Raw genomic sequence first — 112,816 nt, forward strand, 5'->3', positions numbered from 1 at the left:
GCATCTTCGAACACGGCCGCCGCCAGGCCACGCCGCGGCTCGCCGTGCATTGGCATGCGACCGCGACGCCGGCGCGACTGGGCCTGGCCGTATCGCGCAAGGTCGATCCGCGTGCCGTCGGCCGCAACCGCATCAAGCGCGCGCTGCGCGAAATCTTCCGGCACTGGCGGACGCAACTGGCCGACGGCGATTACGTCGTGGTCGTGCGCCCGTCGGCGCGCGAGGCCACGCGCGAACAGCTCGAGCGCCACTTCCTCGACGTATTGCGCCGCCTCGGTGCCCTGGCCGCGTTGCCGGGGTCGATGGTGCCCGGCACAATGCCGCCCGCGCCGGACGCGTCCGCCACCGGTTCGTCCTCCAGCGGAGCCGGGCTTGCGTCGATCGGGCCCGACCCCACCTCCCCCTGACTGCGCCGATCCTCCGCATCGGCCGAGCCTGCCTGCCTCCCATGAACCAGACCCGCCTTTTCCTGATCTTCGCCTGGCTGATGGTGGCGACCCTGCTGTGGATGGAGTGGGGCAAGGAGAAGGCGGCGCCGGAAGCACCCACCGCGACCCAGACCGTGCCGGTCATGCCGACCACGGCTCCGGGCACCGTGCCGAATGCGCCGTCCACGGCGCTCGCCACGCCCGTCGCGCCCGCGGCCACGCCGGCCGCCGGCGCGAGCGCACCGACGGTCACCGTCACCACCGACGTGTTGCGCGTGACGCTGGACGGCGGCGAGCTGCATCAGGCCGACCTGCTGCGCTACCCGAGCCTGGCCGCGGCCGACAGCGCGCCGGTGCGCCTGCTCGCCGACGACACGTCCCATTTCTTCGTCGCGCAGAGCGGCTGGGTCAGCAACAACGGCGCCGCGCCCAGCCACGAGGCCGGTTTCCAGCCGGAATCGGGTGCGCGCGAATTCAATCTCGGCGCCGGCGCGCGCGAGCTGGTCGTGCCCTTCGTGTGGCAGGGCCCCGACGGCGTCACGATCCGCCGCCGCTATGTGTTCGAACGCGGCAGCTATGTCGTGCAGGTGCGCGATGAAGTCGTCAACGCCGGCACCGCGCCGTGGCAGGGCTTCGTGTACCGCCAGCTCACCCGCGTGCCGCGCGCGCTGACCCGCAAGGGCCCGATGAGTGCGGAGAGCTACAGCTTCCAAGGCGCCGCGTGGTTCGACGGCGAATACAACAAGCGCAAGTACGACAAGTTCGTGTCCGACGGATCGCCGGACAAGCCGGTGAAGGGCGGCTGGATCGGCATGCTCCAGCACCACTTCTTCGCCGCGTGGATTCCGCAGGCGAGCGACACCAGCACGGTCACGCTCGCCGCGCCGCAGAACGGCAGCACGACGCAGTACCTGATCCGCGAAATGGGCCCCGGCGTCAATGTGGCCCCCGGCGCGAAGGCGGAAACCTCCGCGCGCCTGTGGGTCGGCCCCAAGCTGGTGAAGCAGATCGACGCGCAACAGGTGAAGGGACTCGACCGCGCGGTCGACTTCTCCTCCTACGGCTGGGCTGCGACGCTCGCCGGCTGGCTGTTCTGGGTGCTGGACAAGCTGCACGGCCTGCTCGGCAACTGGGGTTGGTCGATCGTCGGCCTGGTGGTGCTGATCAAGGCGTTGATGTATCCGCTGTCGGCCGCGCAGTACAAGTCGATGGCGAAGATGCGCAAGTTCCAGCCGCGCATCAAGCAGCTGCAGGAGCGCTACGGCGACGACAAGCAGAAGCTGCAGATGGCGATGATGGAGCTGTACAAGAAGGAGAAGATCAATCCGGTCGGCGGCTGCCTGCCGATCCTGCTGCAGATGCCGGTGTTCCTGTGCCTGTACTGGATGCTGTCGGAATCGGTCGAACTGCGCCACGCGCCGTGGATCGGCTGGATCACCGACCTGACCGCGCGCGATCCGTTCTTCATCCTGCCGGCGATCAACCTCGGCGTGATGTTCCTGACGCAGCGCATGACGCCGCCGGCGCCTGGCATGGATCCGATGCAGCAGAAGATGATGCAGTTCATGCCGCTGGTGTTCGGCGTGCTGTTCGCCTTCATGCCGGCCGGCCTGGTGCTGTACTGGATCACCAACGGCAGCCTGGGCCTGCTGCAGCAGTGGTGGATGACCAAGCGCTACGCGGAAGAGGCGGCGCCGGCGAAGGCGTGATCCTTCCGGCTCCCTGATTTGCAGACGATCCCGGCGCGAGCCGGGATTCGTTTTCATGGATTGATGCCAAAGAACCACTCGCTTCGGTGGGACGCGCAGCCTGCCGCCAGCGGGGTGGCTGCGCCCTCCTGACGGCATCCATGCCTTCAAGTCGGGACGCGGATCATCCTGATCCGCTCTCCGCCACCCCGCTGCCGACAGGCTGCGCTCCCGGCGGGTGTGACGATTCCTGCTCCGGCAGTTGCTCCTCCTCCGGGCACCCGGAGGTCCGCAGAAGCGGGCCGTCCGCTTCATCCGGGAAGCCGGCATCGGATGACGCCGCAGACTCACTGACGCACCATTGCCCAATGACACCCACGACCGACACCATCGCCGCCATCGCCACTGCGCCGGGAGCCGGTGGCGTCGGCATCGTGCGGCTGTCCGGTGCGCGCGCACGCGCGATCGCCGAAGCGATCTGCGGTGTCGCGCTGACGCCGCGCCATGCGCACTACGCGCGCTTCGCCGCGGCGAACGGCGACACCATCGACGACGGCATCGCGCTCTGGTTCAGGGCACCGGCCAGTTACACCGGCGAGGACGTGGTCGAACTGCAGGCGCACGGCAGTCCGGTCGTGCTCGCGGAACTGGTGCAGCGCTGCATCGAACTGGGCGCGCGGCGCGCGCGACCCGGCGAGTTCAGCGAGCGTGCCTTCCTCAACGGCAAGCTCGACCTGGCGCAGGCCGAAGCCGTCGCCGACCTGATCGCCGCGGCCGACGCCCAGGCGGCGCGTGCCGCGCGCCGCGCGCTGGAAGGCGAATTCTCGCGCCGCGTCGAAGCCATCGCCGCCGACGTGCTGGCGATCCGCGTGCACGTGGAAGCGGCGATCGATTTCGCCGACGAACCGATCGACACCCTCGGCGGCGCACAACTGCGCGCACGTTTCGATGCGGCGGCACATTCCCTCGACGAACTGCTGCGCGCCGCCGAACGCGGCCGCCGCCTGCGCGATGGCCTGCACGCGGTGATCGTGGGCCCGCCCAACGCGGGCAAGAGCTCGCTGCTCAATGCGCTGGCCGGCAGCGAACGCGCGATCGTCACCGACATCGCCGGTACCACGCGCGATCTGTTGCACGAAGTCGTGCGCATCGACGGCGTCGAACTCACCCTCGTCGACACCGCCGGCCTGCGCGAAGGTGGCGATGCGATCGAACGCGAAGGCATGCGCCGCGCGCGCGACGAACTGGCCCGCGCCGATCTCGCCCTCGTCGTGCTCGACGCGCGCGATGCCGAGGCCGGCCGCCGCGCCGTCGCCGATGCGATCGCCGCCGTGCCGCAGCGGTTGTGGATCCACAACAAGAGCGACTTGCTGCCGGCATGCGCGACACCGCCGGACGCCGATCACCTGCCGGTGTCCGCGCGCACCGGCGCCGGCCTCGACGCCCTGCACGCGCGCCTGCGGACGCTGGCCCAGGGCGAAGGCGCGGGCGGCGAGGGTGCGTTCACCGCGCGGGCCCGCCACGTCGATGCGCTGCAGCGGGCGCGCGGCGAGCTCGCCCTGGCCCGCGCCCAGCTCGACGCCGACGCCCTGGAGCTCGCCGCCGAATCGCTGCGCCAGGCGCACGAGGCCCTCGGCGAGATCACCGGCCACGTCCGCGCGGATGACCTTTTAGGTCACATTTTTTCCAGTTTTTGCATCGGAAAGTGAAGCGGGGTCGCAGATCGCGCCCCGTCGCGGGATTCACCCGGATTCACGGGCGTTTCGCGCTTGACAAAGGGCAGGGCGCGGGTGTCATTTGCACGGTGCGCACTTGATCGCCGCACCTCCAGGGGACTTAACACCATGATTTCCAACCATTCCGAGGCCCGCTCCGTGCGCCGGCCCGCCACCCTCCAGTTCATCGCCGTGCTGACCCTCGGCCTGGTGCTCGCCGCGTGCGGCAAGGAGCAGCCGGCCGAGCAGGCCGCCGCGCCGGCGACGACCGCCGCACCGGCGCCGACGCCCGCCACGGCCGTGTCCTCGCAGGTCGCGGCGATGACGGCCGACCAGCTGCGCGAAGCCGCGAGCAAGGCCTACGCCGAGAACCGCCTGTACGCGCCGGCCGGCGACAACGCGGTCGAGTACTACCTCGCCCTGCGCGACAAGACCCAGGGCGATGCCACCGTCTCCAGCGCGCTGACCGACCTGCTGCCGATGACCGTCATCGCCATCGAGCAGAGCGTCAACCGCGACGACTTCAGCGAAGCCAAGCGCCTGGCCGCGCTGCTCGAAAAGGCCGACGCGCAGCACCCGGCGCTCGCCCGCCTCAAGGCCAGCATCGCCGCGCAGGAAGCCACCGCCGCGCAGCGCGCGCAGGCGCTGACCGCGGAAGAGGAAGCGCGGCGCCAGAAGCAGCTGGAAGAACAGCGCCTGGCCGACCAGAAGAAGCAGCAGGAAGAGGCCGCCAAGAAGCTCGCCGCGCAGCAGGCCGCCGTCGACAAGGCCGCGGCGGACAAGGCTGCCGCGGACAAGGCCGCCGCAGACAAGGCGGCCGCCGATCGCGCTGCCGCGGAGAAGGCCGCCGCCGACCGCCGCGCCGCCGAACAGCGCACCGCCGCTGCCGCCGCGCCGAGCGCGTCGGACCTGCGCCCGATCTCGATGCCGGCACCGAAGTTCCCGCCCGAAGCGCTGCGCGCCGGCCAGTCCGGTTCGGTGCTGGTCGAGTACACCGTCGGCACCGATGGCACCGTCACCGCCGCGCGCGTCGTGCGTTCCAACCCGGCCCGCGTGTTCGACCGCGAAGCCGTCAACGCGGTGCGCAAGTGGCGCTTCCAGCCGATCGCCGCACCGGTGACCACGCGCCGCGAAATCAGCTTCAACCCGCAGGGGTGAGGCAGGCCGCTTGCGCGGCACTGCCGCGCGGCCTGCCGAACGCCCGGCCATGGATGGCCGGGCCGGAGTTTCCGAAGCGATTGCCGTTGCGCCATGGAGGGCCGCGATGGAACTACACGAAGCCCGGCATTGCCGGGCTTTTTCTTTGCGCCGCTTTCCGGGGACCGGAAGCAGGCAGCGGCAACAGCAAAATGGATCCCAGCTTTCGCTGGGATGACGAGCAAGAGGCGAAATGCCGAAAGCCGAGACAAAAGCAAAGCGCAAAAGGCAAAAGGCAAAAGACAAAAGACAAAAGACAAAAGACAAAAGACATCGAGCGAAAAACTGCGATCAGAAAAAAGCCCCGCGAACGCGGGGCTTTTCTGCAGCGGGTACGCAACCACTCACCCCGAAATCGCCAACCGCTCCTGGTGATAGCGCCGCACCGCGGCGAACCACAGCACTGCGGCCAGGCCGATGCCGGCGGCGAGGTAGATGCCCCAGACCTGCATCGGAATCGCTTCGGCGCGGATCACCTTCAGCAGCATCTGGTTCTGCGCGAGGAACGGCACCGCGTACTGCCATGGCTGTTCCTTGAGCGGATTCACCATCAGCATGATCGACGGCACCATCGGCAGCAGCATCAGCCACATCATGTGGCTCTGCGCTTCCTTCATGCTCTTGGCGGCGGCCGACAGGTAGGTCAGCAGCGAGGTGCCGATGAACAGCATCGGCAGCAGCACCAGCAGCATCTTGCCCATCGCCAGGAAGGTCACGTCGATGACCTGGCCGGCGTTGCTGCCGAACTGCGCGCTGAGCTTGAACGCGAGCAGGGTCAGCAGCAGCGAGGCGATGCCCATCGCGCAGGCCGCGGCGATCTTGCCGCTGACGATCGAGCTGCGCGCCGAGGGCGTGGCCAGCAGCGGTTCGAGCGACTGCCGTTCGCGCTCGCCCGCGGTGGCATCCATGATCAGGTACGCGCCGCCGAGGAACGAAGTCAGGATCAGCAGGTACGGCAGCAGCGCCGCGGCGAGTGCGCCGCGCTTGGCCTCCGCCGAGGCGAGGTCGCGGTTGCCGATGCTCAGCGGCCGGGTGATGCCCGGATCGATCCCGCGCGCGAGCAGGCGCAACGTACCGACCTGGTCGCGATAGCCCTCGAGCGCGGAACGCAGGCGCGCCATCGGGATGTCCGCCGCCTTGCGCGTGCTGTCGGCGACGATCTCGATCTTCGCGGCGTTGCCCTGGCGCCAGTGCTTGCCGTAATCGGCCTCGATGCTCAGCGCGACGTCGACGTCCTGACGCGCGATCGCGGCATCCAGGTCGGTCGGTGGCGCGATCGCCTTGATGCCGCGCGTGGCGAGGAAGGCGATCAGGTTCGGCGCGCGCTCGGCGCCGACCACGGGCACTTCCAGCACCTTGTCCAGTTCGGTGCGCGCGCGGTTCTCGGCCATCTTGCCGATGCCCAGCATCAGCACCGGATAAAGCAGAGGACCGAGCAGCAGCGCGAGCATCAGCGTGCGGCGATCGCGCGAGATATCGCGCAGCTCCTTGCGCATCACCGCGAACAACGTCGGCATGAAGCCGGTCCTGGCAGCAGCGAACGTACTCATGCGTGCAGGCCCTCCTCCGAGCCGATGGCCTTGACGAAGGCGTCTTCAAGATTGGATTCGCCGGTCTGCGCGCGCAGTTCGTCGGCGGTGCCGGAGGCCACGACCTGGCCCTTGGCGATGATCACGATGCGGTCACACAGCGCGGCGACCTCCTGCATGATGTGGCTGGAGAAGATCACGCAGCGCCCCTCCGCGCGCAGCTGCTGCAGGAAGCCGCGCATCGCGCGCGTGGTCATCACGTCCAGGCCGTTGGTGGGTTCGTCGAGGATCACGTTCTTCGGGTCGTGCACCAGCGCGCGCGCGATCGCGGTCTTGGTGCGCTGGCCCTGCGAGAAGCCTTCGGTCTGGCGATCGAGGATGTCGCCCATGTCCAGCGCCTTCGAAAGCACCTCGGTGCGGCGGGCGATGTCCGCGGCCGCCAGGCCGTGCAGCTCGCCGAAGTAGGCGATGTTCTCGCGCGCGGTCAGGCGCTTGTACACGCCGCGCGCGTCGGGCAGCACGCCGAGCGCGCGGCGCACCGCTTCGGGTTCGCGCGCCGCGTCGAGGCCGTCGATGGTGATGCTGCCGCGCTCGGGCTTCATCAGCGTGTAGAGCATGCGCAGCGTGGTGGTCTTGCCGGCGCCGTTGGGGCCGAGCAGGCCGGTGATTTCGCCGTCGCGGGCGGTGAAGCTGACGCCGTCGACGGCCTTCACCACACCGGTGCGCGTCTTGAAACTCTTGTGCAGATCGGTTGCGTTGATCATGGGAGATCCGGGATTCGTTGTTGGGGATTCGGGATGGCAAGGGCGGAAGCGTTTCGAGGCGCCCTACCAACGGCAGCGCTTCAATTCGCGCTCCCGGCCGTCACGGCTCCCAACCGTTGAACGAGGTGAACGGCGGCACGTAGCTGAGGCTGTCGAGGCACTTCGCATCGAGCGCCCTGGCATCGGCGGTCTCGAAGAAGCGGCCGAGCAGCTTGGGCATGCAGCCCACGCTCATGCCGCCGTGGCCCTGGCCGCGCAGCACCAGGTGCCGGCCGTTGGGCAGCTGCTTCACCACTTCCTCGCCGTACACCGGCGGCGTCACCGGATCGAGTTCTCCGGAGATCACCAGCACCGGCAGCTTCGACGCGAAGGGCCGGGTGAAATCCGCCGCCACCGTTCCGCGCGGCCACTGCGCGCAGGCGGCGAAGAAGCCCTTCGCCATGTCCGCGCCGAGCACGGTCGTCGCGTCCGCGGGATCGGGTTGGTAGCGCGGCGCGTCCTCGGCGCAGATCACCGACCACTGCATGCCGCGGTTGAGCTGGTCGCCGACCTGATTGCTCCAGAACGTCGCGATCGCCATCAGCGGTTCGTAGCGGCCCTGCTCGGCTTCGCTCACCACCAGCGGCAGCAGCGAAGACAGCAGCGGCACGTAGGACACGCCGTGGGTGAGCCCGATCAGCATGTCGGCGGTCAGCACGTCCTGTCGCGGCGCGTGCGTGTCCGGATCGCGATAGCTCACCGTCACCGGCGCCGCGGCCAGGCGCGCCTTGAGCGCACCCAGGCGCGCGATCAGGTCGCCGCCGTTGCCGGCGAAGCGGGCCTTGCAGGCCGGCAGCTTCGCGCACTGCGCATCCTGCTTGCGTAATGCTTCCTGCAGGCGCTTTGCGAATTCGCCGCCCACCACCAGCCGGTTCGGCGCGACGCCATCGAGCACCACGGTACGCACGTGCTGCGGGTAGTGCATGGCGTACTGCTGCGCGACGCGCGTGCCGTAGGAGCCGCCCATCACGTTGATCTTCGCCACGCCCAGCGCCTCGCGCACGGCATCGAGGTCGGCGATCGCTTCTCCCGTGGTGTAGAAGCGCGGATCGGCGCGGCCCGCGAGGGACTTCAGGCACTGGCCGACGTAGGCCGCGACCACGCTTTCGTCGAGCTGCGCGCTGTCGTCGAGCTTGAGCGGCGCGCCCTGGGCATCGCGGCAGTCGAGCGGATTGGAGTGGCCGGTGCCGCGCTGGTCGACCAGCACGATGCCGCGCTGCTTGCGCGCCGAGTCCAGCGCCATGTCGATCTGCGCGGCGTACTCGGTCGCGGCCTGGCCGGGGCCGCCGGCGAGGAAGAAGATCGGATCGGGCGCGCCGCCGCTCTTGTCGTCGGCGGGGAGCCAGGCGATGTTGAGATCGATGGTGCGCGCCTGTGGATGCGCGCGGTCCTCGGGCACGCGGAAGGTCGCGCACTGCGCTTCCACGGGCGGCAGGCCCTGTTCGTTGCTGAGCACGCAGGGCCTGAAGGCGATGCGACCGTACTGGCGGATCGGCGTGGCGTCGCCGCCGGGTTGCGGCGCGGTCGCACGCGGTGCGCGACTTTCCGCGGCGGACCAGTGCCGGTAGCCGATGAAACCCAGCGCCACGGCGGCGACGAGGGCGATGCGGAGCTTGCGGGACATCGTGCGGTTTCCCCTTTTGCAGGATGCGGTCAGCGTGGAAGGAAGACGGGCCGCTCAGGCCTCGTCGGGAAGGAACACGTATTCGATCGGCTTGCCGAACAGCCGCGCGATGCGGAAGGCCAGCGGCAGGCTCGGGTCGTACTTGCCGGTCTCCAGCGCGTTGACGGTCTGGCGCGAGACGTCCAGCTGCTCGGCGAGTTCGCCCTGCGACCAGCCTCTGCGTTCGCGCAGTTCGCGCAGGCGGTTGTTCATGCGTAGCGCCGCGCGATCACGATGCGGGCGACGCCGTAGCACAGGCACAGCGCCGGGAAGACCCACAGCATGGCCGCCGTCGCGCCGACCGCGATCATCTTCGCGCTCTGCAGGAAGCCGGCGGTCATGTAGACGGTGCTCACCACGCCGGCGGCCAGGCCCACCGATTCGAGTTCGATGCGGCGCTGCAGTTCGTCGGAATCGCGCACGTAGCGGCCGATGGCGCGGATCGCCAGGAACACCAGCAGCGACGGCAGCAGCGCGACGGCCACGCGCAGCCACGGCAGCCCGATGCTGTGCAGCAGCGGTTTCCACACCAGCATGACCAATACGTAGGCGACCATCGGCGGCGCGAACTCGCGGTAGTAGCGACGGGTCAGTGCCGGCGTCGCCATGTCGTGCAGGCCGCCCGGGGAGAACCACAGCATGGCGGCGACGAGCACGCCGCCCACGGTCAGCCCCGCGCCGAAGCCGGCCAGGCGCGCGGGAATGGGCCAGTGCAGCCACGCCGTGCCCGCGGCGACGATCCACAACGCCACGCAGCCGCCCAGGATCGCGATGGCGGCGCGCTTGCACCGGCTCACGACGCGCGGCTCCGGTGGGCGCAGTCGCGCGTGCCGCGGTTCGAGACGGGCAGTGCCCGTGGGCAGCGAAGAAGGGGCATCGGTGCGTGTCAAGGTAACTTGACAGGCACGGTACGCCGGCCGCGCGGCGTGTGTCAAGCGTCCTTTACATCGCGCCGGTTAGGGCGACGGACGCCTACTTGCTGCTGACGTACTTCTCGCGACGGATCTGCGGAATCGGCAGGCCGTAGCCCTTCAGCGACTCGAAGCAGGCATCGACCATGTTCGGATTGCCGCACAGGTAGGCGATGTCGTGCGCGGCGTCCGGAGCGAATTCGGCCAGGAACTGCTGCACGTAGCCGTGGCGGACGTCGGCGTGGGCATGCGGCGAATCCGCCGCCGGCAGTTCGCGCGACAGGCAAGGGACGAAGCGGAAGTTGTCCGGATGCTTGTCGGCGAACGCGCGGAACTCGTCGCCGTACAGCAGTTCGCCCGGATTGCGCGCGCCGAACAGCAGCACGACCTGCACGCCGCGCTGGCGGATCTGCGTTTCCAGCTGCGGCAGCATCGCGCGGTACGGCGTCACGCCGGTGCCGGTGCCGATCAGCAGGTAACGCCGGTTGCTGTCGGCCGGCATCAGGCAGAAACGTCCGAACGGACCGCTGGCATCGACGCTCTCGCCTTCCTGCAGGCCTTCGAACAGCGCCGTGGCGGCGCCGCCGGTCACGTAGCTCACCGCGATTTCCACGCCTTCGCCAGGACCGAGCGCGTGGTCGTGGATGGTGGCCAGCGAGTAGGAGCGCTTGGTCGGCGTGCCGTCGGCGTAGGCGAAGTGGACCTGGATGAACTGCCCGGGGACGAAGTCCAGCGGCTGCCCGTCGCCACGCACGAAGGTGTAGTGGCCGACGGTCGGCGCCAGCATGCGGCGCGAGACGAGCTTGAGCGGGAAGTGCTGGATGGCCAAGTGGACGTTCTACCGGTCGTATGGAACACAGCGTGGCGAAGGCCTCGCCACCGGGCCGCCTATACTACCGGCAGCGGACGCCGGAGGCGTTCGCCCCTCACGCCGGAGGCCGCGCGCTCGCGGCGCCAAGGCACGAAACGGGCCTTCCCATGACCGAACTTCCTGCGGCCACGGCCGCACCCGCGCTGTCCGTCCGCGACCTGCGCAAGACCTACGACAACAAGGTCGAGGCGCTCAAGGGCGTCTCGCTCGACGTGAAGCCCGGCGACTTCTTCGCCCTGCTCGGTCCCAACGGCGCGGGCAAGTCGACCCTGATCGGCATCGTCAGCTCGCTGGTGAACCTCACCTCCGGTTCCGTCTCGATCTTCGGCACCGACCTGCTCACGCACCGCGACGAGGCCATGCGCCTGATCGGCCTGGTGCCGCAGGAGCTGAACTTCAACATGTTCGAGAAGCCGCTCGACATCCTGGTCAACTACGCCGGCTTCTTCGGCGTCCCGCGCGAGCAGGCGCTGGTGCGCGCCGAGGAAGAACTGCGCCGCGCCCACCTGTGGGAGAAGGCGCAGATGATGAGCCGCACGCTCTCGGGCGGGATGAAGCGGCGCCTGATGATCGCGCGGGCGATGATGACGCGGCCGCGCCTGCTGATCCTCGACGAGCCCACCGCCGGCGTCGACATCGAGATCCGCCGCGGCATGTGGAAGACGCTGAAGGAAATCAACGCCGCGGGAACCACGATCATCCTCACCACGCACTACCTGGAAGAAGCCGAGAGCCTCTGCCGCAACCTGGCGATCATCGACAAGGGCCGCATCGTCGAGCAGGGCCCGATGAAGGCGCTGCTCGCCAAGCTCGACGTGGAAGGCTTCCTGTTCGACATCGACGGCACGCTGCCGGCGACCCTGCCGGCGATCGCCGGCACCAGCATCCACGCCACCGACGACCACACCCTCGACGTGGAGATGCCGCGCGCGATGGACCTCAACCGCGTCTTCGCCGCGCTGAACGATTCGGGCATCCGCGTGCGCTCGATGCGCACCAAGAGCAACCGCCTGGAGGAACTGTTCGTGCGCCTGACCAGCGAAGGCACGCAGGGCAACGGCGTGCAGGTGCAACCGGAGACCTCGGCATGAACGCCGCCGCCGAAACCAGCGCGACCGCGCGCAACCTCACCGCCTACGGCACCATCGTCCGCCGCGAGCTGACCCGCATCCTGCGCATCTGGGGCCAGACCCTGGTGCCGCCGGCGATCACCATGACCCTGTACTTCCTGATCTTCGGCGGCCTGATCGGGCGCCAGATCCAGGCGATGGACGGGATCCGCTACATGGATTTCATCGTCCCCGGGCTGGTGATGATGAGCGTGATCCAGAACAGCTACGGCAACATCTCCTCGAGCTTCTTCGGCGCCAAGTTCGGCCGTCACGTCGAGGAACTGCTGGTGAGCCCGATGCCGAACTGGGTGATCCTCGGCGGCTACGTCACCGGCGCGGTGCTGCGCGGCCTGATGGTCGGCGTGATCGTGCTCGCGATCTCGATGCTGTTCACCCGCGTGTCGATGCCGCATCCGCTGATCACCTTCACCACCGTGCTGCTGGGCGCGACGATCTTCTCGCTGGCCGGCTTCGTCAACGCGGTGTACGCCAAGAAGTTCGACGACATCGCGATCGTGCCGACCTTCATCCTCACGCCGCTGACCTACCTGGGTGGCGTGTTCTATTCGGTGAAGCTGCTGCCGTCCTGGGCCGAAGCCGCCACGCACCTCAATCCCGTGTTCTACATGGTCAACGCGTTCCGTTACGGCCTGCTCGGGATCAGCGACGTTTCGATGACGACCGCCTATGTGCTGATGCTCGGCTTCATCGTCGGCCTGAGCATGCTGGCGCTGTGGCTGCTCAAGCGCGGCGTCGGCCTGCGCAGCTGACACCGTCCGGCGCGCGGCCGAATGCCGCGCGCCGCCGCGCAAGGACCGACGTCCGGTCGTGGGCGCGCTTGCGATCCCCGCCGCCGGCTTGCGAGACTGGCGGCGAGGGCGTGGGGACGCCCAACTCCAGGGATCACGATGAAGCTGAAGTGGATGCTGCTCGGCCTGCTGGCCGTGGCACTGGGCGCGCATGCGCAGGAATCGCCGTCGAAGGAAGAGCAGGAAGCGCAGATGCGCGCGATCGTCGCCGGCTTCCAGTGGCGCGATGGCACCGTGGGCGTGGACGAGGCGAAGGCGCGCTTCAACCTCAACGAGAACTACCGCTACCTCGGTGCCACCGACGCGCGCAAGGTGCTCGAGGATCTGTGGGGCAATCCGCCCGACGACAGCGTGCTCGGCATGATCGTGCCCAAGGGGCGCGGCGTGCTCGACGACACCGGCTGGGCCGTGGTGGTCACGTATTCGGACGAAGGCTACGTGTCCGACGAGGACGCGGCGAAGATCGACTACGACGACATGCTCAAGGAAATGCAGGCCGCCGACGAGGAAGACAACGAGGCGCGCAAGCAGGCCGGCTACCCGGCGCTGCATCTGGTCGGCTGGGCCGAGCCGCCGCATTACGACGCCGCCAGCAAGAAGCTGTACTGGGCGAAGGAACTCAAGAGCGAAGGTTCAGAACAGAACACCGTGAACTACGACATCCGCGTGCTCGGTCGTCGCGGCTACCTCAGCCTCAATGCGGTCGCGCGCATGAGCGAGCTGGGAGAGGTGAAGACCGGCATGCAGCAGTTGCTGCCGATGGTCGAATTCGACGCCGGTTCGCGTTACGCCGACTACGACAAGAGTACCGACAAGGTCGCCGCCTACGGGCTGGCTGCGCTGATCGGCGGCGGCATCGCCGCCAAGGCCGGCCTGTTCGCCAAGCTCGGCGCGCTGCTGCTGGGTCTGAAGAAGCTGCTGATCCCGCTGGTGCTGGTGATCGGTGCCTTCTTCAAGAAAATTTTCGGGGTCTTTGCGCGCAAGAAGGACAACGGCGGCGTGGTGAGTTGAGCCCGCACGCAGGTGTGCCGCGACGGCCCGCTTCGGCGGGCCGTTGCCGTTCCGGGCCAGACGTTACGGCCCGGGCGTACGGGCCACACGTAATCGGCCGCGCCGCTTGCCGAACCCATGGGCAAGGTGGCCGAACCCGTCGGCTCCCGTCCGGAGGCCCGCCATGAACGCGCGTTACGTCTTCCTGCTGGCGATCGCGTTGCCGGCTACCGCTGCGGCGGCACCACCGACGCCGTCCCCGATCGTCGTCGACTGCGCGCAGCGCAACTGGCCCAGCCTCGAGCGTGTCGCGCAGGAGACGGGCCTTTCCGCGTTCGATCCGGTCGAGCACGCGCGCAAACGGGCGATCGTCGCCGGCCTGCGCGCCTGCCGTCGCGGCGCCGGCGAGCTGCTGATCGTCTTCGAGTCGCCGCGCGTGCAGGTCCGTGGAATGGAAGTCGCGCAGGCGTCCGCGCCGCGCTGATCCGCCGACGGTCAACCGGATCGCGGCCGGTGCGTTATCGCCGGTGCCGGCGCGACAACGCCGTCGCACCCGCCCCGCAACCAAGGAGTGCGCCATGAAGACCGCGACCCGGTTCCTGCCCCTCGTGCTGTGCCTCGCCTCGCCGGCAACCCTCGCGGCGGGGGATCCCGACAGCATGCTCATCGACTGCGAGCACATCGCATTGCCCTCGCAGCAGGACTTCGCCCGCATCGCCGGCAGCGACAACTTCGGCCAGATCTATGCGCGTCGCGCGCGCGCCATGGCCGACGTGCAACGCGGCTGCCAGAAAGGCGCGGCCCGCGTGATGCTGGTGCTGGATCGCCACGCGCCGGACGCGCGCCGCCTCACTGTCGTCGCCGCGCGCTGACGCGCGGCGCTTGGCGGGTCATTCCGACGGCTGCGCGGCCGTCGGCGGCAGGGGCAGGCGGAAGAACGCGCGCGCCGTGGCCGTGCTGTTGGCCGCCGCCGTCTCCACGCCCTCGCCGCGATCGCGCGCGAGTTCCTCGACGATGTGCGCCAGGTAGAAGGGCTCGTTGCGCCGGTGCGACGGCGCCGGCTTGACGGTGCGCGGCAGCAGGTAGGGCGCGTCGGTTTCGATCATCAGGCGATTGGCGGGAATGTGCTTCACCAGTTCGCGCAGGTGCTGGCCGCGGCGTTCGTCGCACAGCCAGCCGGTGATGCCGATGTGCCAGTCGCGGTCGAGGTAGTCGAACAGTTCCTCGCGCGTGCCGGTGAAGCAGTGCACCACCGCGGGGCCGAGGCGGCCGTCGAAGTTGCGCATCATCGCCATGAAGTCGGCGTGCGCGTCGCGCTGGTGCAGGAACAGCGGCTTGCCGGTCTCCGCGGCGATCTGCAGCTGCAGTTCGAAGGCGCGCCGCTGCGCCGGCCGCGGCGAGAAATCACGGAAGTAGTCCAGGCCGCATTCGCCGACCGCCACGACCTCGGCGTGCGTGTGCAGCTCGCGCATTTCCGCGTCGCATTCGGCGGTGTATTCGCTGGCGTGGTGCGGGTGCACGCCGGCGGTGGCGAACAGTTCGCCCGGATGCCGTTTGGCCAGCTTCAGCGCCAGCGGCGAGTGCTCGCGCGAGGCGCCGGTGACCACCATCTGCACCACGCCGGCGTCGCGCGCGCGCTGCAGCACCGCGTCGCGGTCGGGGTCGAAGGAGTCGTGGGTGAGGTTGGCGCCGATGTCGATCAGTTGCATCGGGAGATTGTAGCGATCCGGGCAAACGCCCCGCCCGCAAAGCGCCATGCGCGAGGGGCCGGGGCATGGCGAGGGACAGCGCTGCGTAGCAGTGCAGATGCTATGCGCCGGCGCGCCCTCATCCGGCGCGCAATTCCATCGTGCTGCCTGGCCTCTCCGCCTGTCCCGCTTGCCCCTCGCCCCGCTTGCGGGGAGAGGGACCGCGTTGCGAAGCAACGCAGGGTGAGGGGACGTGGCGCGACCGCACCGGCAGAGGAAATCGCGCGCCCGCAGGCAGCAGCGAACCGCGACCCCGTATCCTTCCGCGCGTGAATCGCCCCGCCTTCCCCATCGACGAACTTCTCCCGCGCATCCGCGAGTCGCTCGCCACGCACCCGCGCCTGGTGCTGGAAGCGCCGCCCGGCGCCGGCAAGACCACGCAGGTCCCGCCGGCCCTGCTCGATGCGCCGTGGCTGGCGGGCAGGAAGATCGTGATGCTCGAACCGCGCCGCGTCGCCGCGCGCGCCGCGGCGACCTTCATGGCGAAGCAGCGCGGCGAAGAGCCCGGCGCCACCGTCGGCTACCGCATCCGCTTCGAGAACAGGGTGTCGGCGGCGACGCGGATCGAGGTCGTCACCGAAGGCATCCTCACCCGCATGATCCAGGACGATCCCACCCTCGACGGCGTGGGCGTGTTGTTGTTCGACGAATTCCACGAGCGCCACCTGTCCGCCGATCTGGGCCTCGCGCTTGCGCTCGACGTGCAGGCCTCGCTGCGCGAGGACCTGCGCATCGTGGTGATGTCGGCGACGCTGGATGGCGAGCGGCTTGCGAGCTTCCTCGACGCGCCGCGCCTGAGCAGCGCGGGGCGCAGCTTCCCGGTGACCGTGGCGCACTTCCCGGGGCGGCGCGAGGAAGCGCTCGAGCACCAGGTGAAGCGCGCCGTCGAACACGCGCTCGTACAGCATCCCGGCGACGTGCTGGTGTTCCTGCCGGGCCAGCGCGAGATCGCGCGCGCCGAGGCCGCGCTCGCCGCCAGCGATGCGGCGCGCGCCGTCGACGTCCTGCAGCTGCACGGCGAGTTGCCGGTCGAACAGCAGTCGCGCGTGCTGCAACCCGGTCCCGACGGCCATCGTCGCGTCGTGCTCGCCACCAACGTCGCCGAATCCAGCGTCACCCTGCCGGGGGTGCGCGTGGTGATCGACAGCGGCCAGGCGCGCGAGCCGCGCTACGACCCCAACAGCGGATTCGCGCGACTGGACGTCGTCAACATCGCGCAGGCCTCGGCCGACCAGCGCGCCGGCCGTGCCGGCCGCGTCGCCGAAGGCTTCGCGTATCGTCTGTGGCCGGAATCGCAGCGGCTGGAAGCGCAGCGCCGCGCCGAAATCGCGCAGGTCGAACTGGCCGGACTCGCGCTCGAACTGGCCGCGTGGGGCGATGCCAACCTGCGCTTCGTCGATGCGCCGCCACCGGGCGCGCTCGCCGCCGCGCGCGAACTGCTGCACCGGCTCGGCGCGCTGGAAAACAACGCGATCACTGCGCTCGGCCGGCGCATGCTCGCGCTGGGAACGCATCCGCGCCTGGCCGCGATGCTGCTCGCTCCGGACGATGACGACGAACGCGCGCTCGCCTGCGATCTCGCCGCGTTGATTGAAGCGCGCGATCCATTGCGCTCGCGCTCGGATGCGCTGGCCGAGCGCTGGCAGGCACTCGCCGCATTCCGCAACGGACGCCTCGTGAGCGATGCCTCGCGTTCCGCACTCATCGCGCTCGATCAGGCGGCGAAGCAATGGCGCCGGCGCCTGCGCGTCGCGGCGCCGCCGTCCGCCGACCTGCCCGCGCACGCGATCGGCGACGTGCTGCTGCACGCCTATCCCGACCGCATCGCGCGCCAGCATCCGGCGGATCCGTACCGCTACCAGCTCGCGAACGGTCGCAGCGCGAAGCTGTTCGACGACAGCGCGCTGTACGGCGAACCTTGGATCGTCGTCAGCGAACTCCGGGACGAGAACCGCGATGCCCGCGTGCTGCGCGCCGCGCCGCTCGATGAGGCACGCCTGCAACGCGACTTTCCGCAGCGTTTCGTGCGCGAGGACCGGGTGGTGTGGGACGCGGCCACGCGCGGGATCGCCGCCGTGCGCGAAACCCGCTTCGACCGCATCGTGCTGGAAAGCCGGCCGCTGGCGAAGCCGGATCCGGCGCGTTACGCCGACGCGCTGGTCGACGCGGTGCGCCAGCTCGGCCTCGACGCATTGCCCTGGACCGAAGCGCTGCGGCAATGGCGTGAGCGCGTGCGCTGCCTGCGCGCGTGGCTGCCGGAACTCATCGACGCGCTGCCGGATCTGTCCGATGCCGCGCTGCTCGCCACGCTCGACGACTGGCTCAAGCCGGCGCTCAGCGGCAAGACGCGGCTGGATGCGCTCGACGAAGCGGCGCTGGGTGAAGCGATCAAGTCGCGCACCGACTGGGCGACGCGGCAGAAGATCGACGCGCTCGCGCCGACGCGGATCATCGTGCCCTCGGGCATGGAGCGGCGCATCGAGTACGGCTTCGACGACGGCGCGAACCACGGCGGGGGCGCGCCGGAGGCGCCGGTGCTCGCGGTGAAGCTGCAGGAACTGTTCGGCCTCGCCGACACCCCGCGCATCGCCGACGGCCGCGTGCCGCTCACGCTGCACCTGCTCTCGCCGGGCGGCAAACCGCTGCAGATCACCCGCGACCTGCGCAGCTTCTGGGATCGAACCTATCCGGAAGTGAAGAAGGAGATGAAGGGGCGGTATCCGAAGCATCCGTGGCCAGACGACCCGTGGAGTGCGACGGCGACGCATAGAGCGAAACCGCGCGGAACGTGAGGTCTCCCCGCTGCGGCGGTGCGGCTGTATCGCGTTTGCAGGTCATGGCGGCGCGGCAGAACGGGTGAAACCGCGCGGCCCCTGGGCCACGCACCACGAACGGCGCCCGCTCCGCCGCTACACTCGCCGCATGCCTGCCACGCCGCTGACTTCCGCCGAGTACCTGCCGTTCAAGCTCGATCCCGTCGCGCAACGCGTCCTGTTCGTGCGGCTGGATGCGCAGCAGCGTCGCGCCGCCGCCTTCCTCGACGAACGCGCGCTGCCGGCGAATGCGCAAGGCGGCTGGCTGCCGCTCGCCGCGTTCGCTGCCAGCGACGTGCGCAGCGAACGTCCTGCCGATGCGATCTTCCACATCGGTCACTGCGGTTCGACTCTCCTGAGCCGACTGCTGGAAAGCTGGACCGAGGTGCAGGCGCTGCGCGAACCGCTGCCGCTGCGCACGCTGGCCGAGGCCTGGCCGTTGCTCTCCGAAGTGGATTCGCGACTCGCGCCCGCGCAGGCCGCGCAGCTGTTGCAGCGCTGCTGGCAGGCCTGGTCGCGGCCGCTGCCCGGGCAGCGCCGCACCGTGATCAAGGCGACCAGCAGCTGCAACGGGCTGATCGAACCGCTGCTTTCCAACTTCGACATGCGCGCGGTGCTGCTGGACATGCCGCTGCGGCCGTACCTGGCGACGCTGCTCAAGTCGCCCGATTCGCTGCGCGATGCCGCCAGCGCCGCCGGCGAACGCCTGCGCGACCTGCACGCGCGCGGCTACGGCGAGGGCCTGGCACTGCATGCCTTGTCGTTGCCGCAGCAGTGCGCGATGGGCTGGTTGGCCGAACGCGTGCGCTTCGCCGCGCTCGCGCAGCAGCATCCCGGGCGCGTGCTGCGTGTCGATTTCGAACAATTGCTGGCGCAACCCGAAGCCGAGTTGCAACGCATCGCGGCGCACCTGCAGCTCGACGCCGCACTGGTACCGGCCGCCTTGCAGTCGCCGGCGTGGGGGAAGTACTCGAAGGCGCAGGATCACGGCTACGGGCGCGAGGATCGCGCGCACGACCTGCAGCTGGCGCAGCAGCGCTACGCGGCCGACATCGCCGCCGGCGAGGACTGGTGCCATGCCCTTGTCCAACGACATCCGCAACTGGCGTCCGTGGCGGCGTGAGAAATCTGCACCGGGGCAGGCGCCTGGTGGCGAGGCATGCAGTAGCAGTCCATCCCTTCCGTCGCGCCCATGGGGCGCTCCTACCGGGTCACGCGTCCGCCGAAGGAGCGGGCCATGCCCGCGACAGGGGAAGCGAACGGCAATCCCTCAGGTATCCGCCCACATCCGGAACAGATTGGTCTTCAGCGATTCCAGCAGCACCTGCAGGCGCGGATCGCCCGGCGCGGCGCCGCGGGCGGCGATCGCGCGCGCTTCGTCGAGCTGCACCAGCAGTTCGCGCCGGTTGGCGTCGGCGATCCAGCTGTGCAACCAGGTGATCGCCGCCACGCGCACGCCGCGGGTCACCGGCGCCACCTGGTGGATGGTGGTCGACGGATACAGGATCGCGTCGCCGGCGTTGAGCTTGTAGGCCAGTTCCTGCGCGCCCAGCTGGATCACCAGTTCGCCGCCGTCGTAGTCGGCCGGATCGTTGAGGAAGATCGTGCACGACAGGTCGCTGCGCATCGGCGGCGTCGAGGGGAACAGCGCCTCGTCCACGTGCCAGCCGTAGGTCATTCCCGGTTCGTAACGCACCACCGTGGTCCGCGCGACCGTGCGCGGCATCGCGTAGCTGCGCAGGTCGGGATGGCGGGCCAGTGCGTCGCGCGCGAGTTGCGCGATGCGTGCGTTGACCGGGTCCTCCTGCGAGGCCTGCAGGTTGCGCTTCACGCCCGAGGCCTGGTTGGTCATGCGCCCGTCGGCGAAGGCCACCTGCGGCACGAGTTCGCGCACGGCCTGCAGTTCCGCGGCGCTGAGGACTTGGGGCAGGAGGCGGATCATGGCGTCGGCAGGTGTGGGCGTGGCGCCGATGATCGGCGCTGGCCGCGTCCGCGGCAACCGCTCACGCCGCGCCAACGAATCGCGGCGGAGACTGACCGCCGGTTTTGGTGATAGCACGCGAGGGCGCCATGAACAGGATCGAAGCGATTTCCGGACGCGCGCTGGAACTGGCCAGCACCGTCGGCGACAACGTCCGCCAGGCGCTGCCGAAGGCGGGGCAGCTGCTCGACGCCGGCGCGAAGCTCGGCGTGCTCAAGAGCGGTGCGCGCGTGGCCGGCAAGTTCGTGCGGCGCAATCCGGTGGTGATCGCCGCGGCCGTCGCCGGCGCGGGCCTGCTCTGGTATGCGGCGCACCGGCGCGCCAAACGCGCCGAGGAAGGCGATCGCGAGTCGCGCGGCACGATCGAGGGAACCGCGCGCCGGGTCGACGCCAAGCGCGGCAACGGCGCGCGCCGCACGCGTACCCCGCGCACCGCGGGCACGCGCGGCAAGCGCGCAACGCCGCAGGCGCCGGCGCCGCACTGATCGAACGGGAGGGCGCAGCGCGCCCGACGCTCACTCCGCCCGGACGGGCTGGGCGTCGGGCGCCGCAGTGACGGCTTCGGGCAGTTCGATCACGAACTGCGCGCCGCCGCCCTCGCGGGTTTCGTACCAGAGCTGGCCGCCGGCCTTGACCACGATCTGCTTGGCCAGCGACAGCCCCAGCCCATGCGAGATGCCGTCGTCGTGCTCCTGCAGGCGCGTGAACGGCTTGAACAGCAGGCGCTGCTGCTCGGGCGGAATGCCCGGGCCGCGATCGGCGACGATCAGTTGCCAGTAGCCGGGCGCGCCACTGCGCGCGGCCAGCGTCAGTTCGCTGTCGGGCGCGTACTTGAGCGCGTTGGAAACCAGGTTCTCCGCGACCTGGCGCAGCACGCGCTCGTCGATGCTGACCCGCACCTCGGTCGGCGGCGGCACCGCGATCACGCGGATGTTGCGCGCTTCCAGCTGCATGCCGTAACGGCGCACCAGCCAGTCCACCGTGTCGGCGAGCCCCGCATAGTGGGTTTCGCCGCGCGCCATGGCCGCGCCCATGCTGGTTTCCAGGTATTCGCGGATGTAGCCCAGCGCATCCTGCGCGCTGTCGTGGATCACCGCGAGGTAGTGCGGCACGCGTTCGGGCCGGCAGCCTTCCGCGCGCAGCAGGTCGCTGGCGAACAGCACGCTGCTGAGCGGGTTCTTCAGGTCGTGCGCGACCAGGTTCACCAGTTCCTCGCGCTCGCGGGCGACGCGCTCGAGGCGGTCGCGGGTGAGCTTGAGGCCGATGTGCGCATTGACGCGCGCGAGCAGCTCCTCGGGCAGGAACGGCTTGGTGACGTAATCGACCACGCCGGCCTCGAACGCACGCAGCAGCATGTCGCGGTCCTGTGCGGCGGTGACGAACACCACCGGCGCGGCCGGCGGCGGCAGGGTCTGCAGCGCCTTGAGCACGTCGAAGCCGTCCATGCCGGGCATGATCATGTCGAGCAGCACCAGGTCCGGCGCGCTCTCGCGGTAGCGGGCCAGCGCTTCCTCGCCATTGCCGGCGGTGATCACCTCGTACCCCTGGCGCGACAGCAGGCTGCTGACGACACGCAGGTTCACCGGCTGATCGTCGACGACGAGGATGCGGCCGTTTTGGGCGACGTAGCTCATGCGGTGGCGAAAGCGCCGACGCTCCACAACGCGGACGGGGCCTGCAAGTTAGCAGAAGCGGAACACCGGGACGGGTCCGCCCAGACAGCTACCTGAACAAGTCAGACTCTTCGGCTCAGCAAGGTGAAGACCGCGTGCAGAAAGGCGATTCGCGCCTACAGCCGCCGCCATTCGCCGGGACCGAGCCCGTCGAGCGCGTACGGGCCCATCGCCACGCGCACGAGCCGCAGGGTCGGCAGGCCGACCGCCGCGGTCATGCGCCGTACCTGGCGGTTGCGGCCTTCGCCGATGGTGAGTTCGAGCCACGCATCGGGCACGGTCTTGCGAAAGCGCACCGGCGGATCGCGCGGCCACAGCGGCGGTGCCTGGATGCGTCGCGCCTGCGCCGGGCGCGTTCTTCCGTCGTTGAGCACCACGCCGTCGCGCAGCGTCGCCAGTTGCGCCGGCTGCGGCTCGCCCTCGACCTGCACCCAATAGGTCTTGGGCTGCTTGTGTTTCGGATCGGTGAGGCGATGGGCGAGCGGCCCCTCGTCGGTGAGCAGCAGCAGCCCCTCGCTGTCGTGATCGAGCCGCCCCGCGGCATACACGTCCGGCGGCAGGCCGAATTCCGCCAGCGTGGGCCGCGGCGGCGTGCTGCGATCGGTGAACTGGCACAGCACGCCGTAGGGCTTGTTGAAGGCGATGAGCATCGCGCGATCTTAGCGAACGCTCGTGCCGCTCCCTACGTGACCGCAGCGCCGACGCGGCTACCCGACCGCGTCGCGCACGCGCACTTCGCGCCACACCGCGCCGAGCGCCAGCGCGTAGCACAGCGTCATCGCCCACGGCACCAGCAGTGGCGCCTGCAACGGCCACCGCCACTGCAACAGCGCGGACAACAGCACCGTGCCCGTGCCCAGGGCGTAGTACGCAGGCGAGCGGTACAGCCAGCCGAACGGCACGAAATGCGCGCCGAGCATCGCCGCGAGCGCGAACGCGAGCAGCGCCGGTTCGTCGCGGAACAGCATCGCCATCAGCGGAATGCCCAGCGCCTCGGTCGCCGCCAGCATCGCGATCAACCGGACAGCGGATGCCCGCGCGCGAACAGATCGCCGCCGCAGGCGCGGTTCAACAGCCAGCCCAGCGGATACACCACGGCGGTGGCGACGACGAAGAACGCGGCCAGCGCCCGCGGCGCCAGCCCGGCGAACGCGGTGACGAGCGCCAGGCCCAGCCAGTACAGGCATGCGGCGGCGGTCATGCCGATGCCGCGCCGGGTAATGCGCGCCACCTCACGGCGCAGGGCATCCAGGTGGGTCATGGCGCGCAGTGTGTTGGCGGGCCGGCGCGCGAGGCGTGATGGCTGCGCGCGTTCGCAGCCGTTACCGCCGGGGGACCGCAGGACGGACGCCGGGACACGAAAGCCGGCGCAGGGCCGGCTTTCGTGGGTGGTGAGGCGCAGTGCCGCTGCTGTCGTGGCGGCGCGCCGATGCGTGGTTCTCCCGCATCGGACCGCCGTTGCGGCCCACGCACCGCCGCGCCGCTTCAGTCGCGGGACGGCTTGCGGAACCGCAGTGTCATCCGGTCGCTCTCGCCGATCGCCTGGTACTTCGCATCGTCGGCGGCGTCGTGGCGGTTGGTCGGCGGCAGCGTCCACACGCCGTTGGGATGGTCGGTGCTGTCCTGCGGGTTGGCGTTGATCTCGCTCTTCGCCTCGAGCACGAAGCCGGCCTTCGTCGCGTATTCGATCACCAGCGCTTCGGTGAGGTAGCCCGACGCCTTCATCGTTTCCAGATCGGTGCCGGGCCTGGCGCGATGGTCGGCCACGCCGAGCGTGCCGCCCGGCTTGAGCACGTCGAAGAACGCCTTGAAGTACGTGTCGGCATTGCCGTCGGCGACCCAGTTGTGCGCGTTGCGGAAGGTCAGCACCGCGTCGGCCGACGCCGGCGGGCCGAACACCGGCGCCTTCGGATCGAACACGCGCACTTCCGGCGCGCCGAACACCGCGGCGTTGCCGGCGAGCTTCGCGCGCAGCTGGCGGTTGAGGCCGTAGCGGTAACCGGGCTGGTCGGGGATCGCGTCGTCCCACACCGCCGCGACGTAGCGGCCGTGCTCGCGCAGGTACGGCGCGAGGACCTCCACGTACCAGCCGCCGCCGGGCGTGATCTCGATGACCGTCTGGTCCGCGCGCACGCCGAAGAACGCGAGCGTCTCGCGCGGATGGCGGTACTGGTCGCGCGCGCTGTTCTTCGCATCGCGCCAGCTGCCGGCGAGCACCGCGTCCAGGCCCGCATCGCGCGCCGCGGCCGGCGCGGGCGTGGCGGAGGGGGACGTGGCCGCGCAGGCGGCGAACGCGACCGGTAGCAGGGCGACAAGCAGCAGGCGTTTCATGCGGAGCTCCATGCGGGGAAAACGCGAGCCTACCGCCGCGGGCGTGAGGGCGGCCATGGCCGCGCTTGTCCGCTGCGTCCGGCCGTCAGCGTGTGCCGCGACGGCGAGACGGCTTCGCGGGCACGACCTTGCCCGACGCGCGCGCCTGCACGCACTCGGCCGAGGCCGCGTAGTCGCGCGCTTCCTGCAGCAGCCACTCGCGGAACGCCTGCAGGCCGCGGTGGCGCGCGGAGCGTTCGGGGAACACCAGGTAGTGCGCGTACTCCGCCTGCAGCCGCTCCTCGAACAACGTCACCAGGCGCCCGGCATCGACCATCGGCCGCGTCAGCGTGAGCCGGCCCAGCGCGATGCCGAGTCCTTCCACCGCGGCGCGGTGCAAGGTCTCGGAATCGTCGAAGGTGGCGACGAAGCGCTTGGGCGGCGTGCCGCCAAAGTGCGCGAACCAGTCGCTCCAGCGCCCGCCCGGCGCGCCCAGCAGCGGGAACTCGCCCAGCGTTTCCAGCGTCGGCCGCCCCAGGCGCGCGAGCAGCTCCGGGCTCACCGTCGGCGCGACCCAGTCGTCGAGCAGATGCACGGCCTGCAGCCCCGGCCAGTCGCCCGGGCCGTAGCGCAGGCCGGCGTCGACGTCGGTCTGCCGCTCGAAGTCGATCTTGTTCACCGTCGACTGCAGGTTGATCTCGATCTGCGGATGCGCGGCGAGGAAGCGCGGCAACCGCGGCACCAGCCAGCTCGAGGCGAACGACGGCATCAGGGTGATCGTCAGCACGTCGTCGCGGCGCGCGCGGTACGGCTGCAGCGCCTGCTCGATCGCATCGAAGTGCGGCGACACCCGTTCGAACAGCGACTGCCCGTCGGCGGTGAGCTCGACCCCGCGCGCCACGCGCACGAACAAGCGCTGGCCCAGGCGTTCCTCCAGGCCGCGGATCTGGTGGCTGAGCGCGCTCACCGTCAGGTGCAGCGACTCGGCCGCGCGCGACAGGTTGCCCATCCGCGCGGCAGCGACGAAACCCTGCAGGGCGTGCAGCGGCGGCCGGATCATCTTGAATCTCCTTCAAGGATGGCTTGCAGAATCGTCGCTTTTTCGAGGCTTATCAAGGGTCTAGATTTCATTTCACTCAAAACAGGGCCGCATCGGCCGAGGAGCAGGCAATGAGCATCTGGACCGGATTGTTGTTCCTGGAAGGGGCCGTGGCCGACGTGTCGCTGGCCCGCCAGCTCGCCGACGACGAAGCCGCGGCCGCCGTGCCGCAGGCCTTCGACGCCAGCCCCGCGCGCGCCGCCACGCCGCGTCCCGCCGACCCGCATCTGTCCGAACACGCCTGCTAGGGCGTGCCCACCCGCTACACCGCATCTGCCCGGAGACCGCCATGAACCTGTTCAAAGGCCTGCTGTATCTGCTCGAAAACGACACGCCGGCGTCGCCGGTCCTGATCGACGCGCGCCACTACGGCGCCGCCACCGCCGCCAACGAGTTCGTCGATGAACTCGGCAACCGCGCCGCCTCGCAGCGCCGCTTCGGTGCGATTGCCACGCAGCTCCCGGGCGAGGACGCGACGCTCGCGGCCATCGGCGGTTGCCGCTGAGCGCGGCGACACCGCAGGCGCGCACGCGATCGTGCCGCCTCAGGCACGCGGCCTGAGCTCCGGAATATTCCGCGCTCCCGGCGGACTCGCTACGATCCGCGCGTGGCGCACCGCGCGCCCACGCGTGCATGGGGAGCGCAATGAAGCTCAGACTGATCGTGCTGCTGTCGGTGGCCCTGGGCCTGGTCAGCGGCGCCTTCCTGTATTCGCTGCTGTCGGAGAAGCGGCACCAGAAGGAACTCGTCGCCGCGCGCGCGCAGGGCCGCGCCGATGCGGAGAAGGCGATGGCCGACGAACTGGCCGCGCTCAAGCCGGTGGTGCTGAAGAAGGTCGCCAACGCCGAGAGCAAGCCCGACGGCGTCCACTTCGCCTACGAATACGTCAAGCCGAAGAACCCCGAGCTCGAACCCTTCTACCAGCTCGCCCACGACGGCGACCTGCTGCACCACCTGCCCGAGATCCAGGCCATCGACGGCCTGCTGATGCTGCCGCGGCCGATCAAGTTCGTGATGGCCGAATGCCGCGAGCCCAACGCGTTCTACACGCCCGAGCGCAGCGAAGTGGTGATGTGCTACGAGACGCTGAAGGTGCTGCGCGACCGCGGCCAGCAGCTGGCGCAGGAACAGGAGCTTGGCGACGACTACGCGCAGCGGTACCTCGCCGCCAACCTGCGTTTCATCCTGCTGCACGAGACCGGCCACGCGCTGATCGACATGCTCGACATCCCGATCACCGGGCGCGAGGAAGACGCCGTCGACCAGCTCGCGACCACGCTCATGCAGCGCTTCGCCGGCCTCAACGAATCCTCGCGGCAGACCGCCGACAACCTGCGCATGGCCTCCAACTGGTTCCTCGTGCGCAGCACCGGCGCCTACAACCTCGACGCCTACGCCGACGAGCATGCGCTGGGCGAACAGCGCTACTTCAACCTGCAATGCCTGATCTACGGCAGCAATCCGGCGCGTTACGTGGGCATCGTCACCGACGGCGACCTGCCCGAGGCGCGCGCCAAGACCTGCCCCGCCGAAGCGCGTCGCGTCAGCAAGGCCTGGCTGCGCCTGCTGATCCCGCACGTGGCGCCGAAGTACGAGATGACCGAGGAGAAGGCGAACCGCCTGTTCGAGCAGCGCGAGCGCGAGCGCAATCGCAATGCGGAAGTGCCGTATGTGCGGTGACCGTCAAAGCAAATCCATATCAGCGAATCCATGTCATCAAAAGGAGAAGCCAGACGCGTGACGTGCTCAGGAAAGCCGCGGTTGCGGCTGCATTGTCGATAGCAATCGCTACCACCGCAGCAGCTAGCGAACCCAAGGAGGCGCCCGATGCCATCGCGTTGGCGGAACTGGATGGCTTCGCGCTCGGGCTGCAGGAAGCTGCGCAGTTTTCCGGTGTCGTCCTGGTCGCGCGCGATGGGCGCGTGGTATTCGAGAAGGCCTACGGCAAGCTCGACGAAAAGGCGGATGCGCCGGTCACGACGCGGACCCGCTTCAATCTCGCTTCGGTGGGCAAGATGTTTACCAGCACTGCGATCCTGCAGCAGGCCGCGGCGGGCCGGCTGTCGCTGGAGCGCTGGAGCGCGACGCACGCGAAGAAATAGTCCGAGTCCGAAGCGGAACCAAATCCGCCCACACGAGGTCTGTCCATTCCGCTTCGACAATGGATTGCGGGATGCGGGCAGAAAGAATTCGTTACGAACGCATGGCGGCATGGACGGTGGTCGCACTGATCCATGCCGTGCTGGCCTGGCTGATCACGCGCTTGCCGGTCCCGGAACTGCGCGAGCGAGAGGAAGCCGCTTCGACGACGGACGTCTTCTGGATTGCGCGGCCACGCGTGGCGTCGCCGAAGCGGGAATCGATCCTGCCGGCTCCGATGCGACAACGGGCAAGGAACACCGCAACCCGCATCGTTTCCGACACACAGGTCATCGTGCCGAATCCGGACGAAACCAACGTCGCATTGGAGACGTCGCCACCGGTCGCAACATTTCCGGGTGAAACCATGCCGACGGGAGAGGAAGCGAGCGGGTCGTTCCGCCGCGATCCGCTGGCCAACCGCACGGTGCAATTGCCGGGACGCGAGGCGCATACGTTCCGCATGCGACCACCGCCGTCGCTGGCGTCGCGCGTCGCGAAGATCGGCAAGCTGTTCGGCGGCAAGGACTACGAGACGAATCCGTGCCGCAGCGTGCGCGACAGCATCAATGAGCTGTCGCAGGCGGGTGATTCGCGTGTGTTGCAGAATGCGCTGGATTACGAGAAGCGGTTTTGCCGGTAAGGTCGAGACTTGTCATTCCCGCGTAAGCGGGAATCCATGGGCGTTGCTTTACGGCGTCGATGCCAAGGCAACAATAAGGTCCATGGATTACTCGCTGCACTCGCCCTCCGGGCCGTCGCTGTGCGACGTTCTGCGCGCTTGTCCCGCTTTCGCGGGAATGACGAGCGAAAAAAAGCCCGGCGGTGAGGCCGGGCTTCTGCTGTTGCGAGGAAGCGCCGCGATTTACAACGCCGCCAATGCCGCATTGAACGTCGCGCTCGGCCGCATTGCCTGCGCCAGCTTCGCCATGTCCGGCTTGTAGTAGCCGCCGATGTCGACGGCCTTGCCCTGCACGGCGATCAGTTCCTCGACGATCTTCGCCTCGTTGTCGGTCAGCGCCTTCGCGATCGGGACGAACTTCGCTTTCAGCCCGGCATCGGCGTCCTGCGCGGCCAGCGCCTGCGCCCAGTACATCGCCAGGTAGAAATGGCTGCCGCGGTTGTCGATCGTGCCGAGCTTGCGGCCCGGCGACTTGTCGTTGTCGAGGAACTTCGCGTTGGCGGCGTCGAGCGCATCGGCGAGCACGCGGGCACGGGCGTTGCCGGTGGTGTCAGCGACGAATTCCAGCGAAGCCTGCAGGGCGAGGAATTCGCCGAGCGAATCCCAGCGCAGGTAGTCCTCCTGCACGAACTGCTGCACGTGCTTGGGCGCGGAACCGCCGGCGCCGGTCTCGAACAGGCCGCCGCCGGCCATCAGCGGCACGATCGACAGCATCTTGGCGCTGGTGCCCAGCTCCATGATCGGGAACAGGTCGGTGAGGTAGTCGCGCAGCACGTTGCCGGTGCACGAGATCGTGTCCTGGCCCTGGCGGATGCGCTGCAGCGACAGCTGCATCGCCTCGACCGGCGAGAGGATGCGGATGTCGAGCCCATTGGTGTCGTGGTCCTTCAGGTAACGCTCGACCTTGGCGATCAGGTTGCGGTCGTGCGCGCGCTGCGGGTCGAGCCAGAACACCGCCGGCGTGTTCGACAGGCGCGCGCGGTTCACCGCGAGCTTCACCCAGTCCTGGATCGGCGCGTCCTTGGTCTGGCACATGCGCCAGATGTCACCGGACTTCACCGCGTGTTCCATCAGCACGTGGCCGGCCTCGTCGCTCACGCGCACCACGCCGTCGGCGGCGATGTGGAAGGTCTTGTCGTGCGAGCCGTATTCCTCGGCCTTCTGCGCCATCAGGCCGACGTTGGGCACCGAACCCATCGTCGCCGGATCGAACGCACCGTGCGCCTTGCAGTCCTCGATCACCGCCTGGTAGATGCCGGCGTAGCAGCGGTCCGGGATCACCGCCTTGGTGTCCTGCAGCTGGCCCTGTGCGTTCCACATGCGGCCGCTGTCGCGGATCATCGCCGGCATCGAGGCGTCGACGATCACGTCCGACGGCACGTGCAGGTTGGTGATGCCCTTGTCGGAGTTGACCATCGCCACGCCCGGACGCTGCGCGTACAGCGCGGCGATGTCGGCTTCGATCTGCGCGCGCGTGTCGGCCGGCAGCGCGGACAGGCGCGCGTACAGGTCGCCGATGCCGTTGTTGGCGTCGAAGCCGACCTGTTCCAGCGCCGCGGCGTGCCTGCCCAGCACCGGCGCGTAGAAGCGGTTCACCGCGACGCCGAACATGATCGGGTCGGAGACCTTCATCATCGTCGCCTTCAGGTGCAGCGAGAACAGCACGCCCTGGGCGCGGGCGTCGTTGATCTGCGCATCGATGAATTCGCCCAGCGCGCGCGTGTCCATCACCGCCGCGTCGACGACTTCGCCGGCCAGCACCTTGAGGCCGGTCTTGAGCGCCTGGCTGCGGCCGTCGCTGCCGATCAGTTCGATCTTCAGCGCGGTCGGCTGCGCGATCACCGCCGACTGCTCGCTGCCGTAGAAGTCGCCGTCGGCCATGTGCGCGACGTGCGACTTCGAATCGGCGCTCCACGCGCCCATCTTGTGCGGGTGCTTGCGCGCGTAGTTCTTCACCGACAGCGGCGCGCGACGGTCGGAGTTGCCTTCGCGCAGCACCGGGTTGACCGCGCTGCCCTTGACGCGGTCGTAGCGCGCCTTGATTTCGGCGTCGCGTTCGCCGCGCGGTTCCTCGGGATAGTCGGGCAGCGCGTAGCCCTTGGCCTGCAGTTCCCTGATCGCGGCCAGCAGCTGCGGCACCGAGGCGCTGATGTTGGGCAGCTTGATGATGTTGGCCTCGGGCGTGGTGGCGAGCTGGCCCAGTTCGGCCAGATCGTCGGCGATCTTCTGGTCGTCGCGCAGGACGTCGGGGAACTGCGCGAGGATGCGGCCGGCCAGCGAGATGTCGCGGGTCTCCACCGCGATCCCGGCGGTGCCGGTGTAGGCCGCGACGATCGGCAGCAGCGACGCGGTGGCCAGGAACGGCGCCTCGTCGGTCAGGGTGTAGAGGATCTTCGGGGCGCTGCTCTCGGACATGAAGGGTCTCGCTGGCTCGTCGTTCGGTAAGGGGAGGGCGGCGGGAGAACCGCCGGCCGGCGGCGCGGGCCGCGGGCGGAAAGACCCGCCATTGTCGCGGTTCAGCTGGGGCCGGGCAAAGCCACAGCGAACCGCACGGACGCGTACGCAGCGTTGCGTCCGCTGCGACGACCCGGTCGCGTTGGCCTGAACAGGGGAGCACGCGGAAAGGTCAAAGCGCATTCATGCGCGGCTCGCGACACTCGATTGCGTGTTCATGGACACGGCCTTCACAAATGCTCAACAAACGCCTTGCCCCCGCGGTGCAACCGCGCTGTACTGGCACGGTGGATGCAGGGTGGGCATCACGCGTTCCGGTGGTACGGTCATGTTGAAGAAGTCGCTCCTGTTGCTGTTGTGCTTGCTGGGCGCCGCCTGCCAGAAGGCGGGCGAACCCGCGCCGGTGACCCTGGCCGACGACGCCAGCACCGGCCCCACGACGAAAGTGGTGTCGCAGCCGCTGCCGGAAATGGCGCCGCGCGACTACCTCAAGACCACCTACTGGCCCAACGCCGAGCTCGATGCCGGCGAGGCCTACATCAGCTGCGACTTCGACTACGTGCAATACGGCGATGGCGAGCGGCTGGAATCGCTGTCGTTCTTCGCCGTCGTCGACGCGCTGACGCCGTGCCAGCCCAAGGGCGTGGTGCGCCTGCGTTACGAGGGCAAGATCAACGCCGGCTTCGCCGCGCTGGTGCAGCGCGTGGCGGCGATTGCCGATCGCCTGGAAATTCCGGTGCGCATCCTCGACATCGAGTCCTCCGGTGGCCACGTCGAGGAAGCGATCCGCGCCGGCGACAGCATGGCCGAGTCGCGCTGGGCGATCTGGGTGCGTGAAGGCTCGTACTGCCACAGCTCGTGCGTGCTGATCCTGGCCGGTGGCGACACGCGTTCGATCGCCGGCGACGTCGGCATCCACCGCCTGTTCCGCGACCAGTCCAAGGCGACCTCGCGCGCCGAACTCAGCGCGGAGCTGCGCGACGTCAGCGGCCAGGTGCGCGATTACCTGATGCGCAACGGCGCCGACGTGCGCATCGCCGACCTGATGATGACCGTGGCCAACCGCCGCCTGCGCCTGCTCAGCACCGCCGAGCTGAAGGAATTCGGCCTGTCGGGCAGCAATGCGGTGCAGGACGACCTCGACCGCATCCGCCTGACGCGTCGTTGCGGCGAGGACTTCGCCCGCCGCCGCGATGCCTGGCTGCGCGCGTTCGAAAACGAATGCCTGGAACCGGGCAAGGCCTTCGAGGTGCTCGACCAGTGCGGTCGTTCGCTGGAGCCGCGCTTCGGCTTCCCCGACGCGAAGTGCCCTTCGGACAATCCGACTGCCGACCGCCGCGGCCTGCCGACCGGCACGGCGGCGAAGGCGCTGCTGATGCCGCCGCTGAAGCTCGACGCCGGCACGAAATCGGCCGAGGTGGTGAAGAAGTAGGCCGGGTCGCGTTACCAACCCGGCCTGCGTCGCCTCACCGCGCCAGCGGCGCGAGGGAAAGCCCGCTCACGCGCCGCAACACTTCTTGTACTTCTTGCCGCTGCCGCACGGGCAGGGCGCGTTGCGATCGGGCGTGGCGGCCTTGCGGATCGGTTCGCGCGGGGTGAGCGCGTCGATGCGGTGGTGGTGCAGGTCGGCGAGCATGCCCGGCAGCGAGGCGATGATCTCCAGGCGTTCGCGGTAGCTCACCGGCGTGCCGGGCGCCTCGGGGTCCTCGCCGAGCACTTCGCCGCTGGCGAGCTGGTCCAGGCGCGCGAAGATGTCCTCGATCCATTCGTTCTCGTCGAGCCACGTCTCCCACGCCGCCTCGCGCAGTTCGACGCCGCGGAAGAAGCCGAAGGCCCAGTCGCGGCCGACGTCGAGTTCGTCGGGATGTTCGGCCTCGGCTTCCTCGGGCAGCCACAGCAGCGGCGCGAGGTGTTCGGGCAGGTCGTCGTCGTCGTGGCGCACGCGCTGGCTGGCCATGTTCCAGTGGCCCTGCAGCAGCGCCTCGACTTCCGCGCGTTCGGCTTCGTCCGCCCAGCGCGGCGGCTTGCCCCAGACGGCCGGTTGCCACTCCTCGGCCTTCACGTCCTCGGGCGCGACCACCAGCGCGGAGAGATAGCCGTCCAGCGCTTCCAGATTGAACCCCTTGAAGGGCACGGCGCGCTGGTCGAGCAGATCGGACAGGCGCTCGATCTGCGCGTCGTCGAGGTAGGCGGGGACTTTCATGGCGGCGGGGGCGAAGAGAGGGGCGCACAGGGTAGTCGTTCGCGCGCGGCGTGGCATTCGTTGGCCGCTGCGCGCCGGGCCGGACCTCTGGCACATGGTCGGCTCCGGCGCCGGTTGCAGCGTGACGTGCCGTCCGGGAGGCTCGCCATGCGCTGCACACTGCTCCTCGTGTCGGCCCTCGTGCCTGGAGGTTCTGCCATGTCCGCGTCCGCCGCTCCCGCGCCGGCACACCGTCGCGATCGCCGACAATGGCGGCATGAACACCGCCGCTTCCGCCTGCCCCTGTCAGTCCGGCCGTTACTATGCCCAGTGCTGCGCGCCGTTGCACCAGGGCGCGGCCGCGCCCGATGCCGAAGCGCTGATGCGTTCGCGTTACGCGGCTTACGTGCGCGGCGATGCCGACTATCTGCTCGCGACCTGGCACGCCAGCACGCGACCGGAGCGACTGGACTTCGGCGACGCGGCGGCCACGCGCTGGCTTGGGCTGGACGTGAAGCGGCATGTGCGCCAGGACGCGGAGCACGCGGTGGTCGAATTCGTTGCGCGATATCGCATCGGCGGGGCGCCGGCGGTGCGCCTGCATGAGATCAGTCGCTTCGTGCGTGAGGAGGGGCGCTGGTTTTATGTCGATGGGGAATTTCCCGCGCGCTGAAATCCGCCGTTCCCGTCCGTTGAAATCCGCTGCTGCCCCGCGCATTGAATCCCGCTTCTCCCCGCGCGCGGGGAGAAGCTGCCCGGAGGGCTGATGAGGGGAGGCGAGCGCAGCGAGCTGCCTTTCCTGCGATGACGACGGACGAGCAACCGCAACGGCGAAACCGTCACGCATCGCCCAGACAAAAAAAGGGCGTGACTCGCGCCACGCCCGGGCTTGCCCAACCCCGCCGGTAGCGGGGCGGAGAGAGACGGTTCGCCTACTTCACTTCGAACTCGCGCGACTGCACGACGTTGCCGTCGAGCGAGACCTCGACCTTGTACTTGCCCTTGGGCCAGCCGTCGGGCTTGGCGATGTGGAATTCGGTGTTGCCCATGCCGGTCAGGTTGAGGTCGCGGCTTTCCTCGTTGACGGTCTGGTTGCTGTCGACGTGGGTCCACTTCACACCGAGCTTGCCGGGCACGCTGGCGGCCGGGTCGCTGGTGCTGGTGCCGATCGACACGTAGATCGTGTCCTTCGGCGCGAAGCTGGTCATCGGCGTGCCGATCTTCATGTCGGCGCCGACGGCATTGCCCAGATCGACGCTGGTGACCGTGGCGGTGGCGGGCATCGGGGCCGGTGCGGGCGTCGGTGTCGTCGCCGCGGGCGGCGTGCTCGCGACCGGCGCCGGTTCTTCCTTCTTCTTGCAGCCGACGAGGGCGACGGCGCCGAGGACGGCAAGCAGCAGGGCATGCGGAATGCGATGGCGGTTCATGCGTCTGGTTCCTTGGGGCAGGGAAGGGAATGCGGTGACGCGCGATCACTCGGCGTCGATCGAGGGGATCTTCAGCACCTGGCCGGGAAAGATCTTGTCGGGATCGCTGAGCTGGTCGCGATTCGCCTCGAAGATCAGCTGCCACTTGCTGGCCTTGCCGTAGTGCTCCTTGGCGATATGCGAAAGCGTGTCGCCCTTGGCCACGGTGTAGGTGGTTTCGCCGGCGCCGCCCGTGCCACCGCTGCCGCCGGTGATCTGTTCGGTGGACGAGGCTCCGGAGCGCACGTTGGAGAAATCGGGACGGCTCTGTTCGGTGCTGCCGGAGCCGCTCTGCACGTTGGAAAAGTCGGGCTTCTTCTCGTTGCTCATTGCGGGGTTTCCTCCCGGCGTCGTGACGACGCGGCAACGGTGGCACGCGACCTGTTAAGGAAATATCGCGGATTCAGGTCGGCGTGGCGTCATTGCCGCGCATCGCGACCGGCGTCCGGGCGCGCGGCGTCGGGCGTGCCGCGCCACGGATTGATGTCGAGCCCGCCGCGGCGCGTGTACCGCGCTTCCACCGACAGCGACTGCGGGCGGGTGCGCGCGAGCAGGTCGGTGAAGATGCGTTCGACGCACTGCTCGTGGAATTCGGCGTGGTCGCGGAACGACACCAGGTAGCGCAGCAGCGCCGCGCGGTCCAGGCGCGGGCCGCGGTAGGCGATCACGATGCGCGCCCAGTCCGGCTGGCCGGTGACCGGACAGTTGGACTTGAGCAGCGCGCTGCTGAGGGTTTCTGCGACGACCGCATCCGCATCGGCTGCGAGCAGCGCGGCGTCGGGCGGGCCGTAGGAGTCGATCGCCACCGGCAATCCGTCGATGGATTCGCCGGCGTCGCGCTCGTCGAGCGGCGGCAGGCCGAAGGCGACCGCCACGCTCGCGCCGGCGGCGCGAGCGAGGTCGTCGGCGATGCGCGCGCGCACCGCCTCGTCGCTCTCGAAGCGGGTCGCGTTGAACGAGTTGAGATAGAGCTTGAGCGACTTGGACTCGACCAGGTGCGGCGAGTGCGCGGGCACCTCGAACGTCGCCGTCGCCACGCGCGGCTTGCCCTGCGCGTCGAGCCAGCTCAGTTCGTACGCGTGCCAGCGATCGACGCCGACGAAGGGGAGGGCGTCGCCGTCGATGCCGATATGGCCGCGGCCGAGCGCGCGCGGGATCGGGAACAGCAGCGAGGCGTCGTATTCGCGCGGATAGTCGACGTGGCGGCCGAGCGGGAGGTCGTGATTCGCGGCAGGCGCAGTCATCCGGCGATTTTACCGGCGCGTGCGGCACCGCGCAGGAATCGGATATCGCCGCGTGCGCGCGCTGCGGACACTGGCGCTTCCCCTTCGCACGGAACCGCCATGCTCACGCTCTACGACTACCTGCCTTCGCAGAACGCCTGGAAGGTGCGGCAACTGCTCGCTCACCTGCAGCGGCCGCATCGCACGCAACCGGTGAGCATCTTCGAAGGCGAGGGCGGCACCGCGGCCTACCGCGCGATCAGCCCCACCGGCACGGTGCCGGCGATCGTGCTCGACGACGGGCGCGCGCTCGCCGAATCCAACGCGATCCTGATGTTTCTCGCCCAGGGCACGCCGTACCTGCCCGACGACGCCTACGGCCAGGCCCGGGTATGGCAGTGGCTGTGCTTCGAGCAGGAACGCATCGAAAGCCAGATCGGCGCGCTGCGCCACTGGACGCTGACCGGCAAGCTGGCGCGGCGGCCGGCCGCGCTGGTCGAACTCAAGCGCCAGGCCGGCGCCAATGCGCTGGCGATCCTCGAACGCGAACTGGCCACGCGCGACTTCATCGCCGGCGACCGCTACGGCATCGCCGACATCGCGCTGTTCGCCTACACGAGCCGGGCGGACGAGGCCGGCTTCGCGCTGGCGGACCACCCGCGGCTGGGGGCCTGGCTGGCGCGGGTCCGGGCGCAGCCGGGATTCGGGGCGGAAATGCACCCCTATTCGATCGATCCGCACTCCGGTCGCGAGCTCGGGGCCCCGATTCCGGCGCCCGGCGCGGCCTGAAAGCCACCCGGTCGGGGGAGGGGCGCGCGGGATAGGCCATCGGTCACGGCAACTGTTTTGGCCAAAAACGCATCTGAATCAGGGAGTTCCGCCTCACCGGACTCCCCCGCCCAAGACCAGGCCTTTGGTGGGGTGACTTCCGGCACAGGTGCATGATCGAAGTGGTGTTGTACTTTACCAACACACCAAGGCACACCCACCCCGCCCCCGAGGAAACCGCCATGAACGTCCGCAACTTCGAAGCCCGCCGCCAGGACAACGCCAAGTCCGCTCCCGCCGTCCAGCCCGCCCCGGTCCGCCACCTGCACCGCGAACGCGATTTCGGCGTCGGCTACGGCAACTCCAGCGGCTACGCCAGCAACCGCCGCTATTCCAGCAGTGGCTTCCAGCCCCTGTTCCGCTGCGCGTAACGCGCCCCCGCTCCGGGTCGCCGCGCCGCCCCCGCCCGCCCCGAGGAGAACGTCATGAACACCCGTTTTGCCGAAGTCCGCACCTCCCCCACCAACACCCCGGCCGCCGTCGCCGTGGCCGCCCCCGGCGCCGCGCAGGCCGCCGCCCCCCGCCATCTGCACCGCGAACGCGATTTCGGTGTCGGCTATGGCAACAGCAGCGGCTACGGCCTCGAGCGCCGCTACACCAGCAACGGCTTCGCGCCGCTGTTCCGTTTCGCCTGAGTCTTCTTCGCCATCGCGTCGCCCCGCGCGATGGCCTTGAGCCCCTTCCCCGTGGGTGCGGCCCCGGCCGGCGCGCAGGTTCCCTCCCCGCCGCGCGCGCTGGCCGGAGATCCGCCTTCCGTCGCGCCCTTCGGTGTTGCTCGAACACCGGCACCGGAATCGGGCGTCGCGTGTATCGTCGCGCGATGAACCAACCCGCCCCCACGCCGCGCCACGCGCGCCCGCTGTTCCGCACCGACACCACCCTCGACCAGCTCAATGCCCTGTCGAAGGACACGGCCATGATCCCGCTGGGCATCCGCTTCACCGAGATCGGCCCCGACTACCTCCGCGGCACGATGCCGGTCGATGCGCGCACGAAACAGCCCTACGGCCTGTTGCACGGCGGCGCGTCGGTGCTGCTGGCCGAGACGCTGGGCAGCACCGCCGGCGGACTGTGCGCGCCCGAAGGCAAGGGCGTGGTCGGCATCGAGATCAACGCCAACCACCTGCGCGGCGTGCGCGAGGGCATCGTCACCGGCACCGCGCGTGCGCTGCACGTGGGCGCGAGCACCCAGGTGTGGGAAATCCGCATCGAGGACGAGAGCGGGCGCCTGGTGTGCATCTCGCGGCTGACGCTGGCGGTGGTGGCGCGCGGTTGATCCGCGATGGATCGAAGCGGCAGTACGGAAATCGCTTTCCGTACGCCGCAGTGTGCAGGACGCGTCGCCGACACCGCGTCGCCGACGCGGTTTCACTTCCATCGGTCGCCGAAGCGGCAGTGATGGCGTTGCGGTTTCATTGCTCACCCGGGGTCGGTATCGTTCGCACATGACCGCGCCGTCCCCCACCATCGGCGCCACTGCGCCCGAGGCGCGGATGGCGCGCACGCTGCGTTATTGCTATCGCGTCCCGCTGCTGCTCTGGCACGTGCTGGTGCACTTGCCGCTGGCGATGCTGCTCACCACGCCCCTGACCGCGCGCCTGCGCTGGGGCGACGAATCGCTCGAACACCGCGTGATCCGCGCCTGGTCCGCCGGCCTGATGCGCGTGTTCGGTTTCCGCCTGCGCCGCGTCGGTACGCCGGTGCCGGGCGCGACGCTGTTCGTCGCCAACCATGTCAGCTGGATCGACATCGAGACGCTGCACAGCCAGCGCATGATGGGCTTCGTCGCCAAGCGCGAGATCCAGAGCTGGCCGGTCGTGGGCTGGCTGGCGCAGCGCGGCGAGACCATCTTCCACGCGCGTGGCAGCACCGAATCGCTGGGCGGCGTGCTGCACGAGATGCTGTCGCGGTTGCGCAACGGCCGCAGCGTCGGCGTGTTCCCGGAAGGCGGCACGCGCGGCGGGCGCGAGATCGGCCCGTTCCACGCGCGCATCTTCCTCGCCGCGGTCGAAGCCGGCGTGCCGGTGCAGCCGGTGGCGCTGCGCTACGGCGAAGGCGGTAGCGCGCAGCACGTGGTGGCGTTCCAGCCGCGCGAGAGTTTCTTCGCCAATTTCCTGCGCCTGCTCGGCGAGCCGCCGCGCGCCGCCGAAGTGCATTTCCTCGAAGCGATCGCGCCGGGCGAAGCCGACGGCCGTCGCCGCATCGCCGAACTCGCGCGCAGCCGCATCGTCGCGGCGATGGCGAGGCCGTAGTGGGGCGTACGACAGCGCGTCGCGGGGCCGCCGCGGCCGCGCCGACGCGGTCGAGTGCCGGCTCCAAACGGCGGGATTAAGGTCGGCGCATGCTCACCGCCGCCGACTACCGCCCGCCGCGCTGGCTGCGCAACGCGCACGTGCAGTCGCTGCTGGGCACCAGCGGGCTGCGGCGCTGGCACGGCGAGCGCGCGCTGCGCGACTGCGGGGCGGTGACCACCGGCCACCTGATCGACGGCGGCGACGGCGTGCGCCTGCACGGCCTGCACAGCACGATCCCCGGCACCACTCCGCGCGGACTCGCGCTGCTGCTGCACGGCTGGGAAGGCAGCGCCGAATCCAGCTACATGCGACTGACCGCGGCGCAGCTGCTGCGGCGCGGCTTCGAGGTGTTCCGGCTCAACTTCCGCGACCACGGCGACACGCACCACCTCAACGAAGGCATCTTCCACTCCAACCGCATCGACGAGGTCGTGCACGCCGCCTGCGATGTGGCCGATCGCTTCGCGCGCCGGCCGCTGGTCGTGGCCGGGTATTCGCTGGGCGGCAACTTCGCCCTGCGCCTGGCCCTGCGCGCGCCGGCGGCGGGCCTCGACCTCGCCCACGTCAGCGCGGTGTGCCCGGTGCTCGATCCGGCGCGCACCATGGAATCGATGGAACGCGGGTTGCCGGTGTACATGTGGTACTTCGAGCGCAAGTGGCGCGGCTCGCTGGCGCGCAAGCGCGAGCTGTTCCCGCAGGTGCACGCCTTCGACAACCAGGTGCTGGGCCTGCGCATGCGGCCGCTGACCCAGTGGCTGGTCGAGCGCCACACCGAGTTCGGCACGCTGGACAACTACTTCGACGGCTACTCGATCGCCGGCAGCCGCCTGGCCGCCCTGCAGGTGCCCGCCAGCATCCTGATGGCGGCGGACGATCCGGTGATCCCGGTGGCCGGTTTCGACCAGCTGCAACTGCCGGCCGATGCGCGGCTGGAGATCTCGCCCTGGGGCGGGCATTGCGGCTTCCTGGAAAACGCCCGGCTGGAAGGCTTCGCCGAGCGCTGGACCGCCGAACGCCTGGCCGCGGCGCTGCCGGCGGCGCGCGATTCCTAGGGAAAACCGCGGCCGGCGCGGGCCGGCCGCGCGGCTTACAATCGCCGACTTTCCTGCATTTCCGACGAAGCCCTCCCATGTACGAGCCCATTCTCGACGCGCTGCGCCGCGGCGCCGCCGCCGACGCGCTGTCCGCCGCCCGCGACGCCGTCGCCGCCAACCCGCAGGACCCCACCGCCCACCGCCTGCTGGCCGCGTCGCTGCAGCTGGACGGCGACAGCGCCGGGGCACTGGCCGCGGTCGACGCCGCGCTGGCGCTGGCGCCCGACGACGCGGGCCTGCACGTGGAGCGCGCCGGCCTGCTGCTGGGCGCGCGCCAGCTTGACGAGGCGCAGGCCGCGCTCGCCCGCGCCACGGGTCTCGATCCGAACCAGTTCCCCGCCTACATCATGCAGGGCCAGCTCGCACTGAGCCGCGGCGACATCGCCGAAGCCGAGCGCCTGGCCCGGCTCGCCGCGCGCATCGCGCCGGACCATCCGCAGGTGGCGGCGATCGAGGGCATGACCACCCTGCGCCGCGGCGATGCCGATCGCGCGCTGGCGATCCTCTCGCAGGCGGCGCAGAAGGCGCCCGACGAACCCACCCTGCGCAACGCGCTCGGCTTCGCCTACATCGCCAAGGGCCACTTCGCCTTCGCCGAGCAGTGCTTCCGCAAGCAGCTGGAAGGGCAGCCCGAATCGGTGCCGCTGCGCGCGCTCATCGCCGACCTGATGCGCCGCCAGGGCCGTTTCGCCGAGGCGGCCGACGAAGCCGCCGCGCTGCTGGAAGCCGGCCGCGGCACGCCGGGCCTGCAGCGCGTGGTCGGCGAACTGCAGTTGCAGGCCGGACGCAACGAGCAGGCGCTGGCGCCGCTGAAGGCCGCGTTCGCCGCGATGCCGCGCGATCGCCGCACCCTGGAAGCGCTGATCGAATACTGGCGCCGCAGCAACGACCTGGACGACGCGCGCGCCACCCTGGACGCGGCGCTCGCCGCGCATCCGCAGGAAGACAACCTGTGGCGCGCGCGCCTGGCGGCCGAGCCCTTCGCCGGGCCCGAAGCGCTCGCGGTGGTGGAACGCTGGATGGAAGCCGCGCCCGACTACATCCCGGCGCTGCAGGCGCGCGCGGCGATCCACGACCACTTCGGCGAAACCGACGAGGCCGACGCGATCGCCTACCAGATCGTCGCCATCCAGCCGGGCCACACCCAGGCCGAACTGCGCATCGTCGATCGCCTGCTGCAGACCGATCCGCTCGCCGCCGTCGCCCGCGTGCGCGACCTGATCGAGCGCGCCCCGGCCGTGGACGCCAAGCGCCTGCTGCGCCAGCTGCTGGGCCGTTGTCTCGACGTCGCCGGCGAAAGCGCGCAGGCCGCCGCGGAATGGGCGGCGTTGCAGGCCGAAGTCGCCGACCAGCGCCTGCCGCTGCCGCCGCTGACCGCGGCCACCGGTGAACTGGCGCCGCTGGCGCCGCTGCCGGACCCCGCGCCCGGCGTGCTGCTGCTGTGGGGTCCGCCCGGCTCGCTGGTCGACCGCATCGCGCTCAACTTCGACTACGCGCGCGGCCCGATCCGCATCGACCGGTACGGCCCGCAACCGCCGCGCGATCCGCTGCAGCGCTACGGCACGCCGCAGGAACTGCTCGACGGCCGCCTCGACGGCGCCTACCTGGTCAGCCAGTGGCGCGCCGCGCTGCCGCAGCGGGGTATCGCCGACGGCCAGGTGTTCGACTGGCTGCTGTGGTGGGACAACGCCCTGCTGCACGCGCTGCGCCCGCACCTGCCCGAAGCGGTGGTGATGTTCGCCATCCGCGATCCGCGCGACATGCTGCTGGAATGGCTGGCCTTCGATTCGCCGCAACGCTTCCAGCTGCCCTCGCCGGAGGTGGCTGCGCAATGGCTCGCCGCGTCGCTCGCGCAGATCGCCGAGCTGCACGAAGGCGACCTGTTCCCGCACCGCCTGCTCAGGCTCGACGACATCGCCTACGACCCGCCGGCACTGGCGGCCGCGGTCGGCGCGGCGCTGGAGATCGCCCTGCCGCCGCTGCCGGCGCTGGGCATCCGCCATTTCGCGCCGGGCCACTGGCGCGACTACGCCGGGCCGCTGGCGGAGGCGTTCGCGCTGCTCACGCCGGTCGCGGTACGGTTGGGCTATCCGGAAAACTGACGCGACGGCCGCGACCGTCGCCGGGCCGCCCGTGCCTGCGGGCGGCTGCTTCCAGGACCCAGGAGCCCCGACCATGCAGATCCGCAGCGACAGTTTCGAACACCGCCACCGCATCCCCGCCGAATTCGCCGCCGGCCAGCCCACGGCCGACGGTTTCGGTTTCGCCCCCAACCGCAATCCGCACCTGGCCTGGAGCGACGTGCCGGAGGGCACGCGTTCGTTCGCGCTGCTGTGCATCGATCCGGACGTGCCGACCGACCCGGGCGTGGCGGAAATTCCCAGCGCGCAGCCGCGCACCGACTTCACCCACTGGGCGATGGTCGACATTCCCGCCGACGTGCGCGAACTCGCGGCCGGCAGCTGCAGCGACGGCGTGGTGGCGCGCGGCAAGCGTGAGCCGCGCGGACCGGCGGGCAGCCGCCAGGGCCTGAACGACTACACCGGCTGGTTCGCCAACGACGCCGAGATGAGCGGCGACTGGCGCGGCTACGACGGCCCGTTCCCGCCGCCGCACGACCAGCGCCTGCATCGCTACTTCTTTCGCGTGTTCGCGCTCGACGTGGAACGCCTCGACGTGCCCGATCGCTTCACCGCCGGCGACGTGCTGCAGGCGATGCACGGCCACGTGCTCGGCGAGGCCTCGATCTACGGCACCTATTCGCTCAATCCCGCGATCACCGAGTGAACCGCGCGGCCGGCGGGGTCACTGCCCCGCCGGCACCAGCAGCAACAGGGCGATGCCGAGCGCCACGCGATACAGCGCGAACACCGTGAAGCGGTGGTGCTGGATGTAGTGCAGCAGCCATTTCACCGCGGCGAAGGCGGTGAGCGCCGAGGCGACGAAGGCCACGCCCAGCGCCGACCAGTCCTCGTGCGCCGCGCCGCCGCTGCCGACCACGGCGATCAGTTCGTAGCCGGTGGCCGCGAACATGGTGGGAATCCCGACCAGGAACGCGAACTCCGTCGCCGCCGCGCGCTGGGTGGTGCCCGCGAGCAGGGCGACGAAGATGGTCGTCGCCGAACGCGAGGTGCCCGGGAACACGCCCGCGACGACCTGCGCGAGGCCGACCAGGATCGCGACCGTCCAGGTGATCGTCGCGCGTTCGCCCAGCACCGCCGCGCGGCGCGCCGCGAGCGTTTCGGCGAGCAGCATCCACAGCGCGCCGAGCACCAGCGCGACGGCGATGGGGGTGACCGTCGCCGGCAACTGGAAGCCGGCCTTTTTCAGCAGCAGGCCGAGCACGGCGGTGACGCCGAAGGCCGCGGCCAGCTTGCCCGCGTAGGCGCGGCTCTCGTGCTCGCTGAAGAACTGGTTGGCCAGCTGCCACAGGCGCTGGCGGTAGATCAGCACCACCGCGAGGATCGCGCCGGCCTGGATCGCGACGTTGAACAGGTCGCTGCGCGCGCCGAGCCAGCGCTCGGCGATCAGCAGGTGCCCGGTGCTGGAGACCGGCAGGAATTCGGTGATGCCTTCGATGATGCCGAGCAGCAGCGCGGCGAGCAGGTCGGTCATTGGGAAGCGGGGATTGGGGATCCGGGTTGGGAGATTCGGGAAAGCGAACCCCTGGGGGAGCGGCAGGATAGCGAATCGGGTGTGTGCACCGGGATGGGGCGGAGGCGAGTCAGTCGCACCAGATTGGTGCTGGTTGGATTCGATCGGCACTGCCCAGATCAATGGCTTAGCGCGCGGATCGGTTTGGCATGACAGTTGCTACCAGTCGTGCGTCGCAAGGCGTTTGCGAATCCCGATCCCGACCCACCCATCCGGACCCCAGACCATGTCGCTCGAACACGTCGAAAAACTCATCAAGGACCACAAGGTCGAATTCGTCGACCTGCGCTTCACCGACATGCGCGGTGTGCAGCACCACGTGACCTTCCCCAAGTCGATCGTCGAGCCTTCGCTGTTCGAGGACGGCAAGATGTTCGACGGTTCGTCGATCTCCGGCTGGAAGGGCATCAACGAATCGGACATGGTGCTGCTGCCCGACGCGTCGACCGCGTTCCTGGATCCGTTCACCGCCGATCCGACCCTGGTGCTGACCTGCGACATCCTCGATCCGGCCACCATGCAGGCCTATTCGCGCGATCCGCGCGGCGTCGCCAAGCGCGCCGAGGCCTACCTGAAGTCCTCCGGCATCGCCGACCAGGCCTTCTTCGGTCCGGAGCCGGAATTCTTCATCTTTGACAGCGTCCGTTTCGCGAATGAAATGGGCCACACCTTCTTCCACATCGATTCGGAAGAAGCGCACTGGAACTCCGGCCGCGAATACGAAGGCGGCAACACCGGCTACCGGCCGATGGTGAAGGGCGGCTACTTCCCGGTCGCGCCGCTCGACTCGCTGCACGACATCCGCGCCGAGATGTGCAAGACGCTGGAACAGGTCGGCATGGAAGTGGAAGTGCACCACCACGAAGTGGCCAACGCCGGCCAGTGCGAGATCGGCACCAAGTTCAACTCGCTGGTGAAGAAGGCCGACGAACTGCTGACGATGAAGTACGTCATCAAGAACGTCGCCCACCGCAACGGCAAGACCGCGACGTTCATGCCGAAGCCAATCGTCGGTGACAACGGCAGCGGCATGCACGTGCACCAGTCGCTGGCGAAGGACGGCAAGAACCTGTTCTCCGGCGACGGCTACGGCGGCCTGTCGCAGATGGCGCTGTGGTACATCGGCGGCATCTTCAAGCACGCGCGCGCGATCAACGCGTTCGCCAACTCGACCACCAACTCGTACAAGCGCCTGGTGCCGGGCTTCGAGGCGCCGGTGATGCTGGCCTACTCGGCGCGCAACCGTTCGGCGTCGTGCCGCATTCCGTACGTGTCCAACCCGAAGGCGCGCCGCATCGAAATCCGCTTCCCCGATCCGATGAACTCCGGCTACCTGACCTTCGCCGCGCTGATGATGGCCGGTCTGGACGGCATCCGGAACCAGATCGATCCGGGCGCGCCCAGCGACAAGGACCTGTACGACCTGCCGCCGGAAGAAGAGAAGAACATCCCGACCGTGTGCCACTCGCTCGACCAGGCGCTGGAAGCGCTGGACAAGGACCGCGAGTTCCTCAAGGCCGGCGGCGTGTTCACCGACGACTTCATCGACGGCTACATCGCGCTGAAGATGCAGGAAGTCACCCGCTTCCGCGCGGCGACGCACCCGCTCGAGTACCAGATGTACTACACGATCTGAGCGGTTTGGCTCGAAGCCCTCTCCCTCCGGGAGAGGGGTTGGGGTGAGGGTGCGGCGAAGCGACGATGTCCGAACACTCCGTGCCGGCAGCGTTCACGAAAATCTGCCCAAGCATCGTCGCTGTTGAGCCCCTCTCCCTCCGGGAGAGGGGTTGGGGTGAGGGTGCGACGAAGCGGTACCGCGTGGTTTGCGGCAGCAGTGCAGTGTTCGACACAGGTGCATTGCTTGCAGCGCCATCCGGTGCGGGCGTCGCTTCGCCGAACCCTCATCCGCCCCTTCGGGGCACCTTCTCCCGGAGGGAGAAGGGAGCAGCAGCACCACGCATCGCTATGAACCGCTCTCCCACGGGAGAAGGGTTGGCGTGAGGACTCGAGCAACAGCAGCACCGCTGCAACGCGCACGCCGCTTGAGCCCCTCTCCCTCCGGGAGAGGGGTTGGGGTGAGGGTTCGGCGAAGCGGTACGGCGTGGTTTGCGGCAGCAGTGCAGTGTTCGACACAGGTGCATTGCTTGCAGCGCCATCCGGAGCGGAGTCGCTTCGCCGAACCCTCATCCGCCCCTTCGGGGCACCTTCTCCCGGAGGGAGAAGGGAGCAGCAACGGCAGCAACGGCAGCAACGGCAGCAACGGCAGCAACGGCAGCAACGGCAGCAACGGCAGCAACGGCAGCAACGGCAGCAACGGCAGCAACGGCAGCAACAGCTGCAACAGCTGCAACAGCTGCAACAGCAGCAACAGCAGCAGCAGCAGCAACAGCAGCAACAGCAGCAACAGCAGCAACAGCAGCAACAGCAGCAACAGCAGCAACAGCAGCAACAGCACAGCAACAGCCGCAACAGCGGGAACAGCAACACTGCCGCAGAGCACCAGAGCGCCGCCCCGCCCCCCCACGGGCAGCGTGCGCCGCACATGCACTATATTGGTGCAATGTCCGAACAGGCCGCGCCACCGCTGGATCAGCTGACCACGCCGCTGGGCTGGGCCGATGCGGCCGGGGTGCTGCTGGGAGGCAATGCAGCGCTGGCCCGCTGGCTCGGCGTGAGCAGCCGGCGTCTGCCGGGCGTGCCGCTGGCCGCGCTCGAGGTCGATGGCGAGATGCTCGCCCGCGTGCTGGCCGACAGCGCCGGTGAGCCGTCCGCCCCGCGCGACTCCGCCCGGCTGCGCCGGCTCGCGCTCGCCTTCCCGGGGCACGACGCGCCCCGCTTCGCCGACGTTAACCTGCTGCGCACCGACACGGGCTGGCTGTTCGAGGCGCACCCGGTCGATGAATTCCCCGGCGAGGATCCGGCCGTTGCGCTGCCCTCCGCCTTGTCGGCGGCGCTCAAGGGCCTCGCCCACGAATTGCGCAATCCGCTGGCCGGGCTGAAAGGCGCCGCGCAGCTGCTGGCGCGCCGCATCGCCAGCAGCAGCGAGGACGATCGCGATTCGCGCGAACTGGTGGCGTTGGTCGAGGCCGAAGTCGCGCGCCTGTCCGCGCTGCTCGACCGCCTGCTGTCGCCCACGCCGGCGCAGCCGCACGAACCGCTCAACATCCACGCCGTGCTCGAGCGCGTGCTGCGCCTGGCCGAAGCCGATGCCGGCTGGGCGGTGAAGCTGGTGCGCGACTACGACCCGAGCCTGCCCGAACTCACCGGCGACGCCGACCGCCTCACCCAGGCGGTGTGGAACCTGGTGCGCAACGCGATCGAGGCCGGCGCCGCCAACGTCACCCTGCGCACGCGCGCCGAACACGGCGTGCGCATCGGCGACGAAGCGCACACGCTCGCGCTGCGTCTGGAGATCAGCGACGACGGCCGCGGCGTGCCGGACGAACTGGCCGAGCGCGTGTTCCTGCCGCTGGTGACCGGCCGCGCCGAAGGCACCGGGCTGGGCCTCGCACTCGCGCAGCAGGTCGCGCGCGAACACCGCGGTTCGCTGGTATACCGCTCGCGGCCGGGGCACACCGTGTTCACGCTGCTGCTGCCGGTGAACGGGGAAGCGGAACATGGCGGGTGATGCGCTTCGCACCGCTGCCGTGGCAAGGATGAGGTTCCCGCTTGCGCGGGAATGACGAGCAATAGCAGCGCCCGATTTCCAGCCTCCCGCTTCCAGCCTCCCGCTTCCAGCCTCCGTTTCCAGCGTAAAGCCAAGCCACCAACCCATGCCCGCCACGCCCCGCATCTGGATCGTCGACGATGACCGCAGCGTCCGCTTCGTGCTGGCCACGGCGCTGCGCGACGAAGGCTACGAGGTCGACGGTTTCGAGAACGCGGCCGATGCGCTCGCTGCGCTGCGCACGCGCGCGGTGCCGGATCTGCTGTTCACCGATGTGCGCATGCCCGGCGACGACGGTCTGGTGCTGCTGGAGAAACTCAAGGCCACGCACCCCGAGCTGCCGGTGATCGTGATGAGCGCGTACACGGACGTGGCCAGCACCGCCGGGGCGTTTCGTGGCGGCGCGCACGAGTTCCTGTCCAAGCCGTTCGACCTCGACGACGCGGTGGCGTTGGCCGGTCGCGCACTGCCCTTGCGTAATGATGTTTTGCCTGCACAGGGAAGTGCGGGTATGGGAACCGGGCCCGCCAGCGAGAGCGGGGCCCGATCGCCCTCCGTCGAGCCGCAACTGGTCGGCACCGCACCGGCGATGCGCGCGCTGTTCCGCGCGATCGGCCGCCTCGCCCAGGCCCCGCTGTCGGTGCTCATCACCGGCGAGACCGGCACCGGCAAGGAACTCGTCGCCCGCGCCCTGCATCGCGAATCGCCGCGCGCGTCGCGGCCGTTCGTCGCGCTCAACACCGCCGCAATTCCGGCCGAGTTGCTGGAGAGCGAGTTGTTCGGCCACGAAGCCGGCGCGTTCACCGGCGCCACGCGCCGCCACCTCGGCCGCTTCGAACAGGCCAACGGCGGCACGCTGTTCCTCGACGAGATCGGCGACATGCCGCTGCCGCTGCAGACGCGGTTGCTGCGCGTGCTGGCGGAGGGCGAATTCTTCCGTGTCGGCGGGCGCGAGCTGATCCGCGTCGACGTGCGCGTGATCGCGGCCACGCACCAGGACCTGGAAACGCTGGTGGCCGACGGCCGTTTCCGCGCCGACCTGCTGCATCGCCTCGACGTCGTGCGCCTGCGCCTGCCGCCGCTGCGCGAACGCCGCGACGACATCCCGCTGCTGGCGGCGCGTTTCCTCGCCGCGGCCGCACAGCGCTTCGACACGCCGCCCAAGCGCCTGGGCAAGGCCGCGCTGGAGTGCCTGTTCGCGCACGACTGGCCGGGCAACGTGCGCGAACTGGAAAACCTGTGCTGGCGGCTGGCCGCACTGGCGCCGGGCGAGGCGATCGGCGTCGCCGATGTCGAAGCCGCGTTGCCGGCTGCGGCCGCGACGGCGACGTCCGCCACCGCCAGCGACGACTGGGATGCCGCACTGGCGCGCTGGGCGCGCACGCAACTCGATGCCGGGCGCGAGGACATCCATGCGCGGGCCCGCGAGCGCTTCGACCGCGCCCTGCTCGAAGCCGCGCTGGAACACACCAGCGGCCGGCGCGCCGAGGCGGCGGCGCGCCTGGGCCTGGGCCGCAACACGCTGACGCGCAAGCTGGGCGCGGGGCGCAAGCGCCGCTGAGTCGGCGGCCGCGGCGCAGCGCACACACGCCGCAAAGCGGCCTTGGGCTAGATTCGGACGTTCGTCGCCGACCAAGGAGGAATCCCATGTCCGTCATCCGTCTGCGCTGCGCGCTGGCCATCGCCATCGCTGCCGCCCTGGGCGCATGCAGTACCGCGCCGACCTCGTCGCCCGCGCCGTCCACGGTCCCGCCGCCCGTCGCCGCACCGGAAGTGCCGATGGCGCGCGGCGCCACGGTCACGCTCGCGCCGGCATCCGGCAGTTTGGTGAGCGGCAAGCTGAGCGCGACGCCGATGGCGAACGGCGTGCACCTCACCGGCGAGATCGGAGGCCTCGCCCCGAACAGCACGCACGCGATCCACATCCACGAGAAGGGCGATTGCAGCGCGGCCGACGCGACCAGCGCCGGTGGCCACTTCAACCCCGCACAGCAGCCGCACGGACGCGTCGGCGCCGGTCCGCACCACGGCGGCGACATGGACAACATCGTCGCCGATGCCAACGGCGTGGCGCATGTCGACGTGCACGCACTGGGCGTCAGCCTCGGCGGCGGCGCCGGCAACATCGGCGGCCGCGCGGTCGTGGTGCACGGCGCGCCCGACGACTACGCGACGCAGCCGGCAGGCAATGCCGGCCCGCGCGTGGCTTGCGGGGTGGTCACGCTGGTGCCGTAGGCCGCCCGCGTAGCGGTCCGTCTTTCGTCGGCGTGGCGCCGTTGCGATGATGGGCGCCGGACGAGGGGAGGATCGGATGCGTCGAATCGCGTCGTGGGTGCTGGCCGGGCTCTGCCTGACCGTGTGGGGCCAGCCGCAGGCCAGCGAATGGTCGAACCTGCCCGAGCTGGAGGCGCGCAAGTTCATCCAGGCGCGCGCCGCGGAGGACTTCCGTTCCGGGCGGATGGCCGAGATTGACGCGCGGATGGCGCAACTGGTCCGGGATTCCACCCGCACGAGCAGTGGCCTGTGGGTCAGCGGCCTGTACTACGGCGGCCTCCGATCGGCGGTCATCACCGATACGCCGCAGACGGACGAGATGCTGGGCGTGCTGGAACAGCGCACCCTGGAATGGACACGGCAGCGGCCGCACTCGGCGGTCGCGCGCGTGCTGCACGCGCAGGTGATCGTGCGCCGTGCCTGGCGGATCCGCGGCGGCGGCTATGCGTACACCGTGCCGGACGACGCATGGGCGCCCTTCCACGCCGGACTGCGCCGGGCCGAGGCCTACCTGGAGCAGGAAAAGGCCGTTGCCGCCGCCGTGCCGGACTACTACCTGGCCCTCGCCGAGATCGCCAAGGCCCTGGGCAAGCCGCGCCGCGACATCGATGCCCTGCTCGCGGAATGCGACCGCCGCTACCCGGGCTACTACCCGCTCTACTTCGAGATCCTCAACTACCTGTTGCCGAAGTGGCATGGCGACGCCGCGGAAATCGAACGCTTCGCCCGCGACGCGGTGCGGCGCACCCAGGCATTCGAAGGCGACTCGATGTACGCGCGCATCTACTGGTTCGCCGCGCAGGGCGACTTCCGGAATGACCTGTTCTGGTCCACCAATGCCCGGTGGGACCTGATGAAGCGCGGCTTCGAGGATGTCGTCGCGCGCTATCCGGACCAGTGGAATTACCAGAACTACGCGCACTTCGCCTGCGAGGCGGACGATACCCGGACGCTCACCACGCTGATGTCCCGGTTCGTGAAACCGCCGATGCTGGCGGCGGCCTGGAGCGGCGGCATCGGCCTGGCGGAATGCGAGCGACGCGCCGGCCGCCAGTCGCTCTAGCGCGGACGTTATTGCAGTTGCGCTTCCGCGTCGGCCTCGCCGGCGCAATGCACGAAGTTGACCGCCACCCCATGCGCGCCCAGCACCGCGGCGATCTGCCGCTGTCGCGCAAGGAAATGCTCGTGCTGGCGTTCCAGCTTCGCCCGGCATTCGGGCGTGTGGCAGGGCGCGTCGCCGGCGTAGCGCTGCTTCCACGCGCGCGGTTCGAACAGAGCGATGCGCGCCTCGCCGCCGGTGTAATGCACCAGCGGCTCCGGCGGCGCGTCCAGCCAGGCTTCGCCATCGGGGTCGAGCAGGGCGGTTTCCAGCAGCGGCCACAGCGGCGCGAGGCCCGCGTGTTCGTACTGCAGCGCCGTCATCGCGGCGAGATCGTGCGCGGTGAGGTAGCGCGCGTGTTCGATCTCGACGCCGAACGCGGCCTGCGCCGCCAGCGCGGTCGCCGCGCCAGCCATGCCTTTCTCGATCAGTTCGCGCTCGAAGCGGTCGCCCACGCGCGCGACGATGTCGGCCTCGCCACCGAGCACGAACGGCACCAGCCGGAACGGTCCGCCGACGTAATCGGCTGCGGGCGCCAGCGCGCCGGGCAGCTGCGCCTCGTGCGCGCCGAAGGCGATGACACGGCCCGCGGCGTCGCCGGGTGCGCGCGCGGACAGCTGGTCGAGTTCGCGGTGCAGGGCCCAGCCCGGGCGCAGCAGTTCGACCGGGTCGTAGTGCGCGCCCACCGTCACCAGCTGCAGCTGCGCCGCTTCGGGCGCGAAGGTCGCCAGATCGCGCGCCATGTGCGCGGCCAGTTCGCCCGCTTCGGCCTGCGCCAGCTGGGTCCGCGCCACCGGCGCGGCGCCGCGCAGTTCCAGCGCCAGCGCGCCGAGTACGTGCAGGGGCGGCGCGGAAACAGGGCGGCGGGAAGCGTCGTCGTCGGCGGAACTCATGCGGGAATCTGTCTCGATGTCGGCGGACGGGCCGTGAAGGCCGCGTCCGCGGTTGGTCGCGCCCGGAGGCGGCGCTACACTCGCGGCCATTATCACCGTCCGCAAGAGTATGGCGGGCGGTACCGCCCATGACGATGCCGGTCGCGCTGCCCGCGCGGCGTCGTCGCCACAACCGAAGGTGCCCGATGCGACCCATCCGTCCCGTTGCCGTGCTCGGCGGCGTCCGTATCCCGTTCTGCCGCCAGAACACCGCCTACGCGGACGTCGGCAACCTGGGCATGTCGGTACGCACGCTGGGCGCGCTGGTCGAGAAGTTCGGCCTGCACGGACAGCAGCTGGGCGAAGTCGCGATGGGCGCGGTGATCAAGCACTCCAGCGACTGGAACCTCGGCCGCGAGGCGACGCTGTCCTCGGGACTGTCGCCGCTGACGCCGGGCATCACCATGCAGCGCGCCTGCGGCACCTCGCTCGACACCATCGTCGCGATCGCCAACAAGATCGCCACCGGCCAGATCGAGGTCGGCGTCGGCGGCGGTTCGGACACCACTTCCGACGTGCCGATCGTGTACGGCAAGCAGCTGCGCCGCCGCCTGCTCAACGCGGCGATGGGCAAGACCACGCAGGACAAGCTGCGCGCGTTCAAGGGTTTCCACTTCCGCGAACTCAAGCCGGATTTTCCCGGTGTCGCCGAGCCGCGCACCGGCAAGTCGATGGGCGACCACTGCGAGGACATGGCCAAGGAATGGAACATCGCCCGCGACTCGCAGGACGAGTGGGCGCTGAGCTCGCACAAGAAGCTCGCCGCGGCCTACGAGCGCGGCTTCTTCGACGACCTGGTGGTGAGCTTCCGCGGCATTTCGCGCGACAACATCCTGCGTCCGGATTCGACCCTGGAAAAACTCGCCTCGCTGAAGCCGGCCTTCGACAAGACCTCGGGCCGCGGCACGCTGACCGCCGCCAATTCCACACCGCTCACCGACGGCGCCGCCGCCTGCCTGCTCGCCTCCGAAGACTGGGCGCGCGCGCACGGGCATGAAGTGCTGTGCCACCTGCGCGACGCGCACGTCGCCGCAGTCGATTTCGTCCACGGCGAAGGCCTGCTGATGGCGCCGACCATCGCCGTGCCGGAAATGCTCAAGCGCAACGGCCTGACCCTGCAGGACTTCGACATCTACGAAATCCACGAGGCCTTCGCCGCGCAGGTGCTGTGCACGCTGCGCGCGTGGGAGAGCGAGGAGTACTGCCGCAACCGCCTGGGCCTGGACGCGCCGCTGGGTCGGATCGATCCGGCGAAGATCAACCCGCTGGGTTCCTCGCTCGCCGCGGGCCATCCCTTCGCCGCGACCGGCGCGCGCATCATCGCCACCGCCGCCAAGCAGCTGAAGGAACGTGGCGGCGGCCGCGCGCTGGTGTCGATCTGCACCGCGGGCGGGATGGGCGTGGTGGCGATCCTGGAACGCTGATCGGGCAGCGCACGGGCTGCCTGGCGATGCGCACGCCGGCATCGTCTTGGCGCGGCCGCACTGCACGCGGATACTGCGCGCCCCGTTGGATGATCGAAGGAATCCCGTGCACCGGATGCTGATCGCGCTGTTGCTGTGCGCCGTCCACGCGCCCGCCTGGACGCGCGAAGCGCCGGCGCCCGGCTGCCTGGATGCGCGGCGGATGAGCGAGGCGCGCCAGGCCGATGCGCGGACGCTGGCGATCCTGCAGGACGATGGCGCCGCCTTCCGCCTCGACCTGGCCGACGCCTGCCCCGATGTGATCGCCACTGACGGACGCGCGAACCTGCTGGCGCGCGAAGGCTGGGTCTGCACCGGCGCACCGGCCTTCGTCGCCGACAGTGCGCGTCGTTGCGCGGTGACCGCAGTCGCGCCGATCGACGCGCGCGCGTACGCAGCGCTGGCCCGCGCCAGCCACGGCGACGATGGCGTGACCACGCTCGATGCCGTGACGGTGAAGGGCGAGCGCGCGCACGGTTTCGCCGGTTCGCCGGCGTACTGCGTGGATCCACGCTGGATGCGCGGCTGGAGCGAGGATCCGACCGGCCTGCTGATCGAAGTCTCGCCCAAGCGCGCGCACGGGCACCGCTTCTACCGCATCGAACTGGGCAGCAGCTGCCCGGAACTCGCCAACGCGGTGACCGTCGCGCTGCATTCGGGCATGGGCGTGGGCGTGGTCTGCGGCAATGCCGGCGACACCGTCGAGGTGATACCGGACGCGCCGGGGGGTGGCGCACCGGCGCTGTTCCGCGGCGGCCTGGCGTCGCGCGTGCAGTGCCAGGTGGCGGCGGTTTATCCCGTCGACGGCTGAACCTTCCGCGCGCTGTCGATGCAAGCGCGCGCTTTGCCGCCGATCACTCCCTCAACCGCGGCACGCCGTGTTCGTCGCGTTCCTCGACGGCGGCCTGGTCGAAGATCTTCTGCCGCAGGTCGCGGCCGGGCAGTTCGTCCACCGCTTCGCCGCGCGTGGCGCGCAGCGCGTTGACGTAGCTCTGGCGCGCGCGCGGTTCGTCGCCGATGGCAGCGAAGCCGTGGCCCAGTTCCTCCCACGCCTCCGCGCCCGCGCCCTGCGCGAGTGCGCGGTGCAGGTAACCTTCCGCCTGCGGCCACTGCCCCTGCGCCAGCGCGAGGCGCGCCAGCGTGACCAGCAGGGCCGGGCTCATCGGCCGCGCCTGCAGCCAGCGTTCGGCCTGCGCGCGGCGCGCATCCAGCCGCGTGCGGTCCTGCGGCACCGGCAGGCGACCGTACAGCGCGGCCAGCGATTCGTCCCACGAGGCGTCCAGCGCGGATTCTATGCTCTTCGCCGCGGCATCGTCCCAGCGCAGCGCGGCGGCGCGTTCGGCATAGGCGGCGACGGTACGCGGCTCGCTGCGCAGCGGCTTGGGCAGCGCTTCCCAGCGGTCGGCGAGCACGTTGGCATCGGCGGCTTCGCGCAGCCCGGCCTCGGCCCATTGCGCCTCCAGTTCGGTCAGCTGCGCGCCCGACGCCGCCTGCTGCTGGCGCAGCGCGCCGAGCAGGCCATAGGCCTCGCCGCCGCGTCCGAGCGCGGCCAGCGTCCGTGCGCGCAGCAACACGCCGCGCGGCGGCAGCGGTTGCGCCGCGGGCGCGTCGAGCGCGGCGAGGGCATCGGCGTAGCGGTGTTCGGCAATCGCCAGTTCGGCGACGGCGAGCGCATGCGCCGCGGGTTGCTTCGTCGCCAGCGGTGCGAGGTGCTGGTGTGCCTGCGCAGTGTCGCCGCGCTGTTGCGCCGCGCGCGCCGCCGCGAGTTGCGCGATCGTCGCGACTTCCTCGCCCTGCGCGGCCTGCGCCAGCGATTTCTCCGCGCGCGTCCAGTGCCCGTATTCGGCGGCGAGCAGACCGTCGGTGAGGCGCGCGCGCGCCTGCTTCTTGCGATGCCGGCCGAACGCCACGAACGGCAGGCTCAGCACCTTCCACGCCAGCCACAACAGCAACAACGCGACCACCGTCGCGAACAGCGCGCCGACCAGCGTCGTGCTGTAGTCGTTGCCGCCGTAACGCACCAGCACGTAGCCGGGATCCTGTACGAACACCTGCGCCACCAGCGCGCCGAGCAGGGCCAGGGCGATCCAGAACAGGAGATTGCGGAACAGGTTCATGGTCGTGCGTTCGCCAGGAGGAAGGTCCGCACCGCGCGACTAGCGCGCGCGCATCTGCCGCAGCTGCTGCAGCGTGCTGCCGAGCGTGGGAACGGCGGGTGAAAGAGGCAGTGCCGCCAGCGTCTGCAGTTGCGCGCGCTGCCGCGCGAGCACGGCCGGACCCGGCGCCAGGCGGTGCAGCCAGACGCCGGCACGGCGCAGCGCCTCGCGATAACCGGCGACGTCGCGACGCTCGGCCGCGGCGCGCGCCAGCGAGATTTCGAGTTGCAGGCCGGCGAGCGCAGCCGCGCGATCCGCCGCCTGCACGGCGACGGCGCGATCGGTGGGCTGCACCTGGATCAGGTTGCCGAAGGCGCGGCGCCACCACGGCGCCAGGGACGTCTGCGCGGCGACTTCGCGCTCCACCGGCGCGGTGACGTCCTGGGCGAAGACATCGAGTTGCGCGATCGCCTTCACCTTCGGATCCGCACCGAGCGCATCGAGCGCGGTGCGTTCCTGCAGCAGCGTCTGGCGCAGGCTGAGGTAGGCCGGATCGTCGATGCCTTCGAGCACGCCGGCCGCGAGCGCGTACGCGCGGCGCGCGCCATCGAGGTCGCCGGCGATGCGCAGGCGCTGGTCGCCCAGGGTCAGCAGCAGTTCGGTCTCGTCCAGGCGCAGCGCCTGTGCGCCGTGACGGTCGGGATCGGCGAGCTTCTCCACGCTGGCTTCGAGCAGCGCCGCGCGCTGGGTGATGCCGTCGAGTTCGTCGCGCAGCACGCGGTTGAGCGAATCGGCCTGCTGCAGGCGCCGCGCGTGCGAGCGCTGTTCGGTGCGCATCGCATTGAGACGTTCGGACAGCGCGTCGATCTGCTGGCGCATCGCCACGGCATCGTCCTGTTCGCGGGCATGCCAGCGGCGCCAGGCGGCGTAGCTGCCGATCGCCAGCAGGACCAGCACGAGCAGCCACAACCCCGCGTTGCGGCCGCGGCGCGGAGTGGGTGTGTCAGGAGCGGGTGTGTCATCGGGGGAAATGGACACGGCGCGATCCGGAATCGTGATCAGGGTCTCATGCTACCGGATGCCGTCGCGTCGCTGCGGCGAGCAGCTGGGCCGGACGCGGGCCCGCCGCCACGGCGACGTCGGCGAACCCGAGTTGCTGCGCCAGCGTGCGCAGGCGTTCGCTGGCGGCGACGACGTGGGCGCGGCGCAGCTTCGTCGCCAGTTCCGCGGGCAGCGCATCCATGGCCAGGCGCAGGGCGTCGCCGCTGCTCAGCGCCAGCACCAGCGGCGCGGTGGTTTCGCGCAACTGCTGCAGGGCACGCGCCGGCAACGGCACGGGTTCGCGCGCGTACACGTCGGCCCGGCGCACGTCCGCGCCGCGTGCCTGCAGCGCCGGCGCGATCTCGCCGCGACCGCCGGGCGCGGTGACCAGGCCGACGACCGCGCCGTCGACATCCTGCAGGGCGTGCAGGGCGAGCAGGCCCTCGCTGTCCATGCGCGCGGGCGTGTGCACCGCGGGCACGCCCGCGCGGCGCAGCGCGGCGGCGGTGCCCGCACCGACCGCGCACCAGGCCTGTCCGGGGCGCGGGACGAAGGCGTGCAGGGCGCGCGCCGCGCGCACCGCGGCCGGACTGGTGAAGACCACCGCCGACGCCGCCAGCGCAGCGTCCAGCGCGCGTCGCGTCGCCGCGTCGTCGCGCGCCGCCAGGCGCCAGGGCGACAGCGCGATAAAGCCGGCGCCGCAGCGCGCGGCCGCGCGGCGCAATGCGGCGTGTTCGCCGCGGGGGCGCAGCGAGATCACATACCATGTCGGGTCGCTGCGCCGGTGCATCCGCGCAGCTTACAGGCAGCCTTCGCCGCATCGCTGCCCGTCTCCCCTGCCGTCGCTACCGGATCCGCTGTCGCAATGCCCCACGCCGCCGAACTCGAACGCCTGCTCGCCCACTACCAGTCGATGCCGCCCGTCGCGCTGATGCAGTTGAGCATCGCCGGCTACGACGGCCGCCGCCTGCAGTTGCACGCGCCGCTGTCGGTGCACGTCAACGACAAGGGTTGCGCCTTCGGCGGCAGCCTCGCCTCGATGATGACGCTGGCTTCGTGGGGCGTGGTCAACCTGCTGGTCGAACGCGCCGGCCTGCACGCCGACATCTACGTCGCCGACAGTCAGATCCGCTACCTCGCGCCGCTGTTCGCCGACCTCGACGTCGTCGCCGAACCGGCCGCGGACGCCGATCCGGACGAATTCCTCGCCACGCTGCGCACGCGCGGCCGCGCACGCATGGGGCTGGTCGCGCAGACGCGGCTGCCCGATGGTGGGCTCGCGACGGAGCTTGCGGCGCGGTATGTGGCGATTGTGAAGTAAGAGCGGCAGGGACAGCCCGCAAGCGGAGCTCCACGCGCATCGCGCCGCGCTGGACTCTGCAGCAACCGAATTCCGTCGCGGCGCCGCGGCACGCGCGGCGCGTTAGGATGCACGCATCCGCCCACGGGACCGCCTGCATGACCCGCCTGCTCACCGCCTTCCGCACCACTGCCATCGCCCTGCTGTTCGTCCTGCTCGCGTCCTGCGCGTCCGGCGGCGCGCAAAGCAACAAGCTCGACCAGGCACAGTACGCGTGGTCCGGCGCGATCCGCTGGGGCGATTTCGAGGGCGCGGTGAACCTGATCGATCCGAAGGTGCGCGAGAAGCTCGACCTCACCGAGCTGCAGCTGGAGCGTTACAAGCAGGTGCAGATTTCCTCGTACCGCGATGTCGGTTCGAGCACCAATTTCGACGCCGGCACCGCGGTGCGCGACATCGAGATCGGCGTGATCAACCGCCACACCATGGCCGAGCGCACCGTGCGCTATCGCGAGAAGTGGCGCTGGGACGCCGACGCCAAGGCGTGGTGGGTCACCAGCGAACTGCCCGACCTGTGGGACGGGCAGTAAGGACACCGCTCAGGCGCTCGCGTAGTACGTCGCGATCGCCACGAACACCGCCAGCGTCTTGATCACCGTGATCGCGAAGATGTCCTTGTAGGACTGGCGGTGGCTCAGGCCGGTGACGGCCAGCAGGGTGATCACCGCGCCGTTGTGCGGCAGCGTGTCCATGCCGCCCGAGGCCATCGCCGCGATGCGGTGCAGCACCTCCATCGGAATGCCGGCCGCCTGCGCGTTGGCGATGAAGCTGTCGGCCATCGCCGCCAGCGCGATGCTCATCCCGCCCGAGGCCGAACCGGTGATGCCGGCCAGCGAGGTCACGGTGACGGCTTCGTTCACCAGCGGATCGGGGATCGAACCCAGCGCGTTGGCGACGACGAGGAAGCCCGGCAGCGCCGCGATCACCGCGCCGAAGCCGTATTCCGATGCGGTGTTCATCGACGCCAGCAGCGCGCCGCCGATCGCGTTCCTGCTGCCTTCGGCGAAGCGCGCCCGCACCGGCTTCCAGGCGAACAGCAGCACCGTGGCGATGCCGACCAGCAGCGCGCCTTCCACCGCCCAGATCGCGGCGACCTTCGCCACTTCCTGCACCACCGGCGTGGCCTTGCCCATCGCCGACGGCACGAACGCATGGCTGGCGCCGTACCACTGCGGGATCAGCACCGAGAACAGTTTGTTGCACACGCCGACCAGTACCAGCGGCAGGATCGCGACCAGCGGATGCGCGAGCGCCTCGCCGGCGAATGGAGCGGGTTCGTTGAGCAGCGTGGCGGCCTCGCCGTAGCCTTCGCCGTTCTTCAGCGCGGCACGGCGGCGCCACTCCAGGTAGGACAGGCCGGCGATCAGGATGAACACCGAGCCGCTCACGCCGAGCAATGGCGCGGCCCAGGAATCGGTGCCGAAGAACGCGGTCGGGATGATGTTCTGGATCTGCGGCGTGCCCGGCAGCGCGTCCATGGTGAAGGTGAAGGCGCCCAGCGCGATCGTGCCGGGAATCAGCCGCTTGGGGATGTTGCCCTGGCGGAACAGTTCCGCCGCGAACGGATACACCGCGAACACCACCACGAACAGCGACACGCCACCGTAGGTCAGCAGCGCGCACACCGCGACGATCGACAGCATCGCGCGCCCCGCGCCGAACACGCGGATCGTCGCCGACACGATCGAACGCGAGAATCCCGACAGCTCGATCAGCTTGCCGAACAGCGCGCCGAGCACGAACACCGGGAAGTACAGCTTGAGGAAGCCGACCATCTTGTCCATGAACAGGCCGGTGAACATCGGCGCGACCAGCGCCGGATCGGTCAGCAGCACCGCGCCGAGCGCCGCGACCGGCGCGAACAGGATCACGCTGTGGCCGCGGTAGGCGACGTACATCAGGAAGCACAGCGCGGCCAGGACGATCAGGAAGGACATTCACGGCTCCAGCGCGCACGATCCGGCGCGGGGTTGATCGGCGCCATGCGCCAGTCGGCCGTCATCCCGCGCAGGCGGGGATCCGGCGACTTTGCCTGCGATCTGCAGGCAAAGCGCCAGGACACTGGATTCCCGCCTGCGCGGGAATGACGACGTTGCGTATTCCCGTCCGGGAGCACGCCGGCAGTGTCGGGATGGCGAACCACCCGGCCCATTGTCCGAAGGTACGATGCCGCCCCCGCGGGGTGCCGCCCTAGCCTTGCGGAAACGGCGGAACAGGGGTCCCGCTGCAACTCATGCACACGTACCCGCGGGAGGGGACGCGATGAAGCGCAAGTATCTGAGTCTGGCGATCGGTTCGGTGCTGGTCACCGCATTGGCATCGCCGGTGGTCTGGGCGCAGGAAGCTCCTTCCGACACGGCCACGCAGGAAACGCAGGCCACCAATCTCAATGCCGTCACCGTCACCGCGCGCAAGCGCGAGGAGACGCTGCAGGAGGTGCCGGTCGCGGTCACCGCCTTCACCGCCGATGCGCTGGACAAGCTCGACATCGAGGACCTCGGCGACCTCGACGCGCAGGTGCCCAACCTCACCGTCTATGCGGCGCGCGGTTCCAGCAGCACGGTCACCGCCTACATCCGCGGCGTCGGCCAGTCCGATCCGCTGTGGGGCGTGGATCCGGGCGTGGGCATCTACCTCGACGACGTCTACATCGCCCGCCCGCAGGGCGCGCTGCTCGACGTGTTCGACGTGCAGCGCATGGAAGTGCTGCGCGGCCCGCAGGGCACGCTGTACGGCAAGAACACCATCGGCGGCGCGATCAAGTACATCTCGCGCGGCCTGCCGCGCGAATTCGACGGCAACGCCTCGGTCACCGTCGGCAACTACAACCAGCTCGACGTGAAGGCGGCGGTCGGCGGGCCGATCGGCGGCGCCGACAGCGGCCTCCGCGGACGCATCGCCGTGGCCAGCCTCAACCGCGACGGCTTCGGCGAGAACCTCGAGACCGACCAGGACGTCAGCGACAAGGAAATCCTCGCCCTGCGCGGCCAGCTGGGCGCGTATGCGGGCGACAACTTCGACGTGCAGTTCGCCTTCGACTGGATGGACGACCAGTCCGGCGTGCGCGGCGCGAAGATGCTGGCGGCCAATCCGTTCAACGCGCTGTTCCCGCAGTACGGCGCCAACGCGCCGCTCGACGACCGCTACGACATCCGCAGCGGCATGAAGAACATCAACGACACCGAAATGAAGGGTGCGTCGATGGCGGCGAACTGGCGCGCCAGCGACGACTGGACCTTCAAGTACGTGCTGGCCAAGCGCGAGTCCGACACCGAGACCAACATCGACTTCGACACCACGCCGGCGCCGATCGTCGACGTGCGCGCGTTCTATTCCGACCAGCAGGTCAGCCACGAGCTGCAGGCCAACTTCGACGCCGGCGGCCGCGCGCGCGGCGTGATGGGCATCTATGCCTTCGACGGCGACGCCGGCGGCCAGGTGCTCAACAACTTCCTCAACCTGCAGTTCGGCGACACCCAGGGCGTGGTGTCCACCGAGAGCGTCGCGTTCTACGCCGACTGGACCTTCGATCTCACCCAGAGCCTGAAGCTCGACGTCGGCGCGCGCTACACCGACGAGGACAAGCATGCGGTGGTGTTCAACCGCGCCTACGCCGATGGCACGTTCTCGCAGCCGATCGCCGTACTCGCCGACTTCGACAAGACCGTCAACTTCAAGAACACCTCGCCGAAGGTCTCGCTGGACTGGCAGGTCAGCGACGACGTGATGGTCTACGGCCTGGCCTCGCGCGGCTTCAAGTCGGGCGGCTTCAACATCCGCGCCCAGGCCAACGTGTTCCCGCAGTCGGCCGAGCCCTTCGCCGACGAGCAGGTCGACAGCTACGAGATCGGCAGCAAGATGGCCTTCCTCGACAACACGCTGTTCTTCAACCTCGCCGCGTTCCACAACAAGTACGAGGACATCCAGCTGTCGATCTTCACCGGCTTCGACAGCAACGGCGACGGCACCGACGATTCGTTCTTCGGCGACTTCACCAATGCCGGCTCGGGCACGGTCAACGGCGCCGAGTTCGAATACCAGTGGCTGCCGAATGAACACTGGGTGCTGTCGGGCAACCTGGCCTGGCTCGATGCGAAGTTCGACGAGTACATGTTCAAGGGCGTGAACATCGCCGACCAGCAGGAGTTCACCAACGCGCCCGACTTCTCCGGCGCGGTGAACCTCGAGTACCGGATGCCGCTGGCCAACGGCGGCAACCTGTCGGCGCGCGTGGGCTACAGCTACCAGAGCGAAGTCACCGCCACCACCGAAGTGGTGCACGATCCGGTCACCGGCGCGAACGTGCAGCCGATCACCCAGGACGGCTACGGCCTGGTCAATGCCGGCGTGACCTGGCGCATGAACGATGCGTGGTCGTTCTCGCTCAACGGCAGCAACCTGACCGACGAGGAATACCGCACGACCGGCTACGTGATCCCGGCGCTGGGCATCCGCACCGGCTTCTACGGCGCGCCGCGCCAGTTCTCGCTGACGGCGCGTTACGAATTCTGAGGCTTGATCTCTCTGCGGGGCGTGGGGCGCGACGGTTCGCATCGTCGCGCCCTGTTTTTTTGGCCGCACTTGCCCTCCTGGAATGATCCCTCGCCCCGCTTGCGGGGAGAGGGACCGCGTTGCGCAGCAACGCAGGGTGAGGGGACGTGCGGAGCTGCGCGAAGAGCGCCCCTCATCCGCCCTGCGGGCACCTTCTCCCCGCTTTGCGGGGAGAAGGGAAGAGACTTGCGGGGAGCACGCAAGCGCAGCCGACGGACGCCCGCACGCACGCTATGCTCGCGCCGTGACATCCGACCCGAACGCTGATTCCCTGACGCCATGCTCCACACCGGCCTGATCGTCTTCGCCGCGCTGCTGTGGCTGGGCCTGCTGTTCGCGGCGGGCGTGTACGGCGAGCGCCACCCGCAGGCGTTCGCCACACGCTGGAAGCACGTCTACGCGCTGTCGCTGGCGGTGCACTGCACCTCGTGGACGTTCTACGGCACGGTCACGCAGGCCGCGCGTTACGGCTGGCCGCTGCCGCCGACCTTCCTCGGCGCGATCCTGCTGTATCTGCTCGCCGCGGCGCTGATGGTGCGGCTGGTGAAGCTGGCGCGCGAGACCAACGCGACCTCCATCGCCGACCTGATCGCCACGCGCCTGGGCAAGGACACCTGGCTCGCGGCGACGGTGACGGCGGTCGCTGCGCTCGGGCTGGTGCCGTACATCGCGCTGCAACTCAAGGCGATGGCGATGAGCTTCGCCGTGCTCACCGGCCGTGCCGGCCACGCCGACGGCGTGCCCGCCTGGCAGGACATCGCGCTGTACGTCGCGCTGGCGATGGCGCTGTTCGCGATGCTGTTCGGCACGCGCCGCGTGAGTGCCGCCGAGCACAACCGCGGCCTGGTGCTGGCGATGGCGTTCGAATCGCTGCTGAAGCTGGGCGCGATGCTCGCGCTGGGCGCGTTCGTGTGGTGGGGACTGGGCGAGTTGCCGACGGTGACCGCGCCGGCGCCGGCGAGCGATGGCGGCTTCGTGCCGCTGGTGCTGCTGGGTGCGTTCGCGATGTTCATCCTTCCGCACCAGTTCCACATCGCCGTGGTCGAGTGCCGCGACGAACACGACGTGCGCACCGCGCGCTGGCTGTTCCCGCTGTACCTGGTGCTGATCGCGCTGCCGGTGTTGCCGCTGGCGCGCGCGGGCGAGGCCCTGCTCGGCGGCAGTGGCGTGTCGTCGGACATGTACGTGCTGGCCTTGCCGTTGTCGCAGGGCCATGCGGGGCTCGGCCTGTTCGCCTTTCTCGGCGGACTGAGCGCTGCCACCGGCATGGTCGTGGTGAGCACGCTCACGCTGAGCCTGATGATCGGCAACCACTGGCTCGCACCGGGTTTGCTGCGGCGCACGTGGACGCGCGGTGGCGGCGACCTGCGCGGCGCGGTGCTGCTGCTGCGGCGGATCGGCATCGTCGCGATCATGCTGCTGGCGTGGATGTACGGTCGCATGGTCGCCGGCAGCGCGGCGCTGGCCGACGTCGGCGCGGTGAGTTTTTCCGCCCTGGCGACGCTGGCGCCGGCGCTGGCGTTCGCGGTCTGGCGCCCGCACACGCCGCCGCGCGCGGCGATCGCGGGCATCGTCGCGGGCTTCGCGACGTGGGCGTGGTGCCTGCTGCTGCCGGTGCTCGCCAGTGCGCACGGCGCGGCACCGGCGTGGATCGGTGACGGACCGTTCGGCGTGCCGTGGCTCGCGCCCGATGCGCTGTTCGGCCTGACCGGCTGGAGCCGGCTCGGCCGCGCGGTCGGCGCGAGCCTGTTCGTCGGCACCGCGGCCACCGCGCTGTTCGCCACCTGGCGCAGCGCGCCGGCGCGACGCGAATCGCGCGGCCTCGACGCGGCGACGCTGCGCAGCGCCGGCCGCCGCTTCCTGCCGCGCGAACGCGTCGCCGAACTGCTCGCGGTTGCACCCGTCACCGGCGCGGTGCCGCACGCCGTCGAAGCGGCGATGGAGCGCGAACTCGGCGCCGTGCTCGGCGCGGCTTCCGCGCGCGTGCTGCTCGATGCCGCGCGTCGCGAGGGCGGCGCGGGCCACGATCTCGACACCGTCGCCGCGATCGTCGACACCGCCGCGCAGGACCTGCGCTTCAACCAGCGTGTGCTCGAAGCCGCGCTGCAGAACATGAGCCAGGGCATCAGCGTGGTCGACGCGCAACTGCGCCTGGTGGCGTGGAACCGCCGCTACGCCGAACTGTTCGGCTTCCCCGAATCCCTGCTCAAAGTCGGCACGCCCGTGGCCGAACTGTCCGCGTGGGCGCTGCGCACGATGCCGCACAAGGGCTCGCCGGAACAGGCGCTGGCGCGACGCCTGGCGTTCATGCGCGCCGGTTCGCCGCACCTGTCCGAACGGGTGTTCGCCCACGGCGCGGATCCCGACGGCCGCATCAGCGAAGACAGGATCATTGAAATCCGCGGCAATCCCATGCCCGGCGGCGGCTTCGTCGCCACCTTCACCGACGTCACCGCCTTCCGGCGCGCGCAGGACGAACTGCTGCGCGCCAACGAGACGCTCGAGCAGCGCGTCGGCGAGCGCACCACACTGCTCGAACAGGCCAAGCGCGAGGCCGAATCCGCCAACGACGCCAAGAGCCGCTTCCTCGCCGCGATCGGTCACGACCTGTTGCAGCCGCTGCACGCCGCGCACCTGTTCGCCGATGCGCTGGACCAGCAGCTCGATGCCCTGCACGCGCCCGCCACGGCGCGCGCGACGCTGGCGCAGATCCACGGCGCGCTCGATTCCACCACCGGGCTGCTGACCGGCCTGCTCGACATGTCGCGGCTGGAGGCCGGTGGTCTGGTGCCGGAACCGCGCGCGCTACCGCTGGCCGAAGTGCTCGACCCGCTGGTGTCGGAATTCCGCGCGCTCGCGGCCGAACGCGGCCTCGGCTTCCGCCATGTGCGCAGCGCGTGCTGGGTGCAGACCGATCCGCAGTTGCTGCGGCGCGTGCTGCAGAACTTCCTCGCCAACGCGGTGCGCTACACCGCACGCGGCAGCCTGCTGCTCGGCGTGCGGCGCGTCGGCGCGGGCGTGCGCATCGAAGTGCACGACACCGGCCCGGGCATCGCGCGCGAACAGCAGCGGCTGATCTTCGAGGAGTTCCGCCGCGGCGGCGATGCGCCCGGACAGGGACTCGGCCTGGGCCTGGCGATCGCCGACCGCATCGCCGGCCTGCTGCAGGCCCCGCTCGCCCTGCGCAGCGAGCCCGGTCGCGGCACCGTGTTCGCGGTGACCGTGCCCGCCGCGCCGGCACAGGTGCGCGAGCCGGCGCCGCCGCCCGTGGGGCAACCGCCGCTGCCGGGCCTGCACGTGCTGGTGGTCGACAACGAACCGCTCGCCGGCGATGCCCTGCGCCGGGTGCTGGAGGGCTGGGGCTGCCGCGTCAGCGTCGCCGGCCACGGCGAGGCGGCGCAGGCGGCGATCGCGGCGGATCCGGCCGACGCCTGGCTGTTCGACTACCACCTCGACGCGGACACCGGTGTCGCCCTGCACGGCCGGCTGGCGCAGGCGCACGGTGCGCGGCCGGCGGTGATCCTCACTGCCGATCCGGGCGAAGGCGTGCGCCGCGCCGTGCAGGACGCGGGCCTGCCGCTGCTGCTCAAGCCGCTCAAGCCGCTGGCGCTGAAGTCGGTGCTGGACCGCCTGCTGGCGGCGCGGCGGGTGCACTGAAACCGCGAAATTCCCTGAACGGGGCTTCATCCCACGCAACGGTTCAGGGCGGCGCGGGCCGGCCGATAAGAGGGTGACACGGGTCACGAAACCGTTTTCTGCGCGTACCTACCCTGTGCCGGCAGGTCGGCGCCCCGGCTGCGGTGGCGTGTGCCGGAAGGCCAGCTGGACGGCCGGAGGGCAACAGGACGACCTGAACTACAGGGGTGGGCAATGGCCGGGCGACGGGTCGGCACGATCAGGACAATCGACGATAGCCAGCACCGGGCGGAGCTCACCGCCAGGCTGCTGCGCGCCGCCTCGCCGGTCGAACTGGCCGCGGTCCTGTTCGACGACATGCCGTGGCTGCGCCAGCGTGGCGCCTGCCTGCAGTGGTCGACGCGCTGGCCGTTCGACATCGTCAGCTATCCCGAACACCGCGACGCCGCCGCCATCGCCGCCTCGGCGATGGACTTCCTGCACGACGCGCGCGCGGGCGGCCAGTCCGCCTCGATGCGCGTGCTGCACGACGACGGCGACAGCACGGTCGCAATCCTGCATTGCGCGCTCGACTGCCCGGTGGTCGACGAGAGCATCGGCATGCGCCTGGGCGAACTGCTGCGCCTGCAGCGCATGCGGGAGAGCCTGGCGCGGCTGGAGGAAGCCGAGAAGCTGCAGCGCTCGCTCTACGCCATCGCCGACATGGCCGGCTCCGATCTGGAAATGCCGGACATGCTGCGCGGGCTGCACCGCATCGTCGCCGACCTGATGTATGCGGAGAACTTCTACATCGCGCTGTACGACCGCGAGCGCGACAGCCTGCGCTTCCTGTACTTCGCCGACGTGGTCGACCAGTCGCTGCTGGTCGAGGAGGACGAGGTCCCGCTCGCGCAGATCGAGCGCGGCCTCACCTGGCACCTGGTGCGCGACCGCCGCCCGCTGATGGGCAGCACCGAGGAACTGCGCCGCCAGGTGTCCGGTCCGCTGCGCCTGCACGGCACCGACAGCAGCGACTGGCTCGGCGTGCCGATGATGCGCGAAGGCGTGGTGCAGGGCGTCGTCGTCGTGCAGAGCTACACCGGCCAGCGCCACTACACCACCGCGGAGATGTCGCTGCTGGCCTTCGTCGCCGAGCACATCCTCACCGCGCTGGAGCGCAAGCGCGGGCGCGCCGAACTCGAGCAACGGGTGATCGAACGCACCCAGCAGCTGGAAACCGCCAACCGCGAACTGCGCCGCGAGGTCAGCGAGCGCGAACGCGGCGAGCGCCTGCAGGCGGCGCTGTACCGCATCGCCGCGCTGGCCAGCTTCGACGAGACCAGCGAGTCGTTCTACCGTCACGTGCATTCGATCGTCGGCGAGCTGATCGACGCGCGCAATTTCTACATCGCCCTGTGCGCGCACGACGATGCCAGCGTCACCTTCCCCTACGCGGCCGACCAGTACGAACGCGACTGGGTACCGCGCCGCAGCGGCCGCGGCCTCACCGAGTACGTGCTGCGCACCGGACGGCCGCAGCTGGTCGACCGCGTGCGCATGCGCCAGCTGATCGACGCCGGCGAAGTCGATCCGGCCCTGGCCGACGGCGCGACGCAGGTGTGGCTGGGCGCGCCGCTGCTCGGCGTCGACGGCACCAACGGCGTGGTCGCCGTGCAGAGCTACGAGGCTGTCAACGCCTACGACGAACGCGACGCCGAGCTGCTCACCTTCGTCTCCTACCAGATCGCCAGCAGCCTGCAGCGCCGCCATGCCGCCGAGCTGCTGCAACAGGCCAATGCGGAACTGGAGAAGCGCGTGGAAGCGCGCACGCTGGAGCTGCGCGAGCAGATCAGCGTGCGCGAACGCATCGAGGCGCAGCTGCAACACCAGGTGATGCACGACGCGCTCACCCGCCTGCCCAACCGCGTCTACCTGCGCGACCGCATCGAGCGGGCGCTGGCGCGCGTGCGTCGCGATGCCGGCGACGGCTTCGGCCTGCTCTACATCGACATCGACCGCTTCAAGCTGGTCAACGACAGTCTGGGCCACGGCGCCGGCGACGAGATGCTGCGCGAAGTCGCGCGGCGGCTGGCGTTCTGCGTGCGCGAGCCGGACACCGTCGCGCGCCTGGCCGGCGACGAATTCGTGCTGCTGCTCGAACACGTGGTGCAGCCGGAAACCGCCAGCCGCGTCGCCCAGCGCGTGCTGGAAGCGCTGGAGGCGCCGATGCAGGTGGCCGGTCGCGAGCTGCGCGTGTCGGCGAGCATCGGCATCGCCATGGCCACCGGCACGTGCGCCTCGGCCGACCGCATCCTGCACGACGCCGATTCCGCGCTGTACCGCGCCAAGAGCATGGGCCGCAACCGCTTCGTGCTGTTCGACGACGCGATGCACGAGACCGCGATGGTCGTGCTCGACATGGAGCAGGCGCTGCGTCGCGCGCTCGCCCACGACGAGTTCATGCCGTACTTCCAGCCGCTGGTGCGCCTGGACGACGAGCGCATCGTCGGCTACGAGGCCCTGCTGCGCTGGCGCCATCCGCAGCGCGGCGTGATCGCGCCGGCGCAGTTCCTCAAGGTCGCCGAGGACAGCGGCCTGATCGAGGAGATCGACTGGCGCCAGTTCCGCCTCGCCCTGGAAGCGGGACGCGAGCTGGTGCGCGACGGCAGTTTCATCACCCTCAACGTGTCGCCGCGCCTGTTCCAGCACAACGACTTCGACCGGCGCCTGCTGGAACTGATCGACGAAGTCGGCTTCGACCGCCGCCGCCTGCGCCTGGAGGTCACCGAGGGCACGCTGCTGGGCGATCCGGTCGCGGTGGCGGCGACGCTGCAGCGCCTGCGCGATGCCGAGATCGAATCGGCGCTGGACGACTTCGGCACCGGCTACTCGTCGCTGGGCCACGTGCATCACTTCCCGTTGAAGATGATCAAGATCGACCGCAGCTTCATCACCCCGTTCGCGGCCGCCGGCGTCGCGCCGCGCAGCTCGGCGGTGATCGAGGCGATCCTGGCGCTGGGCAATGCGCTGGGCGCGGAGATCGTCGCCGAGGGCATCGAGACCGACCACCAGCGCGAAGTGCTGCAGGCCATGGGCTGCGTGTACGGGCAGGGCTTCCTGTTCGCCCATCCCGAACCGGCGGAACACTGGCTGCAGGAACGCATCCGGCGCGCGGCGCTCGCAAGGCAGGCGTAGGGCGGGTCTTGACCCGCCATCGCGGCGTGCGAAGGGAGGTGGGTCAAGGCCCGCCATCGTCATGCGCGGAGCGGCGATTGAAACGCGCCCCGCGCCCTGCCATCAGCCCTCGATCAACCGCGCCGGATCGCTCAGTTCCAGTTCGCGCAGCACCACGCCCGCCTGGGTGCGGTTGCGCACGCCCAGGCGCTCGAAGATCGCGGTGAGGTGCGCCTTGACCGTGCGCTCCTGCACGTCGAGGCGGTCGGCGATCTGCTTGTTGAGCAGGCCCTGCGCGACCAGCACCAGCACGCGGAACTGCTGCGGCGACAGGCTGGCCAGACGCGCGGCGAGCTCGGCGTCGTGCGCGCTCGAGCGCGCGCGCGCGACCGGCGCCCGCAACGCCGCGGGCAGCCACTGCTCGCACGCGAGCACGCTGCGGATCGCCTCGCGCAGTTCCTCCAGCCCCGAACTCTTGGGCAGATAGCCTGCGGCGCCGTGGTCGAGCGCGCGGCGGATCACCCGCGGATCGTCGTTGGCCGACACCACCACGACGGCGACGCCGGGGAACTGGGCGCGGATCGCCGCGAGCCCGGCGAGGCCATGGTTGCCCGGCATGTGCAGGTCGAGCAGAACCAGATCGATGTCGGGCTCGGCCTCGAGCGCGGCGAGCACGCCGTCGAGCGAATCGGCCTCGCGCACGCGCAGGTCGGCGACGGCATCGGTCGCGGCGCCGCGCAGCGCGGCGCGGAACAGCGGGTGGTCGTCGGCGACGAGCAGGGACGGCATCGGTCAGAGCGTGCGGGTGAGATAGACGCTGTGCGGATCGTCGACGTAGCCGGCGAACGGCGCGCACGGGACGAAGCCGGCGTTCGCATACAGCCGCCGCGCCGGTTCGAAGTACGCCATCGATCCGGTCTCCAGGCTCAGCCGGGCATACCCGTCGCGACGCGCCTGCGCGATCAGGTGGTCGAGGAGCGTGCGCGCCACCCCGCGGCGCAGGTGTGCGCGTGCGGTGCGCATCGCCTTGATCTCCGCATGCGCGGCGTCCAGGTGCTGCAGCGCACCGCAGCCGAGCAGGGCGCCGTCTTCGTGCAGCACCCACACGCGCACATCCGCGCGGCGCAGGCCGGTGAGGTCGAGCGCGTGCTGGCTCTCGGCCGGCGCGGTGGCCTGCATCGCGCGGCGATGTTCTTCCAGCAGCGCCGCGAACGCGGGGCTGTCCAGATCGGCGAGCGCGATCTCCACGGCCGGCACCTACTGCACGGTCCAGCCGCCGTCCACGTCGATGGTGTGGCCGGTGACGTTGCGCGCGTGCGCCGACATCAGGAACGCGGTGATGCCGGCCAGTTCCTCGAAGGTGATGAACACGCCCTTCGGCATCGGCTTGAGCATCACTTCGCTGACGACCTGCGATTCGGGGATGCCGCGCGTGCGCGCCTGATCGGCGATCTGCTTGTCGACGAGCGGCGTCTTCACGTAGGTCGGGCAGATCGTGTTGATGGTGATGTCGGTGTTCGCGGTTTCCAGCGCGATCACCTTGGAGAAGCCGAGCAGGCCGTGCTTGGCGGCGACATACGCGCTCTTGTACGGCGAGGCGACCAGCGAGTGGATCGAGCCGATGTTGACGATGCGACCGAAGCCGCGCGCGCGCATGCCCGGCAGCACCGCGCGCGTCAGCCGCGCCACGCCGACCAGCATCACGTCGACGAGGAACTCCCACTTCTGCATCGGGAATTCCTCCAGCGGCGCCACGTGCTGCAGGCCCGCGTTGTTGACCAGCACGTCGACCGGACGCGCGACCGCGCCGAGCGCGGCTTCGATGCTGTGTTCGGAGGTGACGTCGAGCGCGAGCGCTTCGGCCGAGCCGCCGGCCGCGCGCAGCGCCTGCGCCACCGCTTCGGCGGCGTCGCGGTTGACGTCGGTGACCACAAGGTGGTGGCCGGCGCGCGCGAGTTCGGTGGCGATGCCGGCGCCGATGCCGCTGCCGGCACCGGTGACGAGGATGCAGCGGGAAATCATGGCGTGTGGGACGTCGATCGCGGTGGGGCCGCCAGCCTAGCAGGCGGTCGCGCGGGCCACGTGGTACGAAAGTACGATGCCGGCGCGGGCGCGGCTTGTTAGGGTCGGCGGATGGACACACTGCCCCTCACCTCGCCCGTGCGTGCGCCGTTGCGTGCGGTGGTCGCCGGCCTGATCGCCGCGCTGGCGCTGGCCGGCTGCGCTGCCACCGATGGTTCGCGTCGTTCCGACTCTCCGCAGGGCACCGCCATGCCGATTACCGCCTTGCGCGTCACCGAACACCGCGGCAGCGACGACCTGCTCACCGCCGGCCTTGGTCTCGCCGGTTTGCGTTCGCCGGTCGCGCCGGCCTTCGCCGATCCGGCGCATCCCACCGCCGCCGAACTGCGCCGCCGCGCGATCTGGAGCAACTGGCGCGGCATCGCCGATCTCGCGCCCGGCGGCGGCTACGGCGAGTGGTACGGCAGCACGGCGAACGTGCCCGGCCGCGAATTCAGCGCGCTGGCGACGGTGCCCGGCGCGAAGCAGCCGCACCGCGTGCTGCTGCAACTGCCCGATGCGTTCGATGCGGACAAGCCGTGCGTGGTGGTTGCGGCTTCGTCGGGTTCGCGCGGCATCTACGGCGCGATCGCGGTGGCCGGCCCGTGGGCGCTGCCGAAGGGGTGCGCGGTCGCCTACACCGACAAGGGCGCGGGCACCGATTACTCCGACCTCGACGCGGGGCAGGGCATCGCGCCTGACGGTACGGTCGCGGATGCCGCGGCAACGCTGGCCTTCAAACCGCAGGCCGCGGCCGGCGCGCGCGGCATCGCGATGAAGCACGCGCACTCGCAGGACAATCCCGAGGCCGACTGGGGCCGTCACGTGCAGCAGGCGGCGCAGTTCGCACTGCATGCGCTCAACGAGGCATATCCGGGACGCGGCTTCGACTTCGCCAACACGCGCGTGATCGCGGTGGGCATCTCCAACGGCGGCGGCGCGGTGTTGCGCGCGGCCGAACTCGACGGCGCGGGCTGGCTCGACGCGGTCGTCGCCGGCGAACCGGAGGTCGAGGTCGAAGGCGCGCGACCGCTGTACGACTTCGCCACCGAAGCGGCGCTGCTGATGCCGTGCGCGCTGCTCGATCTCGACGGGCTGCCGGCCTCGCCGCTGTCGGCGCCGGCGCGCGCGTTGGCGCCGGCGCGTTGCGCCTCGCTGGCGAATGCCGGCGTGCTGCCCGCCGGCGACACCAAGACCCAGGCGCGCGCGGCGCACGCAGCGCTGCGCGCATCGGGCTGGAGCGAGGACGCGCTGCGCAGCGGCGCGCTGTCGGTCGATTTCGACCTGTGGCGCGCGATCGCGGTGACCTACGCTTCGGCCTACGGCCGCTACGCACCGGGCGAGCATCCGTGCGGTTTCGCCTTCGCCGCGCAGAACCCGGATTTCAGCCCGCGCGCCGCGAGCGACGCCGAGCGCGCGGCGTGGTGGGCCGACGGCAGCGGCATCGCGCCCGGTGCGGGCGTCGGCATCGTCGACACGAAACTCGCCGCGCCCGACTTCACCTATGCCGGCCTGGAGTGCCTGCGTCGCTTGTGGACCGGCGACGGCGCCGATGCCGCGCGCGTGCGCCGCGGCATCGCCGAACTGCGCGCCGGCGTGCCGCGCGCGGACCTGCCGGTGGCGGTGATCCACGGCACCGACGACGGCCTGGTGCCGATCGCCTTCAGCAGCCAGCCGTGGGTGGCGCAGGCGCGGGCCGCCGGCCGCGACGTGCGCTACTGGCAGGTGCGGCACGCGCAGCATTTCGACGCGTTCCTGGCGTTGCCGGACTATCGCGCGCGCTACGTGCCGTTGTTGCCGTACGTGTATGCGGCGCTGGATCGGGTGATGGCCCACCTCGACGATCCCGCGCAGCCATTGCCGGCGAGTGCGGTGATCGAAACGGCGCCGGCGGCGGCGCCGCTGAGCGCGGGGCAGTTGGCGATTCCGCGCTAGTGCGGGGAGCAGAGCAGCGCTCGCTGCCCCTCATCTGCCCGTTGGGCATCTTCTCCCCGCAAGCGGGGAGAAGAAGTCGGGTACAGCGCTCCCGCGCTCCCTCTCCCGCCGGTTATTTCCTCGCCAGCAGCCATTTGTCCCCTCTCCCCGCTTGCGAGGAGAGGGTCGCCGGGCCGCGGAGGGAAGGGCGGGTGAGGGGAGCCGAGCGCAGCGAGTTGCTCTTGCTGTTGTCGTTGCTGTTGCTGCAAAAGGCCCAGCATTCCCCGCCACGACACGCCGCACTGACCGCCGCGTCGCTCCCGCTTTTGCGCCCTCCCGCCCACTGGGCGACAATCGCCGCCCCCTCTTGCCCGGTAGTCCCAGCCTGTGAATTTCCAGGAACTGCTCGCCTTCGCCGAACGCCATCCCATGCTCTCGCTGGGCCTGGTGGCGATCACCGTCGCGCTGGTCTACACCGAGATCGCGCGCCTGTTCCGCGGCTACAAGGCGCTGCGCCCGGCCGAGCTCACGGCGCTGATCAACCGCGACAACGCCCTCGTCATCGATCTGTCGGCGAGCAACGATTTCGAGAAGGGCCACATCGCCGGCAGCAAGTCGGTGCAGCCCAGCCAGTTCGATCCGGAGAACAAGCTGCTGACCAGCGCGAAGGCGCTGCCGGTCGTGGTCGTGTGCCGCAACGGCCAGGCCTCGGGCGACGCCGCCAGGCGGCTGAAGAAGGCCGGCTTCGAGCACGTGTACTGGCTCGACGGCGGCATCGCCGCCTGGCAGCAGGCCGAGCTGCCGCTGGTGAAGGGCCGCGGCTGACCCTTGCGAAGGGCCCGCGCGCGCCCCACGTCGACGGGGTGGCCGCGAGCCGCGGTGCCTCCGGGGCCGCCCCGGGCGGCCATGCCATAATCGCCGCCTTTTCCGCATATTCCTGCTTGGAGTAACACCGATGTCCGAAGAAATCGCCAACGGCACCGCCAACGAAACCACCGGACCGGTGTTCTCGGTCGAGAAGATCTACGTCAAGGACGTGTCGTTCGAGGTCCCGGGCGCGCCGGCCGTGTTCAACGAGCAGACCCAGCCGCAGCTGCAGATGAACCTGCAGCAGGCCGTGCAGCGCCTCAACGAGAACGCCTACGAGGTCATCCTCGGCATCAACCTGACCTGCGCGGTCGGCGACAAGGCGATCTACGTGGCCGAAGTGAAGCAGGCCGGCGTGTTCGGCCTGGCCGGCTTCGACGCCGCCACGCTCGACGGCATGCTCGGCGTGCATTGCCCGACCGTGCTGTATCCCTACGCCCGCCAGCTGATCAGCGACCTGATCCAGGCCGGCGGCTTCCCGCCGTTCTTCCTGCAGCCGATCAACTTCGAAGCCCTGTACGCCGAGGGCCTGCGCCAGCGCGCCGCCCAGCAGGCGGCCGACGGCGCCAACCTCGCCGGCGCCGAGACCGCCGGCAACGCCTGATCGGCGACCGCGTCCCGGCACCGGCTTCCGCGTGAGCGTGCAGGCACCTGCCAAGGTCGCGGTCGTGGGTGCCGGTTCCTGGGGCACCGCGCTCGCCGCACTGATCGCCCGGCACGGTTGCGACACCGTGCTGTGGGGCCGCGATGCCGCGTGCATCGCGGCGATCGGCGAACGTCGCGAAAACCCGCGCTACCTGCCGGGCATAGCGTTGCCCGAGACCCTCGCGGCGACCACCGATCTGGCGGCGTGCGTGCGCGCCGCCGACCTCGTGCTGGTCGTGGTGCCCTCGCACGCGTTCGCCGAAACCCTGCACGCGCTGGCGCCACACCGGCCCGCGCACGCGGGCGTGGCCTGGGCGACCAAGGGTTTCGAACCCGGCAGCGGCCGCTTCCTGCACGAAGTCGCCGGTGAAGTGCTGGGCGGCGAAGTCCCGCTCGCGGTCGTCACCGGTCCGTCCTTCGCCAAGGAAGTCGCGCTCGGCCTGCCGACCGCGTTGACCGTGCATTCGGATACGCCCGCGTTCGCGCAGGCCGTCGCCGATGTGCTGCACGGCCCCGCGTTCCGCGCCTACACCGGCGACGACATGCTCGGCGCCGAACTCGGCGGCGCCATGAAGAACGTGCTCGCAGTGGCGACCGGCGTCGCCGACGGCATGCAGCTCGGCCTCAACGCGCGCGCCGGCCTGATCACCCGCGGCCTCAACGAAATGCTGCGCCTCAACCAGGCGATCGGCGGCAAGGCGGAAACGCTGATGGGCCTGGCCGGCCTGGGCGACCTGGTGCTGACCTGCACCGGTGACCTGTCGCGCAACCGCCGCCTCGGCCTGGCGCTGGGCCGCGGCCAGTCGATCGCCGATGCCGTGCGCGAGATCGGTCAGGTCGTCGAGTCGGTGCAGACCGCCGACGAAGTGATGCGCCAGGCGCAAAAGCACGGCATCGAACTGCCGATCTCCGGCGGCGTGCAGCGCGTGCTGCACGGCGAACTCACGCCCACCGATGCGTTGCGGCAACTGCTCGCGCGCGAGCAGAAGCCCGAGTATCCGGTCGGCCTGTTCGGCTGACCGCGCGCGTCAACGCGGAACGTGCAGTTCCGCCGGCGCCGGTGTCGCCGCCTGCGAACGTTCCGCCGTGAACACGGCGACCGCCATCAGCAGCAGCGCCAGCCAGTTGCGCGTGCGCGACGCCTTGATTCCCCTGTGTTCCATCTGCGTGCCCCCTGATCCAGCCAACGTCGCCGCTTCGCGCGGACGGACACGTGTGGCCTCTTCCAGGGCATCGGCCGCGGTGGCGGATCCTGCAGGGCGATCGCCTGCCGCTCGTCGTCGCGCAGACAAAAGGAAGCCCGGAAGGAACCGGGCTTCGAATACGCGACATTCCGGGGGAGAGAGATTTGTCGCGTGTAGCAATAAAAGGAACGGGCCGGCCGGGGAAAACCGGCCCGTTCCGCGCGCCTTTAGAACGTCAGGCGCGGACCCACGAAGTACTGGGTGTCGCCGTCGGCGAACTTCACGTCGCCGGTGAGGCCCCAGTTCTGGTTGAACTTCACCTGGGCACCGACGCGGCCGTAGAAGTCGCCGTCGAACTCGTCGCCGTCCTCGTAACCGGCCAGCGCGTAGCCCTCGAAGTTCTGCGTCAGCGCGCTGCGTACGCCCACTTCGGCGCTGTAGCCATCCACGCTGTCGGCGTGCTCGACCTTGTAGTTGTCGTAGGCGACGCGGGCGAGCAGGTCGGTGTTGGCGGCGATCGGATGGTTGTAGCCCAGGCCGACGCGCCACTGGTCGACGTCGACGCCGTCGAAGCGCACGCCGCCGATGGTTTCGTCGTCGGTCTTCTGGAAGGTATAGCCGCCGAAGACATGGAAATTGTCGGTCAGCGCGCCGGAGCCGTTGATGCCCCAGCCGTCGGCATCGGCGCCGTCGGCATTGGTGCCGACATAGCCGCCTTCGACGTAGTTGTAGGACAGGCCCTCGGCCGCGGAAGCGGCGAACGGCAGGGCGGCGAGCAGGGTCAGGGCAAGCAGGGACTTCTTCATAAGGTCTCAGCCTTCTTCGTGTTGTGTGGGGCCGGAGCTGACTGAGGGAAGTGCCGCGTGAACGGGCCAGCTCCGGTGGCGGCCAGTATCCGAAGGCGGATCGAATCGACGCTTAATTGCAAACGCTCCGGTACAGGAACTATCCAGCGACGATGTGGTCCGCCCGCGCCACGCGTCCATGCGCACAACACAGCAGGCCGCGCACGATGCGGCGCCGCGCACGCCGCGCGCCTACCATGACGCGCCCGCCCCGAAACGCCTGCCGATGGACACGCTGCTGCACCTGATCGCCACGTACGGTTTGCTGGTGGTGTTCGTGAGCGTGTTTCTCGACCAGGGCGGGATTCCGATTCCCGCGTATCCGCCGATCATCGTCACCACCGCGATCGGCGTGGATGCCGGGCACGGCTGGCTCCCGGTGCTGCTGGTGGCGACGCTCGCCGCGGTGCTCGCCGACTGGTTGTGGTTCCTCGGCGGGCGCCGGCTCGGCGCGAAGCTGGTGCGGCTGATGTGCCGGCTGTCGCTGTCGCCCGATTCGTGCGTGCGCACCACGCGCGGCGTCTACGCGCGCTGGGGCGTGCGTTCGCTGGCGGTGGCGAAGTTCGTCCCCGGCTTCGCCGCGGTGGCGACCACGCTGGCCGGCGAAACCGGCACCTCCACGCGCCGCTTCCTGCTGTTCGACACGATCGGTGCGCTGCTGTGGGCGGGCGTGGCGGTGGCGCTGGGCGTGGTCTTCCACCGCGCGGTCGATCGGGTGCTGTTGCAACTCGAACAACTCGGCCACTACGCGATCCCGGTGCTGGTCGCACTGGCGATCGCCTTCGTCGCGTGGAAATGGCTGCGCCGCCGCCACTTCCTGCAGCAGCTGCGCATGGCGCGCATCTCCGTGGACGAACTGCACGGCCTGCTGCAGGGTGACGCACCGCCGTTGCTGCTCGATGTGCGTTCGCCCCAACAGCGCGCGGCGAGCGGCTGGATTCCCGGTGCGGTGTTCGCCTTTGCGCCCGGCGACGTGGAGATCCCGGTGCGCGAGGAAGTGGTGGTGTATTGCGACTGTCCCAACGAAGTGTCCGCCGCGGTGCTGGCGCGCGAACTGCAGCAGCGCGGGTTCCGTCGCGTGCGTCCCCTCGCCGGCGGTTTCGAAGCGTGGAAGGCCTCGGGCCGGCAGGTACACCGGACCGCCGATGGCGAGCTCGCGGCCTGACGTGGCGCGGGAGAACACGCACGAAAAAGCCGCCGGACGAGCCGGCGGCTTTTCGTTGGTGACGCACATGGCGCGCGCCGCGATGGATCAGAAGTCGAAGCGCACCTGCACCTGTGCCAGGTCGGCATCGACATCCTCGACCTCGAAGCGGCTGTACTCGCCGCGCAGCGCGACGCGATCGGTGAAGCGGTACTGCGCGCCGATGCCGTAGGTCGGATCGCTGCCGCTGTCGTCGTCGTTGCCGATGACGCCGGGCAGGTCGCTGTCGATGTTCCAGCGGTGCAGGCCGGCCTTCGCATAGGCGGAGAACTTTTCGGTGATCGGCAGCGTGCCCACGGCGGTGAGGTAGGCGCTGTCGCCTTCCAGATCGGGACCGACGGTATCGGATTCGATCTTGCCGAAGTCCACATAGCCGGCTTCGAGGCCGAAGTACTTGTTGAACTGGTAACCGCCGAAGACGGAGAACGCGGTGTCCTCGTCGTCATAGGCCCCTTCGTCGACGAACGACTGGCCGACGCCGGCGCCGGCGTAAAAGCCCTTGTCCTGCGCGTTCGCACCGAACGCGGCGGCACCGAGGGTGGCGGAGAGCAACAGGGTCGAAAGCAGCTTGGTCTTGCGCATGGTTCTCAGGTTCCTTGAATCCGGCGGCGAATGCGTCACGCCGGTGCGTGGGCCCCGGCCCGATGCCTGGGCTGCCATCGCAGCGAGACCGGTGTATGGGCCGGCAACGCCGGAACAATGGCGGAAACGAGAGATTCTTCTTCCCGTCGATGGGATGATCCAACGCCGATCGAATGGCGACCGCACGCGATGAACCCGCGACGCGCGATCGAGCGCATCGCGCGCTGCGAATACGCCGCAAAGCATCAGTGCGCCAGCGTCACGCGCCAGACCGTGTTGCCGACATCGTCGGCGACGAGCAACGCGCCCGTTCGATCGACGACGACGCCGACCGGGCGTCCGCGCGCGCGACCCTGTTCGTCGAGGAAACCGGTGAGCACGTCCTCGATCGGTCCCCACGGCTGCCCGTTCGCAAACGGCACGAACACGACCTTGTAGCCGCTGGGCGGCTTGCGGTTCCACGAGCCGTGCAGGCCGATGAACGCGCCGTTCGCGTAGCGCGGCGGCAACAGGTCGCCGTCGTAGAACGCGAGGCCCAGCGCCGCCACGTGCGCGCCCAGCGCGTAATCCGGCGCGATCGCGCGCGCGACCAGCGCCGGATCCTGCGGCTGCACGCGCGTGTCGACATGCGCGCCGTAGTAGCTGTACGGCCAGCCGTAGAACGCGCCTTCGCGTACCGAGGTCAGGTAATCGGGCACCAGATCGCTGCCGAGTTCGTCGCGTTCGTTCACTACCGTCCACAGCACGCCGCTTTGCGGCTGCCAGGCCAGACCGACCGGGTTGCGCAGGCCGCCGGCGAACACGCGATCGCGGCCGCTGGCGAGGTCGATCTCGTGGATCGCGGCGCGGCCGGCTTCGATCGTCATGCCGTGTTCGGCGACGTTGCTGTTGGAGCCCACGCCGACATACAGCTTCGTGCCGTCGCGGCTGGCGAGCAGGCTCTTGGTCCAGTGGTGGTTGCGCGGCGCACCGGGCAGGTCGGCGAGCTTTACCGGTGTCGCGTCGATGCGCAGATCGCCGCGGCGATACGGCGCGCGCACGACGGCATCGGCATTGGCGACGTAGAACGTGTCGCCGACCAGGGCCATGCCGAACGGCGACATCAGTCCCTGCAGGAACACGCTGCGCGTTTCGGCGACACCGTCGCCGTCGGCATCGCGCAGCAGGGTGATGCGGTCCGGACTCGGTATCGCCGCGCCGGCCTTGGCGAACGCCGCGTTCATGAAGGCGGCGCGGATCGGGTTCGCCGGCGGATCCTCGGTCGGCGGACGATTGGTTTCCGCGACGAGCACGTCGCCGTTGGGCAACACGTACAGCCAGCGCGGATGTGCGAGCCCGGTGGCGAAGGCCTTCACCGCGAAACCCGCCGCCGCGGTCGGCGTCGCGCCCGCGGGCCAACCGGTGGCCTGCGCCACCTGCACGGTGGGAATCAGCGAGGTATCGGGTTCGGGCAACACCGGATCCGGTCCGGTATCGGCCCGCGCGGCCAGTCGCGCGGAACCGCCGCACGCCGCGAGCGCGAGCAGCGACAACGCCAGTGCGGACAGCCTCAACACGGAGGACATGGCGGCTCTCCTTCGCTTGCAGCGGCGGCAGGACGCCGCCTGCAGACCGAGGGTGGCGCAGGTGCTATGACGCGAGCGTGAGTTAACGGCGGGTGCGGCGTGCACGTAACGTGATGTCGCTACTGGCCCGTGTTCCTGTTGTTGCCGTTGCTGTCGTTGTTGCCGTGGCTTTTTTTCGTCATCCCGCGGCTTTCAACGGACGGATGTCCGGTCAAGCGGGAATCCGGTGTCTTCGCTCTTCCGACGCACCCGCCGCCTCACCGCAACCCCGCTCCCCAAACCCACTCCACCCCTACCGTAACGTTCCGCCCCGGCGACGGCTCGTAATAACGCCGATTGCCTTCATTGACGATCACCGACCCGGCGTACCGGCGATCCAGCAGGTTGCCCACGGCGAGGAACACCCGGCCCTCGCCATCAGCGCGAGCGAAGCCATACCCCGTACTCGCGCCGAACACCGTGTACGCCGGCGCGCGCTCGTCGTCGACGTTGTTCACCGACACCGTGCCGACATGTTGCGCATCGATGCGCAACTGCCAGCCCGTGTCATCGCCCCACTGCAACGCCGCATACGCCTGCCGGCGCGGCACGCCGGGAATGCGCGTGCCGGCGGCGACAGGCACATCGGCGACCGGACACGGCGTGCCTGCACACGCGAGGAAGCCGTCGCGGAACTCTGCCTGCATCCACGTCAATGCAAACTCCCCACGCCAGCGCGAGCCCAACGGCCACTGCGCCGACCATTCCGCTCCCTGGCGTCGCGCCGCGCCGGCGTTCTGGAACGTGGTGCGGCCGCCGCTGCTGGTCGCGGCGGTGAGCTCATCGCGGGTGTCGGCGCGGAACAGCACGAATTCCGAGACCGCCTCGCCGCGTGCGAACTTCACGCCCGCTTCGACGCTGCGCGTGCGTGCCGGCCGCAGCTGCAGGTTGGGGCCGCTGCCGCCGTCGCTGCGATAGGCCAGTTCATTGAAGGTCGGCGTCTCGAAGCCGCGCCCCGCCGCCGCGAACCAGTGCCAGTCCGGCGATACCTGCCAGCCCACCGCGGCCACCGGCGTCGTCGCGCGATAACGCACCGCGCCGCTGTCGTCGGGATTGCCGGGGGCGACGTAACGATCGCGCGAACGGAAGCGGATGTCGCTGCGGCGCACGCCCGCCATCAGCATCCAGTCTGAGGCGGGATGCCAGGTTGCCTGCGCATACGCACCGGTGGCACGCACGCGGTCGTCCTGCGACAGGCGCAGCGCGCCGCGCACGCCCAGTTGCGTGCCGACGAAGTTCTCGTAGCCGCGGCGATCCTGTTGCTGGCGATCGAGGGACGCGCCGACGACGAACTCCACGGGTTCGCCGGCGAGCGTGGTCGATTGCGTCCAGCGCGCATCGACGCCCGCGTACGGCGAGGCCAGGTCGATCACGCCGCCACCGCTGAGCGGACTGGCCTGCGCCGCGACCGGGATGGCGAGGTATTGGGTGGTGTCGCGCCGGCCGCCGTATGCGAGCACGCGCAGTTGCGCATCGCCGCCGAAGTCGTGCGCGAGCGTCGCGCCGAACTGGCGCTGCGTCACCGACTTGCGCGTGTCGAAGCGTCGCGCGGCATCGACGGCCTGCGCCGGAGCCGTGTCGAACTGCGCGCGGTCAAGGCCCAGCGGGTCGAGCGCGTCCGGCGCCCACAGCGCATTGGCGACGAGGGTCAGCTGCGTGGCGCCGGCAGCGATGTTCACCTTGCCGTTGAACAGCGTGCGTTGCGCGCGGCTGTGGGCGCGGTAGCCATCGGTGGCGAAGTGGTTGAGGCCGAGCGCGTAATCGAACGCGCCGCGCCGGTCGCGCCGTTCGGCGCCGAAGCGGCGGCTGGCGAAGCTGCCGGCAGCGGCTTCGACGCGCGTCTGCGCGGGCGCGACGCCGTCGACGGTGAACAACTGCAGCACCCCGCCCGCCGCATTGCCGTACAGCGCGGAAAACGGCCCGCGCAGCACTTCGATGCGTGCGCCGTCGAGCAGCGGGAAATGCGAGAGCTGGCCCTGGCCGTCGGGCATCGTCGCGGGAATGCCGTCGACGTACAGGCGCACACCGCGGATGCCGAAACTCGCGCGCGTGCCGAAGCCGCGGATCGACAGCTGCTCGTCCTGCGCGTAGTTCTGCCGCGACCTCGCCAGCACGCCGGGCACGCCGTTCAGGCGCTCGGCCACGGCGGCGCCGGCGAGGTCGCGCCGCCCTTCGCGCAGCGGCACGACGCTGACCGCGGCCGGCACGGCGTCGGCGCGCTGGGGCGTGCGCGTGGCCGTGACCTGCACGCGCGGCAGCGTCGCCACCGGCGGCGCCGCGCACGCCGGCGCGACCGCGCACAGCGCGATCCATGCGAATCCGTGGCGATGGGCGCTGGCGTGCACGCGGTACCTCATCCGTAGCGCGCGCAGCCTACACCGCGACCGCGCGGCGCCGGGTGATGTCGGCGCGCCGTGAAGAAGCGGCGGCTGCTGCCACGTCCCCTATACGAGCGGCGGCCTAGCGTGCGCTGGTCGAAGCAGCCGTTGCTGCCGGCGCACAGGAGAACTGCCATGAAATCCGTAGCAAAGAATGCAGGACGCGCGGCGCTCGTCGCGCTGCTTGCGGGGCCGCTGCTGGTGGCCGGTTGCGATCGTCGCGACGTCGCGGACGAGACCACGGCCACGCCCGCCGAAGCGCCGGCGTCGCCCGACACCGGCGCGCCGCCTTCGTCGCCCGACAGTGACGTCAACGCACCGGTGGCGACCAACGCGCCGGAACCGGCGGACGCGAGCGAAACCGCCACGCCCGCGGGCACGACGTCGCAGGCCGATGCGCTCGCGCTGCTGGCCACCGCGGACGAACACGAGATCGCCGCCGCCGACCAGGCCCTGGGCAAGAAGGTGACCGGCGCGGTGCGCGACTTCGCGCAGATGATGAAGACCGACCACGGCAAGAACCTCACCGACACGACGAAGCTCGGCGCCGCGAATTCCACGGCGCCGGCGGTGACGGCGCTCAAGGACAAGGGCGAAGCCGACCTCAAGGCGCTCGACACCCACAGCGGCGCCGATTACGAGAAGGCGTACATGGAGGCGATGGTGAAAGGCCACGGCGACGTGCTGGCACTGATCGACAACACGCTGATGCCGGCGGCGACCGACGCCAGCGTGCGCGAGCACTTCACCACCACGCGCGCCGCCGTTGCGCGCCACCTGGACAAGGCGAAGGAGATCCAGGCGACGTTGAAGTAAGCAACAACGCAACACACGGTGCAGCCGGCGTCGGGCCGAAAATATCGGGCCTGATCGAACCACGAGGAACTTTCCGCGTGGGCGCCGGATCGAGGCGCCCGCGCGTTCAAGCGGAAGCGGGAGCATTTCCGCTCACGCGGGCACCATGCGGTCGTATCGAGGCAATGCCGCGTCCACGCGATCCCACGCATGGCCGTGGATGCCGTACGTCACCACCGCCCCACTGCGTCGTCGCGACGCCTGCCGTGCGTGACGCGCATCAGCCCAGTCGCTGCGCGTATTCCGCTTCCAGCCGCGTATGCGTGCGCCACAGGCCGTCGGGCGTGGCGCCGGTCATGCGCGCGCGCAGGATGTTGAGGTGCGCATGCCAGCCGGCGGAAACGCTGAGCATGCCCTCGCGCGTGGCCAGGCGGCTGTGCACCAGCAGCAGGTGCACCTGGTCGCCGCGCTTCGCGAGTTCGATGCGCACCTGCGAGGGCGATTCGTCGCTGCCGAAGGTGAAGGCCAGCACGTGCGGCGAGTCGAACTCGGTGACCGTGCAGGGCATGTGGAACTCGCCGGCATGCGCGGCGTACTTCGGCGGCGGCGGATCGTCGTTCTCGGTCAGCGCGGAATTGTGGAAACGCAGGTCGAGCCGGCCACCGGCACGCGGTTCGATGTCGCCGCCGGCGAACCACTGCGCGCGCAATTCGGGGTCGACGAGGTATTGCCAGACGCGTTCGATCGGACCGGGCAGCAGGCGTTCGATGCGCACGGTGTCGGGCGCGGTGCGCACGCCGTAATCGACTTCGGGCAGGGCGGTATGCAGGTTCATGGTTTTCTCCGTGGGGGCGGGGACTTGCGGGCGGTTCCGGCCGTGGGCCTGGCCGGCCTGGAGCGGGCGTCGTCGGCCTCGAGCAGCGCTTCGAGGGCGTCGAGCTTCTGGTTCCAGAAGCGTTCGTAGTGGCGGATCCATTCCGCGCCGGCGTGCAGCGGTCGCGCATCGAGGCGGCAGGTATGCACGCGGCCCTGCACCTCGCGCCGGATCAGGCCGGCGCGCTCGAGCATCTGGATGTGTTTCGACGCACCGGCGAGCGAGATGTCGAAGGGCGCGGCGAGTTCGCCGACGGTGCGCGGCGCCTTGGCGAGGTCGCTCAGCATCGCGCGGCGCGTGGGGTCGGCGAGAGCGCGGAAGACTTCGTCGAGCTGTGCGGATTTATCAACCATAAGGTTGAATATACGCCGGTGCGGACGATTGTCAACTAGATGGTTGAATTATGTTGGCGGGTGGCGCGACGTCCCCTCACCCTGCATTGCTCCGCAATGCTGTCCCTCTCCCCGCAAGCGGGGCGAGGGGTGCCCCCGGCCCTTGCGCATGGCGCAAGGGCGTTCGGTCGGACATGTGCCAGTGGCGCATAAACGTCCGCCTTCACTCCGCAAGCGGGGCGAGGAAAACAAGGGCAAGCGGGCGAGGGACAAAGACAAGTGGGCGAGGGACAAAGACAAGTGGGGCGAGGGAACAAGTGGGGCGAGAGATGAGGTGGGAGAGCCGGGGGATTGCCCTTCTCCCCGCCCGGCGGGGAGAAGGTGCCCCGCAGGGGCGGATGAGGGGCGGCGCCGCGCAGCGGCGCCAAACCACTCAATCCATGCACACCGCCTCCACGTTGTTCCCGTCCGGATCGATCAGGAACGCCGCGTAATACGTCGGCGCGTAATCCACGCGCAGTCCCGGTGCGCCGTTGTCGCGGCCGCCGTTGGCCAGGCCTGCGGCATGGAACGCATCCACCGCCTTGCGGTCGCGCGCCTGGAACGCGACGTGCGTGCCGCCCTGCGCCTTCGCGTTGTCGTACAGCCACAGCGACGGCGCGCCCTGGGGGCCGAGGCCGGCGCCGCCCTCGTAGCGCGAATCCAGCACGTGGCCGAGCGGGGCCAGCACCGCTTCGTAGAAGCGCACGCTGGCGTCGAGGTTCTTCACTTGCAGTCCGAGATGGTCGTACATGGCGATGCTCCGTGTTGGGGAGCCCAGCCTCGCGCGCTACGCCGATCCGTACTTGGAGAAAATTGCGCTAGTGGCGCCGCCGTTCGAGCCGCCGCGCGAGGGCGGCGATGCGCTCGCGGTCGCCGCGCGCGGCGTGGCGGAAATGCCGCGGCGGCAATCCGGCGACGCGATGGAAGCTGCGCACGAAATTCGACAGGTCGGCGAAGCCGGCCTCGAGCGCGACCTGCGTCACCGGCCGCTCGTCGCCGGCGAGCAGTTGCGCGGCGCGTCGCAGCCGCGCGCGCAGCAGGTACTGGTGCGGCGTCACGCCGACCACGCGCGCGAACAGACGCAGGAAGTGCCACGCGCTCAGCCCCGCCTGCGCGGCGGTCGTTTCCAGGTCGACGTCCTCGTGCGCGTGCGCGTCGAGCCACAGCGCCATTTCCACCGCGCGGCGCCGGTCGCGCGCGCTGGCCTGCAAGGCCGGCCGCCGCCGCTGCCCGGCCAGCGCGAGATAGCGGTGGACCAGCAGCAGTCCCGCTTCGTCGACGCCGAAATCGCTGTCGCCGCGCACCGCCGCCTGCGCGAGTTCGCCCAGCACCATCAGTTCCGGCAGCGGCGGCAGCCCGCCGGCGCGCCAGTGCTGCGGATTCGCGTCGAATTCGTCGACCAGTTCGTCGGCGAGCTTGAACGACAGGCATTCGTCGCCGCCGTGGTGGTGGTCGTGCGTGCACACGAACTCGTCGCCGCCGCGCCCGACCAGCACCGAACCGGCAACCAGCTCGTAGTCCTCGCCGCGCGCGCGGTAGCCGAAGCTGCCGCGGCGCACGTACGACACCGAGGTGAAATCGTGGCGCTCCACCGCGAGCGGCGTGTGCGGGCCGGCCAGGCAGCGGAAGTCGAGCACCGACAGCGCGCCGCGGTGCAGGCGCGCGACCCGCATCGTGGCATCCGGAGGGGTGGGCGGCTTGCGGTCGGCCATGGCGCGAGGGTACGCCGGTGATCGCGGCCGCGCGTTGTCGTCGATGGCGGGATTGCGTTGCGCCGGCGGGGTTCAGGCGCCGCCGGCGAAACCCTGCTGCCGCCACGCCTCGAACACGACCACCGCGACCGTATTGGAGAGATTGAGGCTGCGGTTGTCCGGCCGCATCGGCAGGCGCAGCCGCTGCGCGTCCGGCACGCTGGCGAGCACCTCACCCGGCAGGCCGCGCGTTTCCGGCCCGAATAGGAACGCATCGCCCGGGCGGTAGGCGACGGTGTCGAATCGCGTGGTGCCGCGCGTGCTCAGCGCGAACACGCGCGGCGCGGCGCCTTCCGCATCGGCGATCGCGGCGAGTGCGGCATCCAGCGTGTCGTGCACCTGCAGCGAGGCGTACTCGTGGTAGTCCAGGCCCGCGCGCCGCAGCTGCGCGTCCTCGAGGGTGAAGCCCAGCGGCTTCACCAGGTGCAGGCGCGCGCCGGTGTTCGCGCACAGGCGGATCACGTTGCCGGTGTTGGGCGGGATCTCGGGCTGGAACAGGATGACGTGGAACATCGGCGCAGCGACGCGGCAGCGAAACGGACGCGCAGTATCGCCTGCGGCTACCAGGCCATCGCCTTGCCGTAGCGGTCGTAGAAGCCGCCGCTGCGCGCGGGCGTCGCCGCGGCGATGGTTTCCAGCAGCTCCGACACCGATTCGCCCGGCGTGATCTGCGCGCCGCTGCCGCCCATGTCGGTGAGCACCCAGCCCGGGCACAGCGCGATCACGGTGATGCCGCGCGGTTCCAGCGCCTTGGCCAGCATCTTCGTCGCCATGTTCAGCGCGGTCTTGCTGATGCGGTAGCTGGGCGAGTGGAAGTCGGGATCGGTGCCGAGCGAGGACATCATCGAGGACAGGTTGGCGACGGTGCCGCCATCGGCGAGTTGCGAGGACAGCGCCTGGGTCAGCAGGAACGGGCCGATCGCGTTGGTGCGCAGGCTGTCCTCGAGGTTCGCCGCGCTGATGCCGCCCCAGCGTTCGCCCGAATGCAGCACGCCGGCGTTGTTGATCAGCAGGTCGATCCCGTCGCAGACCAGCGGCAGCTCGTGGGCGAAGGCGGTGCGCGACTTCTCGTCGGCCACGTCCAGCGGCAGCACATGCAGCCGGCCGGGGTGCTCGCCGGCGAGGGCGTTGAGCGCGGTGGCCTTGCCCGGATGGCGGCAGGCGGCGACGACGCGATCGCCGCGGGCGAGCAGCTGGCGGACGAATTCCAGACCGAGGCCGCGGTTGGCGCCGGTGACGAGGCTGCGGCGGGGCTGGGCAATGGGCATGGCGGGCTCCGGGGCTGGGGCGAGTATGGGCGAAGCGGGGTGTGGCGGGGGTTAGGGGCGGGCGGCGACCGGAAGCCGCCCGCACGGGTATTCCGACCCGCCCGCGGGGCGCGTCCGGCCCGCCCACGAGCGGTACCGCCCGTGGGCGAGCGCCCTCGCGCGCTGCGGCGCGTTGCGCATTCCCGCAAGCGGGGTTGCATCGCGGCGCGGGACTTGTGACCCATGCCGCCTGCGGCCGGCGCCGCTACCATCCGGCGGTCCGGTGGTTGGGGCCGACCGCCGTGCGCACATCCATTTTCCGAACAGGAGTTCGCATGTCCTTCGCTTCGCTCAAGCGTGCAGCCCACCCGCGCGCTGCCGTCCTCGCCGTCGCCCTGGCCACCGCCATCGGCGGCGCGGCGTTCGCCCCGCAGGCCGCCTATGCCAAGGCGCCCGCCGCCGCCGACGTCGCCATTCCCTTCGAGGAATTCACCCTGCCCAACGGCCTGCGCGTGATCGTGCACACCGATCGCAAGGCCCCGATCGTGGCGGTGAACATCTGGTACCACGTGGGCAGCAAGGACGAACCCCTGGGTCGCAGCGGCTTCGCGCACCTGTTCGAACACCTGATGTTCAACGGCTCGGAAAACCATCCGGGCGAATACTTCGTGCCCTTCAAGCAGGTCGGCGTCACCGACCAGAACGGCACCACCAACACCGACCGCACCAACTACTTCGAGAACGTGCCGACCACTGCGCTCGACATGGCGCTGTGGATGGAATCGGACCGCATGGGCCACCTGCTCGGCGCGATCGACCAGAAGACGCTCGACGAGCAGCGCGGTGTCGTGCAGAACGAGAAGCGCCAGGGCGAGAACGAGCCCTACGGCCAGGCCTTCGACGTGCTCACCGAGATCATGTATCCGAAGGGTCATCCGTATCACCACACCGTGATCGGCTCGATGAACGATCTCAACGCGGCCTCGCTGGAGGACGTGAAGAACTGGTTCCGCACCTGGTACGGCCCGAACAACGCGGTGCTGGTGCTGGCCGGTGACATCGACGCGAAGACGGCGAAGGAAAAGGTCGCGAAGTACTTCGGCGACATCCCCGCGACGCCGAGCATGGCGCAGCCGAAGATCGATCCGGCGCCGCGCGCGGAATCCACGCGTTCGGTGATGCAGGACAAGGTGCCGCAGACGCGCATCTACCGCTTGTGGAACGTCGCCGAATACGGCGCGCCGGACCTCGATCGCCTGCAGCTGCTGGCGCAGGTGCTGGGCGGCAGCCGCAGCTCACGCCTGGACAAGCGCCTGGTGCACCAGGACAAGCTGGTCGACAGCATCTCGGCCGGCGCGTACTCGTCGCAGCTGGGCTCCAACTTCGTGATCATGGCCGACGTGAAGCAGGGCGTGGACGCGCAGAAGGTCGAAGCGGTGATCGACGAGGAGATCAAGAAGCTGCTGGCCGACGGTCCCACCGCCAGCGAACTGACGCAGGCGCGCACGGTGTTCAAGGCCGGCTTCATCCGCGGCATCGAGCGCATCGGCGGCTTCGGCGGCAAGGCCGACACGCTGGCCGAATGCACCGTCTACACCGGCAAGCCCGACTGCTACCGCGACAGCCTGAAGACCATCGAGACCGCGACCGCGGCCGAACTGCAGGCCACCGGCCAGCGCTGGCTGGGCAAGGGCGATCACACGCTGGTGATCGAGCCGGGCGCGCGCACCGCGCTGCCGGAAGAACCGGCCGCCGCGCCGACGCCGCTGGCGCTGCCGCCGGTCGACGCGAAGTACAAGACCATCGCCAGCGACGTCGACCGCAAGGCCGGCGTGCAGGTGCCCAAGGACTTCCCGGAACTGAAGTTCCCGCAGCTGCAGCGCGCCACGCTGAGCAACGGCACGCAGGTGATCCTGGCCGAGCGCCATGACATTCCGGTCGTGCAGTTCAGCTACCTCTTCGACGGCGGCTACGCCACCGACGCGGGCAAGAAGCTGGGCACCGCCAACTTCACCCTCGGCATGCTCGACGAAGGCGCCGGCAACTACGACGCGCTGGCCTTCGCCGATCGCGCCGAATCGCTGGGCGCGAGCCTCGGCGCCGGCGCCTCGCTCGACGGCGGCACCGCCTACCTGTCGGCGCTGAAGGAGAACCTCGATCCGTCGCTCGCGCTGTTCGCCGACATGCTGGAGCGTCCGCGCTTCGACGCGAAGGACATCGAACGCCTGCGCGGCCAGTGGCTCGCGGCGATCGCCCAGGAAAAGGCCGAACCCAACGGCGCGGCCACGCGCGTGCTGCCGCCGCTGCTGTTCGGCGAAGGCCATCCGTATGCGATGCCGCTCAGCGGCACCGGTACCGAAGCCTCGATCCAGACCCTGACCCGCGACGACCTGCTCGCCTACCACCGCAGCTGGGTGCGTCCGGACGGCGCCACGCTGGTCGTGGTCGGCGACACCACGCTGAAGGACATCGTGCCGGTGCTGGAAAAGCACTTCGGCAACTGGAAGGTCGAAGGCGCCAGGCCCGCCGCGCTGCAGCTGCCGACGGTGGCGCGTCCGGACAAGCCGCGCGTGTTCCTGATCGACCAGCCCGGTTCGGTGCAGGCCAACATCTACGCCGGTGAGCTGATGCCGTCGACGATGGATCCGGGTGCGATCAGGCTCGACATCGCCAACACCGTGATCGGCGGCGACTTCACCGCGCGCCTCAACATGAACCTGCGCGAGGACAAGCACTGGTCGTACGGCGCGCGTTCCTCGCTGCGCGACGCGGTGGGCCAGCGGCCGTGGCTGGCGGTCGCGCCGGTGCAGATCGACAAGGCCGCCGAGTCGATGGCCGAGATGCGCCGCGAGATCACCGAGTACACCGACGGCAGCAAGCCGGCCACGCCGGCCGAGGTGGCGCGCATCCAGGCGATCAAGATCCGCAGCCTGCCCGGTGCCTACGAGACCGCGGGTGCGGTGATGGGCACGATCGGCGGCATCGTCCGCTACCAGCGTCCGGACGACTACGTGTTCAAGCGCAAGGCCGAGATCGAAGGCATGGACGCGGCGCAGGTGAACGCCGCCGCCAAGGCGATCGATCCGAACGCGCTGACCTGGGTGGTCGTGGGCGACCTCAAGGAGATGGAAGCCAAGGTGCGTGCGCTGAACTTTGGCGAGATCACCATCCTGGATGCCGACGGCAAGCCGGTGGGCGCGGGCAAGCCGGCGAAGTAAGCCGGGTGACTGAGTCGACTGTCTGAGTCGACTCTCTGAAACCGGCCGGCGAATGGCGCCGGCCGGATTTGGCTTTCCCCTCTCCCGCTGGCGCGGACGGGGCCTGATTGGACTTTCCCTCTCCCCGCTTGCGGGGAGAGGGTGCCCAACGGGCGGGTGAGGGGCGGCGAGCGCAGCGAGCTGCCTTTGCCGTTGCTTTTGATTTGTTCGGGCGTTGGAGCACAGCAAAAGCAGCTCGCTGCGCTCGCTCCCCTCATCCGCCCTTCGGGCACCTTCTCCCCGCGAGCGGGGAGAAGGAGGCCGCCACATGCGGGAGAAGGAGGCCGCCACATGCGGGAGAAGGAGGCCGCCACATGCGGGAGAAGGAGGCCGCCACATGCGGGAGAAGGAGGCCGCTACATGCGGGAGAAGGAGGCCGCTACATGCGGGAGAAGAGGGCGCTGCACACGGGGAATCGGATGTGCACACGGGGAAGCAGACGCTGCGTTCGCCGATCCCCGGTTTTCATTCCCCCGCGACACCGGGTTTTGCCTGATTCACCCATCAAGGCAACAATGACGCGCTTCGCTATCCGGAGATGCCGCATGCGTCCACTCGTCGTCCTTGCTCCCACCCTCGTCGCCCTCGCCCTTGCCGCCAGCGGCTGCACCTGGGTGCACATGGCCCCCGGCGCCTCGGCGGTGCGCGTGATTCCCGCCGGTGCGGCGCCGGCCGGTTGCGAGCAGCGCGGCGAGATCGCGGTGTCGGTGAAGGGCAAGATCGGCTTCTACGAACGCAACCCGCTGCGCGTGCGCGAGGAACTGGAAACCCTCGCCCGCAACGAGGGTCCCGGCCTGCAGGCCGATACCCTGCAGCCGATGACCGAGCCGCAGGACGGCGAGCAGCGCTTCCTCGCCTGGCGCTGCCGGAAATAACGCCGCCGCGCGAACTGCGGCCGGATCGTGGCGTTCCATACCCACAGACCGTGAACCGTATGCCGGCCGGACCCGCGCGCGCCGCCGCTGTGCCGATCCCGGCCTGAACCCGCCATTTTCGCCACCGCATCGGGGGGCTTGCGACCTGCGGCCGGTGCAACCATGTCGACAAAGCGTTAATCTGACGCGCTTTTTTCGCCCACGGTTGCCCGCCATGCTGTTCCAACACGTTGCCATCGCCGGTCTGGCCCATATCGACGCCCCGCGTCGGCTGACCTCCGACGAGATCCACGCCCGACTCAAGCCGACGATGGACCGTCTGGGCATCAAGGCCAACGTGCTGCAGGACGTGGCCGGCGTGAACGAACGCCGCCTGTGGGACGGCGAGGTGCTGCCCTCCGACGCCGCGACGCTCGCCGGCGTCAAGGCGCTGGCCGATGCCGGCATCGATGCCGATCGCATTGGCCTGCTGGTCAACACCTCGGTCAGCCGCGACTACCTCGAGCCGTCCACCGCCTCGATCGTCGCCGGCAACCTGCGCCTCGGGGATGAGTGCCAGAACTTCGACATCGCCAACGCCTGCCTCGCGTTCCTCAACGGCATGGACGTGGCCAGCCGCATGATCGAACGCGGCGAGATCGAATACGCGCTGGTCGTCGACGGCGAGACCGCCAACCTCGCCTACGAGAAGACCATCGAGCGCCTGAGCCGCGAAGGCGTGACCGCCGAGCAGTTCCGCGACGAGATGGCGACGCTGACGCTGGGTTCGGGGGCCGCCGCGATGGTGCTGGCCCGCGCCGAACTCGTGCCGGGCGCGCCGCGCTACAAGGGCAGCGTGACCCGTTCGGCCACCGAGTGGAACCACCTGTGCCGCGGCGACGTCAACCACGACCGCATGGTCGCCGACGGCCGCATGCTGATGATCGAAGGCGTGAAGCTCGGCCAGAAGACCTTCGCCGCCGCGCGCCAGGCGCTGGGCTGGGTGGTCGACGAGCTCGACGAATTCGTCATCCACCAGGTCAGCAAGGCGCACACCCAGGCCTTCCTCAAGGCCTTCGGTATCAGCCCGAAGAAGGTCATGACCATCTTCGGCGAGCACGGCAACATCGGTCCGGCCTCGGTGCCGATCGTGCTGAGCAAGCTGCGCGAAATGGGTCGCCTGAAGAAGGGCACGCGCGTGGCGCTGCTGGGCATCGGCTCGGGCCTGAACTGCTCGATGGCCGAAGTGGTCTGGTAACCGGCGCGATCCGCGCATGAAAAACGGGGCGCCTGGTGCGCCCCGTTTTCTTTTCCCCGGCCTCAGCCCGCCGCCGGCTGCTCCTGCAGATCCACCAGCACGCCGTCCCACAGCGCCAGGCGCGCGCGTACCGCCTCGGCGGCGGCCTCGATCACCTGCTGCTGGCGCGCCGGATCGTGGTCGACGGCGCGATCGATGATCCGCTGCGCCATCGGTCCGTGCGATTCGCCGTCGACTTCGATGTGGCGTCGCATATAGAACACGAACATCGGCGCCGCGGCCTCGTCGATGCGCCAGCGCGCGAGCAGCGCGTCGAACATCCGCGGGATCACGTTCTCGCGGCCATGGAAGAAGTTGGTCATCACCGCGAGCGTGCTGCCGTCGCGGGCGATGCGCAGGGTATGCCCCACGAACGCACGCACGTGCGCCGGCGCGCCCACCGTATGCAGCGCATCCAGCGGTTCCATGCCGTCGTCGACCAGCTGGAGGAAGCGCTCGAACTGCGCGGTGTCCGCGCCCACTTCGCGCATCGCGTCGAGGTAGAGATCGAGATGGCTGGCGGGCTCGCCGTCAGGACGCAGGTCGCTTTCCTCGCCGAGCACGATCTCGTTGACCAGATGCGCGGCGATGCGGTCACGCGGCGGCACCCACGGCACCTGCGTGCAGGTGAGGTCGCGCTGCAGGCGCTTGAGCAGGCTCATGAAGTCCCAGACCGCGAACACGTGCGCGCGCATGAAGCGCCGCAGGTCGCCGATGTCGGCGAGCGCCTCGAACACCGGGTGCAGCTCGAGCTGGGTGCGCAGGTCGCGCAGGGCGGTCGCGTCGGCGACGATGCGATCGGATTGATGCAGATCCATTACTGCGGCCATTACCGTTCTCCCTGGATAGGCGAAAGAGCGCCGGCCCGGTCGGGGCCGGCGTGTCCAGGACGCATCCGCGTCCGCCGTCAGAGTGGGGGTTTGCCCCCAGAGCCTTCCGTGCATGCGTCACGGTTCGCCATGCCGGCGGCCGTGGTCGCGCGCGCGGCGGCAATCCGCGCCGCGGCTGGGGTTCGGGCGGCGGGCACCGCATAATGGCGCCCCTTGTTCGGCGGGGCTGTCCTGTCCGGCACCACCGACAGACCACTGGCAGGCCTGCATGACCGCGTCGTCCCCGGTTCGCTTCCCCGACTACCCGTTCGCGCCGCAGCGGATCGAAATCCGCCCCGGCATCGCGATGTCGTACCTGGACGAAGGCCCGCGCGATGGCGAGGTCGTCGTCATGCTGCACGGCAATCCGTCGTGGAGTTACTACTGGCGCAAGCTGGTGCTCGGACTGCGCGATCCGGCGTCGGGAAAGGCCTATCGCTGCATCGTCCCCGACCACGTCGGCATGGGCCTGTCGGACAAGCCCGGCGACGATCGCTACCACTACACCCTGCAGTCGCGCGTCGACGACGTGACGACGCTGCTGGACCGCCTGGGCATCACCGGCCCGGTGACGCTGGCCGTGCACGACTGGGGCGGGATGATCGGCTTCGGCTGGGCGCTGTCGCATGCGGCGCAGGTGAAGCGGCTGGTGATCACCAACACCGCGGCATTTCCGTTGCCCGCGGCCAAGCCGATGCCGTGGCAACTGACGTTCGGCCGCGACTGGAAGCTCGGCGCGCTGGTGATCCGCGCATTCAACGCGTTCTCTGCGGGCGCCTCGTTCATCGGCCTCGAGAAGCCGATGCCGCGCGCCGTGCGCCGCGCCTACGTCGCGCCGTACGACTCCTGGGCCAATCGCATCAGCACCGTGCGCTTCATGCAGGACATTCCGCTGCGTCCGGGCGACAAGGCCTGGCCGTTGCTGGAGGAGGCAGGCCGGCGCCTGCCGGAATTCGGCGATCGTCCGGCGTTCATCGGCTGGGGCCTGCGCGATTTCGTGTTCGACAAGCATTTCCTCGACGGTTTCCGCGCCGCGCTGCCGCAGGCGGAAGTGCACGCGTTCGAGGACGCCAACCACTACGTGCTGGAAGACAAGGCCGAGGTGCTGGTGCCGGCGATCCGGCGGTTCCTGGATTCGCATCCGATCGGGTGAGGCGTTTTTCCTGCTCGCCGCGTGCGGGGAACAGGATTGCCCGATGTTTTCCTTCTCCCCGCGCGCGGGGAGAAGGTGGCCGTAAGGCCGGATGAGAGGGAGGCGAGCGCAGCGAGCTGCCCTTGCTTCGGGCAACGGCAAAGTCAAAAGCGCCCCTCACCCGCCTTCGGCACCCTCTCCCCATCGCTGCGCGACGGGGAGAGGAACGCGTCGAACGGGGACGCTCACACCTCCGGCAACGGATTGCGCTCCGCGTCGCCCACGCCCACCCAATCCGCCGGCGTCAGCACGCGCAAGCCGTGCGCCAGTCGCGCCTTGTCGCACTGCGCGCTGGGTTCGCCGAACTCGTACGACGCCGGCACCAGCGCGCACACCGACGGCCGGCGGTCGTGGATCGTGCAGCGGCTGTAGCGGCCGATGTCCGCATCCAGCGCGATGCAGCGCGGATGCGCCTGCGAGGTGCCGCGCATCGCGCGCTCGTGCGCCCGCAGCGGCTCGGTCAGTTCGAACGGCACCCGCCCGCCCAGCGCGGGGTCGGTCTCCGACCAGTGGAAGCTGACGCGGAAGAAGGCGCAGCAGGCGCCGCAGGACAGGCAGGGATGGGACGACACGGGGGCGCGCAGCCGGAACGGGGCGGCAATTCTAGGGGCGGCGCGGCCACTTCCGACGCGCCGCAACCGGCCGGTCGTCGGAGGCCGACGCCGGCCGTCGCAGAACGCGGGTCGGCGACAATAGGCGGATGAACGACGCTCCCCGCGACCGCTGCAACATCGCCGCTTCACTGCCGCGCCTGGCCGCGGAATTCCCCGACCGGATCGCCATGCGCTGCCCCGGCGCGCGCGGCCGCGACGGCTTCGCGCGCTACGACACCGCGCTGACCTACCGCGAGCTGGACGCGCGCAGCGACGCGATCGCCGCCGGCCTGGCGACGCGCGGCATCGTGCGCGGCACCCGCACCGTGGTGATGGTGCGGCCGACGCCGGAGTTCTTCCTGCTGATGTTCGCGCTGTTCAAGGCCGGCGCGGTGCCGGTGCTGGTCGATCCGGGCATCGACAGGCGCGCGTTGAAGCAATGCCTGGACGAAGCGCAGCCGGCGGCCTTCATCGGCATTCCGCTGGCGCAGTGCGCGCGCGTGCTGCTGGGCTGGGCGAAGTCGGCGCGCGTGCGCATCACCACCGGAGCGCGCGCGCTGCTCGCCGACGCGACGCTGGCGCAGGTCGAACGCGAGGGCGCCGGCGCGGGCTCGCAACTGGCCGACACGCAGCCGGACGATGTTGCCGCGATCCTGTTCACCAGTGGCTCCACCGGCGTGCCCAAGGGTGTCGTGTACCGCCATCGCCACTTCGTCGCGCAGATCGCGCTGCTGCGCGAGGCCTTCGGCATCGAAGCCGGTGGCGTCGATCTGCCGACCTTCCCGCCGTTCGCGCTGTTCGATCCGGCGCTCGGGGTGACCTCGGTGATTCCCGACATGGATCCGACCAAACCCGCGCTTGCCGATCCGCGCAAATTGCACGCTGCGATCGCGCGCTTCGGCGTCGACCAGCTGTTCGGTTCGCCGGCGCTGATGGGCGTGCTCGCGCGCCACGGCGCGCCGCTGCCCACGCTGCGTCGCGTCACCTCCGCCGGCGCGCCGGTGCCCGCGGACGTGGTGGCGCGCATGCGCGAACTGCTGCCCGCCGACGCGCGGTTCTGGACGCCGTACGGCGCCACCGAATGCCTGCCGGTGGCGGTGATCGAAGGCGGCGAGCTGCAGGCCACGCGCGCGGCGACCGAAGCCGGCGCCGGCACCTGCGTGGGCCGCGCCGTCGCGCCCAACGTCGTGCGCATCATCCGCATCCGCGACGACGCGATCGCGGACTGGTCGGAAGTCGAAGAGCTGGCGCGGGGCGAGGTCGGCGAGATCACCGTCGCCGGCCCGACCGCCACCGACAGCTACTTCAACCGTGAGGCGCAGACGCGGCTGGCGAAGATCCGCGAACGCGGCGTCGACGGCAGCGAGCGCATCGTGCACCGCATGGGCGATGTCGGTTATCTCGACGCCGATGGCCGCCTGTGGTTCTGCGGGCGCAAGTCGCATCGCGTGGAGACCGTCGCCGGGCCGCTGTACACCGAGCAGGTCGAACCGGTGTTCAACACGCATCCGGACGTGCGCCGCACCGCGCTGGTCGGCATCGGCGCGCACGACACGCAGGTGCCGGTGCTGTGCGTCGAACTCAACGCCGGCGTGGCGGCGGGCGAATGGCCCCGCGTGGAGCGCGAACTGCGCGCGCTCGGCCAGGCGCATGGGCATACGCGCGCTATCGACCGGTTCCTGCGCCACGCGAAATTCCCGGTTGACATCCGCCACAACGCCAAGATCGGCCGCGAGAAGCTGGCGGTGTGGGCGGCGGGGCAATTGCGCGGGTAGCGAGGGAGAGGCTCCTCCCTTTCGCCGCAGGCGAAGGGGAGGGCGGGGGAGGGGCCGAGCGCCGCAGGCGCGAGTGCGGTTGCTTCCGGACGTTGCAGGAAGCAACGGCAAAATCCAAAGCACCCCCTCCCGACCTCCCCCTTGCGCTGCGCGCAAAGGGGAGGGGAAGAGCAGGGGCTCCCTCCTTCGAAGAGGAGGGGAAGAGCAGGGCTCCCTCCCTTTCGCCGCAGGCGAAGGGGAGGGTTGGGGAGGGGTCGAGCGCCGCAGGCGCGAGTGCGGTTGCTTCCGGACGTTGCAGGAAGCAACGGCAAAATCCAAAGCCCCCCTCCCGGCCTCCCCCTTGCGCTGCGCGCAAAGGGGAGGGGAAGAGCAAGCTATCGCTGTACATCGAACAGGGAGAGACATGGACCGTCTCAGACTTCGTGCACGGACGCTGCGCAACCATGCCACCGACGCCGAGCGCGCCCTATGGCGCGCACTGCGCGGAAAGCAGCTGGATGGGTTCCGCTTCCGCCGTCAGGTGCCCATCGGTGGCTACATCGCGGACTTCGCCTGCCCGCAGGCAAAACTGATCGTCGAAATCGACGGCGGCCAACACGCGTTGCAGGCGGAGTACGATGCAGCCCGCACGAGGAAGCTGGAAGCGCTGGGCTACCGAGTGCTGCGCTACTGGAATGGCGACGTGCTGCTTCGGCTGGAATCGGTCGTCGACGACATTCACCGGCATCTGGTCATGGCGTCCATCACGGGCAAAGGCACCCTTCCCCGATCCTCCGTTTCGTTGCGCGAACGGGAGGACGCGGACGGCAACGACGAAGGCAAAGGCAACGAATGAAGATCCTCGTGACCGGCGGCGGCGGTTTCCTCGGCCAGGCCCTGTGCCGCGGCCTGCGTGCGCGCGGGCACGAAGTGGTCAGCTTCAACCGCGGGCTCTATCCGGCGCTCGCCGCGATCGGCGTGCGCCAGGTGCAGGGCGATCTCGCGTTGCGCGACGCGGTGATCGCCGCCGCGCAGGGCTGCGACGCGGTGATCCACAACGCGGCCAAGGCCGGCGCGTGGGGCAGCTACCGCAGCTATTTCGATGCGAACGTGGTCGGCACCGAGAACGTCATCGAGGCCTGCCGCATCCACGGCGTCAACCGCCTCGTCTACACCTCCACGCCGAGCGTCACCCATCGCGCCACGCACCCGGTCGAGGGCGGCACCGCCGACACCGTGCCCTACGGCGAGCACCTCAAGGCGCCGTACGCGGCGACCAAGCTGATCGCCGAGCGGCTGGTGCTGGCGGCGAACGACCAGACGCTCGCGACGGTCGCGCTGCGTCCGCGGCTGATCTGGGGCGTCGGCGACAACCAGCTGCTGCCGCGCCTGGTGGAACGCGCGAAGGCGGGGCGCCTGCGCTTCGTCGGCGACGGCCACAACCGCATCGACACCACCTATGTCGACAATGCGGCGCAGGCGCACTTCGACGCGCTGGCGCAGCTCGCCCCCGGCGCGCGTTGCGCGGGGCGCGCGTACTTCATCAGCAACGGCGAGCCGCGCAGCGTGCGCGACATCGTCAACGGCCTGCTGCGTGCGGCCGGCGCACCGCTGGTGGAGAAGACGATTCCGTTCCGCGTCGCCTACGTCGCCGGCGCGGTGTGCGAAGGACTGTGGCATGTGCTGCCGCTGAAGGGCGAGCCGCCGATGACGCGGTTCCTGGCGGAGCAGCTGAGCACGACGCATTGGTATGACATGACCCCGGCGCGCCACGATTTCGGCTATGTGCCGCAGGTGACGATCGACGAGGGGCTGACGCGGCTGGCAGCGGCCTGTCGCGGATGAAACGGCGTCGCGCGTGGCGGCGCGTGGCGGAGCAGAGCAGGGCCGCTCATGTTGCTCGCAGCGGTACGCGGCGGCGCGGCGCGGCGGCGCCGATCATCACCCGCCGCTAAGCCCCGCTCGGCGAGCATCGGCTTCCCACCCGTGCGTGCGTCCGGGAGGTTCCCATGCTGTACGGCTCCGCCATCTTTCTCGTCCTCGCCCTGATCGCCGCGGCGTTCGCGCTCAGCGGCCTGCCCACCGTGGCCGGTACGCTGGCGTGGTTCTGGTTCGCGGTCTTCTTCGGCCTCTCGCTCTCGGCGCTGTGGCGCTGGCACAACGACCACCACGACCACCATCATCACCGCCACTGAACGGATCGCGCTGACGCGGACGTCATCGCGCTGAAGGCCGGCTGGCCACGCGCGGCAACCGTCACCGCGCGACCACCGCGCTGCGGCGAGCATGGCCACGCGCCGAACCGGTGCATGGTCTGGAGGCTCGCATGCTGCACTACGCCGTCGTCTTCTTCGTGATCGCGATCATCGCGGCCGTGCTCGGCTTCACCGGCATCGCCGGTGCCGCCGGCAACATCGCCTGGATCCTCTTCGTCATCTTCCTCGTGCTGGGCATCATCTCGCTGCTGCGCGGCCGTCGCGTCTGACGCGCCTCGTCGCAGCGCAGCCGGCAACCTGCCAGCCCGCCTCCCGCGGCACCTCTACGCGTCGCGGGCCGGACGGGCGCCGGTCCCCGGCGGCTACAATGCCGGCATGACCGCCGGCGCCACGCCCCTCGATTCGCTCAAGCCCCTCGCCGGCCGTGCGCTGGAAGCGGCGCTCAACCGCGCGCTGGCCCTGGATCCCGATACCCGCGACGGCTTGCGCGCGCTCGACGGCCGCAGCGTGGCGCTGCACGTCGCCGCGCCGCGGCTGGCCCTGCAGGTCGCCGTCGCCGGCAACCGCCTGCGGGTGGGGCCGGTGCCGGAGGGCGAAGCCGCCGACCTGTCGGTGCGCAGCACCCTGGGCGGACTCATCGCGCAGCTGCCGTTCTTCCGCAACGACAACGCGCCGCCGGTGGGCAAGCTGCGCATCGAAGGCGACGCCGATCTCGCGCGCCGGCTGCAGCGCCTGGCCGAACGCTTCGATCCCGACTGGCAGCAGCCCTTCGCCGCGGTGTTCGGCGACGTGGTCGGCGTACAGGTCGCCAATGCCGTGCGCGCCGCGCTGCGCCACGCGCGCGAGGCCGGTGGCGCCTTCGCCAGCAACGCCGCCGAGTACGTCACCGAGGAATCGCGCGATGTGGTCGGGCGCGACGAACTCAACGCGTTCTTCGACGACGTCGATGCCGTGCGCGACGACGTCGAGCGCATCGCCGCGCGCGTGACGCGGCTGCGCGGCGCGATCGGGAGCGCCCGCGCATGACGCCGGTGTTCCGCGCCTGGCGCATTGGCCGGGTGCTGTTGCGGTACCGCCTCGACGACCTGCTCGACGGCACGCCGGCCGAGCGCTGGCTCCGGCTCGCGCGTCCGTTCGTGCCGCGCGCCTCCGCCGAGGTCGCTTCGCAATCGCGCGGTGCGCGCCTGCGCCTGGCGCTGCAGGAACTGGGGCCGATCTTCGTCAAGTTCGGACAGATCCTGTCGACGCGCCGCGATCTGGTGCCGCCCGACATCGCCACCGAACTGGCGCTGCTGCAGGATCGCGTCGCGCCCTTCGACGGCCAGGCCGCGCGCGCGATCGTCGAAGCGGCGTTGAACCGCGGCATCGGCGAGGCCTTCGCCAGCTTCGACACCGAGCCGCTGGCGTCCGCCTCGATCGCGCAGGTGCACGCCGCGACGCTGCATGCCCAAGGCGATGCGACGCGGCGCGAAGTCGTGGTGAAGGTGCTGCGTCCCGACATCGAGACGCAGATCGCCGCCGACATCGCGCTGCTCAGGGCGGTGGCGGGCGTGGTGGAACGCACGCATCCGGCGGCCGACAAGATCCGCCCGCGCGAGATAGTCGGGGAGATCGAGAACACGCTCGCCGCCGAACTCGACCTGCAGCGCGAAGGCGGCAACGCCAGCGTGCTGCGTCGCTTCTGGGCCAGCAGCGACGATCTGTACGTGCCCGAGGTGATCTGGTCGCACACCGCCGAACGCGTGCTGACGCTGGAGCGCGTGCGCGGCATTCCTTCCGACGACATCGCCGCGCTCGACGCCGCCGGCATCGACCGCCATGCGCTCGCCGCCAAGGGCGTGCGCGTGTTCTACACGCAGGTGTTCCGCGACAACTTCTTCCACGCCGATGCGCACGCCGGCAACATCTGGGTCGACAGCGACCCGGCGCGCAAGGCGAACCCGCGCTTCATCGCGCTCGACTTCGGCATCATGGGCCAGCTCTCCGACGAGGATCAGTACTACCTCGCCGAGAACTTCATGGCGATCTTCAACCGCGACTACCGCCGCATCGCCGAACTGCACGTGCAGGCCGGCTGGATGCCGTCGCACATCCGCATCGACGAGCTCGAAGCCGCCGCGCGCGCGGTGTGCGAGCCGTACTTCACCCGCCCGCTGAGCGAGATCTCGCTGGCCGAAGTGCTGGTGAAGCTGTTCCGCACCGCGCAGCGCTACGAGCTCACCCTGCAGCCGCAACTGATCCTGCTGCAGAAGACCCTGCTCAACATCGAAGGCGTCGGCCGCCTGCTGGATCCGAAGCTGGACATCTGGGCGGTGGCGCAACCGGTGCTGGCGAAGATCCTGGTCGAGCGCTACAGCCCGCAGCGGCTGGCCGGCGAATTCCGCAAGCGCCTGCCGGAATTCGTCACCCACGCGCCGGAGATGCCGCGCCTGCTGCACCTGTGGCTGCAGCAGCAGGTCGAAGGCAAGCACGCGCTGAGCATGCAGTCGCAGGACCTGCGCGCGCTCACGCGGGCCCTGCAGAGCGCGCAGCGCCGCACCATCGCCGCCATCTTCGGCACCGGCCTGCTCGTGGTCGCGGCGTTGCTGTACGCGCTGGAGGCCGGCGGTCCGCGGCTGCTGGGCGTGCCGGCGTCGGCGTGGATCGCCGCGATCGGCGGCCTGTGGGCGCTGCGCGCGGCCTGGCCGCGGCGCGCGTAGCGGCGGTCGCGCAAACGCGCGCGACCGTGCCAATATCGGGCGCAGTGGCCCCGGTACAGGCCGAGCGAGGATCCGCTTGGGGACGGTCCGTGTGGGAACGAGGCGAGCGCAATTCCATGTCCTGAAGTCCTTCATGCCGGCACTGGCAGGGCTGGTGGCATGGCTGGCGGCCGCGGGGTTGGCCTCGCTGTTGCTGTACTACGTGGATGCGAAGGCGCGCCTGGAAGCGACCGGCAAGGTGCGCGTCGCCCTCGGCGAGGCGCGCGACGAGATCGATCGTCGCCTGGAGACCGCGCTGGCGGTGCCCGAAACCCTGGCCGCGGTGATCGCCGCCGAAGAGCGCATCGACGACCCCACCTTCGAGGCGATCGCCTCGCGCCTGGTGCGCGCCAATCCCTCGATCCGCAACGTCGCGCTGGCGCCGGGCGGGGTGATCACCGCCATCCACCCGCGCCGCGGCAACGAAGCGGCGCTGGGCCTGCGTTACGTCGACGTGCCCGCGCAGTACGAGGCGGTGCAGCAGGCAATCCGCACCCGGCGCACCGTGGTGTCCGGGCCGATCGGCCTGATCCAGGGCGGCAATGGCGTGGTCAGCCGCACGCCGGTGTTCCTGCGCGGGCCGGGCGGGCGCGACACGCGTTACTGGGGCCTGGTCTCGCTCGCGGTCAACGTCGATCCGCTGCTGATCGACATCCGCCGCGTCGCCGAGCGCAACGGCCTGCGTATGGCCGCGCGCCGCGCCGACCCCGGCCAACGCCCGGGCGAGGCGTTCTTCGGCGACCCCACCGTGTTCGCCGCATCGCCGGTGACGACCTATTACCCGCTGCCCGGCGGCGGACGCTGGGAACTGGCGGCGCTGCCGCGCGACGGCCTGGCTGCGATGCGCGCGCCGCTGTACGTGCGCGTGCCGCTGCACGTGCTGGCGCTGCTGCTGGGCTGGTTCACCTACCGCCTGCTGGCCAGCCAGGGTCGCGACCGCATGCTGGCCGGCCACGACGCGCTCACCGGTCTGCTCAACCGCAAGTCCTTCGACCTGCAGCTGCACGAGGCGATGCAGCAGACCCAGCCGCGCAGCTGCGCGCTGGTGCTGATCGACCTGGACCGCTTCAAGCCCGTCAACGACAACTACGGCCACCGCGCCGGCGATCTGGTCCTGCAACAGGTCGCGCAGCGGCTGCAGCAGGTCACGCACAGCGAGGACAACGTCTATCGTCTGGGCGGTGACGAGTTCGCGCTGCTGCTGCAGGGCAAGCGCGGCACGCGCGAGTTGTTCCACCTCGTCGACCGCGCGGTCGAGGCGATCCGCCAGCCGGTGGTGCTGCCCGACCGCCGCAGCGTCAGCGTCGGTGCCTCCACCGGCGTGGCGGTGTTTCCCTCGGGCGAGGAGCCCGAGTTGCCCGCCGAAGTCTTCGATCGCGCCGACCGCGCGCTGTACCGCTGCAAGACGCAGGGCGCCAACGGCGCGGCCGACAAGCTCGAATCGATCCGCTGAGGCGGCGCTATTGCCCGGGAGTGGCCGCCGCGGGTTTCATGTGCGCGACGCCGGCGAAATCGCCCGCGGCATACACGCTCAGTGCGTCCGGATCGAAGCGGCGGCGGATCGCCTCGTTGACCTGCGCCACCGTCAGCGCCTGCAGGCGCGCATCGATCGCCGCCGACCAGGCCATGGTGCGGTCCAGGTAGAGATTGCGGGCGAGGATGTCCGCGACCACGTCGTCGCCGGCACGCGCCTGCGCGCGCTGGGTGAGCATCGCGTTCACCGCGTCCTTCAGTTCGGCGGCGGTGATGCCCTCGCGCACCAGTCGCGCGACTTCCTCGCGCAGGCCGGCGGTGAGGCGATCGACGTTCTGCGGCGCGGCGATCGCCTGGATGAAGAGGCTGCCGGCATCGTCCTTGCCGTCGGGGCTGGCATCGGCGGTGAGGCGGCTGGACACGCCGTAGGTCAGGCCTTCGGTTTCGCGCAGGCGCTTGCCCAGGCGCGAGGCCAGCGTGCCGGCGCCGAGCACGTGGTTGGCGACCATCAGCGCGGGGTAGTCGGGATCGGTGTCGTTGAGCGGCAGGTTCGCGCGCGCGGCGACGACCGCGTTGGCCTTGTCGGGCGTCTCCAGGCGCTGCGACTCCGGTGCGACCGCGGTGTAGTGCGTGGAAATCGCCATGTAGGGCGTCGGCGATTTCCAGCTGGCGAACAAGGCCTGCAGCTGCGTCTTCACCGCGCCCGGATCGAAGTCGCCGACGATCGCGATCTCGCCCTGCGCGGTGCCGTAGAAGTCGTGATGGAAGGCCACCAGGTCCTCGCGCCGGAGTGCCTTCCACTCCGCGATCTGCGCATCCAGCGATCGGAACGCGAGCGGATGGTCCGCCGGCCACGGGTCGAAATGCGCACGCAGCGCCTGCGATACGGCGGTGCCGGGTTCCTTGCGCGCGGCTTCCAGGCCGGTGATCGCCTGCACGCGCAGTTGCTCGAATTCCTCCTGCGGAAACGCCGGATGTCGCAGCAGGTCGGCCGCCAGCTGCAGCGCGTCGGCGAGGGTGTCGCGGCGCGTGTCCAGGGCGATGCCCGCGGCCTGCATCCCGCCATTGACGTTGCCGGTGGTGCGCAGGGTTTCCAGGCGTTGCGCGATCTGTTCGCGATCGAGTGTTGTCGAGCCGCGCATCAGCATCGCCCCGACCACGCCGCCGACGAGGCGCGGATGGCGCTTCAACGCCGGAACGTCGCCGAAGCGGAAGTTCGCGCTGACCTGGACCGTGTCGCCGCGCGTGTCCTTGGGCAGCAGCGAGACCTTGAGCCCATCGCCGAGCACGAACGTCTGCGTGCGTGCATCGATGTTGGCCGGGGAGGGATCGAAGGTTTCGCCGGCGGCGACCGCGGCCCGGCCGGTGTAGCCGGCGAGCAGTCCGGCAACCGGCGGCGCGGCGGGAATCGGCGCGCGATCGGGCGCGTCGGTGGGCACGAAGCGGCCGAGCGTGCGGTTGCTCGGCTTGAGGTAGGCGCGCGCCACGCGGTTGACGTCGGCGGCGGTCACCTGCGCGATCTGGTCGCGACGCAGGAAGTACAGGCGCCAGTCGCCCGCGGCGACCGCGCTGGTGAGGCCCATCGCCACCGCGTTGACGTCGGTTAGGCTGCGTTCCCAGGCATTGGCCAGGCGTTGCTTCGCCTGCGCGACTTCGTCCTCGCCGATCTGTTTGTCGCCGAGACGTTCGGCCTGGCGCAGCAGCGCGTCCTGCGTCTTCGCCATGTCGCCGTCGAGCGGCACGATCGCCACCAGGTTGAGCAGGCCGGCGTCGCGCAGGTTGTCGGTGCCGGCGCCGATGGCGGCGGCCAGTCCGGGTTCGACCAGCGTCTTGTGCAGACGTCCGGACGGCGCGTCGCCGAGCACGTTGGCCAGCACGCTCAACGCGGCGCCGTCGGCGTGGTTCACCGAGGGCACGTGGTAGGCGGCGATCAGCACGCGCACGTCGCCGCTGCGGCGCACGGTGACCTCGCGCTCGCCGTCCTGCGTCGGCTCGGTGGTGTGGAAGACCGGCAGCGGCGCGGTGGGCTGCTTCACCGGCGCGAAGGCGGCGTGGACCATCGCCAGCGTCTTCGCCGGATCGATGCGGCCGGCGACCACCAGCGTCGCGTTGTCCGGCCGGTACCACGCGCGATAGAACGCCTGCAGGTTCGCGATCGGCACGCCTTCGACGTCGGAGCGCGCCCCGATCGTGGTGTTGCCGTAGTTGTGCCAGAGGTACGCGGCCGCGCGCACGCGCTGCGCGAGCACGCCGGCCGGGTTGTTCTCGTTGCGCTCCATCTCGTTGCGCACGACGGTCATCTCGCTGTCCAGATCCTTCTGCGCGACGAACGAGTGCACCATGCGATCGGCTTCCAGCCCCAGCAGCCAGGCCAGCGTGTCGTCGTTGGCGGGGAAGGAGCCGTAGTAGTTGGTGCGGTCGAACGAGGTCGTGGCGTTGGCGGCGATGCCGCGCTTCTTCAGTTCGGCGGGAATGTCCGGATGCGTCGGCGTGCCCTTGAACAGCAGGTGCTCGAGCAGGTGCGCCATGCCGGTCTCGCCGTAGTTCTCGTGCACCGAGCCCACGCCGTAGGCGATGTTCACCGTGACCGTCGGCGTGGTGGCGTCGGGAAACAGCAGCACGCGCAGGCCGTTGGCGAGGGTGTACTCGCAGATGCCTTCGATGCACGGGCCGGCGGTGATGCCGCGCGGCAGCGTTATCGCAGTGGCAGCAGGTGCGGCGACGGACGCGGGTGTCGGCGCGGCCGCGATCGGAGCGGCGGTGCAAAGCAGCGAACAGGCCAGCGCAAAGGCGCGCAGGAAGCGGCAGCGGAGCATGGAGTCCTTCCCTCGAAGCAGGATGCGTGTGGTCGCGCGCGACGTGGGCGACAATGGATTGTAGCCATCGCGTGTTATTTCCATGATCGAGTCATCGCCCGTCGCGCCCGCGCAGGCGCCGCTGCAATTGCTGTACAGGGACGACGCGCTCGCGGTGGTGAACAAGCCGGCCGGGCTGATGGTCCACGACAGCAAGCTGGCCGGCGGCGAATCGGATTTCCTCGCCGACCGCCTGCGCGAACAGCTGGAGCGCCCGATCTTCCTCGTGCACCGCCTCGATCGCGCCACCAGCGGCTGCCTGCTGCTCGCCTTCGACCGCGCCACCGCCGCGCAACTGGGCCAGGTGATGATGTCGCGCGAAGTCGACAAGCATTACTGGGCCGTGTGCCGCGGCTGGCCGGAGGCGGAATTCGTCGTCGACCATCCGCTCGATGGCGGTCCCGGCAAGCCGCAGAAGAAGCCGGCGGTGACGCGCTTCACCCGGCTGGCGACCTGCGAACTGCCGCTGCCGTCGCAGGGTTTCGAAACGTCGCGTTACGCGCTGCTGCGCGCGCAGCCGGAGACCGGCCGCTTCCGCCAGATCCGGCGCCACCTCAAGCACGTCTTCCATCATCTGATCGGCGACACCAGCCACGGCGACGGCCGCCACAACCGCGCCTTCCGCATGCTGGGCGTGCATCGCATGCTGCTGCACGCGCGGCGACTCGCGTTCACGCATCCGCACAGCGGCGCACGCATCGTCGTCGACGCGCCGGTGGATGCGGAGTTCGCCAAGGCGCTCGCTTTGTTCGACTACGCGTAGGTGGGCCAAGGCCCGCCCTACAATCCACGGATGCTGCAGGTCTCCGCACACCTCGCCATTCCCGACGACGAGCTCGTCGAACGCTTCGTGCGTTCGTCCGGCCCGGGCGGGCAGAACGTCAACAAGGTCGCGACCGCGGTCGAGCTGCGCTTCGACATCGCCCACTCGCCGTCGTTGCCCGAGGTCGTGCGCGCGCGCCTGCTGGCCCGGCGCGATCGCCGCGTGACCGACGCCGGCGTGCTGGTGCTCAACGCGCAGCGCTTCCGCACCCAGGAGCGCAACCGCGAGGACGCGCGCGAGCGCCTGGCCGCCTTCGTCGCTTCCGGCCTGCACGCGCCGGCCCCTAGAATCGCGACGAAGCCGGGCCGCGCCGCCAAGCAGCGCCGGCTCGACGCCAAACGCGAAAGAAGTACGATCAAGAAGGACCGCGCCCGCCGTACCTGGGATTGACCCAGGCCGCGTTGCGCGCCGGGGAAGACGACAGGCCGATGAGCGACGACAACAGAACGGTATTGCCGTTGCCGCCCAACGCACCCCGGGTGAAACCCAATGCACTGACCCGCTGGCTCGGCCTGACCGTGCTGCGGCTAGGCGGCTGGCGCATGGTCGGCGAATTCCCCGACCTGCCCAAGCTGGTGCTCATCGGCGCGCCGCATTCGTCCAACTGGGACGGCATCTGGGGTCTGGCCGCCAAGCTCGCGCTGGGCCTGGACATCAAGATCCTGGGCAAGGACTCGCTGTTCAGGGTGCCGCTGCTGGGCCTGCTGCTGCGGCGCCTGGGCGTGATCCCGGTGGACCGCAGCGCCGCGCACGGCGTGGTGGCGCAGTCGGCGGCGATGATCCGGCGCGCCGAGCGCTTCTGGTACGGGTTGGCGCCGGAAGGCACGCGCAAGCCGGTGGAGCGCTGGAAGACCGGCTTCTGGAAGATCGCCAAGGCCGCCGGGGTGCCGGTGCTGCCGGCCTACTTCCACTACGGCCACAAGGTGATCGGGATCGGTCCTCCGTTCGAACTGGGCGAGGACATGGCCGCCGACATGACCCGGATCCGCGATTGGTACCGCGGCGTCTCCAGGGGCAAGTTGCACGACGCCTGAGCCGGTCAGCTTCCCGCCGGACGCACCCGCCGCACCGCAGCAGGGCGGGTGTCGAAATGTGACAAAATTCGCACTTCGTCCGCCGGCCTGCGACAGGCGCGGCTCCCACTGGTTCCCCTGAAGACGCCCGTGGCCGGTCTGGCACGGGATATGCGTCAAATACGGCACGGGCCGCGGAAGCGAGCGGACCACCAGGGGGCGGGAGTCGGCGTCCCGGGCGGGGAGCCCGGGCCCGACGACCGTGATACGCAAACGAGGCGGCACGCGTCGACGACGCACGGCCGCATGGGGAACACATGTACAGGCCCAGCCGGCGAGTCCTCGCCATCGGATTCGCGCTCTGCGCGTTGCTGGGAGCGCTCGGCGTGTGGGTGCTGCTGCATCCGGCCAGCGTCTTCGTGCAGCCCTGGCGCGCGCAGCGCACGGCGAGCGCGGCCGAAAACGTGTGGTTCGGGCCGTATCCCGTCGAGGCCGACTTCATCGCGCTGCGCGAACGCGGCGTCACCACCATCATCAGCCTGCTCGAACCGAACGTGCCCTACGAGAAGGTGCTGCTCGAACAGGAACGCGAGCGCGCCGCGCGCTACGGCATGACCGTGAAGAACTTCCCGATGGGCAGCATCCTCGGGCAGAAGTTCGGCGGCGATTACGCGAAGAATTCGCGCGCCGCCGCCGAGGCCGCGCTCGCCGCCGACGGCATCGCCTACATCCACTGCTACCTCGGCCTGCATCGCGCGCGCAACGTCCAGGATTACCTGGCCCAGCGCGTGCGCACGAGCACTTACTCCGGCGCGAATGCCACCGCCAGCGCCGCCGACCTCGACAACGAACACATCGCCCAGGCCGCGTTCGATGCCAACGACTACGAGCGCAGCCTGGCGGCGCTGGCGCAGATCCGCGACAAGGGCCTGCGCGCGGCGCGCCTGGAAGCATGGAACTACTACCGCCTGCGCCGCATTCCCGAGGCGCGCGCGCGCTTCCGCAAGGTCCTGGACGAATATCCGGCCGACCTCGACTCGCTCGGTGGCCTGGCTTACAGCAGCCTGGCCGAAGGCCGGCTCGAGGACGCCGAACTCGCCTTCACCCAGCTGCTGAGCATGAAGGCCGACGACGTGTCCGCGGTCGAGGGCATGGGTCACGTGCGCTACCGCCAGGGCCGCCGCGACGAGGCGCGCGTGCTGTTCGAGCGCGCGGCGCAACTCAATCCCGAAAACACCGAAACGCAGCAGATGCTGGAACGCCTGCGCCCCGCTGCCGCGGCGTCGTCGACCACCGCGTCCGCCACGCCGTGACCATTCCGTTTGCAACCGCCGTTGTCCTGAAGAAAAAGAAGGTGCAGTCGTGGACTTCCTGATTAACGCCCATCCCCGCGTCGTCTTCGCCTTCTGGCTGGGCGTCGTCGTGATCGCGATGGCGCTGCTGATGCTCGCCGTCATCCTGGTGATGCGCCAGGTGGTGATGCGTCGCGAGCGCAACCGCATCCGCGCGGCCACGCAGTGGCACCGCATCCTGCTGGATTCCGTGCAGGGCCTGGCCATCTCGCCGCCGTCGCTGCCGCGCGGCGACGTGCCCGGCTTCGTCGATGCCTGGAACCACGTGCACCAGTCGCTGGCCGGCCACGACGACAGCGGCCTGCAGCGCGTCGCCCAGGAGATCGGCCTGGAGAAGCACCTCAGCGTCGCGATCGACCACGGCAGCTTCCACAACCGGGTGATGTCGATCATCGCGCTGGGCTACCTGCGCAGCCGCGGCCAGTTCGACAAGCTCGCGCGCTACCTCGACGACCGCAGCACGATCATCTCGCTGAGCGCGGCGCGCGCGCTGATGCACATCGATCCGGCACGCGCGGTGACGATGCTGGTGCCGCACATCGTCGAGCGCAACGACTGGCCGCAGGGCGGCGTCGCGCAGATCCTGCACGACGCGAACCCGTCGCTGGTGTCGAAGGAACTCGGCGAAGTCGCGCTGCGCGCCAACGCGGACGTCGCGCCGCGCCTGGTGCGCTTCCTCGCCGACGTCAGCCCGGCCGCCGCCGCGCCGGTGATCCGCAACGTGATCGCCTCGCATCCGGACGACCACCTGATCTCCACCTGCCTGCAGGTGATGAGCGATCCGTCCGACCGGGACCTGATCCGCTCGCTGCTGGGCCACGAGCGCTGGCACGTGCGCATGCACGCGGCGGCGGCGCTCGGCCGCCTGGGCGAGGCCGGCGACGCGGCGAACCTGCTGCCGCTGCTGGCCGACACGCAGTGGTGGGTGCGCTACCGCGCCGCGCAGGCGCTCAGCCGCCTGCCCGGCATCGGGGACGAGGAGCTCCAGCGCATCCGCGCCGGCCTCACCGACCGCTTCGCCGGCGACGTGCTCGACCAGGTGATCGCGGAACGCAACATGGGAGTCGAACGATGAACGCCGCCACCCTCACCCTCCCGCCCGGCGTCGTCGATGCGCTCGAATGGCTGCAGTGGGTGTTCTTCGCCTACTTCATCGTCATCAACCTGACCTACCTGGCGCTCAACTACATCGCCATGTTCGGCATCGTGCGGCACATGCACGAGCACGGCACGAAGTTCATGTGGAACAACTTCCGTGCCTACCAGCCGCCGGTGAGCATCGTCGTCCCGGCGTACAACGAGGAGCGCACGATCGTGTCCTCGGTGCGTTCGCTGCTGCGCCTGGGCTATCCGAATTTCGAGATCGTCGTGGTCAACGACGGCTCGACCGACAACACGCTGGCGGAAGTGATCAAGGCGTTCTCGCTGGTCGAGTTCCCCGAGGCCTACCGCAAGCGCATCAAGACCCGCGACGTGAACAAGGTCTACGCCTCGCCGGCGTATCCGAACGTGCGCCTGGTCGACAAGGTCAACGGCGGCAAGGCCGACGCGCTCAACGCCGGCATCAACTGCGCGCGCTATCCGCTGTTCTGCGTGGTCGACGCCGACTGCATCCTGCAGCAGGACAGCCTGGCGCGCGTGGTGCAGCCCTTCCTCGAGGACTCGACCACCGTGGCCGCCGGCGGCGTGATCCGCGTGGTGAACGGCTGCCAGGTGAAGGACGGCTTCCTCACCCGTGTCGACCTGCCGAAGAAGGTGCTGCCGCTGGTGCAGACGGTGGAATACCTGCGTGCGTTCCTGTTCGGCCGCCTGGGCTGGTCGCCGATGAACGCGCTGCTGATCATCTCCGGCGCGTTCGGCGTGTTCTACAAGGAACGCGTGATCGCCGCGGGCGGCTATCACGGCGACACCGTGGGCGAGGACATGGAACTGGTCGTGCGCCTGCACAAGCAGCTGCGCGAGGAGAAGCGCGACTACCGCATCACCTTCGTGCCCGATCCGATCTGCTGGACCGAGGCGCCCGAGGACATGGGCTCGCTGTGCCGCCAGCGCATGCGCTGGCAGCAGGGCCTGGCCGAGAGCCTGCTGCCGAACTGGCGGCTGATGTTCCGCCGCAACGGCGGCGCGGTGGGCTGGATCGCGTTCCCGTTCATGCTGTTCTTCGAATGCATCGGCCCGGTGATCGAGGTGCTCGGCTACGTGTCGATGATCATCCTCGGCCTGGCCGGCGTGCTGTCGCCGGAAGCGTTCTTCGTGTTCCTGTTCGCGAGCGTCGGCCTGGGCGTGCTGCTGTCGACCAACGCGCTGGTGCTGGAGGAACTCTCGTTCCACCTGTATCCGCGCCCGGGTCAGCAGTTCAAGCTGTTCCTCGTCGCGATCTTCGAGAACTTCGGTTACCGCCAGCTCACCTCGGTGTGGCGGCTGATGGGGCTGATGCGCTGGGTGATGCGTCTGCGCGGGCGTCCGACCTGGGGCCGCATGAACCGCAACGCGAGCTGGCAGCACGAAGGCAAGCCCGAGGGCGGTGCCGAGGAAAGCGTCCCGGCACCGCACGTCGCCGGCATCTCCGGCGGTCAGTGGCCGCCGCGTTCGTCCGGAGTCGCGGACTGAACATGCAACGGATCCACACCCACACTCTGGAGAGCACCATGCATCGCGGTTTCGTCCCCCTGACCGTCAAGGCCCTCGCGCTCGCCTGCGCCTTCGCACTGGCGCCGCAGGTGCTCGCGCAGGAGGCGCCGGCCGGGACCGCCGCCGCAGGCACCGAGTCCTACGAAGCGCAGTTCGCGCAGGCGCATGCGCTGGCCACCAACGGCCGCCGCGAGGACGCCATCGCGCTGTACACGACGCTGCTGCAGCGCTCGCCCGGCAACACCGACGTGCTGCTGGCGCGCGGCCGCACCTACGCGTGGGACGGCCGTTGGCCCGAAGCGGAAGCCGACCTCACCGCGGTGACCACGGCGAAGCCGGATTACGCCGATGCGTGGTCGGCGCTGGGCGACATGTACCAGTGGAGCGACCGCCCGCAGCAGGCCGCGACGGCGTACGCGCGCTGGGCCGAACTCGCGCCGGACGATCCGGCCGCGACGATCGCGCTCGGCCGCGCGCATCGCGCCGCCGGCGACACCGCCGCCGCGCAGGCCGATTTCGAAGCCGCGCGCGCGCGCGGCGCGGAACCGGCGCAGGTCGACGACTACCTCGCCTCGCTGCAGCCGCGCAACGTCGAACCCGATGCGGTCCTGCCCGAGGGCTACCGCTGGGCGCTGCGCGTGGGCGGCACGCACACCAGTTTCGATCCGTCCTCGCGCGACAGCTGGAACGAGTACGAAGGCGCGCTGCGGCGCAAGTTCGCGCGCGGTTCGCTGGCGCTGGAAATGCTGCGCGCGCACCGTTTCGACGAGCACGACACGGCGTGGGCGCTCGACGGCTACGTCTCGCTCTGGCAGCGCGCATACGCGAACGTGCGCTACCAGCGCGGGCCGAGCGGCGACCTGTTTCCGGGCAACGCGTGGCGCGCGGAACTGTTCCAGGGCGTGGGCCAGGGCTGGGAACTGTCGGCCAGTTACGACCACCTCGA

105 protein-coding genes and 1 pseudogene (2 of these 106 cut by a window edge) are annotated in these 112,816 nt (G+C 70.1%); 64 read left to right on the top strand and 42 right to left on the bottom strand.

From position 1 onward, the window contains the following. The 4 genes from rnpA to ACFPN1_RS12285 all read left to right on the top strand — a co-directional run. Positions 1-407 carry the 3' portion of a ribonuclease P protein component gene (gene rnpA, locus ACFPN1_RS12270; protein ID WP_386755323.1) on the top strand. The gene continues 55 nt to the left of window position 1, outside the view, so only the last 407 of its 462 coding nucleotides appear in the window; its start codon lies off the left edge, out of view; its stop codon occupies positions 405-407. 41 nt (positions 408-448) lie between these two features. Continuing rightward, positions 449-2,137 (top strand): membrane protein insertase YidC, encoded by a 1,689-nt coding sequence (yidC, locus tag ACFPN1_RS12275; RefSeq protein ID WP_386755325.1) that lies wholly within the window; start codon positions 449-451, stop codon positions 2,135-2,137. A 347-nt stretch (positions 2,138-2,484) separates the two neighbouring features. Then, positions 2,485-3,825 (top strand): tRNA uridine-5-carboxymethylaminomethyl(34) synthesis GTPase MnmE, encoded by a 1,341-nt coding sequence (gene mnmE, locus ACFPN1_RS12280; RefSeq protein ID WP_386755326.1) that lies wholly within the window; start codon positions 2,485-2,487, stop codon positions 3,823-3,825. Positions 3,826-3,960: 135 nt separating this feature from the next. Next, positions 3,961-4,989, top strand: coding sequence for an energy transducer TonB (locus ACFPN1_RS12285; RefSeq protein WP_386755327.1), 1,029 nt, complete (start codon positions 3,961-3,963; stop codon positions 4,987-4,989). Positions 4,990-5,372: 383 nt separating this feature from the next. Here the strand turns inward: ACFPN1_RS12285 and ACFPN1_RS12290 are convergent, their stop codons facing one another. The 6 genes from ACFPN1_RS12290 to ACFPN1_RS12315 form a co-directional block, all read right to left on the bottom strand. After that, complete coding sequence (locus ACFPN1_RS12290) at positions 5,373-6,578, bottom strand: ABC transporter permease (RefSeq protein WP_386755328.1); 1,206 nt, start codon at positions 6,576-6,578, stop codon at positions 5,373-5,375. Continuing rightward, positions 6,575-7,321, bottom strand: coding sequence for an ABC transporter ATP-binding protein (locus ACFPN1_RS12295; RefSeq protein WP_386755329.1), 747 nt, complete (start codon positions 7,319-7,321; stop codon positions 6,575-6,577). Before ACFPN1_RS12295 ends, ACFPN1_RS12290 begins: the two co-directional genes overlap by 4 nt. A 100-nt stretch (positions 7,322-7,421) precedes the next feature. After that, positions 7,422-8,984 carry an alpha/beta hydrolase gene (locus ACFPN1_RS12300; RefSeq protein WP_386755331.1) on the bottom strand — a complete coding sequence of 521 codons (1,563 nt, stop codon included), beginning with the start codon at positions 8,982-8,984 and terminating at the stop codon, positions 7,422-7,424. Positions 8,985-9,038: 54 nt separating this feature from the next. Continuing rightward, entirely contained in the window at positions 9,039-9,236 is a 198-nt protein-coding gene (locus tag ACFPN1_RS12305) for a helix-turn-helix transcriptional regulator (RefSeq protein WP_386755332.1), read from the bottom strand. After that, positions 9,233-9,820 (bottom strand): hypothetical protein, encoded by a 588-nt coding sequence (locus tag ACFPN1_RS12310; protein WP_386755333.1) that lies wholly within the window; start codon positions 9,818-9,820, stop codon positions 9,233-9,235. Before ACFPN1_RS12310 ends, ACFPN1_RS12305 begins: the two co-directional genes overlap by 4 nt. Before the next feature lie 175 nt (positions 9,821-9,995). After that, a complete protein-coding gene (locus ACFPN1_RS12315; protein WP_386755335.1) occupies positions 9,996-10,763 on the bottom strand; it encodes a ferredoxin--NADP reductase in 768 nt (255 codons plus the stop codon). Between the two features lie 149 nt (positions 10,764-10,912). Between ACFPN1_RS12315 and ACFPN1_RS12320 the strand changes: the two genes are divergently transcribed. The 5 genes from ACFPN1_RS12320 (at position 10,913) to ACFPN1_RS12340 (ending at position 14,588) form a co-directional block, all read left to right on the top strand. Further along, positions 10,913-11,896: an ABC transporter ATP-binding protein gene (locus ACFPN1_RS12320; RefSeq protein WP_386755336.1), complete on the top strand. Its 984-nt coding sequence runs from the start codon at positions 10,913-10,915 to the stop codon at positions 11,894-11,896. Then, on the top strand, positions 11,893-12,687 hold the full coding sequence (locus tag ACFPN1_RS12325) for an ABC transporter permease (RefSeq protein WP_386755337.1): 795 nt from the start codon (positions 11,893-11,895) through the stop codon (positions 12,685-12,687). The genes ACFPN1_RS12320 and ACFPN1_RS12325 overlap by 4 nt, the downstream gene beginning before the upstream one ends. A 138-nt stretch (positions 12,688-12,825) precedes the next feature. Then, positions 12,826-13,737 carry a DUF2167 domain-containing protein gene (locus tag ACFPN1_RS12330; protein WP_386755339.1) on the top strand — a complete coding sequence of 304 codons (912 nt, stop codon included), beginning with the start codon at positions 12,826-12,828 and terminating at the stop codon, positions 13,735-13,737. Between the two features lie 163 nt (positions 13,738-13,900). Further along, a complete protein-coding gene (locus ACFPN1_RS12335) occupies positions 13,901-14,200 on the top strand; it encodes a hypothetical protein (protein ID WP_386755340.1) in 300 nt (99 codons plus the stop codon). Positions 14,201-14,294: 94 nt separating this feature from the next. Beyond that, a complete protein-coding gene (locus tag ACFPN1_RS12340; protein ID WP_386755341.1) occupies positions 14,295-14,588 on the top strand; it encodes a hypothetical protein in 294 nt (97 codons plus the stop codon). Between the two features lie 18 nt (positions 14,589-14,606). On the opposite strand, the gene ACFPN1_RS12345 is transcribed toward ACFPN1_RS12340, so the two are convergent. Beyond that, positions 14,607-15,425 carry a TatD family hydrolase gene (locus tag ACFPN1_RS12345; protein ID WP_386755342.1) on the bottom strand — a complete coding sequence of 273 codons (819 nt, stop codon included), beginning with the start codon at positions 15,423-15,425 and terminating at the stop codon, positions 14,607-14,609. Between the two features lie 308 nt (positions 15,426-15,733). Between ACFPN1_RS12345 and hrpB the strand changes: the two genes are divergently transcribed. After that, positions 15,734-18,256: an ATP-dependent helicase HrpB gene (gene hrpB / locus ACFPN1_RS12350; protein WP_386755343.1), complete on the top strand. Its 2,523-nt coding sequence runs from the start codon at positions 15,734-15,736 to the stop codon at positions 18,254-18,256. Between the two features lie 130 nt (positions 18,257-18,386). Continuing rightward, a complete protein-coding gene (locus ACFPN1_RS12355; protein WP_386755345.1) occupies positions 18,387-19,400 on the top strand; it encodes a sulfotransferase in 1,014 nt (337 codons plus the stop codon). Positions 19,401-19,547: 147 nt separating this feature from the next. On the opposite strand, the gene ACFPN1_RS12360 is transcribed toward ACFPN1_RS12355, so the two are convergent. Further along, the gene (locus ACFPN1_RS12360; protein WP_386755346.1) at positions 19,548-20,219 is read right to left on the bottom strand and encodes a Fe2+-dependent dioxygenase; all 672 of its coding nucleotides are present in this window, start codon (positions 20,217-20,219) and stop codon (positions 19,548-19,550) included. A gap of 128 nt (positions 20,220-20,347) precedes the next feature. On the opposite strand from ACFPN1_RS12360, the gene ACFPN1_RS12365 reads away from it, so the two are divergent. Next, complete coding sequence (locus ACFPN1_RS12365; protein WP_386755348.1) at positions 20,348-20,743, top strand: hypothetical protein; 396 nt, start codon at positions 20,348-20,350, stop codon at positions 20,741-20,743. Between the two features lie 30 nt (positions 20,744-20,773). Here the strand turns inward: ACFPN1_RS12365 and ACFPN1_RS12370 are convergent, their stop codons facing one another. The 5 genes and pseudogenes from ACFPN1_RS12370 to ACFPN1_RS12390 form a co-directional block, all read right to left on the bottom strand. After that, the gene (locus ACFPN1_RS12370) at positions 20,774-21,892 is read right to left on the bottom strand and encodes a hybrid sensor histidine kinase/response regulator (protein ID WP_386755349.1); all 1,119 of its coding nucleotides are present in this window, start codon (positions 21,890-21,892) and stop codon (positions 20,774-20,776) included. A gap of 155 nt (positions 21,893-22,047) precedes the next feature. Next, positions 22,048-22,581, bottom strand: coding sequence for a pseudouridine synthase (locus tag ACFPN1_RS12375; RefSeq protein WP_386755350.1), 534 nt, complete (start codon positions 22,579-22,581; stop codon positions 22,048-22,050). A 57-nt stretch (positions 22,582-22,638) separates the two neighbouring features. Next, positions 22,639-23,192: pseudogene (locus ACFPN1_RS12380) on the bottom strand (DUF7010 family protein). A 224-nt stretch (positions 23,193-23,416) separates the two neighbouring features. Then, positions 23,417-24,262, bottom strand: a complete 846-nt coding sequence (locus ACFPN1_RS12385) for a class I SAM-dependent methyltransferase (protein ID WP_386755352.1) — start codon at positions 24,260-24,262, stop codon at positions 23,417-23,419. 85 nt (positions 24,263-24,347) lie between these two features. Beyond that, positions 24,348-25,301, bottom strand: coding sequence for a LysR substrate-binding domain-containing protein (locus tag ACFPN1_RS12390; protein ID WP_386755353.1), 954 nt, complete (start codon positions 25,299-25,301; stop codon positions 24,348-24,350). 110 nt (positions 25,302-25,411) lie between these two features. Here ACFPN1_RS12390 and ACFPN1_RS12395 point away from each other — a divergent pair, with 110 nt between their 5' ends. From ACFPN1_RS12395 to ACFPN1_RS12415, 5 genes are all read left to right on the top strand, one after another. After that, entirely contained in the window at positions 25,412-25,588 is a 177-nt protein-coding gene (locus tag ACFPN1_RS12395) for a hypothetical protein (RefSeq protein WP_386755354.1), read from the top strand. A 41-nt stretch (positions 25,589-25,629) separates the two neighbouring features. After that, entirely contained in the window at positions 25,630-25,845 is a 216-nt protein-coding gene (locus tag ACFPN1_RS12400) for a hypothetical protein (protein WP_386755356.1), read from the top strand. Between the two features lie 140 nt (positions 25,846-25,985). After that, positions 25,986-27,020, top strand: a complete 1,035-nt coding sequence (locus ACFPN1_RS12405; RefSeq protein ID WP_386755357.1) for a DUF4344 domain-containing metallopeptidase — start codon at positions 25,986-25,988, stop codon at positions 27,018-27,020. Further along, positions 27,017-27,442, top strand: coding sequence for a serine hydrolase domain-containing protein (locus ACFPN1_RS12410; RefSeq protein ID WP_386755358.1), 426 nt, complete (start codon positions 27,017-27,019; stop codon positions 27,440-27,442). Before ACFPN1_RS12405 ends, ACFPN1_RS12410 begins: the two co-directional genes overlap by 4 nt. 71 nt (positions 27,443-27,513) lie before the next feature. Further along, positions 27,514-28,122: a hypothetical protein gene (locus ACFPN1_RS12415; RefSeq protein ID WP_386755360.1), complete on the top strand. Its 609-nt coding sequence runs from the start codon at positions 27,514-27,516 to the stop codon at positions 28,120-28,122. Positions 28,123-28,344: 222 nt separating this feature from the next. On the opposite strand, the gene ACFPN1_RS12420 is transcribed toward ACFPN1_RS12415, so the two are convergent. Continuing rightward, on the bottom strand, positions 28,345-30,576 hold the full coding sequence (locus ACFPN1_RS12420; protein ID WP_386755361.1) for an NADP-dependent isocitrate dehydrogenase: 2,232 nt from the start codon (positions 30,574-30,576) through the stop codon (positions 28,345-28,347). 367 nt (positions 30,577-30,943) lie between these two features. Between ACFPN1_RS12420 and ACFPN1_RS12425 the strand changes: the two genes are divergently transcribed. Further along, positions 30,944-32,047 carry a COG3904 family protein gene (locus ACFPN1_RS12425; protein WP_386755362.1) on the top strand — a complete coding sequence of 368 codons (1,104 nt, stop codon included), beginning with the start codon at positions 30,944-30,946 and terminating at the stop codon, positions 32,045-32,047. A 66-nt stretch (positions 32,048-32,113) separates the two neighbouring features. Here the strand turns inward: ACFPN1_RS12425 and ACFPN1_RS12430 are convergent, their stop codons facing one another. After that, positions 32,114-32,818, bottom strand: coding sequence for a UPF0149 family protein (locus ACFPN1_RS12430; RefSeq protein ID WP_386755364.1), 705 nt, complete (start codon positions 32,816-32,818; stop codon positions 32,114-32,116). A 256-nt stretch (positions 32,819-33,074) separates the two neighbouring features. Here ACFPN1_RS12430 and ACFPN1_RS12435 point away from each other — a divergent pair, with 256 nt between their 5' ends. Beyond that, entirely contained in the window at positions 33,075-33,470 is a 396-nt protein-coding gene (locus ACFPN1_RS12435) for a YchJ family protein (protein ID WP_386755365.1), read from the top strand. Between the two features lie 259 nt (positions 33,471-33,729). Here ACFPN1_RS12435 and ACFPN1_RS12440 read toward each other — a convergent pair whose 3' ends face one another. The 3 genes from ACFPN1_RS12440 to queF all read right to left on the bottom strand — a co-directional run bounded on the left by ACFPN1_RS12440 (position 33,730) and on the right by queF (position 35,507). Further along, positions 33,730-34,224 (bottom strand): hypothetical protein, encoded by a 495-nt coding sequence (locus tag ACFPN1_RS12440; protein WP_386755366.1) that lies wholly within the window; start codon positions 34,222-34,224, stop codon positions 33,730-33,732. Positions 34,225-34,269: 45 nt separating this feature from the next. Then, positions 34,270-34,593 (bottom strand): LysM peptidoglycan-binding domain-containing protein, encoded by a 324-nt coding sequence (locus ACFPN1_RS12445; protein ID WP_386755367.1) that lies wholly within the window; start codon positions 34,591-34,593, stop codon positions 34,270-34,272. Between the two features lie 89 nt (positions 34,594-34,682). Further along, positions 34,683-35,507: an NADPH-dependent 7-cyano-7-deazaguanine reductase QueF gene (gene queF, locus ACFPN1_RS12450; RefSeq protein ID WP_386755368.1), complete on the bottom strand. Its 825-nt coding sequence runs from the start codon at positions 35,505-35,507 to the stop codon at positions 34,683-34,685. A gap of 99 nt (positions 35,508-35,606) precedes the next feature. Between queF and ACFPN1_RS12455 the strand changes: the two genes are divergently transcribed. The 8 genes from ACFPN1_RS12455 (at position 35,607) to ACFPN1_RS12490 (ending at position 42,489) form a co-directional block, all read left to right on the top strand. Then, on the top strand, positions 35,607-36,275 hold the full coding sequence (locus ACFPN1_RS12455) for a glutathione S-transferase family protein (protein WP_386755370.1): 669 nt from the start codon (positions 35,607-35,609) through the stop codon (positions 36,273-36,275). Positions 36,276-36,496: 221 nt separating this feature from the next. Next, complete coding sequence (locus tag ACFPN1_RS12460) at positions 36,497-36,685, top strand: hypothetical protein (protein ID WP_386755371.1); 189 nt, start codon at positions 36,497-36,499, stop codon at positions 36,683-36,685. A 54-nt stretch (positions 36,686-36,739) separates the two neighbouring features. After that, positions 36,740-36,949: a hypothetical protein gene (locus ACFPN1_RS12465; protein WP_386755372.1), complete on the top strand. Its 210-nt coding sequence runs from the start codon at positions 36,740-36,742 to the stop codon at positions 36,947-36,949. Positions 36,950-37,230: 281 nt separating this feature from the next. Further along, positions 37,231-37,590: a hotdog fold thioesterase gene (locus ACFPN1_RS12470; RefSeq protein ID WP_386755513.1), complete on the top strand. Its 360-nt coding sequence runs from the start codon at positions 37,231-37,233 to the stop codon at positions 37,588-37,590. A 169-nt stretch (positions 37,591-37,759) separates the two neighbouring features. Further along, positions 37,760-38,566, top strand: coding sequence for a lysophospholipid acyltransferase family protein (locus ACFPN1_RS12475; protein WP_386755374.1), 807 nt, complete (start codon positions 37,760-37,762; stop codon positions 38,564-38,566). 89 nt (positions 38,567-38,655) lie between these two features. Continuing rightward, on the top strand, positions 38,656-39,660 hold the full coding sequence (locus ACFPN1_RS12480; protein WP_386755375.1) for a YheT family hydrolase: 1,005 nt from the start codon (positions 38,656-38,658) through the stop codon (positions 39,658-39,660). Between the two features lie 77 nt (positions 39,661-39,737). Further along, positions 39,738-41,804 carry a tetratricopeptide repeat protein gene (locus ACFPN1_RS12485; protein ID WP_386755376.1) on the top strand — a complete coding sequence of 689 codons (2,067 nt, stop codon included), beginning with the start codon at positions 39,738-39,740 and terminating at the stop codon, positions 41,802-41,804. 73 nt (positions 41,805-41,877) lie between these two features. After that, positions 41,878-42,489: a YbhB/YbcL family Raf kinase inhibitor-like protein gene (locus ACFPN1_RS12490; protein ID WP_386755377.1), complete on the top strand. Its 612-nt coding sequence runs from the start codon at positions 41,878-41,880 to the stop codon at positions 42,487-42,489. 18 nt (positions 42,490-42,507) lie between these two features. On the opposite strand, the gene ACFPN1_RS12495 is transcribed toward ACFPN1_RS12490, so the two are convergent. Beyond that, positions 42,508-43,317, bottom strand: coding sequence for an undecaprenyl-diphosphate phosphatase (locus ACFPN1_RS12495; RefSeq protein ID WP_386755378.1), 810 nt, complete (start codon positions 43,315-43,317; stop codon positions 42,508-42,510). 265 nt (positions 43,318-43,582) lie between these two features. Between ACFPN1_RS12495 and glnA the strand changes: the two genes are divergently transcribed. After that, positions 43,583-44,992 carry a type I glutamate--ammonia ligase gene (gene glnA / locus ACFPN1_RS12500; RefSeq protein ID WP_386755379.1) on the top strand — a complete coding sequence of 470 codons (1,410 nt, stop codon included), beginning with the start codon at positions 43,583-43,585 and terminating at the stop codon, positions 44,990-44,992. A 327-nt stretch (positions 44,993-45,319) separates the two neighbouring features. Here the strand turns inward: glnA and ACFPN1_RS12505 are convergent, their stop codons facing one another. Next, entirely contained in the window at positions 45,320-45,811 is a 492-nt protein-coding gene (locus tag ACFPN1_RS12505) for a hypothetical protein (RefSeq protein ID WP_386755380.1), read from the bottom strand. Positions 45,812-45,916: 105 nt separating this feature from the next. On the opposite strand from ACFPN1_RS12505, the gene ACFPN1_RS12510 reads away from it, so the two are divergent. The 4 genes from ACFPN1_RS12510 (at position 45,917) to ACFPN1_RS12525 (ending at position 50,360) form a co-directional block, all read left to right on the top strand. Beyond that, entirely contained in the window at positions 45,917-46,984 is a 1,068-nt protein-coding gene (locus ACFPN1_RS12510; RefSeq protein WP_386755381.1) for a two-component system sensor histidine kinase NtrB, read from the top strand. 145 nt (positions 46,985-47,129) lie between these two features. Further along, positions 47,130-48,584, top strand: a complete 1,455-nt coding sequence (ntrC, locus tag ACFPN1_RS12515) for a nitrogen regulation protein NR(I) (protein ID WP_386755382.1) — start codon at positions 47,130-47,132, stop codon at positions 48,582-48,584. A gap of 95 nt (positions 48,585-48,679) precedes the next feature. Further along, complete coding sequence (locus ACFPN1_RS12520) at positions 48,680-49,258, top strand: superoxide dismutase family protein (protein WP_386755515.1); 579 nt, start codon at positions 48,680-48,682, stop codon at positions 49,256-49,258. 76 nt (positions 49,259-49,334) lie between these two features. Further along, positions 49,335-50,360: a hypothetical protein gene (locus ACFPN1_RS12525; RefSeq protein ID WP_386755383.1), complete on the top strand. Its 1,026-nt coding sequence runs from the start codon at positions 49,335-49,337 to the stop codon at positions 50,358-50,360. Between the two features lie 8 nt (positions 50,361-50,368). Here the strand turns inward: ACFPN1_RS12525 and ACFPN1_RS12530 are convergent, their stop codons facing one another. After that, the gene (locus ACFPN1_RS12530; RefSeq protein ID WP_386755385.1) at positions 50,369-51,289 is read right to left on the bottom strand and encodes a hypothetical protein; all 921 of its coding nucleotides are present in this window, start codon (positions 51,287-51,289) and stop codon (positions 50,369-50,371) included. A gap of 185 nt (positions 51,290-51,474) precedes the next feature. Between ACFPN1_RS12530 and ACFPN1_RS12535 the strand changes: the two genes are divergently transcribed. Then, entirely contained in the window at positions 51,475-52,752 is a 1,278-nt protein-coding gene (locus ACFPN1_RS12535) for an acetyl-CoA C-acetyltransferase (RefSeq protein ID WP_386755386.1), read from the top strand. Between the two features lie 115 nt (positions 52,753-52,867). After that, entirely contained in the window at positions 52,868-53,602 is a 735-nt protein-coding gene (locus ACFPN1_RS12540) for a hypothetical protein (protein WP_386755517.1), read from the top strand. 43 nt (positions 53,603-53,645) lie between these two features. Here the strand turns inward: ACFPN1_RS12540 and ACFPN1_RS12545 are convergent, their stop codons facing one another. The 3 genes from ACFPN1_RS12545 to ACFPN1_RS12555 are packed head-to-tail and all read right to left on the bottom strand — an operon-like array spanning position 53,646 to position 56,718. Then, on the bottom strand, positions 53,646-54,908 hold the full coding sequence (locus tag ACFPN1_RS12545) for a heme biosynthesis protein HemY (protein ID WP_386755387.1): 1,263 nt from the start codon (positions 54,906-54,908) through the stop codon (positions 53,646-53,648). A gap of 39 nt (positions 54,909-54,947) precedes the next feature. Continuing rightward, positions 54,948-55,925 (bottom strand): hypothetical protein, encoded by a 978-nt coding sequence (locus ACFPN1_RS12550; RefSeq protein WP_386755388.1) that lies wholly within the window; start codon positions 55,923-55,925, stop codon positions 54,948-54,950. A 28-nt stretch (positions 55,926-55,953) separates the two neighbouring features. Beyond that, positions 55,954-56,718, bottom strand: coding sequence for a uroporphyrinogen-III synthase (locus ACFPN1_RS12555; protein ID WP_386755390.1), 765 nt, complete (start codon positions 56,716-56,718; stop codon positions 55,954-55,956). Between the two features lie 75 nt (positions 56,719-56,793). Here ACFPN1_RS12555 and ACFPN1_RS12560 point away from each other — a divergent pair, with 75 nt between their 5' ends. Then, positions 56,794-57,249, top strand: a complete 456-nt coding sequence (locus ACFPN1_RS12560; RefSeq protein WP_386755391.1) for a YiiD C-terminal domain-containing protein — start codon at positions 56,794-56,796, stop codon at positions 57,247-57,249. A 137-nt stretch (positions 57,250-57,386) separates the two neighbouring features. Next, positions 57,387-57,818: a hypothetical protein gene (locus ACFPN1_RS12565; protein WP_386755393.1), complete on the top strand. Its 432-nt coding sequence runs from the start codon at positions 57,387-57,389 to the stop codon at positions 57,816-57,818. 9 nt (positions 57,819-57,827) lie between these two features. Here ACFPN1_RS12565 and ACFPN1_RS12570 read toward each other — a convergent pair whose 3' ends face one another. Then, entirely contained in the window at positions 57,828-59,225 is a 1,398-nt protein-coding gene (locus ACFPN1_RS12570; RefSeq protein WP_386755395.1) for a GntP family permease, read from the bottom strand. 325 nt (positions 59,226-59,550) lie between these two features. Here ACFPN1_RS12570 and ACFPN1_RS12575 point away from each other — a divergent pair, with 325 nt between their 5' ends. The 3 genes from ACFPN1_RS12575 (at position 59,551) to ACFPN1_RS12585 (ending at position 68,649) form a co-directional block, all read left to right on the top strand. Further along, positions 59,551-61,800, top strand: a complete 2,250-nt coding sequence (locus ACFPN1_RS12575) for a TonB-dependent receptor (protein ID WP_386755397.1) — start codon at positions 59,551-59,553, stop codon at positions 61,798-61,800. Positions 61,801-62,118: 318 nt separating this feature from the next. Next, positions 62,119-65,496, top strand: coding sequence for a PAS-domain containing protein (locus ACFPN1_RS12580; RefSeq protein WP_386755398.1), 3,378 nt, complete (start codon positions 62,119-62,121; stop codon positions 65,494-65,496). 213 nt (positions 65,497-65,709) lie between these two features. Further along, positions 65,710-68,649: a putative bifunctional diguanylate cyclase/phosphodiesterase gene (locus ACFPN1_RS12585; protein ID WP_386755400.1), complete on the top strand. Its 2,940-nt coding sequence runs from the start codon at positions 65,710-65,712 to the stop codon at positions 68,647-68,649. Between the two features lie 102 nt (positions 68,650-68,751). Here the strand turns inward: ACFPN1_RS12585 and ACFPN1_RS12590 are convergent, their stop codons facing one another. From ACFPN1_RS12590 to ACFPN1_RS12600, 3 genes are read right to left on the bottom strand one after another with little or no spacing between them, the layout of a single operon-like run. After that, on the bottom strand, positions 68,752-69,417 hold the full coding sequence (locus tag ACFPN1_RS12590) for a response regulator transcription factor (protein WP_386755402.1): 666 nt from the start codon (positions 69,415-69,417) through the stop codon (positions 68,752-68,754). A 3-nt stretch (positions 69,418-69,420) separates the two neighbouring features. Continuing rightward, positions 69,421-69,876 carry a GNAT family N-acetyltransferase gene (locus ACFPN1_RS12595; protein WP_386755404.1) on the bottom strand — a complete coding sequence of 152 codons (456 nt, stop codon included), beginning with the start codon at positions 69,874-69,876 and terminating at the stop codon, positions 69,421-69,423. A gap of 9 nt (positions 69,877-69,885) precedes the next feature. Next, positions 69,886-70,650 carry a 3-hydroxybutyrate dehydrogenase gene (locus tag ACFPN1_RS12600; RefSeq protein ID WP_386755406.1) on the bottom strand — a complete coding sequence of 255 codons (765 nt, stop codon included), beginning with the start codon at positions 70,648-70,650 and terminating at the stop codon, positions 69,886-69,888. 111 nt (positions 70,651-70,761) lie between these two features. Here ACFPN1_RS12600 and ACFPN1_RS12605 point away from each other — a divergent pair, with 111 nt between their 5' ends. The 4 genes from ACFPN1_RS12605 (at position 70,762) to ACFPN1_RS12620 (ending at position 75,134) form a co-directional block, all read left to right on the top strand. After that, on the top strand, positions 70,762-72,624 hold the full coding sequence (locus ACFPN1_RS12605; protein WP_386755407.1) for a 3-hydroxybutyrate oligomer hydrolase family protein: 1,863 nt from the start codon (positions 70,762-70,764) through the stop codon (positions 72,622-72,624). Positions 72,625-72,990: 366 nt separating this feature from the next. Next, positions 72,991-73,428, top strand: a complete 438-nt coding sequence (locus ACFPN1_RS12610; protein ID WP_386755409.1) for a rhodanese-like domain-containing protein — start codon at positions 72,991-72,993, stop codon at positions 73,426-73,428. A gap of 130 nt (positions 73,429-73,558) precedes the next feature. Continuing rightward, positions 73,559-74,074 carry a protein-export chaperone SecB gene (gene secB / locus ACFPN1_RS12615; protein ID WP_386755410.1) on the top strand — a complete coding sequence of 172 codons (516 nt, stop codon included), beginning with the start codon at positions 73,559-73,561 and terminating at the stop codon, positions 74,072-74,074. Between the two features lie 37 nt (positions 74,075-74,111). Further along, complete coding sequence (locus ACFPN1_RS12620) at positions 74,112-75,134, top strand: NAD(P)H-dependent glycerol-3-phosphate dehydrogenase (protein WP_386755518.1); 1,023 nt, start codon at positions 74,112-74,114, stop codon at positions 75,132-75,134. 9 nt (positions 75,135-75,143) lie between these two features. Here ACFPN1_RS12620 and ACFPN1_RS12625 read toward each other — a convergent pair whose 3' ends face one another. Both ACFPN1_RS12625 and ACFPN1_RS12630 read right to left on the bottom strand, forming a co-directional pair. After that, positions 75,144-75,278, bottom strand: a complete 135-nt coding sequence (locus ACFPN1_RS12625; protein WP_386755411.1) for a hypothetical protein — start codon at positions 75,276-75,278, stop codon at positions 75,144-75,146. 248 nt (positions 75,279-75,526) lie between these two features. Beyond that, a complete protein-coding gene (locus ACFPN1_RS12630) occupies positions 75,527-76,105 on the bottom strand; it encodes an outer membrane beta-barrel protein (protein WP_386755412.1) in 579 nt (192 codons plus the stop codon). A 178-nt stretch (positions 76,106-76,283) separates the two neighbouring features. On the opposite strand from ACFPN1_RS12630, the gene ACFPN1_RS12635 reads away from it, so the two are divergent. Continuing rightward, positions 76,284-77,309, top strand: coding sequence for a rhodanese-like domain-containing protein (locus ACFPN1_RS12635; protein WP_386755413.1), 1,026 nt, complete (start codon positions 76,284-76,286; stop codon positions 77,307-77,309). A gap of 87 nt (positions 77,310-77,396) precedes the next feature. Here ACFPN1_RS12635 and ACFPN1_RS12640 read toward each other — a convergent pair whose 3' ends face one another. The 3 genes from ACFPN1_RS12640 to ACFPN1_RS12650 all read right to left on the bottom strand — a co-directional run bounded on the left by ACFPN1_RS12640 (position 77,397) and on the right by ACFPN1_RS12650 (position 81,879). Further along, entirely contained in the window at positions 77,397-77,930 is a 534-nt protein-coding gene (locus ACFPN1_RS12640) for an outer membrane beta-barrel protein (RefSeq protein ID WP_386755415.1), read from the bottom strand. 245 nt (positions 77,931-78,175) lie between these two features. Beyond that, positions 78,176-79,495, bottom strand: coding sequence for a PQQ-dependent sugar dehydrogenase (locus ACFPN1_RS12645; protein ID WP_386755416.1), 1,320 nt, complete (start codon positions 79,493-79,495; stop codon positions 78,176-78,178). A 257-nt stretch (positions 79,496-79,752) separates the two neighbouring features. Further along, positions 79,753-81,879: a TonB-dependent receptor family protein gene (locus ACFPN1_RS12650; RefSeq protein WP_386755418.1), complete on the bottom strand. Its 2,127-nt coding sequence runs from the start codon at positions 81,877-81,879 to the stop codon at positions 79,753-79,755. 168 nt (positions 81,880-82,047) lie between these two features. Between ACFPN1_RS12650 and ACFPN1_RS12655 the strand changes: the two genes are divergently transcribed. Beyond that, the gene (locus tag ACFPN1_RS12655) at positions 82,048-82,728 is read left to right on the top strand and encodes a DUF4142 domain-containing protein (protein ID WP_386755419.1); all 681 of its coding nucleotides are present in this window, start codon (positions 82,048-82,050) and stop codon (positions 82,726-82,728) included. Between the two features lie 259 nt (positions 82,729-82,987). Here ACFPN1_RS12655 and ACFPN1_RS12660 read toward each other — a convergent pair whose 3' ends face one another. The 6 genes from ACFPN1_RS12660 to ACFPN1_RS12685 all read right to left on the bottom strand — a co-directional run bounded on the left by ACFPN1_RS12660 (position 82,988) and on the right by ACFPN1_RS12685 (position 86,974). Further along, the gene (locus ACFPN1_RS12660) at positions 82,988-83,542 is read right to left on the bottom strand and encodes an SRPBCC family protein (RefSeq protein WP_386755421.1); all 555 of its coding nucleotides are present in this window, start codon (positions 83,540-83,542) and stop codon (positions 82,988-82,990) included. Beyond that, positions 83,539-83,934 carry an ArsR/SmtB family transcription factor gene (locus ACFPN1_RS12665; RefSeq protein WP_386755423.1) on the bottom strand — a complete coding sequence of 132 codons (396 nt, stop codon included), beginning with the start codon at positions 83,932-83,934 and terminating at the stop codon, positions 83,539-83,541. Before ACFPN1_RS12665 ends, ACFPN1_RS12660 begins: the two co-directional genes overlap by 4 nt. Before the next feature lie 412 nt (positions 83,935-84,346). Then, a complete protein-coding gene (locus tag ACFPN1_RS12670) occupies positions 84,347-84,706 on the bottom strand; it encodes a VOC family protein (RefSeq protein WP_386755424.1) in 360 nt (119 codons plus the stop codon). A gap of 67 nt (positions 84,707-84,773) precedes the next feature. After that, complete coding sequence (locus ACFPN1_RS12675; RefSeq protein WP_386755425.1) at positions 84,774-85,667, bottom strand: helix-turn-helix domain-containing protein; 894 nt, start codon at positions 85,665-85,667, stop codon at positions 84,774-84,776. A 72-nt stretch (positions 85,668-85,739) separates the two neighbouring features. Beyond that, a complete protein-coding gene (locus tag ACFPN1_RS12680) occupies positions 85,740-86,219 on the bottom strand; it encodes a tRNA (cytidine(34)-2'-O)-methyltransferase (protein ID WP_386755427.1) in 480 nt (159 codons plus the stop codon). Between the two features lie 47 nt (positions 86,220-86,266). Further along, positions 86,267-86,974: an SDR family oxidoreductase gene (locus tag ACFPN1_RS12685; RefSeq protein ID WP_386755428.1), complete on the bottom strand. Its 708-nt coding sequence runs from the start codon at positions 86,972-86,974 to the stop codon at positions 86,267-86,269. 314 nt (positions 86,975-87,288) lie between these two features. On the opposite strand from ACFPN1_RS12685, the gene ACFPN1_RS12690 reads away from it, so the two are divergent. From ACFPN1_RS12690 to ACFPN1_RS12700, 3 genes are all read left to right on the top strand, one after another. Continuing rightward, entirely contained in the window at positions 87,289-90,171 is a 2,883-nt protein-coding gene (locus tag ACFPN1_RS12690; RefSeq protein WP_386755430.1) for a M16 family metallopeptidase, read from the top strand. A 584-nt stretch (positions 90,172-90,755) separates the two neighbouring features. Further along, a complete protein-coding gene (locus ACFPN1_RS12695; RefSeq protein WP_386755431.1) occupies positions 90,756-91,085 on the top strand; it encodes a DUF4156 domain-containing protein in 330 nt (109 codons plus the stop codon). 214 nt (positions 91,086-91,299) lie between these two features. After that, on the top strand, positions 91,300-92,322 hold the full coding sequence (locus ACFPN1_RS12700; protein WP_386755433.1) for a 3-oxoacyl-ACP synthase III: 1,023 nt from the start codon (positions 91,300-91,302) through the stop codon (positions 92,320-92,322). Positions 92,323-92,384: 62 nt separating this feature from the next. Here the strand turns inward: ACFPN1_RS12700 and ACFPN1_RS12705 are convergent, their stop codons facing one another. Beyond that, on the bottom strand, positions 92,385-93,191 hold the full coding sequence (locus ACFPN1_RS12705; protein WP_386755434.1) for a DUF3050 domain-containing protein: 807 nt from the start codon (positions 93,189-93,191) through the stop codon (positions 92,385-92,387). Between the two features lie 268 nt (positions 93,192-93,459). Here ACFPN1_RS12705 and ACFPN1_RS12710 point away from each other — a divergent pair, with 268 nt between their 5' ends. Then, on the top strand, positions 93,460-94,383 hold the full coding sequence (locus ACFPN1_RS12710; protein ID WP_386755436.1) for an alpha/beta fold hydrolase: 924 nt from the start codon (positions 93,460-93,462) through the stop codon (positions 94,381-94,383). Between the two features lie 224 nt (positions 94,384-94,607). Here ACFPN1_RS12710 and ACFPN1_RS12715 read toward each other — a convergent pair whose 3' ends face one another. After that, complete coding sequence (locus tag ACFPN1_RS12715; protein WP_386755437.1) at positions 94,608-94,994, bottom strand: YkgJ family cysteine cluster protein; 387 nt, start codon at positions 94,992-94,994, stop codon at positions 94,608-94,610. 128 nt (positions 94,995-95,122) lie between these two features. Between ACFPN1_RS12715 and oleC the strand changes: the two genes are divergently transcribed. From oleC to ACFPN1_RS12755, 8 genes are all read left to right on the top strand, one after another. Beyond that, positions 95,123-96,790, top strand: coding sequence for an olefin beta-lactone synthetase (gene oleC / locus ACFPN1_RS12720; RefSeq protein ID WP_386755439.1), 1,668 nt, complete (start codon positions 95,123-95,125; stop codon positions 96,788-96,790). Positions 96,791-97,193: 403 nt separating this feature from the next. Next, positions 97,194-97,625: an endonuclease domain-containing protein gene (locus tag ACFPN1_RS12725; RefSeq protein WP_386755441.1), complete on the top strand. Its 432-nt coding sequence runs from the start codon at positions 97,194-97,196 to the stop codon at positions 97,623-97,625. After that, positions 97,622-98,614, top strand: coding sequence for a 2-alkyl-3-oxoalkanoate reductase (oleD, locus tag ACFPN1_RS12730; protein ID WP_386755443.1), 993 nt, complete (start codon positions 97,622-97,624; stop codon positions 98,612-98,614). The genes ACFPN1_RS12725 and oleD overlap by 4 nt, the downstream gene beginning before the upstream one ends. Before the next feature lie 164 nt (positions 98,615-98,778). Then, entirely contained in the window at positions 98,779-98,964 is a 186-nt protein-coding gene (locus tag ACFPN1_RS12735) for a hypothetical protein (RefSeq protein ID WP_386755444.1), read from the top strand. A gap of 131 nt (positions 98,965-99,095) precedes the next feature. After that, positions 99,096-99,254, top strand: coding sequence for a DUF1328 domain-containing protein (locus ACFPN1_RS12740; protein ID WP_386755446.1), 159 nt, complete (start codon positions 99,096-99,098; stop codon positions 99,252-99,254). Positions 99,255-99,360: 106 nt separating this feature from the next. Then, complete coding sequence (locus ACFPN1_RS12745) at positions 99,361-100,011, top strand: ubiquinone biosynthesis accessory factor UbiJ (RefSeq protein WP_386755447.1); 651 nt, start codon at positions 99,361-99,363, stop codon at positions 100,009-100,011. Further along, on the top strand, positions 100,008-101,684 hold the full coding sequence (gene ubiB, locus ACFPN1_RS12750) for a ubiquinone biosynthesis regulatory protein kinase UbiB (RefSeq protein WP_386755448.1): 1,677 nt from the start codon (positions 100,008-100,010) through the stop codon (positions 101,682-101,684). Before ACFPN1_RS12745 ends, ubiB begins: the two co-directional genes overlap by 4 nt. Positions 101,685-101,817: 133 nt before the next feature. Beyond that, positions 101,818-103,176 (top strand): diguanylate cyclase domain-containing protein, encoded by a 1,359-nt coding sequence (locus tag ACFPN1_RS12755; protein WP_386755450.1) that lies wholly within the window; start codon positions 101,818-101,820, stop codon positions 103,174-103,176. Between the two features lie 7 nt (positions 103,177-103,183). Here ACFPN1_RS12755 and ACFPN1_RS12760 read toward each other — a convergent pair whose 3' ends face one another. Then, complete coding sequence (locus ACFPN1_RS12760) at positions 103,184-106,012, bottom strand: M16 family metallopeptidase (protein WP_386755451.1); 2,829 nt, start codon at positions 106,010-106,012, stop codon at positions 103,184-103,186. An 82-nt stretch (positions 106,013-106,094) separates the two neighbouring features. Here ACFPN1_RS12760 and ACFPN1_RS12765 point away from each other — a divergent pair, with 82 nt between their 5' ends. The 7 genes from ACFPN1_RS12765 to ACFPN1_RS12795 all read left to right on the top strand — a co-directional run. Continuing rightward, positions 106,095-106,814 (top strand): pseudouridine synthase, encoded by a 720-nt coding sequence (locus tag ACFPN1_RS12765; protein ID WP_386755453.1) that lies wholly within the window; start codon positions 106,095-106,097, stop codon positions 106,812-106,814. Between the two features lie 30 nt (positions 106,815-106,844). Then, positions 106,845-107,264, top strand: coding sequence for an alternative ribosome rescue aminoacyl-tRNA hydrolase ArfB (arfB, locus tag ACFPN1_RS12770; protein ID WP_386755455.1), 420 nt, complete (start codon positions 106,845-106,847; stop codon positions 107,262-107,264). A 38-nt stretch (positions 107,265-107,302) separates the two neighbouring features. After that, on the top strand, positions 107,303-107,908 hold the full coding sequence (locus ACFPN1_RS12775; RefSeq protein WP_386755457.1) for a lysophospholipid acyltransferase family protein: 606 nt from the start codon (positions 107,303-107,305) through the stop codon (positions 107,906-107,908). Positions 107,909-108,204: 296 nt separating this feature from the next. Beyond that, positions 108,205-109,200 carry a tetratricopeptide repeat protein gene (locus ACFPN1_RS12780; protein WP_386755458.1) on the top strand — a complete coding sequence of 332 codons (996 nt, stop codon included), beginning with the start codon at positions 108,205-108,207 and terminating at the stop codon, positions 109,198-109,200. Positions 109,201-109,249: 49 nt separating this feature from the next. Beyond that, the gene (locus ACFPN1_RS12785; protein ID WP_386755460.1) at positions 109,250-110,314 is read left to right on the top strand and encodes a HEAT repeat domain-containing protein; all 1,065 of its coding nucleotides are present in this window, start codon (positions 109,250-109,252) and stop codon (positions 110,312-110,314) included. Then, positions 110,311-111,849 (top strand): glycosyltransferase family 2 protein, encoded by a 1,539-nt coding sequence (locus ACFPN1_RS12790; protein ID WP_386755461.1) that lies wholly within the window; start codon positions 110,311-110,313, stop codon positions 111,847-111,849. Before ACFPN1_RS12785 ends, ACFPN1_RS12790 begins: the two co-directional genes overlap by 4 nt. Before the next feature lie 2 nt (positions 111,850-111,851). Beyond that, on the top strand, positions 111,852-112,816 hold the 5' portion of the coding sequence (locus tag ACFPN1_RS12795) for a YaiO family outer membrane beta-barrel protein (RefSeq protein ID WP_386755463.1). The gene runs 373 nt beyond the window's last position; the window shows 965 of its 1,338 coding nt (coding positions 1-965); the start codon lies at positions 111,852-111,854; the stop codon falls past the right edge of the window.

It is taken from the genome of Lysobacter yangpyeongensis, from assembly GCF_042655745.1.
Taxonomy (GTDB): domain Bacteria; phylum Pseudomonadota; class Gammaproteobacteria; order Xanthomonadales; family Xanthomonadaceae; genus Agrilutibacter; species Agrilutibacter yangpyeongensis.

Coding starts and splice junctions, on each gene's coding strand:
- yidC (WP_386755325.1), top strand. CDS start 449: ATGAACCAGACCCGCCTTTTCCTGATCTTCGCCTGGCTGATGGTGGCG.
- mnmE (WP_386755326.1), top strand. CDS start 2,485: ATGACACCCACGACCGACACCATCGCCGCCATCGCCACTGCGCCGGGA.
- ACFPN1_RS12285 (WP_386755327.1), top strand. CDS start 3,961: ATGATTTCCAACCATTCCGAGGCCCGCTCCGTGCGCCGGCCCGCCACC.
- ACFPN1_RS12290 (WP_386755328.1), bottom strand. CDS start 6,578: ATGAGTACGTTCGCTGCTGCCAGGACCGGCTTCATGCCGACGTTGTTC.
- ACFPN1_RS12295 (WP_386755329.1), bottom strand. CDS start 7,321: ATGATCAACGCAACCGATCTGCACAAGAGTTTCAAGACGCGCACCGGT.
- ACFPN1_RS12300 (WP_386755331.1), bottom strand. CDS start 8,984: ATGTCCCGCAAGCTCCGCATCGCCCTCGTCGCCGCCGTGGCGCTGGGT.
- ACFPN1_RS12305 (WP_386755332.1), bottom strand. CDS start 9,236: ATGAACAACCGCCTGCGCGAACTGCGCGAACGCAGAGGCTGGTCGCAG.
- ACFPN1_RS12320 (WP_386755336.1), top strand. CDS start 10,913: ATGACCGAACTTCCTGCGGCCACGGCCGCACCCGCGCTGTCCGTCCGC.
- ACFPN1_RS12325 (WP_386755337.1), top strand. CDS start 11,893: ATGAACGCCGCCGCCGAAACCAGCGCGACCGCGCGCAACCTCACCGCC.
- ACFPN1_RS12330 (WP_386755339.1), top strand. CDS start 12,826: ATGAAGCTGAAGTGGATGCTGCTCGGCCTGCTGGCCGTGGCACTGGGC.
- ACFPN1_RS12335 (WP_386755340.1), top strand. CDS start 13,901: ATGAACGCGCGTTACGTCTTCCTGCTGGCGATCGCGTTGCCGGCTACC.
- ACFPN1_RS12340 (WP_386755341.1), top strand. CDS start 14,295: ATGAAGACCGCGACCCGGTTCCTGCCCCTCGTGCTGTGCCTCGCCTCG.
- ACFPN1_RS12345 (WP_386755342.1), bottom strand. CDS start 15,425: ATGCAACTGATCGACATCGGCGCCAACCTCACCCACGACTCCTTCGAC.
- ACFPN1_RS12355 (WP_386755345.1), top strand. CDS start 18,387: ATGCCTGCCACGCCGCTGACTTCCGCCGAGTACCTGCCGTTCAAGCTC.
- ACFPN1_RS12360 (WP_386755346.1), bottom strand. CDS start 20,219: ATGATCCGCCTCCTGCCCCAAGTCCTCAGCGCCGCGGAACTGCAGGCC.
- ACFPN1_RS12365 (WP_386755348.1), top strand. CDS start 20,348: ATGAACAGGATCGAAGCGATTTCCGGACGCGCGCTGGAACTGGCCAGC.
- ACFPN1_RS12370 (WP_386755349.1), bottom strand. CDS start 21,892: ATGAGCTACGTCGCCCAAAACGGCCGCATCCTCGTCGTCGACGATCAG.
- ACFPN1_RS12375 (WP_386755350.1), bottom strand. CDS start 22,581: ATGCTCATCGCCTTCAACAAGCCCTACGGCGTGCTGTGCCAGTTCACC.
- ACFPN1_RS12385 (WP_386755352.1), bottom strand. CDS start 24,262: ATGAAACGCCTGCTGCTTGTCGCCCTGCTACCGGTCGCGTTCGCCGCC.
- ACFPN1_RS12390 (WP_386755353.1), bottom strand. CDS start 25,301: ATGATCCGGCCGCCGCTGCACGCCCTGCAGGGTTTCGTCGCTGCCGCG.
- ACFPN1_RS12395 (WP_386755354.1), top strand. CDS start 25,412: ATGAGCATCTGGACCGGATTGTTGTTCCTGGAAGGGGCCGTGGCCGAC.
- ACFPN1_RS12400 (WP_386755356.1), top strand. CDS start 25,630: ATGAACCTGTTCAAAGGCCTGCTGTATCTGCTCGAAAACGACACGCCG.
- ACFPN1_RS12405 (WP_386755357.1), top strand. CDS start 25,986: ATGAAGCTCAGACTGATCGTGCTGCTGTCGGTGGCCCTGGGCCTGGTC.
- ACFPN1_RS12415 (WP_386755360.1), top strand. CDS start 27,514: ATGCGGGCAGAAAGAATTCGTTACGAACGCATGGCGGCATGGACGGTG.
- ACFPN1_RS12420 (WP_386755361.1), bottom strand. CDS start 30,576: ATGTCCGAGAGCAGCGCCCCGAAGATCCTCTACACCCTGACCGACGAG.
- ACFPN1_RS12425 (WP_386755362.1), top strand. CDS start 30,944: ATGTTGAAGAAGTCGCTCCTGTTGCTGTTGTGCTTGCTGGGCGCCGCC.
- ACFPN1_RS12430 (WP_386755364.1), bottom strand. CDS start 32,818: ATGAAAGTCCCCGCCTACCTCGACGACGCGCAGATCGAGCGCCTGTCC.
- ACFPN1_RS12435 (WP_386755365.1), top strand. CDS start 33,075: ATGAACACCGCCGCTTCCGCCTGCCCCTGTCAGTCCGGCCGTTACTAT.
- ACFPN1_RS12440 (WP_386755366.1), bottom strand. CDS start 34,224: ATGAACCGCCATCGCATTCCGCATGCCCTGCTGCTTGCCGTCCTCGGC.
- ACFPN1_RS12445 (WP_386755367.1), bottom strand. CDS start 34,593: ATGAGCAACGAGAAGAAGCCCGACTTTTCCAACGTGCAGAGCGGCTCC.
- queF (WP_386755368.1), bottom strand. CDS start 35,507: ATGACTGCGCCTGCCGCGAATCACGACCTCCCGCTCGGCCGCCACGTC.
- ACFPN1_RS12455 (WP_386755370.1), top strand. CDS start 35,607: ATGCTCACGCTCTACGACTACCTGCCTTCGCAGAACGCCTGGAAGGTG.
- ACFPN1_RS12460 (WP_386755371.1), top strand. CDS start 36,497: ATGAACGTCCGCAACTTCGAAGCCCGCCGCCAGGACAACGCCAAGTCC.
- ACFPN1_RS12465 (WP_386755372.1), top strand. CDS start 36,740: ATGAACACCCGTTTTGCCGAAGTCCGCACCTCCCCCACCAACACCCCG.
- ACFPN1_RS12470 (WP_386755513.1), top strand. CDS start 37,231: ATGATCCCGCTGGGCATCCGCTTCACCGAGATCGGCCCCGACTACCTC.
- ACFPN1_RS12475 (WP_386755374.1), top strand. CDS start 37,760: ATGACCGCGCCGTCCCCCACCATCGGCGCCACTGCGCCCGAGGCGCGG.
- ACFPN1_RS12480 (WP_386755375.1), top strand. CDS start 38,656: ATGCTCACCGCCGCCGACTACCGCCCGCCGCGCTGGCTGCGCAACGCG.
- ACFPN1_RS12485 (WP_386755376.1), top strand. CDS start 39,738: ATGTACGAGCCCATTCTCGACGCGCTGCGCCGCGGCGCCGCCGCCGAC.
- ACFPN1_RS12490 (WP_386755377.1), top strand. CDS start 41,878: ATGCAGATCCGCAGCGACAGTTTCGAACACCGCCACCGCATCCCCGCC.
- ACFPN1_RS12495 (WP_386755378.1), bottom strand. CDS start 43,317: ATGACCGACCTGCTCGCCGCGCTGCTGCTCGGCATCATCGAAGGCATC.
- glnA (WP_386755379.1), top strand. CDS start 43,583: ATGTCGCTCGAACACGTCGAAAAACTCATCAAGGACCACAAGGTCGAA.
- ACFPN1_RS12510 (WP_386755381.1), top strand. CDS start 45,917: ATGTCCGAACAGGCCGCGCCACCGCTGGATCAGCTGACCACGCCGCTG.
- ntrC (WP_386755382.1), top strand. CDS start 47,130: ATGCCCGCCACGCCCCGCATCTGGATCGTCGACGATGACCGCAGCGTC.
- ACFPN1_RS12525 (WP_386755383.1), top strand. CDS start 49,335: ATGCGTCGAATCGCGTCGTGGGTGCTGGCCGGGCTCTGCCTGACCGTG.
- ACFPN1_RS12530 (WP_386755385.1), bottom strand. CDS start 51,289: ATGAGTTCCGCCGACGACGACGCTTCCCGCCGCCCTGTTTCCGCGCCG.
- ACFPN1_RS12535 (WP_386755386.1), top strand. CDS start 51,475: ATGCGACCCATCCGTCCCGTTGCCGTGCTCGGCGGCGTCCGTATCCCG.
- ACFPN1_RS12540 (WP_386755517.1), top strand. CDS start 52,868: ATGCTGATCGCGCTGTTGCTGTGCGCCGTCCACGCGCCCGCCTGGACG.
- ACFPN1_RS12545 (WP_386755387.1), bottom strand. CDS start 54,908: ATGAACCTGTTCCGCAATCTCCTGTTCTGGATCGCCCTGGCCCTGCTC.
- ACFPN1_RS12555 (WP_386755390.1), bottom strand. CDS start 56,718: ATGCACCGGCGCAGCGACCCGACATGGTATGTGATCTCGCTGCGCCCC.
- ACFPN1_RS12560 (WP_386755391.1), top strand. CDS start 56,794: ATGCCCCACGCCGCCGAACTCGAACGCCTGCTCGCCCACTACCAGTCG.
- ACFPN1_RS12565 (WP_386755393.1), top strand. CDS start 57,387: ATGACCCGCCTGCTCACCGCCTTCCGCACCACTGCCATCGCCCTGCTG.
- ACFPN1_RS12570 (WP_386755395.1), bottom strand. CDS start 59,225: ATGTCCTTCCTGATCGTCCTGGCCGCGCTGTGCTTCCTGATGTACGTC.
- ACFPN1_RS12575 (WP_386755397.1), top strand. CDS start 59,551: ATGAAGCGCAAGTATCTGAGTCTGGCGATCGGTTCGGTGCTGGTCACC.
- ACFPN1_RS12580 (WP_386755398.1), top strand. CDS start 62,119: ATGCTCCACACCGGCCTGATCGTCTTCGCCGCGCTGCTGTGGCTGGGC.
- ACFPN1_RS12585 (WP_386755400.1), top strand. CDS start 65,710: ATGGCCGGGCGACGGGTCGGCACGATCAGGACAATCGACGATAGCCAG.
- ACFPN1_RS12590 (WP_386755402.1), bottom strand. CDS start 69,417: ATGCCGTCCCTGCTCGTCGCCGACGACCACCCGCTGTTCCGCGCCGCG.
- ACFPN1_RS12600 (WP_386755406.1), bottom strand. CDS start 70,650: ATGATTTCCCGCTGCATCCTCGTCACCGGTGCCGGCAGCGGCATCGGC.
- ACFPN1_RS12605 (WP_386755407.1), top strand. CDS start 70,762: ATGGACACACTGCCCCTCACCTCGCCCGTGCGTGCGCCGTTGCGTGCG.
- secB (WP_386755410.1), top strand. CDS start 73,559: ATGTCCGAAGAAATCGCCAACGGCACCGCCAACGAAACCACCGGACCG.
- ACFPN1_RS12625 (WP_386755411.1), bottom strand. CDS start 75,278: ATGGAACACAGGGGAATCAAGGCGTCGCGCACGCGCAACTGGCTGGCG.
- ACFPN1_RS12630 (WP_386755412.1), bottom strand. CDS start 76,105: ATGAAGAAGTCCCTGCTTGCCCTGACCCTGCTCGCCGCCCTGCCGTTC.
- ACFPN1_RS12635 (WP_386755413.1), top strand. CDS start 76,284: ATGCGCACAACACAGCAGGCCGCGCACGATGCGGCGCCGCGCACGCCG.
- ACFPN1_RS12640 (WP_386755415.1), bottom strand. CDS start 77,930: ATGCGCAAGACCAAGCTGCTTTCGACCCTGTTGCTCTCCGCCACCCTC.
- ACFPN1_RS12645 (WP_386755416.1), bottom strand. CDS start 79,495: ATGTCCTCCGTGTTGAGGCTGTCCGCACTGGCGTTGTCGCTGCTCGCG.
- ACFPN1_RS12655 (WP_386755419.1), top strand. CDS start 82,048: ATGAAATCCGTAGCAAAGAATGCAGGACGCGCGGCGCTCGTCGCGCTG.
- ACFPN1_RS12660 (WP_386755421.1), bottom strand. CDS start 83,542: ATGAACCTGCATACCGCCCTGCCCGAAGTCGATTACGGCGTGCGCACC.
- ACFPN1_RS12665 (WP_386755423.1), bottom strand. CDS start 83,934: ATGGTTGATAAATCCGCACAGCTCGACGAAGTCTTCCGCGCTCTCGCC.
- ACFPN1_RS12670 (WP_386755424.1), bottom strand. CDS start 84,706: ATGTACGACCATCTCGGACTGCAAGTGAAGAACCTCGACGCCAGCGTG.
- ACFPN1_RS12675 (WP_386755425.1), bottom strand. CDS start 85,667: ATGGCCGACCGCAAGCCGCCCACCCCTCCGGATGCCACGATGCGGGTC.
- ACFPN1_RS12680 (WP_386755427.1), bottom strand. CDS start 86,219: ATGTTCCACGTCATCCTGTTCCAGCCCGAGATCCCGCCCAACACCGGC.
- ACFPN1_RS12685 (WP_386755428.1), bottom strand. CDS start 86,974: ATGCCCATTGCCCAGCCCCGCCGCAGCCTCGTCACCGGCGCCAACCGC.
- ACFPN1_RS12690 (WP_386755430.1), top strand. CDS start 87,289: ATGTCCTTCGCTTCGCTCAAGCGTGCAGCCCACCCGCGCGCTGCCGTC.
- ACFPN1_RS12695 (WP_386755431.1), top strand. CDS start 90,756: ATGCGTCCACTCGTCGTCCTTGCTCCCACCCTCGTCGCCCTCGCCCTT.
- ACFPN1_RS12700 (WP_386755433.1), top strand. CDS start 91,300: ATGCTGTTCCAACACGTTGCCATCGCCGGTCTGGCCCATATCGACGCC.
- ACFPN1_RS12705 (WP_386755434.1), bottom strand. CDS start 93,191: ATGGCCGCAGTAATGGATCTGCATCAATCCGATCGCATCGTCGCCGAC.
- ACFPN1_RS12710 (WP_386755436.1), top strand. CDS start 93,460: ATGACCGCGTCGTCCCCGGTTCGCTTCCCCGACTACCCGTTCGCGCCG.
- oleC (WP_386755439.1), top strand. CDS start 95,123: ATGAACGACGCTCCCCGCGACCGCTGCAACATCGCCGCTTCACTGCCG.
- ACFPN1_RS12725 (WP_386755441.1), top strand. CDS start 97,194: ATGGACCGTCTCAGACTTCGTGCACGGACGCTGCGCAACCATGCCACC.
- oleD (WP_386755443.1), top strand. CDS start 97,622: ATGAAGATCCTCGTGACCGGCGGCGGCGGTTTCCTCGGCCAGGCCCTG.
- ACFPN1_RS12735 (WP_386755444.1), top strand. CDS start 98,779: ATGCTGTACGGCTCCGCCATCTTTCTCGTCCTCGCCCTGATCGCCGCG.
- ACFPN1_RS12740 (WP_386755446.1), top strand. CDS start 99,096: ATGCTGCACTACGCCGTCGTCTTCTTCGTGATCGCGATCATCGCGGCC.
- ACFPN1_RS12745 (WP_386755447.1), top strand. CDS start 99,361: ATGACCGCCGGCGCCACGCCCCTCGATTCGCTCAAGCCCCTCGCCGGC.
- ubiB (WP_386755448.1), top strand. CDS start 100,008: ATGACGCCGGTGTTCCGCGCCTGGCGCATTGGCCGGGTGCTGTTGCGG.
- ACFPN1_RS12755 (WP_386755450.1), top strand. CDS start 101,818: ATGCCGGCACTGGCAGGGCTGGTGGCATGGCTGGCGGCCGCGGGGTTG.
- ACFPN1_RS12760 (WP_386755451.1), bottom strand. CDS start 106,012: ATGCTCCGCTGCCGCTTCCTGCGCGCCTTTGCGCTGGCCTGTTCGCTG.
- ACFPN1_RS12765 (WP_386755453.1), top strand. CDS start 106,095: ATGATCGAGTCATCGCCCGTCGCGCCCGCGCAGGCGCCGCTGCAATTG.
- arfB (WP_386755455.1), top strand. CDS start 106,845: ATGCTGCAGGTCTCCGCACACCTCGCCATTCCCGACGACGAGCTCGTC.
- ACFPN1_RS12775 (WP_386755457.1), top strand. CDS start 107,303: ATGAGCGACGACAACAGAACGGTATTGCCGTTGCCGCCCAACGCACCC.
- ACFPN1_RS12780 (WP_386755458.1), top strand. CDS start 108,205: ATGTACAGGCCCAGCCGGCGAGTCCTCGCCATCGGATTCGCGCTCTGC.
- ACFPN1_RS12790 (WP_386755461.1), top strand. CDS start 110,311: ATGAACGCCGCCACCCTCACCCTCCCGCCCGGCGTCGTCGATGCGCTC.